A 115,343-nucleotide genomic window follows, 5' to 3' on the forward strand; every position below is an offset into this window, starting at 1 on the left:
TAGCCCATAGCCCCGAAAGATCCATTTTGCTACTGCTTCCCGAAGGCTGATCCTTCAATTGAAAACTGATTAGAAGAGTAGTGGCAGCGAGACCGACACAAAGCCAGATCGTCCATCCTGGACCAAAAGATCCAAGGAAATACCCGATACTTAATGCGAAGAAGGCATACCCGATCGATCCGAAGACTCGAATGGAAGTGAAGTTTCGACCATACTTGCTGGCTGTTGTAATAGCCATCGTATCGGAGAGTGGATAGACCGGATAATAGAAAAAGTAAAACAGGGTCACGAGTACAAATACCTGACCAAAAGTCGTCGCATTGGCGAGCATGATACCTGTGATCAATTGACCACCAAGCAGAATGATCATCACTTTGCGCACCGTCTGGTAACGGTCGCTGGCCATGCTCCAGAACATATTGGAGAAAACAGAGATGAGGGGGCCGATCCCGTAGAGATAACCGATCTCAGCCCGACTGAAGCCCAGATGACTGAAGTACAGCTGGAAGTAGGATACCACCAGAACGGTGGAACCGAAGATTGTGAACATGAGAGCCCGCAGCCAGTTCTGATCTGGGCGGGCGTTGTGACTTAATTTCATGATGAGAGACTCCAATCCTGATAACAGTTCAATGATTTTATTACCCTTTCAGGGATGATGATTTACCAGCTTTCGGCACGGACATGGTAGGTTCTTGCTGCGTGCGCCGGATGACAAGCCAGACAATGATAAGTTCGGCGAGCAGGCCAAGGGATTGGGCAACAGCTCCAATCATGCCGTTCCACGCAGGGAAGATACTAACCAGTATAAGCAGCACGATTACCGTGCAGATTGCATTCGCGGTTTGCGAACGAAACATTGTTTTCGTCTGACCGCGAAGCAGAATGAGGCCATTGCTGAAATCCAGAAAAGGGAAGATCAGCGGAAATAAGACGAACGCACGCAGGGTCCAGAGACTTTGTTTCAACAGTTCGCCCTGAACGCTCATAACATTTTCGAGTACCCATGGTCCCAAGGGGGTATAGGCAATCGACACCATCATCGCAAACGGAATAAATCCGGTGACAAGCGCGAATTTTCGTACCAGTTTGGCGTCCACAAGGTAGAAATTAAGCACGATCTGATGGATGTATGTAAAGAAGCTTAGCATCAACTGCATCAGACTGCTTGCTATGGCAAAGGACGAAATGGCTAGTGCGATTCCGGTCGTTTTGCCAAGAACGATGTTAATGACCGGTCCTATAAACAGGGCTACAAAGCTGGATAGCAGTAGCGGCTTATAAAAGCGAAATACGTCTCCCTTGCTCTCGACGGGATGATCCTCAAGCTTGGCTGGCATCTTGCGCTTGATGCTGTTTCCCTCCAGAAAGCTGACCAGCGCTTCAATCATCATGCCTGCAGCAAAAATGATAGCGCCTACACGTCCACTGTCAATGCTGTCTGTATATATGAAATACAGGGATAGACCATACATGCCGGCTAAACGGAATACCATGCCGATCGTTAACCACTTGGTTCGGTTATTCGTAATGATGATCCCCTGATAGATGTTGCGGATTACTGAAAAGATACTCACATACATGAGAATTTCATATACGTCGATGACTTTGGTCAGCAAGTCCGGACTTACACCAAACAGGTATTTGAATACCCCGGTACCCACGGGGGAATAAACGATGAGAAAACCGATGAGAAGCACACAGGCAAGAAATATTTTGGTCACAAACGTGAGGGCCTGAAAGGAAAGACGATCGCGAACCAGTGCGGAACAGGTTTGCCGCAGCAGGGTGGAGGGGCGTTCCGTGAGGGTTAACAAGCTACCGGCAATAGCATAGCTGGCAATAACCGTCTCGGGATGAGCGGAACGTGCTAATGTGCTGTTTATAATGACGTGAGAAATGGTGACGAGAGAGGCGGAAATGCCAAGTGGCACAAAAAAAGAAAATAACCGTCTCCACGAAAGTGATTCACTTGACGACATGTCAACGACTCCTTTGATGGATGAAATATGGCTAGTATATCACAAAGCTTTGAACGCCGATGCGATTTTTTGTGCGGAATATGCGGCAGATCATTTGTACAATTAAGGGGATCATATTATAATAGGAATGGTTAAAAATCGCTCTAATACGTATTCAACCAAGTGGAGGCACATTTATTTTGAGCCAATCAAATCGAAAACGTCATCAATATCCGCGTGGACCGTTGGCATTGATGAGAGGGGTGTACAAATACACCATTCCGGAAACACGGAAGGCACTGAATGGATGGCGTACCCAAGCTGAGGAAATTCCGAATGAGGAATTACGTACTCAGGCACTTGCCAGTCTGAAGGATAAACAGTTTCACTGTGAAGGCGGAACCGTCTACGCTTTAGCTGATTTGTCTAACAGACACATTCTGATTCCGCTGATCGTTTCATATCAAACTATTAGTGATTATTTGGACAATCTGTGCGACCGCAGCACCTCGATGGACCCGGATGACTTTCGTCTTCTCCATCAATCCATGCTTGATGCGGTAGATCCCGAAGCGATTCCCGTCAATTATTATGCCCTCCGTGAGGAGCAGGATGACGGTGGATATCTGCGGAATCTGGTGACCACATGTCAGGAACTGACCCGTCAGTTACCAGGCTATGCGTCCGCCAAGCCCCAAATTCAGGATCTGGCAGGCCTATACACGGACCTGCAGGTATATAAGCATATCAAGCCGGAACTGAGAGAAACGGCACTGCTCGAATGGTGGTCGGAGCATCGTCATCGCACACCTCAGTTTCGTTGGAACGAATTTGCTGCTGCAACTGGCTCTACACTGGGCGTATTCATGCTGTTTCTGGCTGCGAGTGACGATCAGTTGACTGAAGAGCAAGCGGCCTCGATCCACACGGCCTATTTCCCACATGTATGCGCATTGCACATTATGCTCGATTACTTAATTGATCAGGATGAGGACCGCATCGGGGGAGATCTCAACTTCTGCAACTATTATGAGAATGTAGAGACAATGCTGGACCGAATTGCTTTTATTGTGGAGATGGCACGCAGCGATGTGCAGAAGATTCCGGGAAGCTCCTTTCACCGGATGATCATCGAAGGACTAATTGCCATTTACCTGTCTGATCCCAAAGTCAGCGAACAGCAGGAAGTTCGCGTCGTGTCCAAACGTCTGATGAAGAATAGTCCAATGACAAGAATATTTTTCTTCATTTTTAGTCGCTGGATACGGAAAAATATGTAAGTCAGGTGCGCGTTGTTGCGGAGCCTGAAGTGAAACTAGAGGAGGAAGAAACATCATGACAGCAGTAAAGAAAATCGCAGTATTAACGAGCGGTGGTGATTCACAGGGGATGAACGCGGCTGTTCGTGCGGTTGTTCGCAGTGGACTGTTTCACGGTCTCGAAGTATACGGAGTTCAACGTGGATACCAGGGTCTTTTGAATAATGACATTTTCCCAATGGATCTGCGGAGTGTAGGGGATATCATTCAACGTGGGGGGACGGTTCTTCAATCGGCACGTTGCAAAGAGTTCTACACCGCTGAAGGTCAGCAAAAAGGGGCGGACATTCTGCGTGCGCGTGGCATTGACGGTCTGGTTGTTATCGGTGGAGATGGTTCATACAACGGAGCGAACAAACTGAGCAAACTGGGCATTAACACCATGGGTCTGCCAGGAACGATCGATAACGATGTTTCATTCACCGACCATACTATTGGATTTGATACAGCTGTAAGCGTAGTGGTTGATGCAGTGAACAAATTGCGTGATACGATGTCTTCACACGAACGTTCTTCCATCGTTGAAGTTATGGGTCGTCACTGTGGGGATATCGCCCTGCATGCAGGACTTGCTTCGGGTGCTGAGACGATTCTTGTGCCGGAAGTTCCGTTTGACATGGACGAAGTGGCAGATCGTATGAAAGCTAACTTCGCACACGGCAAACGTCACAGTATTATCATCGTTGCTGAAGGCGTGGGCAAGGGTGAGGATGTAGCGAAAGAACTGATGGAACGTTGCCCGACGTATGAGCCGCGTGTAACCGTTCTGGGTCACATTCAGCGTGGGGGTACACCAACACCTTTCGACCGTAACCTGGCAAGTCGTCTGGGCGATTTCGCTGTTCGCAGTCTGATTGCAGGCGAGACAGACAAAGGTTGTGGCATTATCAAGGGTGAGCTTACCCTGACGGATATCGATAAAGTGGTTAACACGAAAAAAGATTTCGATATGGAGACTTACGAGCTTGCACAACGTTTGTCCCAATAATTCAATTCATAAGCAAAGAGCACAATCCCGTAATGACGAGGATTGTGCTCTTTTTGTTGTTCGGTGGAATAGGAGATGCCTACGCCTTGCGGAGTGCGGCTTGTTTTTGTACCAGGAAGAGTCTCCAGAGAAGCGCAGTTGCTCCTACAGCAAGGCCTGCAATGAGTCCGATCCAATATCCAAAGGCGCCGAGTGAAGTATACGTAGCTGTAAGATAACCTACAGGCAGACCAATAATCCAATACGCTACGAACGTAATGATCAGTGCCGGATTAACATCTTTGTAGCCACGTAATGCTCCTTGGGTCGGTGTAGCAATCGCATCCGAGATTTGAAAGAAGATCGCGTAGATGAGGAAATGCTGTGTGAGTGCAATGACCTCTCGATCATTTGAATACACGCCTGCAATCTGTTCGCCGAACACAATCAACACGATGGCTGTTAGCAATGAAAGCCCGATGGCTCCACCAATTCCGAGCAGACTGTATTGCTTGGCGTCTTTCAGACGTCCTGCGCCTGCCTCAAAGCCCACAAGGATCGTAAGTGCCATACATATGCTCACAGGCAACATGTAGAGCGTAGAAGCGAAGTTCAGTGCCGCCTGATGGGCAGCTATTGTTGTGGTGTCGAAACGGCTCATCATTAAGGTCACCGCAGCGAAGATGGATGTTTCGAAAAAAGTCGCGAATCCAATCGGAACCCCGATTTTGAGTAACTCTTTCCATTTGGTCAAGGATACACGGGTCCACTGACGGAAAATGCCGTATTGGGCGAAAGGCTCGACCCGATGGACAAAAAAGAGACTAATAAGAAAGATGAGCCAGTAGGTACATGCTGTAGCGACACCAGCACCAACTCCGCCCAATTGTGGGAAACCCCAACGGCCGAAAATCAGCAGATAATTCAGAAAGATGTTAACGGGCAGGGAGACCAACGTAATGAACATCGTAGTTCGCGTCTGACCAAGAGCATCCATGAAGCTGCGCAGTACCGTATATCCGAAGAGCGGAATGATACCAAAAGCAAGTGCACACAAGAAATAGAAAGCAACTTGGGCAACACGGGGTTCCAGAGGCATTCCGTTCAGTATAGGGCCAAGTAACAACGCCCCTCCTCCGAGAACGAGTAGACTGACAGCAATACCTAGATACAACGCTTGTATGACGTTATACCCGATCTGATCATTCCGTTTGGAACCTAGCAGATGAGAAACGACAGGCGTTATGCCGATTAGAATCCCGCTTAGTCCAGTTTGCACGGGCAACCATAGACTTGTGCCGATGGCCACTCCTGCAAGGTCTGCAGGGGAGAACTTGCCTGACATATTCGTGTCGAAGAACGACATGGCTGAGAGGGCGATTTGAGTGGTGAAGATGGGCAAAAATATAATCAGGAATTGCTTCACTTTTTGGGAAAAGCTTGTTGTGTTCATGTTCACTGGCAGTGCCTCGCTATTCTAAAGAGATGTCATCCAAGTGTCATATATGGACAGCTATTTATTGTAGTGGATTTTGTCCGTTTTGAATAGGGACAGAAGCGTAGGGGCGTACTAAGAAAAATGAACACCAAAAAACCTCGCTCCGCTTCAAGCAGAACGAGGTTGAGTGAAATATAGAAATATGAAAGAGGCCGGATTACTTATAATCTACACCTGAAGTGTATCGGTTGGACGCATTCCAGAGCAGATATTGATCCACATCCATGTCTTTCATCGCTCTAATCTGGTCTTCCACTTGCTTCTTGCCATACTTGATATAATGTCCACTGCCCAGCCAGCTTGCTGTAAAATCCTGAATCCAGGGACGAATGACCGGTTTGAGCTCCTTGGTAGGGTCCAGTTTCTTGTGTGTGTCTTCCATCGAGCCTTTGATGGTCGTGTAAGGATCTTTGTCAGGGTCCTTCACCCCATACCAGCCAGTTGAATAGTGACTCGGGTATACCATTGGTGAGATCACATCCACATTTTCGGATATTTTAACAAAATCCTGTCCAATACCTTCAGCCGCAGGTACAGAAGCCGCATAACCGAAGATATCTACCGAGACACGAACACCTAGAGGTGCCAGTTCTTTGCGTGCATATTGCACGAATTCAGCCACAATATCAACTCGGGACTTGTCGGATTTGGTATATTTCAGTACATCCGCACGAGTTTCGAAACCTTCCGGGAAACGGACGTAGTCAAACTGAATCTCTTTGAATCCCAGTTTGGCCGCTTCCTTGGCAATCTCGATATTATAGTCCCATACTTCCTTGCTGTATGGATTTACGAAGCTGTCGCCTTTGCCATTCGCCCAAACCGAACCATCCTTGTTTCGGAAAGAAAGCTCCGGATTCTTCTTCGCAAGAATGGTGTCTTTGAATACAACGACACGTGCGATTGGGTAAACCTCATGTTTTTGTAATCGTTTCATCAAGGCATCGATATCCCGAATAAAAGGTTGGGACTTGCCCATTTTCTGTAGTGCTTTGTTTTCTGTGGGATAAGTTATGTATCCGAGATCGTCTTTGATATCAATGACCATGGCATTCAGTTCCGTACTGTCTGTCAGCTCCAGCAATTCTTTCATACGTGTGCCGCCGGCACTGTAGGCCGTTACATAGATACCTTTGACCACGGGGGCATCAGGTTGTGGGTCAATTTTAGCAGGTGGATTATCGGCATCAATAACAACCTGATCTTTTTGAGATTGGATAATTGCGGTGTTAAAACTGTTGGTTAACGATTGGAATTGAGGATTTCCCTGATCTGCCACTGCCGGGGCACCACCAAAGCCTCCAAAGGCCATAGCCAGTAAAGCCCAAAACATGTTCATTCATTTCCACTCCCTTATGTGCATTCCATGTATGAATTATACATTAAAGCCTCCGGGCTTTTAACCATATTAATCAAGTAATGAAACACATGGAAAAAATGAAAACCGCTTCCTGCTGAGGAAATCCCCTGCAAGAAGCGGCGTAATCAATCTAAAAAAAATTATTGAATGTAAATCTCATTTTGATGCTCACAAATACTGTACTGAATGATTTCCATTGCATCTCCCTGTTCCAGGATGCCCAGCCCATCCCGGAGGACAATCAGCGAGTCGAGTTCATTCGGTTTCAAGAAAGGGAGCATTTCCGGGCACCATCTGTTGACAATCTCAAACAGTTTTACCGTTTCCATATCCACATTAATCACCCTTTCCTACTCGAATTCCAAAATGGTAAGTCATTCGGCGCGATTCGGGAAAGCATATGGCCTGTGAAAATTGAAGGGTTGAACCTGCTATACAACATATTTAGGAGCCGTACACCGTTATTATACCACAATGTTGTGAATTGTTAACCGTACAGGTGTCTCAACTTCTGCGGAATGAGCCCATAACACCAACCGTTTCCACAATGTTAACAAAGGCGTTTGGATCTGTTTCCTTGATAATACGTTTGATTTCAACCAACTCGTAACGGGTGGTAACGGTCATAAGCATGTCCTTTTCAATATCCGTGTACGCGCCTTGAGTCTTAATCTTGGTAACCCCACGTGGTCGAACAAGTAATTTCTTCAACATGGATTCGGTTTCGTTTGTAATGATGTATAGCGTTACTTTGACGTGACTGATATGAATCAGATCAAGCACTTTGCCTGTAATGTAGATGGACACCATAGAGGCCAAGGCAGTATTCCAGTTGTCACTCAGATATCCCGCGAGCATAATGATGGTACCGTTCATGCCAGCCATTACCGTACCGATCGGAAAGTCTCGTTTACGCGTGAAAATGGAACCGACAATGTCCAGACCGCCTGTGGAGCCGCCGACTCTGAAGGATACGCCAGTGCCCAGTCCAATAAGTACACCGCCAAATACAGAGCTTAGCAAAGGGTCTGTAGCCACAGCAAAAACAGGCAGAAGCGCAATGAACCAGGAAGTGGCTGCTACCGAGAGAATACTTAATGTAATGAAGCGTCGTCCAAGAATAAACCAACCTGCAATAAGCAGGGGAATGTTGAGAACAAAATACATTATACTAAGATTCAAAGTCGTGAAATAACCCAGAAGCATGGAAATACCGGATACCCCGCCGCTTAAAAGCTGATGGGGAACCAAAAACCAGTTGAAGCCGCAGGCAATAGCTGCAGCACCCAAAATGATCACTAAAGAGTGCCAAATTATTTTGGGCAATTTAATCACCTCATTTATATTTAAAACCAGATTGCTGGTAATCTTGAATTGTTTTGTGATATAATAATTTGTGGATATTCTTGAGTAGGAAACTTTTCCTAAATGGAGCAATAAAATTTTGAAATGTTTCAAACACATGTATGTAGTTTTAGTCTTATGTTGGGGACCCATTCAATGGAATTATATTCGTCGTGAAAATAATTCGTCCCGTTGGGATACCCTATAAATATTAACGCTACTTAAGAATACAGACAACAAAGTGGATTGTCCACCATGTCCACCATATAAAAGGAGCATGAATAATTTTGACAAATTTAAATTTCACAGATTTCAATCTTGAACCACTGGTGCTGCAAGCCATCACTGAGCTCGGGTTTGAAGAAGCAACACCGATCCAATCCAAAGCGATTCCTTTGGCACTCGAAGGCAGAGATTTGATTGGTCAAGCTCAAACAGGTACGGGTAAAACAGCTGCATTCGGTATTCCGTTGATCAGCAAAATCACGAAAAGTGACGAGAAAATCCGCGCCCTCATTATGGCACCTACACGCGAACTTGCAATTCAAGTTGCTGAAGAGATCGAAAAACTTACTCGCTTCAAAGGTCTGCGCTCCCTGCCAATCTATGGCGGACAAGATATCGTTCGTCAAATCCGTGCACTGAAAAGAAAACCACAGATCATCATTGGTACACCTGGACGTCTCCTTGACCACATCAACCGCAAAACAATCAAACTTGATGATGTACAAACTGTTGTATTGGATGAAGCAGATGAAATGCTCGACATGGGTTTCATGGAGGATATCCAATCCATCCTGAAACAAGTTCCAGACGAGCGTCAAACTATGCTGTTCTCAGCAACAATGCCTCCTAACATTCAAAAATTGGCACAACAATTCTTGAACAATCCTGAGCACATCTCTGTGATTCCGAAACATGTTAGTGCACCATTGATTGACCAATCCTATATCGAAGTACCTGAGCGTCAAAAATTCGAAGCGTTGAGCCGTTTGTTGGATATGGAATCTCCTGAACTGGCGATCGTATTCGGACGTACAAAACGTCGTGTTGACGAATTGGCTGAAGCTTTGCAAAAACGTGGATATTCTGCAGACGGTCTTCATGGTGACTTGTCCCAGAATCAACGTGATGCGGTAATGCGTAAGTTCCGTGACGGCAGCATTGACGTACTCGTTGCAACAGACGTGGCTGCACGTGGTCTCGACGTATCTGGCGTAACTCACGTTGTTAACTTTGACCTTCCGCAAGATCCGGAGAGCTATGTTCACCGTATCGGTCGTACAGGTCGTGCGGGTAAAGAGGGGGCTGCTTGGTCCTTCGTTACACCGCGTGAGATTGATCACTTGCACTTCATCGAGCGTGTAACACGTCACCGTATTCCACGTAAACCACTGCCAACAATGGCAGAAGCGGTTGAAGGCAAACAACGTTTGACAGCAGAGCGTTTGCTGGAAATCGTACAATCGGGCGAACTGAACGAATACAAAGGTATCGCGATTCAAATGCTTGAGCAGTATGATTCTGTTCAACTGTTGTCGGCTGCACTGAAGCTCCTGACAGGTGACAAAAAAGATGCTCAAGTTGATCTGACTCCTGAAGATCCGATCCGTGCGAAGCGTCGTAAACCAGATGTTCGCTCAGGCGGACGTAAACCATCGGGTTACAGCGGTAACCGCACAAGTGGTAGCGGCGGCAGTGGTGGTGGTTACAACCGTGATCGCAACAGCAGTGGCGGCGGACGTGGCGGCTACAACCGTGATCGTAACAGCGGAAGCAGCAGCACTGGTAGTGGAAGCAGAGAAGGTGGTTACAATCGTGACCGCAAACCGCGTCCAAGCAGCAACGAAGGACGTCGTCCAGCGAAAGATTCTTCTTTCGAGTAATATAAACGTATGAACTGGAAAATGGAGCAGGCAACTGCTCCATTTTTTTTGTTTTCAAATGGCTGTATCGTCTTTTGCTCACTGGCAAAAGCACTGGTCAGGGGCTTGGCCGATCTCTTTTCGGGAAGTGCTGGCTTTTCCTATCTATAATAAGGTATATTAATATTAGACTTTAGGTATACGCAAGGCTGCGGAGGAGGAGAAATGTTTGGAATTTAAAGGAGCTATGGGCGGGATATACCGGCTTACAGAGTGGATTACGCGACTGGCCGCAACCAATCTGTTGTGGGCTATTTGTTCGTCGCCGTTCTTGTTTTTCTTGATTATGAAACTGCTCGTTATGCAGCAGAACCTCGCCAACGAATCATTACAAATGAACTGGGCTATAGCCATTGTGGCACCGCTTACACTATTCCCGGCGACGTCGGCGCTGTTTACGGTTGTTCGTAAATGGAATATGGGCGATACGGATGTGCCGATCTTCCGTACTTTCTTTGTAGGTTACAAGGAAAACTATAAGCAAAGTTTAATTGGGGGCATTTTTTACACACTGCTGTTCGCGATTATGTATCTGGATTATACGGTATACATGACGCAGTTCCGCAACATGCAGCTCGTAGGAATCATTATGCTTGTGCTGCTTCTCTTGTTATTTGTATCACTCTTTAACTTTTTCTCGATGGTTGTACACTACCATATGTCCATCGGGCTCATTATCAAAAATGCGGTATTGCTTACGCTGATCAGACCTTTCCGTGTATTCTCCACATTGCTGGGAAGTGGACTGTTGTTCTACATCGGTTTCCAATATCCGGTTTTGTTCATTTTCTTCATTATCAGTATCATCGCCTGGTTTGCTTTCTTCAACTTCTACGCAACCTTCAATAAAATGCAGGAGCAGATGGAGAAGATGCAGTTGAAGAAGGAAGAAGAGGAAGCCGCTGCGCTGGCTGAGGAATCAGCAGAGAACGGTGAAGCATCTGAGCCATCAGACGACAAAAACATTACACTGCAAAAATAAAACATGATGGATCGCCATTTACTTTTTACACAGTTAGGGATATAATAATTGTACATCCTGCGATGTACGTTTCGGTTATTCGTTGTTTTGAACCAATGATGACGTCTTCGGGAGATCAACACAGAATGTTGCTGAAAAGCCCTGTCTATACGACATGGGGACTTCAAAAAGCATTTTTGCGGTCACCCACCTGCCAAGCAGGTTCATAAGACAATGTAGCCGGACGGCATAGGCGGGTTTCTAAATTTTCATGTACAGCACCCTGACTTTTCCTCTTTGAAGGAATTTCAGGGTGTTTTTATGTTGTAATGAATGGTTTTGATTGGTTTTGTGATAAATATGATGCTTACCCTTTTGTTACTACTTGAACAATGTTACACTAAGATACATAAATGGAACGGTTACATTCAAAGGAGGAAGGGTCTTGACCTTAAAGAGAACGCTCGTCGGTATCATCCGCAGCATGGAGGGGACCAGCGATCGAGCCAAGGATCCCAAATTAAAAACACGGTATTATAACTTATCCAAAGACAGAGCCTGGGAAGAGGTTTCTTCGACACTCAAAAAGATTCCAGGTTATAAAGTACTGCACGAAGTGCCTTCTGTTGGAGAAGTTATACTGGAGAAGCGGACTACCTTTGGACGGACGATGGATATTACAGTTTCCATTATCTCGGTAAGTCCTGTACGTAGTGCAGTGGATATGTATTCAGCTTCCCGTGGTTCACTTGGAGACTTGGGCTCTAACTATCGGACGATTATGAACTTATTCTCTGTACTGGATAAAAAGCTGAGTAAGTATAAAGCAAATGATTGAAATAGATGATGAATAACAAAAAGCGAGAGAAGGTTAACCTTCCTCGCTTTTGTTCTGAACGTATGATAACTTCTACAGCAAAGCTTTTACAGCAGCAATCGCTTGCTCGAAGTTAGGGGAGTCTGTCATTTCAGGCAAATACTCCACATATGTAATCCGGTCTTCAGCATCCACCACAAAAATGGAGCGCATGTCCAACTGGAATTCTTTGATCAGAACGCCGTAGTCTTCACCGAAAGAACGTGTTTTGTAGTCTGACAATGTTACTACGCGGTCAACGCCAGCTGCTCCGCACCAACGGGCTTGAGCGAACGGAAGGTCAACGCTTACTGTCAAGACAACAACATTGTCTCCGAGTTCTCCAGCTTCAACATTGAAACGACGAGTTTGCGCATCGCATACGCCAGTATCCAGGGAAGGAACAACGCTGATCAATTTGATTTTGCCTGCGAAGTCTTTCAGGGATGCATCTTCAACCAGGTTCTTGCTCAGTGTGAAATCGGGTGCTTGATCGCCCACTTTCAATTCGGGTCCGATCAATGTAATAGGGTTGCCTTTAAATGTGGCTTCGCCTGTACGTTCTTGTGTCATAATAATGTTCCTCCTTATAAATTGGTGATCCGTGCCAAAATCCATTATAATCTTTTATGAAAGGCATTGTCCAATTTGGGCATGTACCATTACGATGGATCAGAGATGTAAGTCCGATCTGAACAGGGTGGAGTGAAAGAAGAAATTTATGATATTTATTCGCTATGAGAACTGGAAAGGTTATTTGAAGTATTTCCCTTTGACGTCGATTTTTTTAATTGCCAATGTAGTGATGTTTATCGTGTTAACGGTAAATGGTGGTTCAACGAACAATATGGTGTTGCTGAAATTCGGGGCGCTTACGAATTATGAACTGTTCGCTTCGGAGTGGTGGCGCTACATTACATCCATCTTCCTGCACGCAGGCTTCAGTCATTTATTGTTCAACAGCTTTGCGTTAATTGTATTTGCACCACCGATGGAACGGTTACTCGGATCGGTAAGGTATGGTGTGTTGTACCTGGGTGGTGGTGTGTTGGGTAATATTCTTGCTGTTGCATGGTACAACTCAGTTGGCAGTATTACCATCTCGGTGGGTGCTTCAGGAGCGATCTATGCCGTCTATGGTGCATTCCTGTATGTAGCGCTGTTCCAGCGCACCATGATGGATGAGGCTTCGCGCAAAACGATGTACACCTTGCTTGTGTTCGGGATTATATTCTCCTTCGCCATGTCGGGCATCAACTGGATGGCTCATCTGGGCGGATTGCTGGGTGGATTCTTTATTTATGGACTGTTGATCAGATTGTGGAAACCCCGCAGCTTAAAGCGGTAGTCAGAACGTTCTCAAGATGGAATGCAATCAAGGATAAGTAGGGTATAACAGATTGGAGCGATCAGGCGAGTGGAATTAAGACAGTTGCATTACTTTTTGAAAGTGGCACAGAAGGAACATGTAACACAGGCTGCTGAAGAGTTGCATGTGGCGCAGTCGGCGGTGAGTCGTCAGATTCATCAGCTGGAAGAAGAGCTGGGCGTGGACCTTTTTATGCAAAAGGGGCGAAACCTGCAGTTGACTGCAGTAGGACAGCTCTTTTGCAAACGAATTGAAGGCATATTGAAAGATCTGGATAAGGCAGTCGGGGAAGTTCATGAGTTTCTGGATCCGGAACATGGGGAGATTCGAATCGGATTTCCGCATAGCCTGGGGATTCATCTCATTCCTTCCGTTGTGGCTGCTTTCCGCCAGCGCTACCCTAACGTGAAATTCAGATTCAAGCAGGGGATGTTTCCTACACTCATTCGTGATGTGTTATCGGGAGAAGTAGACTTGGCATTCATTTCTCCATTTCCGGAGAAGCATGATCAAGTGGATGGCGATATTGTACTCACGGAAGAGTTACATGCCATTCTTCCTCCAAATCATCCATTAGCTGGTGAGGAGACGATTGCGCTCGAACAGCTCAAGGATGATAAGTTTGTATTATTCAGCAAAGGTTATTCTCTTCGTCCTATTGTGTGGCATGCCTGTCTGGAAGCTGGTTTTACACCCAAGATTGCTTTTGAAGGGGAAGAGACCGACACCATCCGCGGATTGGTCGCTGCGGGCATGGGGGTCAGTCTGCTGCCTGAGATGGCGTTATTCCAGACGAATCCGTTGCAACCGGCACATGTGGCTATCTCCCATCCAAAAGTAACGCGAACTATCGGGTTAATTCATCGTGCGCATGATAAACTGCCGCTGGTTGCTCAGTCCTTTCGTTCATTCTTGCTTGATTATTTCGGTTTACAACAAAACAATACCCCATCCGATTAACGGTGGGGTATTGTTTTTTGTTTTTGTTGTATTAAGTATCCAATTAATCACGGCTGTTGAAGATTCCGATGTAACGAATCAATTCAAGCAGTGAGATCAGCGCTGCAGCAACGTAAGTCAAAGCTGCGGCATTCAGAACTTTAGCAACACCTTTTTCTTCTTCATTGCGGATATAACCTTCAGACACCATAATCTCTCTTGCACGATTGCTGGCGTTGAACTCAACCGGCAATGTGATAAGTTGGAACGCAACGGTTACGGAGAAGAAGATGATACCGATACCTACAAGGTTCATGGCATTGAAGATGAATCCTGCAATCAACAGGAACGGAGCTAATCCGGATGCAAAGTTCACAATTGGGAAGATCCGGTGACGCAGTGCCAGCATCGGATAACTTTCTTTATGCTGAATGGCGTGGCCAACTTCGTGACACGCTACCGAAACAGCTGAGATTGAGTTTTCATAATATACTGGTTCTGATAAGCGTACAACCCGATTGATCGGATCATAGTGATCAGAGAGTGTTCCGCGTACAGGCTCAATTGGAACATCATGCAGGCCATTAGCGTCGAGCATCTGGCGAGCGGCATCGTAGCCGGTGATTCCATTCTGGTTGGGGACTTCTGACCAACGTCTAAAAGTACCTTTTACGCGAAATTGCGCCCATAAAGAGAGCAAAAAGGCGATAATGATCAATACGAACATACCGTTATTAAAACTCATATTCATTCCTCCGCTTTCTAATAATAAGCTACATCATGGTGTTCTCAAGCAAGATTTTCAGTGCCTCCATTGTACCGGCACTTTTGGTAAGTAGTCCTGCCATCATCTTGCGTGCTTGTACAGGTTTCATCTCCCCAAGTAGCGGTTTGAGTTCATTAACCTCTCGCTCAAGTTGTTGCACGTGAAGTTCCAATGTTGTCAATTTGCTGGCAACTTGTTCTTCCGTGCTAACCAGACGCCACTTTTCAAGAGATTGCTTAATCTCGTCGAGACTATACTTCTCTTGTTTCATCTGTACAATACGTTCAAGCCTGGTTAAAGTTTCATTACTATAGAGACGATAATTTTTTTGTGTACGTTCTTCGGGAGCGATCAGTCCAAGCTTCGTGTAATAATCAATCGTCCGTTCACTAACACCAGCGGTCTTGGCAAGTTCGCCAATCCGAAAAAGTTTCATATCCCCAATGATATTCACCTCGCTTGCAAGTTCAAATGTAGGGAATTGTAGTTTCCGCTTGCGAATTTATATACTACGCCCAATTTTTCTTACTAATAAGTATGATACATGATCTTTAACCGTACAGTCAAACGTTATGCTTTAGTAATCAGCATACTTCATTTCTATATCTATGTGCTCATAGAATGTGATTATGTACTTAAGTGCAAGAAAAAGACGTATGACTTTATTCCCAGAAATAATTTTCAATTTTGATGAAAATACTCTTGTCAACTTTCCTCTCTTCTGCTTATAATGACATTAAGAGTTTCACGATATGTGAAGAAACTTAACATAAGAGGGAGTGGGGTATATGAGAAAGAAATGGTTAGTTTCCGTGTTAGTAATGCTTACTTTATTCGCTTTTCCGGTCAGTGCATTCGCAGCTGCGGAGGGGCCAACTAACATTGAACTTCAAAGTGGTTTGAACTCAGCCTTTACGTTTCTGGCTGTTGTACTCGTGTTTTTGATGCAAGGGGGATTTGCTTTACTTGAAGCGGGTTCAACACGAATGAAGAATGCAGGACACATTGCGGGTAAGACTATCCTGACATTGGGAATTTCAGTTATTGCCTTCTGGGCTTTGGGCTTCGGTCTTGGTTTCGGTAATGGTAACAGCTTCTTTGGAACAACAGGGTTCTTCCTGAGCGGTGACAAAATGGCTGCTTCCTTCGAATCACTGGCTTTCTCCGATGTTCCATTGACTGTTAAATTCGTATTCCACCTCGCTTTTGCGGCGGTATCTCTGGCCATTGCCTGCGGTGGTATGGCTGAACGTGCAAAAATGAGCGTATATATTGTATTCGGTACACTGTATACCATTATCATGTATCCGGTTGTTGCTCACTGGGTATGGGGCGGCGGCTGGTTGGCTGAGCTGGGTATGCAAGACTTTGCAGGATCGACGGTTGTTCACTTGACTGGTGCGACTGCAGCATTGGTAGCGACCATCTTGTTGAAACCACGTATCGGTAAATACAACAAAGACGGCAAACCTAACATCATTCCAGGTCACAACCAAGTGTATTCCGTACTCGGGGTAATTATCCTCTGGATCGGTTGGTTCGGATTTAACCCAGGTAGTACGTTAACTGCTTTGGACGATGGATTCTTTGGTTATGTTGCATTGACTACTAACGTAGCTGCTGCAGCTGGTGGTGTTGCTGCACTGTTGATCTCTTGGGCAGTTCTTGGCAAGTCCGATATTCCTAGCATGTTGAACGGTGTGCTTGCGGCACTCGTTGCAATTACAGGTGCTTGTGCCTTCGTTGAGCCTTGGGCAGCTTTGGTTATCGGTGCTTTGGCTGGGGTTATCACATTCTTCACAGCACAGTACTTCGATCGTAAAGGAATTGACGATCCAATCTACGCTTTCTCCGTACACGGTGTTGCTGGTATGTGGGGAGCAATCTCCACAGGTTTGTTCGCTACACCAGAACTTGCTGAGCATGCGGGTGTAGGTCAAGCGGGTCTGTTCTATGGCGGTGGATTCCACCAATTGGGCGTACAGCTTCTCGGTCTGGCAGGTGCTTTTGCCTTCGTACTGGTAATGTCCTTCATTATCCTGGGCGGAATGAAAGCGATCATGGGCATCCGTGTTACTGAAGAAGAAGAAACAATGGGTCTGGATATCAGTGAGCACGGTACTTACGGATACCCTGAACAAATGAAAAATGTAGATTCTAAATCCAATGGTGGTACGTTCAGCTCCTGAGGTGAATAATGCTGAAACATGCTTCAAGGAGGCTGGACATGATGGAACCCATCTCGTATACAAACTATTCCTGGTCTTATCAGGGAATCGATGGCGCGGTGTCTTCTCAAGAACTGCGCCAGGCACGTGTGATATTACAGAACGAGCTCCAGGAATTGTTGTCCGCTTCCTTGTCGCCGATCGAGTGGTACCAAACGGTAAATGAACTGCATGACCGGATTGCACGGAAAGCAGTAGAGTTATGCATTCAGGGGATGGTTGAGGAAGGCTTCGGCCAACCTCCCGTCCCCTATGCCTTTATCGTATTTGGGAGTTCGGGCAGGGAAGAAGCAACGTTATGGAGTGATCAGGATAATGGCATGATCATTAGTGATACTCCGCATGAAGGTAAAGATGAATATTTTGCACAGCTCGGACAGCGAATGTCAAATATGTTGGAAGAGCTGGGTTACGCTAAATGCGAAGGCAAAGTGATGTGTTCAGAGCCACTATGGAGAAAAACGCTGGCGTCATGGAAACAACAATTAGCAGATTGGAGCTCGGATTTGAATTGGGAGCCCGTTCGTAATCTGATCATTGCTTCAGACATGCGTTTTGTAGCAGGGGAGCAAAGTCTGGCAGAGGAATGGATAACCAGTTTTTATGAACAGTTTAGACTGATTCCTGAACTTTCGGATGCAGTTCTTCGCAATACAGTTAAACATAAAGCGACATTAAATGTACTTGGTCGTGTGGTCACAGAGCGATTTGGTGAACATGCAGGCGGATTTGATGTTAAGTATGGTTTGTATATTCCGCTGGTGAACAGTGCTCGTTATTTGGCTTTGCAACATGGGATCAAGGAATCGTCTACGTTAAAAAGAATGGAGAGACTGACAACACTTGAAGCGGTTCCGTTTACATTACTGGATGCATGCCAGCGGGCGTTCATAGCTGCTCTGAAGTTTCGGAGAAGTACACCAGTGGTCATCCAACGGGACTTGCAACATAGCAGTGGGTTCCTAGATGAGAAGCAGATGAAACAAAAACAGATTCATTATGAGCTCAGGGATACGCTCGGGTTGGTACGACGAGTGCATCGTGCTTTGCAAAGACAGTTACGTTTTGCAGAAAGGAGACGTCCATGAGAGAGCCGGCAAGGGGCAATACAGGATTCTGGAATTCGCTGCGTCAGGGAGGGGTTCCTTCCGCCATCGCTTCCATCATGGGAGCCCCTACGGCGCAACACATGGCGTTTATCCGCTCTATGATGAGAGAACAGCGCAGACCTGAAGTACTGCATACGCCTCTAAATGAGCTGGACGCGGTTGTATTTGATCTGGAAACGACGGGTTTTTCTCCCCAGCATGGGGATGAGATCATCTCATTTGGTGCAGTCCGTATACATGGTGGTGTAGTGCTGGAAGGAGAGCAGTTCTATACGGTGGTTCAATCCAAGACTGCGGTTCCGGAACATATTACTGAACTGACAGGCATCACACAGCAGATGACGCTGGACGCACCAACTTTGCTGGAGGGACTGCATGATTTCATGTCTTTTGTAGGCGGAAATGTTCTAATTGCACACGCAAGTGCGCATGACCGAGCCTTTCTGAATGCAGCTCTGTGGCGGACTTCAAAGGTAAGGCTGACGCATCGTTTAATCGATACGATGATGTTGGCCCGCTGGCTTGAACCAAGCCGGCCGGGGTATGGACTGGATGAATTGCTGGAATCCAGAGGTATTCCGATCTATGGACGTCACCATGCGCTGGAAGATTCGAAAATGACTGCACAGTTATGGTCCTGCTATCTGGAGGACATGACTCGTAAAAATGTGGAGACTTTGGGTGATCTGTATACCCACTTAAGTCACGCATAATGGAACGGGAAGCAGATTGTACGAAGGGACAACGTGGTATGACTGGTCGTGTTGTATCTTCGAGGATTCAATCTGATAACCGTTCAGTTGCATGTGAGATTGTAATCCGGGTGTAAGGTCAGGTGAGCCTATGAGGTACATTTGGAGCAAACCGGCGAAGGCCGGAAGAGCTTGCATGTCCTCTAAGGAAGGAACAGGCTTTGTATGCGGATGAGAATGGAAGATGCCCATCAGTTTAGGTTCCGAGAATACACATCGGATCCATTCGGCATCGTCCAGTGCAAAATGGTGCAGCGGGTCAGGTGCTACGTTACGAATGGGCTGAAACCGACTGATTCGTATGCCGCCCGCTGCGGTTTCACCCAGCATAACCCCGCAGGCTTCTTGCGGCAGCGAAAGGAACATGTGCTTTGACATCTCTTGTTCTACGGAAGAAGGGATGTAGAAGACGTTTTGCTGCCCGTGAAGTGCTGCCATTTGTATTCACCCCTCTCTCTTTGGCTCCTGCTCAGGCAGGAGTCCTTTTTCATTTTATTTTGTGTGATCCGGATTGTAAAATTTTAAAGGAAAAGGGTACAATATTAAAGAGAACATTTAGCATTTACAGAAATTACGGTTTACTTTCAATATGCTAATTATATAAAAGGGTGGCGGGTTATGAAACGAAACAAATACATACTCCTCGGTGTTATATTGCTTGTTAGTATTACAATGGCCCGCAATACAGAGGATGGGATTTCCGCAGTATTTAAGCAGGATGAGCCCATCCCTACAGAGACGGGACCTCGTGCGGGTCTTCTGGCGCCTGCCTTTTCTCTAACAGCAATGGATGGGAAGACGTACAGTGTGGGTGGCGCCAAAGATAAGGCCACGTTCGTCAGTTTCTGGGCATCCTGGTGTGAGCCATGTAAGCAGGAAGCTCCGGAATTGAATAGAATGGCTGCGAAATACAAGGATAAGCTTGATCTGTATGGTGTTAATGTAACATCCTACGATAAACTCAAGGATGCGAAAGCTTTTGTGGATGAGTACCAACTGACGTTCCCTATTCCCTTGGACGAGAAGGGGACGGTATATGCTCAATACAATGGAGTGGCTTTTCCGACGAATGTTCTGATTGACTCCAGAGGCGTTATACAGGAGATTATCCTGGGCATTTTACCCGAAAAAGAGTTGGAACGTAAGATTAAAGAGCTTGTCGCAAACTAATTTTCAGTTAAAAAAGGAAGCCTCCGTTACCCATGATTCATGGATGCAGAGGCTTCCTTTTTATTTTCCGGGAAATAAGCCTTATTAATGGTTACTTAACCCGTGAGCAGGAATAGGGAGTGTACCCGGCTCATCCTGCAATTTTTCTTGAAGTAACGCGTAGCGGAAACTGTGCACGAGAGCTTCCCAACTTGCTTCAATCACGTTCTCGGATACACCAACAGTGTTCCATGTGTTTTCGGTGTTTTTGGATTCGATCAGTACACGCACTTTGGCAGCTGTGGCATCCTTCTCATCCAGTACACGTACTTTGTAGTCTGACAGGTGCATGTTGGCAAGTGAAGGGAAGTATTGTACCAACGCTTTCCGAAGCGCGTTATCGAGTGCATTAACCGGACCGTTTCCTTCAGCAGCGGTATAGACACTTGTTCCAGCCACATTAAGTTTGACAAAAGCTTCAGAAACAACGGATTTTCCTGCCGTTTTCTCTACAAGCATTTTGAATGATTCGAAAGTGAACAATTCTTTCATGTCACCATTCGCTTCACGAATTAACAATTCGAGCGAGGCATCTGCACCTTCGAACTGGTAACCCTGATGCTCCAGATCTTTGATTTTCTCAATAATCTGACGTGAATTGGCACTGCTTGGATCGAACTCAAGACCCAATTCCTGTGCTTTGGACACAATGTTGCTCTGTCCAGCAAGCTCTGAAACCAGCACACGCTGTTTGTTGCCGACCAGTTCAGGCACGATGTGTTCATAAGTACGGGAATCTCGCAGGATGGCAGAGACGTGAATGCCACCTTTGTGAGCAAAAGCAGCATTACCAACATAAGGTTGATTAATCGGCATATTCACATTAGCAATTTCGCTGACATAACGAGCCACGTTTGTAAGTTGTCTCATTGAATCTTCCGTAACACATTCATAGCCAAGCTTCAGTTGCAAATTCGGAATGATGGACGCCAGATTGGCGTTACCGCAACGCTCTCCATAACCGTTCATCGTTCCTTGAACCTGACGGGCTCCAGCTTGTACAGCGCTGAGTGTGTTGGCCACAGCCAGTTCACAATCATTATGTGTATGGATCCCGAGATGTGCGTGAGGCAGGCTTCTATGCAGTGTGGATACGATCTCGTGTACCTCGTTTGGCATCGTCCCGCCGTTGGTATCACACATAACGAGCCAGTCCGCTCCAGCTTCGTGGGCCTTGGTCAAGACCGCTTGAGCATACTCTGGATTATGTTTGAATCCGTCAAAGAAGTGTTCTGCATCAAAGATCACTTCCATACCATTCTGTTTCAGATAGGCGATGGAATCATAGATCATGGACAAGTTTTCTTCCAATGTAGTCTGCAAAGCGGTATGCACATGGAAGTCCCATGATTTACCGACCAAAGTTGCAGCCTGAGCACCAGATTCGATTATGCGCTTCAGGTTGGCGTCTTCACTAGCAACGCTGCCTTTTCGGCGGGTACTGCCAAAAGCAACAACCTTTGCGTTCAGGTTCAATTCCTTGACTCTTTTGAAAAACTCAATGTCCTTGGTGTTGCTGCCGGGAATTCCGCCTTCAATATAATGGACACCCAGGTCATCAAGCTTCTTGGCAATTTTGAGTTTGTCGTCTGCCGATAAGCTGACACCCTCCCCTTGTGTGCCGTCACGTAAAGTCGTATCGAAGATGGAAATGGCCTTTGACATGAAGATCCTCCTTTGAGATAAAGCGCTTTTTTAGAAGTTTAGATGGTAAGTTGGAAAAATCTGTTAAGTACGTTAGTGAATGAATCCTTCGATTCGGCAACGCTACACTGTGTTAAACTCAATGCGCTGATTTGTCCTAAAGTCGTCAATTTGTATAATTAATTATTATAGCACCATTATAGCCAAATGCTACATAGAAATCGCAGTTTCATGTAACAATTATCGGATTTTAGAGCAAAAAGAAGGATGTTAATCATAATCCGGATGTATGTTATAATCTATTATTGAGTTTTAATTGGAATATATGGAAGAAAAGGAGGGGTGATTTTGACTTTTTTATGGGAAAATACGATTATTGCTCTGATCACTTTGATATTTTTTGTGAGTGTAGGATGGTTAATTATTAGGTCTCTGATCAGATCTCGCAGAAAATAAATGCTCGTGACTGAATTATCATAACGGGTTTGATATACTATAGAAGAAAGTAATTTAGTTTTCATTAATTAGTGTGCATGAAAGGGCGGGGGTTCATGATGTCTTCAGAAGGCAATCCTCCAGCGAATGTGGATCAATACTACCCTACAGCCGGACGGGTGATTCTGCATGTGGATATGAATGCTTTCTACTGCTCTGTACATGAAGCCGAGGAACCAGATTTATATAGAGGAAAAGCAACGGCCGTTGCGGGCAGCAGTGAACTGCGAAAGGGAGTAATCGTAACCTGCTCATATGTCGCTCGTAATCGAGGCATCTCAACAGGGATGGTTGTGCACCAAGCCATGAAAAAGTGCCCTGATCTCATTGTGATTCGTCCTGATTTTCATTTATATCGTCAATATTCAAGAGCTTTCATGCAAATTGCGTATAGTTATACCCCTCAACTTGAGGCGACGTCCATTGATGAGTGTTATCTTGATATTACAGGCTCAAGGCAATTTGGAAATCCAATGGAGATTGCGGAGAGCATTCAGCGGAGAATCAAGGATGAATTAGGGCTGCCTTGTTCCATTGGCATTGCACCCAACAAATTATTGGCGAAAATGGCTTCAGATCTGAAAAAACCGAATGGTATCTCCATTTTGCGTATGAGGGACGTACCTCGGATTCTTTGGCATAGGCCATGTAACGAGATGTTTGGCATTGGTAAAAAAACGGCTGAAAAGCTGAAGAAACTGGGCATTGAAACGATTGGTCAATTGGCCAAATCAGATGAGAACATGTTGACCGAACTATTCGGAGTCAATGGAGCGTGGCTCAAAAATTCTGCGAATGGCATTAACCATTCCGCGGTTCACGCTGAACGGGAAGCCAATAAATCTATTGGACATACGACCACTTTACCGGCGGATGTATCGGATATGAACGATATTCATCGGGTTTTCCTCAATATAAGTGACCAGGTAGCCAGGAGATTGCGCAAGCACGAAATGTTTAGCCAAGGTATTCAGATTACGATTCGGACACCGGATATGAAGACGATCACCCGATCACGTTTAATGGAAGTCCCAACGGAGGATGCATCGATCATCTACCGTGAAGCTTGTCAATTATTCGCGAAGCATTGGGGCAGTGGTAAGCCTGTACGCATGCTGGGCGTGACACTTCAAAACCTGATTCCAAGAGAAGAGTCCGCTGTGCAGATGGACTTGTTCGAATATGAGCAGAAGCCCAAGAAGGACAATTTGATTCGAATTATGGATCAGTTACGTGATAAATTTGGTGAGAATGCTGTTGTGACCGCAGGCATGCTTGGGGACGATCCTTCCGTGCTGCTTCGCAATCATAAAGTACGGGGCACTTCCCTGCAAAAAGATAACTTGCAAAGTCTTGATTAAATAAGGGATAATAGAGACTTGTGGTTGGAAAATGATTTGTAATTATTCTTACTTTGTATTAATATGTTTCTAGATAAAAACACTGTACGTTTCGAATTTTAGGAGGAGAGAATGTAAATGAGTAAATATACTTGGGTTGAAAAAGACACATGCATCGCATGTGGTGCTTGTGGAGCAACGGCTCCTGACATCTACGATTACGATGATGAAGGTTTGGCAGAAGTTATCTTTGACGGAGATTCTAACCATGGTGTCAAAGCTATTCCAGACGACTTGTTTGACGATATGCAGGATGCATGCGACGGCTGCCCTACAGATTCCATCAAAGTAGCGGACGAGCCTTTCAATAAAGAAGGCTAAGTATTTCTCCTATGAACACAGAGCACTTTCTTTTGTCTTAAGGACTAAAATGTACCCTATAAGATGGACACTTTGAAAAAAGCCCATCTTATAGGGTACTTTGTTTATAATGAAAAAAAACGATGTTGGAGCGGAAATGTTATGACGAAAAGATTACTGACGAAGAAAGAACAAGAACAACTAAAACGGAATCCAAATGTGATCGCTGTTAGTGAAAAGGCGATTACGTATACCGATGAATTTAAGCGCCATTTCATTGCACAAAATGAACAGGGTAAACTGCCACGAGACATTTTTGAAGAAGCGGGCTTAGATGTTGAATGTATTGGTTTAGAGCGTGTCCGTTCTTCTGGAAAACGTTGGCGTGCTTCGTATCGTGAAGCGGGTGTAGAAGGCTTACAGGATACACGTAAAACGAATTCAGGTCGCCCTTCGGAACGTGAATTAACATTAGAACAAAAGATTGAACGATTAGAAGCAAAAAATCAATTGTTACGAGCGGAAAATGAACTGCTAAAAAAGCTCGATCTACTCGAAAGGCAGATGTTGAAAAAGAAATAAAAGTGGCTGTAGAGCTGAAGTTTGAACTCATTTATCGGACGATCAGAACGTATAAATTGAAGCGGTTGGTCAGCTATCTATGCGATATTATGGAAGTATCACGTTCGGGTTATTACAATTACTTCACTGAAAAATCAGCGCAAAAGCGTATAGCTGAAGCCGAAGCAGATGAGATGGTAAAGGAAATGATTTTAAAGGCCTATCGATTCCGTGGACGTAAAAAAGGAGCACGCCAAATTAAAATGACATTAGAAAATCAGTACAAGATGACGTACAACTTGAAGCGGATTCGTCGGATCATGAAGAAATTTGAAATCATCTGTCCCATTCGAAAGGCTAATCCAGCCCGTAGAATGGCAAAAGCAACGAAAGAACATCGCACATGTCCAAACGAATTACAGCGCAATTTTAAGCCAGGCGAGGCGGGAAAGGTGTTATTAACCGACATCACCTATTTAACGTACAAAGGCAACCAGCGAGCTTATTTATCAACCATGAAAGACGCACAGACGAATGAGATTTTAGCGTATGAAGTGTCTTCTTCGTTACGCATAGACATTGCGCTGAACACGCTTCATCAATTGAAGAAACACCGACATATCACAAAAGATGCGTTAATCCATTCCGATCAAGGCTTTCATTATACGAACCCACAATTCCAATCCGTAGTGAAAAAAATGGGGTTAACTCAATCCATGTCACGACGAGGAAACTGTTGGGATAACGCTCCCCAAGAATCATTCTTTGGGCATTTTAAGGATGAAACGAATATCAAAGAATGCGAAACATTAGAAGAAGTAAAACGAGAAATTAAGAGTTATATGACGTACTATAATCATTATCGAGGGCAATGGAATTTGAAAAAGCTGCCGCCTGTAAAATACAGACAGCAGCTTCAACAAGTTGCCTAGTTTTTTTTCAAAATGTCCTTTACAAAGGGTACACTTTAGACAGGGGAAGGTGCTTTTTTTTGTCTCCACTCAACTGTGATCTTGTCGAAAACTCATTTTTTCCACCGGGTACTGAAGTCCTATGGATTTAACGCCTGATTATGCCGATATATAATGATATACGTAAAAAGGCGAAATAGTGGAGGATCGGATGCAGAATACTCATCTAAGAACATATGTCAAGAAACATCCCGACAACAAAATGGCTTGGTACTTACTCGGAAAGGAGTACTTGGGAGAAGGGCAGGAGGCTAAAGCCAACTATTGTTTCCAGCAAGCGGGCGAGGTTTACGAAGCATTTGAACGTAGTAAGGCTCCTGCTGACATCTGGGTGGACTATCAGGATAAACTGGTGGAGATGTCTGAGCAGAAGGAGAAAAAACAACGTAGACGCAAAATGTGGCTTACGTTATTAATGCTGCTTGTGCTGGCAGGTATGCCACCTGCGGACGCTCCGGGCTTCAGTCGTGAAGCAGTCGACGCGCTGTCAGCCGCACTGGAATCCACAGATGATATCGCAGCGCCTGTAGAAGCGGATAAACAGGTTGGGACTGCATCCATTGCGCCAAGTAATGTGTTCACGGCTGCGGCATTTGGTGGAGGCAACCATGGCGAGGCTGCGCTCGCAGCTGCCTGGTCCGGGTCAGGCCCAAAAGTAGAGACTTCGGCTGTACTGGGTATGCAAACCTCGGATGACTGGTCTTTATGGAAGAGAAATATGCCTGTGAAATACATAGTACAAACCAATACAAGCGGAAAATTAACTGCACAAAGTTATGATGCCAAGCAATGTAACTGTGAACCTCCTGAAGTCACGCCGAAAATCAAAAAGATGGCCTTGGCGTGGACCGCCAAGCAGGAAGCCGCTGCATCATTATCAAGTGCAATCGTTGCCTATCGCAAAAAAAATGACGCTTGGCCCAAGAGTGTAACGCAAATGGCCCAGCCATTTCCGAATAATATTCTGGGAGAGACTGCGCCAGGTATGACCGAGATGTTTCCGAAGCTGCTAGCTTTGCATCAAGGAAAGGCACAGGAAGGGAAGAACGATTCGAGTGGTCAAGAGAATGGTTCAACGACTTCGAATTCGTCTCAAGGCAAAAATGTCGCGTTTGCAGATACGCTGGGAGGTCAGCCTTTTTTGCAGGAACCACTTGAGATTGTCATTGATAAGGATAAACACAAACTTGCATTAATCAGTGGGGATACCATTATTCGGATGTATGATGTGGGACTTGGCGGTGATCGAACACCGGAAGGTTCATTTGTCATTTCAGATAAAGTGGTCAATCCGAATGGACGCTCGAACGGAGAGTTCGGCAGCAGAGGTATGCAACTCTCGAATACGAATTATGCCATCCATGGAACCAACGAGCCAGACAGCATCGGACTGGATGAGTCCCTTGGATGTGTGAGAATGCGTACAGGAGATGTAGAAGAGTTATTCGCTCTCGCTCCGCAAGGCACTCCGGTACGCATTGGAGAAGATGTGCTGCCAGATCTTACGCTTGTTCCAGAAGCGAAGCAGCGTTATCAGCATACGCTTGTTCCAAAGCAGAATAATCCGAACAAAACGTATCACTGGCTGAATTGATCTGCTGAATATGTAGAATCAGATGGAATCAGCCTGAATCATCTACAAGTTGGCAATAATGATAAGAGCACCAATGATGATAATCAAGCCGCCTACACTGGCTGCTGTCCATGCAATGGCTTTGCGATTCACTTCTTCTTTCTTTTGCTGTAATGCAGGTGGTTTACGTTTGGGAGCCATGAGTTATTCCTCCTTATTGGAATAGAACTGGTGTAGAGTAACCATGCTCTCATTGTAAAGAATTCAACTCGTCATTTCCAGTAGGCGAGTGGATTTCTTGTGAGCATTTTGCATTATTCGATTTGTGCTGTCTATGCGCAAACTACTTTCCTTTTTAATAAGAAACAGATAGACTTGTGTGTAGAGTGTTTTTTTACATATGAAAAGACGGCAAACGGCCTTTTGGCGTACCGGACCAGAACGGAGTGAGTGATTTGTTATACAGAAGTCTTGCTAAACCTTTGTTGTTCAAAATGGACCCTGAACAGGCCCATCATCTGATTATTGGCGGCCTTAGTGGCGTGGGCAGTATCCGTCCGGTTCCTTCCGGATTGCGTGTGATGTACGGCGTTCGTGAAACGTCTGATCTGGCTGTTGACATGTTTGGTTGTCATTTCCCTACACCTGTCGGTCTGGCTGCGGGCCTGGACAAAAACGGACAGGCCGTAACGGGTTTTTCTTCCATCGGATTTGGATTCATGGAAGTGGGAACGGTGACGCCACTTGCACAGCCAGGTAACGATCAGCCACGGTTGTTCCGTTTACCTCCAGATGAGGCTTTGGTAAACCGGATGGGCTTCAACAATCTCGGTGCGGAAGCCATGGCTGGTGAGTTGGCGCGTCTACAGGATCGTCGCATTCCAGTAGCTGTTAACATCGGCAAAAATAAGGCAACGTCTAATGAAGAAGCTCACCTGGACTATTCGAAGTGCATTCAGGCGCTATACGATGTTGCTGACCTGTTTGTAGTTAATATCAGTTCACCAAATACACCTGATTTGCGTAATCTGCAACATGGGAATGAATTGAAGGAACTGCTCGCTGCGGTCATGAACGAGATGAACGTGCAGCATGCACGAGCGGGTGGAGCGAGCAAATCCGTGTTGGTGAAGATCGCACCAGATGTGAATGATCAGGAACTTGAATATATGGTTCGCACGATTGCAGACAGTGGCGTTGCAGGCATTATTGCTACGAACACTACCATCAGTCGCGCAGGACTTTCCCACCAACATGCGAAGGAAACAGGTGGTCTGAGCGGTAAACCATTGCGTGACCGTTCAACGGAGATTATTCGCCAGATCTATCGCCAGACCGAAGGCAAACTTCCAATCATCGGTTCAGGTGGCATTTTCACAAGTGAGGATGCATATGAGAAAATTAAAGCCGGAGCAAGCCTGGTCGAAATATATACAGCATTGATCTATGAAGGACCTGAGGTGAATCGGCGTATTCATGCAGGATTGCGTGAGTTGCTGCGCAAAGACGGTTATCGTCATATCTCCGAAGCGGTTGGTGCGGAACATCGTTAAGAAAGAATGTGAATCCCCGGAGTGAAAATATAGAAGCATGGAAGAGCGTAAAATGGTTCGGGACTCTTCCCCCCACCAAACATCATGTATAATGGAATAGAACAGGGGACGCTATAGAGACAGGAGGCATAAGCATGGACGGTAGAGACTGGGGTACATTTTTACTTCCTTATGAACAAGCGGTAGAGGAATTGAAAGTCAAGTTTAAGACAATGCGGGCGGAACTGAAGAAACGGGAAGAGTATGCCCCGATTGAATTCGTTACCGGTCGTGTCAAAAAAATATCCAGTATTCTGGAGAAATCCAGACGACTGAATGTGTCGCTTGATGACGTGGAAACAGGCATTGAGGATATTGCAGGTATCCGCATTATGTGCCAGTTCGTGGATGATATCCGTCGGGTTGCCGAGTATATTCGAGGCCGTAAGGATCTCACGGTACTCATTGAGAAAGATTACATTACGAATTTCAAAGAGAGCGGCTATCGCAGCTTTCATATGATTATTGAGTATCCCGTTCAGACGGCTCTGGGACAAAAGAAAGTATTGGCCGAGATACAGATCCGGACGCTTGCCATGAACTTCTGGGCTACCATTGAACATTCGCTGAGTTACAAGTTTCGGGAAGGGTTACCTGATGAGATGAGAACCAGGCTGAAAAAAACGGCTGAGGCCGCGTTTATACTGGATAATGAGATGTCTGCGATTCGTCTGCAAATTCTGGAGGCACAGAAGGCCTTTGAAGATGATTCGAATATCGTGTCAAGAACATTGAATATCATTCATCAACTGTACTTCTACCATCTTGTCAGTGAAGCGATTGAAGCACAGAAGCGCTTTAACGATTACTGGGAACGACATGATATGGAAGGACTCAAAGACTTGCTGGATGATGTGAAAGAACTTCTGAACAACGCCAGAAAGGGCGAAAATCCGGATGAGCAGCTATGAGCCACTGTACATTGACTATTTAATCTACTTCAATCGGGATCAGGATTATTTTGAGTGCCATGAGGTGCTGGAAGAATTGTGGCTTGAGCGGGACCGGGATTCTCTGTATAAAGGATTGTTACAAATTGCGGTTGGTTTGTACCACTTTAGAAATGGCAATCTACGCGGAGGCATCATGATGTTACAGAGTTCAGTTGATCTTCTGGAACCTTATCCAGATACGACTCTGGGCATTGACCTTGGGATGTTGGTACAGGAAGTAGAGGGAATCGTGAAGCAACTGTCTGAACCCGACGCTCAGTCTGTGACTTACAGGGATTTGTCTATACGTATTGTTGATGAGGCACTGGAACAGGAGATACTTAGGAGATCGCTTGAACTGAAGCCTAATATTCCGCAACGTCGGAGTCCGACTAGAGGACGAATATACGAAGAGAAGATGAAGGCGATGGATCAGCGTAAGAGTTGAATCGTTATCAGTGTTAGTATTCAAATGAGCATCCCATGGATATGAAGTTCCATGTATATGAAACACCCCGACGATTCCTGTAAAGGAAAAGGTCGGGGTGTTTTTGATTGTTGCGTCATAATTCTATCCGTTAGCTTGCCGAAGGAGTGGCACTGCCTTTATATTTTTGGAAGAATTGTTTGTAATCATCCAGCGTATAGCCTTGGTCACTGCCATTCTCTTGCAGTCCGCCAACCATACGGTCTTTCTCGACACCAGCCTCATAATAGACGAGTGTAGGCGTGAACTCGATGTTGTAATCGGTCCATCCCGCTTCGAATTCACGCAGGTTGAATTGCGGAAGTTCGATACCTTCACTGTCAACCAGTGGCATCAACTGAGGAGTTGTGGCACGGCAGTGTGAGCAGTCGGAAGCGAAGAAATAAACAAAGAAGCTATCTTTGTTATCAATTTTGGCTTTGAGATCAGTTGGTACAATAATTTGTTGATAGTTTGAATCATTAAGCAGCTCCCGTGTAGCTGGATTGAGCTTGGAAGCAGCGATGCCATAAGCATTTTCCACCGAATCCATCTGTTTCTTGGATTGCTGGTCTACGACAACCAGTGCTGCAATCATAATAATTAAAATACCCAGGAAAATCAGGATCGCAGCACTTTTCTTTTTCTTCTTGGATTTCATTGGACATCCCCCATCGATCATATCGAAATATAGTTTTGGCAAAAATAGAGTTTGGGATAATATGCATAAACACCCGAATTTTTGCTCAGGAATCAATCTACTTGCCATTATACTACATTACACGCTGTAGTGGAATAGATACGATATGATAGGAAAGCAAAGCTTGGATATGATAAAATAAAATGATAATGCAATCTTACCAAGACAGGATGAGTGGGAATATGGGTGTAAAGCTACCTTTGATATTTGCCGAGCGAATGAAAAGTTTGCTGGGCGATGAGTTTGAACAATTTATGAAATCTTATGATCAGTCTCCACATGCGGGGCTGAGAGTGAATACGCTGAAGATATCGATGGAACAATTCGAAGAGATTGCTCCATTTGATCTAAGATCTATTCCGTGGTGTGAGACAGGGTTCTATGTACCTCATGGTGTTAAACCGGGTCTGCACCCTTATTATCATGCAGGTCTGTACTATATTCAGGAACCAAGTGCTATGGCTCCAGTTGAATTATTGCAGGTGGAACCTGGAGATCGCGTGCTTGATCTGTGTGCTGCTCCAGGAGGGAAAACGACACAGATTGCAGCAAAGCTGCAAGGCAAGGGCGTGCTTGTCACGAACGATATCCATGCCGAACGTACGAAAGCGCTGGCCAAGAACGTGGAATTGTACGGTGTGCGGAACGCCGTTGTGTTGAATGAGTCGCCCGAGCGGATCGCAAATGCATTCCCTCATTATTTTGACAAAGTATTAATTGATGCGCCTTGTTCAGGTGAAGGTATGTTCCGTAAAGATGAGGACATGGTGAAATCGTGGGAACATCATTCGGTGGAAAAATGTGTGCTCATGCAGCGGGATATTCTGGAGACTGCGGCACGGCTGCTGGCCCCTGGAGGCACGATTGTATATTCAACATGTACTTTTGCGCCGGAGGAAAATGAAGCGATGATTGCGGAGTTCCTGAATGTAAACCGTGATTTCATTGTCATGGACATTCCTGAAGAGACAGGATTTGCTCCAGGACGTCCGGAATGGGTACGTCAGATGATGCCAGAGAAGGCAGAAGAGACGGAAGCTGTACTGGATCAAACGCGTGGCACCGCAAGATTGTGGCCTCACCTTTTGGAAGGAGAGGGGCATTACGTCGCTGTATTGCAGCATCGTGCAGGGCAAGGATTGGAAACAGATCAATCTGGAGTAGTTAAAGAAGGAGCAATGGAGTATGGACAGGTCGTGGATGTGTCCAGGATTGAAGTAGAGGGGAACAAGGATCACTCTATTGCTGCTTCTTCAATTGCTATGACCAAGGCTGATCGTAAAAAGGAACGTTTGTTGCGAATCGAATCCCGAGAGTCCCATGACAGACAGGCTGGTGGTGGCAAGAATTCGGGCAGACAGGGCAAAAAAGGTAAAGATTACGGTGGACGTAAAGCGGAACGGGGGCAGGGACGCGGAGTCGATCAGGCGAGTATTGACCCGGTTGCAATCTACACTCAGTTTATGAAAGAACAATTGGAGATTGAGTTAACTGGAGAAACGGTATGTTATGGAGATCGGGTGTATCAATCATCGGTTGGTGCGACTCGGTTGGAGGGACTGAAAGTCATTCGTCCAGGTTGGTTTATGGGCACGATTAAGAATGGCCGATTTGTTCCGTCCCACCCGCTTGCGTGTGCTTTGAATGCATCTGAAGCACGGCGTAGCGTAAATCTGTCATCCGCTGATGGCGAAGCCGTGAGGTACCTTAAGGGTGAAACGTTGAATATTGAAGAAGAACGAGTGGTGCTCAAGGCGGATACGGTTGCCAAAGGGTACGTTCTTGTATGTGTAGATGGTTATGCTGCTGGCTGGGGAAAATGGCTGGATGGTGTGCTGAAGAATGAATATCCGGCAGGCTGGAGGTGGACATCGGTATGAGTGGAAAAGGCAAACAAACGCTTCGTTTAGATAAGATATTGAGTCATATGGGTGTGGGAACACGGAGTGAACTTAAAAAGATGGTGAAGCAAGGCAGAATCCATGTGGACGGCAAAGCAGTGAAAGACAGCGGTGTACAGGTGAATCCGGAGGTTAACGTCATTGAAGCGGATGGGGAGCGGATTGTGTATCGGGAGATGATCTATCTGATGCTGCATAAACCTCCAGGTGTCGTTTCTGCTACCGAGGATAACAGAGATAAGACCGTGCTGGATCTACTGCGCAAAGAGGATCGGGTCTTCAATCCGTTTCCTGTGGGACGACTGGATAAGGATACGGAAGGACTACTCATTCTCACGAATGATGGTCCCCTTGCCCATGATCTGTTATCTCCACGCAAGCATGTGCCTAAAACCTATGAAGCTCGTGTACTGGGTAACGTAGATGAGGATGATGTACTACGTTTCAAAGCTGGGATACAGCTGGATGACGGATACGAGACATTACCTGCCGAACTGACTATACTCGGTCAGGAAGAAACGGAAGAAGGCACGATCTCGTCGATCTCACTCATTATTCACGAAGGGAAGTTTCATCAGGTGAAGCGTATGTTTCAGGCAGTAGGCAAGCGAGTGATCTATCTGAAACGGGTAGCCATGGGTGATCTGGAACTGGCTTCGGATCTTGCGATCGGAAGCTATCGTGAACTAACCGTAGATGAGTTGAGCCTTCTGCGGAAGTAAGGATTTGGTTGGGTGCGATTACTACAGAAATGAGGATGAAGCTGAAATGACCTATAAATTAATTGCGCTTGATGTAGATGGAACACTACTGAATGATCATCATGAACTTACCGAATGGACTCAGGAGACCTTGATCCGTGCTTCCCGTCAGGGAGCAGAGATCGTTCTGTGTTCAGGCAGAGGTCCTGCGAACACGATTCCTTTTATGGAGCAGATGGGACTGGATGGATATGTGATTACACATAATGGTGCCGTAACGGCACAAGTGGATACCCGTGAGGTGGTTCATCATTTTGCATTAGATGGACAAGGACTGGAGCCGATCATCGATTACTGTCGGACCAATGGCGTGCATTTTGATATCAATACGGCTTTTGGTCTGTATGTGGATCAACCGGAAGGTTTGGGGTTGCAGGTGCGTGAGATGTACTACAACTTTTTGGCGGAGCCACTGAAGCTACCCAAGTGGGTTGACATGACAGAGCCACTGGCCAAATTCACTGCATTTGGTCCGATTGAACAGATGGATGCAGTACTGCAAGAGTGGTCTACCTGGAATCTGCCTTATTATATGACGCGGAGTGGTGACTTTTTTATTGATCTGATGCATCCTGAAGCGTCCAAAGGCGCTGCGCTCAAACGGCTTGCCGAATCCAAGGGAATCTTGCCTTCGGAGATCATGGCGATTGGCAACTACTTCAATGATATTACGATGCTGACTTTTGCTGGTAAAGGCATCGCTATGGATAACTCACCGGATGAGGTGAAAGCTGCTGCGGACGAGGTGACACTCTCCAATAACGAGCAGGGTGTGGCACACGCAATCCAAAAGTATGTGTTATCCGTCTAACCTTACATCTTATATTTGAAATGCACGCTTCCCTCATAATCTACCGTCCTCAGGGGTATCCTAAGAGAATAACGTTAGGAATGGAGGAGGACAGGTAATGAAACATGATGTGGAATTGGTTACTGACCTGCGTACATCAGGTGGAGAAGTGCAGGATGTGATGGTCAATGGTCAATATGCAGGCTCACTGTTCCTTGTATATAGAGAAGGAGATCGCTTATCTGGTAGTCTTCAGATCGAGCAGCAGTCTCTGCCAGATAATACAGAAGAACGTATCGTGGAAAAAGTGCATGCCTATGTCCGTTCTCTTGCAGATGCTTTGGAAGCTGCATATTATGAAGTGCTGGTCAGTTGTGGTTCACTACATTCGGTTCTGCACAAGCCTGAGTCAGAGACCGCATGGTCATCCGAAGACATGGTTCATGACGAGGAACGTTATGACGATATAGACAGCAGTGAGGTTAAGGTAATCCCTGGTTCACAAGCCGAATCGTTTACATATGAAGATCGGGATCATGTTCTGGAGATGGAAATGGTAAGTGCCGGACGAAGCATATCAACGTATATATTCAATGATGTGGATGGGCAGGAACTTGCGGAAGCTTCCTTAAAACAATATGGTGCCGATGCGCAAGGTGAAATACACTGGTATGACGAGCCCGAAGAGAATCAATTGGAAGCCGCGGCAGAGTTGCTGGTCAGAGAACTGGATGAGGATATCATCGATACGATTACGATCCGCATGTGGCATCAGGGCAACGAACTCGAGGCGTTAGAGTGGATACATCGCGATTTCTCCGAGGAGTTTGAGGATACGAATGAATCGGACCTGAATGAGTTGGAAGCTGCCGAAGAAGCATGTTATGTCATGCTGAAACGTAAGGATCGGGAGTTCCGGGTATATGAGCTGTTTCTTCAGGAGCGTGGTGGATTGCCTGTGGGAACAGCAACCATAGACACTTCTCATTCTGATCTGACGGGATACATCGATTACGAGGTTCCCGGAACCAGTGTGCAGCGAAAGAGCCTGGTCGAAGTGCTGATGCAGGAGTTGGATAAGGAAATGGAGTTTGATACGCTACACCTTACGATGTTATATCGAAATCAGATTATTGATGAAGCCAGAATAGATGGGTAAAAGGCAGTTGCCTTTTACCTTTTTTTGTTTTCATTTTGACGAAAAATTCATTTCCCGTTATAGTACCATTAGTTTAATAGAGATCAGGAAGCGGAGGAGAACAATCATGCACTCATTTAGGATTAGTAGCGAATATATTAACGATGGTTTTCATGCTGTTCAGGCGAAGCCTGAAGATACGGAGGATGTGATCTCGCTGCTGGTGGAGACGGCCGAATGGCTACAGAGCCAAGGGTCTTCGCAGTGGAACGGCTTGCTTAAAGGAGAAGATTCACATGATACGGCAGGGGCAATTCGGCGTGGGGATGTGTTTATTTTCAAAAAAGGAGCGGACGTAGCGGGCATGGTCATCCTTATGGTTCAGCCAAGCCCGTGGGATGTTCAACTCTGGGGTTCAAAAGCTCACACGGAGGATGGCGTAATCTATCTGCATCGACTGGCGATTCGAAGAAAATATGCTCAGGGCGGTCTGGGGCGATCGATATTGCAATGGTCCAGTAGCGGCATACAGTTTGAAGGCAAACATACGGTCCGCTTGGACTGCGGAGCGAGCAACGCGACGTTGAACGCCTTTTATGCGCGGAACGGTTATACTTTTTTGGGAGAGACCGATGGTTTCAGCACATATGAGAAGCCAGTAGAGATGTTAAGGTGAAATGCTGGCTATGGTTATCCGATGATTTACGTTCAGACAACCGTGAGATTGACGGAGGGATCGCGGCTTTTACTTCTGAGGGGCACTATTCGTGAATATGTTGTATATACGACTTGGATGTTCCGGCTTCCCTATGTCATAATGGAGAATAGAGTAGTACTCAGACAAAATAAAGGGATGAGCATTGGATAGAGGATAGTCCAATTGAGAGGGATTCTCATTTTAGATCTTTACTGAACATATGTTCTGATATATCATGGATGTAGATGCATTGAAAGAACGTAAGCTAGAAAGGGGGAAACTAACGGTGAAATTGCTGCAGGCGCTTTTCTTTCCTCCGGAGCAGCCCGGAGGTGTATCCTCTATGATTCCGTATATGCAGGAGAGGTTTACAACCCCGAGGTGGGAAATGGATCTGTTCTCGTTGCCGAAACGAATTCGCAACAAGGGCAGAGAGGAAGTTCAGTTCCAAACATTTGATTGGACCGAATATCAGGATAGTCCTGTTGTCCAGAAATATATTCAAACCTATCGTGATTATCTATGGTGGACCAAACTGCGCATTCAGAAGCCCTATGATCTGATCCATGCCCACCACCCGATTGCAGGACTCGCGATGAAAACGGTTTTCCCGGATACACCCCTCATTCAGACGATTCACTCCAGTTATGAACGAGAATTAATTCTTAATGGACGTATTGAAACGGATGGACCAGAACATCGATTCCTGCTTGCGATATACGGTGAGCTGGAGCACCAGGCAGAGCGCCTCTTGACGGTGTCGGATTCGTTCCGTCGTTATCTGGCTCCCTACGTGAAGGAATCCGATATCATCGGTGTGATCCCCAATGGATTCGATGAGAAGCGGTTTAAGCCAATTCCACATGATAATGCCATACCACAGCTGGTCACGGTATGTCGGCTTGTTCCGGCAAAAGGACTGGATATTCTTTTCAAAGCCTGCGCGGAACTGAAGGGCCGAGGTCATGATTATGTGTTACACATTATTGGAGACGGACCGATTCGTCCTGATCTGGAAGAATTGGCGCAGCGGTTAGGAATCTATAATGAGACCATCTTCTATGGTTATACACTGCACCCTGAGGAATTCATGCCATTCTTTGATATTTTTGTACTTCCTTCACGGGCAGAAGCATTTGGTTCCGTCTTTGCTGAAGCGGCACTGAGTTGTCTTGCCCTTGTGGGTACGGATGTAGGGGGTATACCGGAACAGATTGAGAACGGTAGCAACGGGTTGCTTGTACCGGCAGAAGATCCTTCTGCGCTGGCTGAAGCTCTTGAAAAAGTGATGCTGGACCCGGCTTACCGTTATGAACTTGCACGTTCGGCGTGTGAAAAAGCCAAAACACATTACTCGCTCGGCAGATCGGTGAATGAGCTGAAAAAGATGTACCTACAGTTCCCTAGCCAAGCTTAAAACGGAGAGCAAAAAGTGCAAGCCGCTGTGTTATACAGCGGCTTTTTGTCATGTTTAAGGAAATAATAAGCGCGATGACTTATGGTCATGAACCAAATGATGCTCATATTCATGAAATACATAACCGTAAAGTTTATGTATTGTTGCGTCCACGAAAGGCGCCCCAGCGGTTGAGCACCAATTTGGCAGCCCAGATTAGTGCCATACTTCCGAAGATAGGGTACAGAATGGATAGCAGAGAACTGAATCCAAACTGACTGAGTGAGTAACACAACAGCATAATGGTTAATGTAATGAAACGGGGATGCACGCGTATATGTTGTCTGAGTTGTAAGGTCATTCCATAGATATCGGCTACAAAAGTACTGAATATTTCCATGAAAATAAGGGATACATATACAGATTGCACTGCCCATCCAAGTTGAAAAGCAATGCTGCCCATCGGGATCTCGAATTGGATGATACCGGGCATCTGTGCTGACATGGCAAAGTGAGCTGCCATCAGCATGAAGCCTACGCCAATGCCTCCCAGCACGCCGCCCCACTTCAGCACACTGCGACTGCGGATCTGGTTACCTACAGGCACAAGAACGGCTTGAGCCAACACGAGATTGAATGAAGTGTACAGCAGTGGAGACAACCACACCTGAATGGGGTTTGAGTCTGTCGTCAGTGTGATGAATCGGGAAGCACCTGGATGATGGAGTGTGCTGGTAATCATGAGCAGGGATAACAGGAGCATCATGGGCACTACGATGCTATTCATTTGAAGGATGGCCTGAATGCCCCGACCAAGAAGCAGATAAGTCCCTACAAGTGTGACAATCAGACCCGTCTGATAATGTAAACCCAGATGTTCGACAAAAACGGAACCTGCTCCGGCGAGCATAACACTGTTCACGCCAATAAGAATGAGAAGGGTCACCCAGGTGATCCATTTGCCTGCCTTGTGGCCGAATAAATGTTTGTTCAGATCCTCATAAGAGCGGGAACCGGTATCGTGAGCAATCAGCATCATTTTGGTACCTAACCAGACAAAGAGCATGGTGGATAAGCCTATGGTGATGGTGGCCCATTTGCCATACTGGGTAAAAAACTGCAATATTTCCTGCCCTGTGGCGAAGCCGGCTCCGACAACCGTTCCGATGTATGTAAATGCGATCTGCAGCACCCGAAATGCCTGTTTCATGTGTTTCCCCTCTCAGGCCCCTGTATAGTTTGGACATGCGGGTACCATGGTACAAGGTATGCTTGACCCACGAAAGACATGACAATCGATAGCAAGCTCTGGCCGGAATTACATCTTAAGGACAGCCCTCGGGCAATTTCGCTTGAACTTATAGATAGATATATGATACTTTTACCTCATAGGATAGGCTTGGGAGGTCAAATCATGGAAGTATTAAAACAACGAATTTTACAAGAAGGTGTTGTCATCTCGGATCAGGTATTGAAGCTGGATGGTCTGTTGAACCACCAGATTGATCCTGCATTGACGATGGAGATGGGACGGGAGTTTGCTGCACGGTTTCGTGAAAGTGGAGTAACTCGGGTAATTACGGTAGAATCCTCAGGGATTCCCGTTGCTTTTGCCGCAGCTCATGAACTTGGGGTGCCGCTTGTATTCGCCCGTCGCAAAAAAACGCTTCTGGCTGATCCTGATGCCTACTGTGAACGTGTACCGTCCTTTACCAAAGGAATCGTAACAGACATTATGGTATCCCGCGAGTTCATTCATGAGAATGACCGTATTCTGTTCATTGATGATATCATCGCCAATGGAGATGCCGCTCGTGGAGTCATTAAGATTATTGAGCGTTCCGGGGCGGAACTCGTCGGATTCGGCGTTGTGGTCGAGAAAAGTTTTCAGGCAGGGGCACGCACGATTCGTGAACAGGGTATTCCGGTGGAAGCCTTGGTACGTATTCGTTCCCTGAACGATGGAACAGTACAATTTGACGATAACGAAATGTGACATTTTAAAGGAATAGGGCCTATTTTTTGAACTATGCCTTTGCATGACCGCGGATTTCATTTATAATGGGGTTATGTTAGGGAGAGGAGGCAACACCATGGGGAACCAACCGGCAACAGAACAATTTTTCATTGATAAGCTGGCGGAATCGAAAGTTCATTTTGAACGTGCCCTGGATTGTAAACATACGGAATTCGATGACCTTTATCCCTATATGATTGAACATCCTCAATTTTTCTGGTACAAACGCTATGTTGCCTGGTCAGAATTACTGACGATTGTAGGCTTGTGCGAAGAGTTGTCCTTCTCTTGGAAAGAACAATTTACACCGCATCAAGTGGAGTACCTTGAAGAACGTGTGATGTCCGCCAAAGTGCTTGATTTTTGGTTCGAGAAGAACGACAGCAAAGAGCACGCGCAGCGGTAACTCTCAGTCGGGACATAATTTCGAATGACATGACAGTCCAATACAGTCACGTGAGACCTAAATGACATTTCATTTAGGTCTCTTTTTGTAAATAAATTTGGAATATAGGAGCCATGAACATGATTAGTGATACAGAATTGGACGCCCTGCGTCTGTCAGGTGAGAAAGTAAGAGTAGTACGGGACGAGCTGGAATCGAACGATGTGACCGGGATTGTGGTTGCCTGGGATGGCGAGCAGGTACTTATCCGGCGGCAGAATCGACGTGTCGTCAAGCTGGATCGCAGTTACCGATATCAGTTGTTCAGCGAGCCGCGCCAGAGTGCACTTAGTGAGTAACCACTTATAGTCACGGCAGAACCATGAACGTTTAATTGTTTGGAATTACCATGATTTCTTGGCATAATTGGCTCACTCGGGAGAGAAGATAGGTACAGTGAGGATAATCTGTAACTATAGCCGAGAGGGTGTGCTACAAGCCATGACATTGATGAATGATAAAGTTCATGCCTACAAGGATCAGATTGGAGCATTAAGCGATGTGCTGCCAGGAGTGGTAAATTCGTATCATGAGTTTACTGGAGAATGTTTTCAGCCTGGCGTGATTGATGCGAAGACAAAACAGCTGATTGCACTCGGCATTGGATTGTTCGCCAACAATGAGGTATGTACCTTCTACCATGTAGAAGAAGCCCGTGCTAAGGGCGCTACAGATCAGGAAATCATGGAGACCGTTGCCGTCGCTGGAGCTGTTGGAGGCGGACATGCCCTGTCTCAGGGCGCGTTGCGAGTGCAGAAGGCGTTGCAGTAAGTCTTAAGGAAATAATGTGAAAAATAAAACATGGTCATACCCTGTTAGTTACAGGAGTATGACCATGTTTTATTTAAAGTTCATCTTTACTTGTTTTACTGTTAAGTGTTTTATTGTATTTGTCCACGTCCGCAAATATTTCCATTACAGAATAGCGTGCCTTATAATTTATTAATGATGATTTAGTCCGATATTCAATGGTGGATCGGTCACTGGTCCAAATATAAATAAAAGCGTTATTATAGCTTTCGAGCTCTGGTTTACCATATTTGTTCGTAAGCTCTTCCAAAATTTCATCAGACTCCGGATTAGTTAAAGTGCCAAAATCGTAACTTGCTTCAATCAGTAAGTAATCGTCCAAAGGATATTCATATGCTTGTTTCATCATGTCCTCTAATTGCTCATCCAATGTCTTTCGTATCTCGTCTTTTCTTGCATCTGTCGTATTTACGTTATCAAGTTCCTCGCGCAATTTGTTGTTATCTTCTATTTTTTCTGATATTCCTTCATTATCCAATAAATTAGTAAAGGTGTATTCTGCGTCTACTGTCTTACCCAGAACCACCACATCGGAATAATTAATACTTTTTTCATGATCATTATGTACTTTTTCTTCATAGTTTGTGTTTCCGTTTTTTTCTTCAGATGAAATGACCTTGTTTATTTTACTCCCCCAAGAAACTTCTCTGAAATCTTTAACTGTTTCACTACTACATCCTAAACTTGCTAGTACTAGCATAAAGAAGGTTAAAATTAACATGATCTTTTTCAATTGTTCTCCTCATCTCCGTTTTATTTCCCTAAAATATTTTACATTGTTTAAGAAAGCAGTTGAAGACAAAAAATGGTTAAACAAAAAAGGCATCAGGTTATAAACCGATGCCTTTTAGTGTATGAATTACATTTTACCCAACATTTTATCGTACATAAATTGTCCAGTTACCCGACGTGCTGTCACGTAGCGATCATTGAAGTATGGATTCGATAACTTAGTAATGCTTACGCCTTTACTACTGGAGGCATGTGCGAATTGTCCGCCGCCAATATATACACCTGTATGTGAAATGCCTTTGCCCATCGTATTGAAGAACACCAGATCACCTGTGCGAATGTTACTTTTGGATACCGGAGTACCTGCTTTGGCTTGCTGCTGCGAAGTACGTGGCAATTCAATGCTGTATTTGTTGAAAAGATATCTCATAAACCCGGAACAGTCGAAGCCGGCTACAGTCGTGCCACCCCACTTGTAAGGTATACCTGTCATGTTGTTCACTACGGAGTTGATACTGCTTGCCTCTGTGCTTGTAGCCCCGGATGTAAATAGTACAGCTGCTCCAAAAATGGAGATAATCAGTTTTTTCAAAATCAATGTTCTCCCTTCGATGCCTACGGAGTTAGCTAAGGGTTCGGTAGAAGGTTCCCTATATTTCCTATGTATAAGAATAATTCACCCAAAATGGTTCCCCCGTTTTCAAACATGAAACTCGGCAATGAATAATTAAGTTTTTGTAACTATTTGAAACTATATTGCATAAATGCGTAATTGTCAAACCCATTTAAACCCCTTCGTAATACCTCAATGTTAGCGGAATTACGGTTTTTATATGAAAGCAGGGATCAAGTTTGGGTATCATTCATGACAAAAACGTCATTATTGATTCGCTTAAGACGATTTTGGACAAATAAATAGGTTTGTCATGAGTTAAAAGAACTATTCCGTAATGTTCAATTTAAGAGATTATATTCATTAAGTTGCATATATTGACAAAAATCGATTTTTTGCATATTATCTTCTTATCCGATCCACATATTGGGTGAAAATTGATTTTATTGTGTTATAAATTCAAATAAAGGAGGTTAAGGGACTAGTATCATAAGTAAGGTAGAAGTGGGAGATTTATAAAAACAAACATAGGAGAGTGTTATCTTTGAAAGCAAAAAAAATAGTTACTTTTATTCTGGCATGCACGATGGTCTTCTCAGCAGTTGGAATGGTGGTTCTTCCTGTAACAACGGTGTCAGCTGCTGATGCAACAGGTACGACAGCAAGTATTTCTGATATTCTGAAGAACCAGCGGCCAGATGGAGGTTGGAGAAAAGACTATAAACAAACAAGTGGAGAATGGGCGAAGTCCACCATTGACAACAAGGCTACATACTCAGAAATTAGAAGATTGGCGAAGGAATTCAAAAAGACCAATGATCCGCGTTATTCCACAGCTGCAATCAAAGGAATTAACTTTTTGATCAACATGCAGTATTCAAACGGCGGATGGCCACAAGTCTACCAAAGCTCGGGATATCACAAACACATCACTTACAATGATGATGCGATGATTAATGTAATGATCATGCTGGATGAAGTAGCAACACGCAAAGGTGACTTCTCGTTTATCGACAGCACACTTGCTAACCGTAGTAAAAATTCAGTTGCCAAAGGTGTGGATGCGATTCTGAATACACAGGTCGTTGCAGGCGGTAAGCTGACAGTATGGGGACAACAACATGATTCCAGTTCCCTTAAACCGGCAAGCGCAAGAATCTATGAAGTACCCTCGTTGACGGCTGGAGAGAGTGTAACGATTGTTAAATTCCTCAAAACCAGACCTGCTAACGCTAAAATTACAGCATCCATTAAAGCAGCTGAGGCTTGGTTTAACAAAGTGAAAATTACAGGCTACAAGTATGAAAGAGCAAACGGAGACAGCAAAATTATCGCTGATTCCAAAGCTGCACCGATCTGGGCTCGCTTCTATGAAGTGGGAACGGATAAACCGATCTTTATTGGTCGTGACGGGGTAGTTAGATACAAATTAAGTGATATTGATAAAGAAAGAAGAGGCGGTTATGCATGGTATGGCAACTGGCCTTCCAAGCTGTAATTCGTAATAAGCCTCAGGTTTCATAGAGTTAATCCCTAGTAACGATAAGTAAAGCCCGAACCAGACAAGGACGTCTGGTTCGGGCTTTATTGTTATTACTTTCAGTGTTGACACGATAGATTGCACATGATATATTATTTCTTGTCGCCGAGATACATATCACGGAGATACATATTATGCGGTCGTGGCGGAATTGGCAGACGCGCACGGTTCAGGTCCGTGTGGGCTAACCCCCGTGGAGGTTCGAGTCCTCTCGACCGCATCGAAAAAAAGGTTCCTCGTTAGGCTAACGCCTTCGAGGAACCTTTTTGTTTTGTACATAAACAACTTGTATCGTCAAATGAGTTACTGAGCGGACACCTGGATACTATCGATATTCGGACCTTCAGTACCGGTCGTGACTACTTTAATGGTATTGGTTCCCGAGTTCATGGGTACTTGAATTGTTTTTTCACCCCAGGTGGACCAGCTACCCGTTGCAGAAAATGGGGTATTGCTGATCACTTTGGTTCCATTCACGAAAACATCAAGGTTACGGGTGCCACTTTCCAACGCATAACGAAACTTTACGTTTTTGGTGCCGCTTATCGTATTGTTGATGTTATTCCATTGAATGCCCGAGTTCGTCAACGCATTGAAATTAATATACCCTGAGCCTGTGTAGCCGGGATAGATCATCTCAATTGCAGCATCGGAGAGCGTCGTTCCTGTCTCTGCTTCATACGTCGTGCCACTACCTGTATTGCCACCACCACTGCCCGTAAAATTAGCAACAAACGTGGTCACACTTTGAGCTGGGAGTTGAGCAGTAAAGGCTGCATTGGACAACGTAATTGGTGCTCCGCTTGCCAGATTACGACTACTATCGGTTACCCATGAGGATACTGTGGAAGCATTACCGTTTTGCAAAACAAATTTCTGACTCGTTGCAGAAGTGCTTCGGTTAATCGCTACAATGACAACTTTGTTATCCCCCTTGTAGGCAGAAACAAATGTGTTCGTATCCGGGTTCTTGGTGGCATCTACTCTAAGATAGCCTGGACGTACAAATTTGGAGAAGTGAGCCATATTATAACCGCGTTTGCTAATCGTTCCGTCCTCTTTCATCGGACCATACTGTCTGCGGATGTACCACCATACATAAGCCTGGAAATCCCCTTCGACCATAGCGCTGTGCATGTGATAGGAAACGTCAAGCGCTTCGGGCCAGCGGTCTGCGGAGTTACTATCGCTATTCGGATAATAGACTTCAGTCATCCAGAGTTCTTTACCGGCGCCTTTTTGCTTGAAGAGTGGATATGCAAAATCTTTGATCTGGGTCCCGTATGTGTGTGCTCCCAGAATGTCCATATTAGCGAGTGCCTGCGGGTCGTTCAGAATGGGGTCAGATATGTTTTTGAGATACTGGAATGACTCGGGTGCCATCACTTTTGTACCTTGAATGGAGCCTGCATTCTCTTTCATAAAACGAAGGATCTCCTGAGGTGTCCACCAGGTCCAGTCGTGTGCATAGTCGGGCTCATTTTGTACCGAAATGGCATAGAGGTCCACGCCGTTATTTTTCATGTAGGTTACAAAGTCATTAAGATGCTGTGCATATGCAGTATACTTGTCGTACTTCAGGCGTTTGGCATTGGTATCTCCATTGTGATTGAACGTTTCAACCATGTCGCTCGGAGGATTCCATGGGGATGCAAATACGATAGCGCCCTTTTCGATAGCCCGTTTGGCTGTGGCAACCTCACGAGACCAGTTATTTCGGTCTGGATCGACGTAGATTCTGAGTACGGAGAAGCCTAACTGGTTCTGATCATTGCCAAAAGCAGTTTCTCGTTGAGCTGCTGTCAAGTCACCGATCCAAGCGGGGTGGTTGATACCACCAAAACCACGAATAAGCTGTTTTTCAGAAGATAAATTAATCGTGGCATCACTTGCAGCCGAAACTTGTGTAGGACTAAGCATAAGGGGAAGAGCTGTTAAGCAGGCCAATAAAAGGTTAATCGACTTTTTTAATTTGAATTTCACTACTTTCATCCTCCTCTAAATAACCAATAGTAGAATAGCTGATGGTCTGGTATTCAATTTATGTAACCCCTTTCAAAACCTCCTTCCATAAATCATAGGAAAGATATACAGCACTGTAGCTTCTTTCATTTGTTGATTCTACTAAATTATTCCTAAACTGAAAACCTGACAAATTACAGTGTTTTTTCTAAATAATATCTATTTTGATGCACATAAGAAGTGGAGTTATCCAACGGAGGCATGTTGATATTTAAGGAAGGCTTTGGCTTACATATAACTCCCTTCATTATCAAACAATGAGAACACAGATCTACGGGGAGGGAATCATGATGAAGGAAAAGAGAAAGCATTATCGATTTTTGGCCATTTGCATGACATTTTTGGTTGTGATCTACGTTGGTGTTTCGGCAGGAGGGTCTGCAGCCGCAGCTTCTGAGTCCCCATCGAATCATAAACGGATGGCGATTATTATTGATGACGTCGGTAATGACATGAAGGGAACAGCAGAGATCCTGGCGATACCAGTTAAACTGACGGTAGCGGTGATGCCTTTTTTGCCAACAACGAAGAAAGATGCGATAGCTGCACATGAAAAGGGAATGGATGTGATCGTGCACATGCCCATGGAACCCAAGAAAGGAAGACCTGAGTGGCTGGGCCCGGGTGCAATCACATCCAATCTAACGGATGAAGAAGTACGGGAACGCGTGGAGAAAGCGATTGATGATGTACCCCACGCCATTGGCATGAACAATCATATGGGTTCTAAAATCACTTCCGACAAACGCATCATGTCAATTGTGCTCGACGTTTGCAAGGAGAGGGGCCTCTTTTTTGTAGACAGCCGTACAAATTTTCGCTCCGTGGTGGGGGAACTTGCGATATCCAAAAATATGCCACCTGTAGGGAATGACGTTTTTCTGGATGATCAAAACTCCAAGCAGCACATTCGCAAGCAAATGGATCTGGCAGCTCAGCATGCAATCGACAAGGATCGGTGTGTTGTCATTGGTCATGTTGGCCATACGGGGTTAAACACATCTGCTGTGGTTCGAGAATCAGTCTCCCGTCTTCAGGGTCAGGTTGAGTTTGTAGGTATTGGTGATCTGGTGCGCGAAGTGTGGAACTGGCATGCTGCTCCTACACTACCGACAGGTAATAAATAATGCCATTGGCAATGGATTGGGCAATTCGTTTTTGCTCAGCGGGATCACTCATTCTGGCTCGATCTGCCGCATTACTCAAAAATCCAGTTTCGACGATGACGGCAGGTTGCTTCACGTAATTCAATAAATAAAAGGGCTTGCCCCACACAACCCCATGCCCAGTCCGATACAATTCGTTCATGGCGTTCTGAATGGATTGGGCTAGCAAGTAACTTCTGCCTTCTTTCTGGTGCAGTACCACCGGGCCGTGTGCAGATGCTCTGGGACTCCAGTTTGCATGAATGCTGACCACGATATCTGTACTGACTTCTTCGCTAAGGCTTTTACGTTGGGCAAGATCCCTGGTATGACGGGAGCGGCTGTTCAGCCAGCGGTTCTCATCACTAAGTGCATAATCCCCAAGTCGGTTGATGATAACGGCATAACCTTTGCTGCGAAGCAGGAGATACACCTTTTGGCTAATGGCGAGGTTAATATCTTTTTCCAGCACACCTTGGGCTGACGTACCACCATCAATTCCTCCATGGCCTACGTCGAGCAGGATAACCGGTGCTGCAAAGGCATGATGGCTGGAACGATAAGCATCTCCATCGGTCACCGGTAGCATGGATGGACTATTCTGGGACGGAGTGGACTGAGCTGAACTTTGAGATACGGCAAAATCAAGATAGGCTGTTTGTCCATAAGCGACATCGGGCAGGATGGGAAGGCAATGGAAGCTGATTAGCAACGCCACCGAAGCGGTCAGCAGCTTATACATGGGAATACACACTCCTTCATGAAATAGGTATCAGATGCAGATTAATGACTGTATGGATACCTTTGGCATTAGACTGTGCATTCTGAGGGTTTTCATACTCCTTTCAACAAAAAAATGTTTAACCATTGCACATCCTGCACACAATAGAACTATCGTAAGCTCCGTGATTGAGCAGGAGCGGAGGAGGCAGAGGTTATGGCCAAAAGTGATGAGTTGGTAAAATACATTACGCAGCGTGTTGTTCATTATATCGATACACCCAAGGATGAGCGGAAAGGTCGCGCCAAAAAGAAAGAGCCGTGGGCAATGAAATGGTTCGGTATGATTCCGTTTGCTGTATCCCTGTGGGTGGGGAAAAAGGAAAAAGCGTTGGAGTCACAGCCTCATAAACGAAGTTCTTCGGGCAAAGGGTGACTACCGCTAACCTGATTTCGCTGATGTAAAACCAAAAGAAAGACGCAGTCCCTTTGAAATATGGGAAGGCGTCTTATTTGTTGTGTCATATGAGTTTATAATCAAGGCTCCACGATGTAAAAATGACCATCTTGTTGCAATGTGCTCAAAGGCACAAAACGTTGAATGGACGTATTTCCACCAATTGCTACATACGGAATGGACTCTGAATCCTGATCTCTATGCCATACCTGATAACCGCTAACCGGCAAAGGACCGCCATATAAGACATTACGATCATCTGCTGAGAAAACAATCTCTTGATTCTTTTCATGCTGTATCACATCTTGTACACGGTCAGTAGCAACAGGCTTGGACGTAATCCATATGAGGTTGTCAGCTGGATTGAAGACAGGTCGCAGATGCAGCTGATCGACTGATAAAGCTGAAGTTGTGGATAAATCAGTTATGCTGGCAGAGACCTGTTTGGAGTCAGCCTCTAGCTGGTTCAGGAACTCTGATGGTAATACATCTCCGTTCGTAGCATCAATATAAAGTGCGGGATGATTCAGTTGTTCGACTTTCCAATAAGCCAGCAGGGGAAGAGCATAACGAAGATGAAGCTCTCCTCCGCTAGCAAGTAACATCTCAAGGTTGACATGTTGTCGATCCAAGACTTGTCCAAGAAGTTCATTGTTGTACGGTGAGGATTCTCCTTGACCATATTCACTAAGCAGCAGCTGTCCCTGTTCTGTGGCGGTAATAATCATATATCCGATCGGTTTGCCTTCGAACTCAGCTTGCACGAGCCAGCTATGTGTACCCGGACCCAGAGGGTAGAAGTCCAGTTCGGCGTTCTTCCAATGTGCTTCGGCGTTAGCCGTACCAAGTGCAACAACTTGTTGCTCTGCAAACCGTTGTACAGCAGCAGGAGCTAATTTGTCATTCTCAAAGGCAAGATGTTCGGGACTGTCCCCTGTTGATGATGCGAGCACGAGTGAGGTATTTTTTTGTTGTTCAGCATTTGCAATCGACCAAAAGGAGAAAAGGGCAACACAACCGAGTACGCCCAAGGTCATACAAGTTGTTCTCCGAACGCTGTTCCATCGCATATGAAAGAATCGTTTCAAGTTAACACCTTCTTTTCCATTATCCATTGCCTGAGTGGTCCTAATTTCATTCTAGGGGACAGGCTATGCAAAGGTTGCTGCAACCTGTCGGGCGTCTGATCATAAATAAACACTACTTTTGCCAGCATTTGCAGGAAAAGTAGTGTCTTCGTCTATCTTAAGTGAAACATGCCGCTATTAATTGCAGTCACTTTCACTTTGGGTTCATATTGCCAGATCATCTCGGATCGGCGGGTCTCATATTGCAGTTTCATGGCTTCACGATCGATAACCGCCTGTTTCGCTTTCTCTTCTTCGGCATCTGTCTCGGTATCGATCTGTACTGCGGCCTCTGCTGCAAGTTCTACATCTGCTCCAATGGGTTCAGCGTTAGTTATTCCAATAACGGGTCTCATTGGTACAGGTGTCGTGCGATCAGAATGACCAGTCTCCGTGCCGGAGGTTAAGTTATCCGTTAACTCTACTTCAGGCATATCTTCCCGGAGTACCGCTTCATAGTATGTGTCCAACACATCCAGCTCCAGATCAAGTCGCTCTTGGGCTTTCTCTGCCCAGCTGTAATCGAGTTTTTGCAAGCGGTTCGTCAAATGAGTTTCCAAAGCAGCTCCGGCATCGGATAACGAAACTTTAGCTGTCTGCACATGCATGTTCTCTGCAAGCCTCGGACTGAGGTCACGTCGATTCAGCTTGGTGCCGAATTTCTCTATAATTTCACCTGAGCGAAGGGAGATGCCGAGAAAATGCAGTTCCTCCCGTTTCAAGTCACAGGCGAATTCCACCTTGAAACAGACACCGAGCCAAGGCTCATATACGGCTGGCGCTGTAGCGCGCAATTGCCGTTTGGCTGCTTGTTCGAACAGATTCACGAAGGCACCGCCTTCACGGGCTGCGCCGAAAATCTGTTGTAGTCTGCGACTGCCGTACACCACATCTTCACGCAATATACGTCCTGGCCCCAGCTGGGGCAGAGATGGCGTGATGCCGAAGTAACGCCCCAGAATGGTATCCTTCGGTGGCTCACCTGGAGTATTCCCGTTGGTTACGCCATTCGTTCCCGCAGGGTCAGGTACAACCGGAGGTGATGATTGCGCTGCTTTGGCTTCTGCTGCTTCAATGGCCTGCTGATAGTTGTCAGGATCGAATATAAATGTGAAAGACATGGTCTCAGCTGGTGCTCCGGTTCGCTCCACAAACCCCCAATAATAGGGGCGGTTCGTCAACGCTTTGTCCGCCTCAGGCGAGAGTTTGACCGTCACATGGGCAGGGGAACGCTCCATAATCTGACAATCCAGTGATTCCAGATAGGTGAGAACATAAGCCTGCACTTCATGGGGGGACATGGTCATGGGTCAGCTACCTCCTTTGCGAAGATCCAACCCGGACACAGCAGGGCCCTCATCCGCGACTTCACGCTGAATGGAGCTCAGCGATTGCCCAAGTGAATCCACTTTGCGGCGAATATCTTCTTCATTTTGTGATTCAAGCATGATTTTGTACAAACTTTTCTCAATAGACTCCTTCTTCTCCAGCCGTTCCAGAATGACATCCAGCCCGCCGATCACCATCTCGAACATATTGATCTTCTCATGCAGCAGATTCAAAATATGTTCCTCGATGGTTCCGGTTGTGGACAGGTTGAAAATGTTCACGTCATTCTGCTGTCCCAGCCGATGCACCCGACCGATTCGCTGCTCTACCCGCATGGGGTTCCAAGGCAGATCGAAGTTGATCATATGATGGCAAAATTGCAGATTAATGCCCTCGCCACCCGCTTCGGTTGCAATCATGGCCTGCACACGTCCGCGGAAGAGGTCCATCATCCAGTCTTTTTTGCCCCGATTCATGCCACCCCGATAGGGGACAGCCGTAAGCCCGTTGTTGCGGAAATAGTTCAGCAGATACTCCTGCGTGGCCCGGTATTCGGTGAAGATAATTACTTTTTCATTCATGTTCCGAACCAGTTCCATCGTTTTCTCCGCTTTGGTATTCTCCTTGATCGCTTTAATATGGGCAACGAGTTCCCAAATTTTGTCCCGAAGGGGAGAGTCCAGCGGAAGTTTCTTCGACAGATTAACCAGTGTTACGAATACAGCATCCCGACTGCTGCACACTTCCCGCTGTAATGTAACAAGGGAAAGCATGCTGCTCAAGTTGCCGCCGGCTTCCTGGTACTGGTCTTTAACAAAGGAAGTCACGCCATCATATAGCGCCTGTTCTTCGGGCGACAGTTGCAGATTCACATTGGAGACGTTCCGTTTGGTAAATTGGACGGGGCCTTCGCCGCGGCGGTTACGAATCATGACTTTGGATAACTCGTTCTTAAGCTGCTCCTGATTTTTCGGAACCCGTTTGTCAACGACAAAGTTGGCTGCAAAATCACCCTGACGACCTAGTTGACCCGGCTTCAGCAGGTTGATCAGATTGAACAACTCACTCATATCGTTCTGCACAGGTGTAGCTGTGAGCAGCAGACAATACTTTTTGCGCAATTTCAGCATGAATTGATAGTTGGTTGTTTTCTTGTTTTTGAGCTTATGAGCCTCATCAATAATAATCATGTCGTAATCGGTATTCAGCAGCATATCTTTATGCGGATCACGTTTGGCTGTATCCATGGAAGCAACAACCACTTCATTCTGCCAGGAATAGGCCTTTTTCTGGGCAATGGCAGGGATGCCGAATTTCGAATTCAACTCCCGTACCCATTGCAGCACAAGAGACGCTGGTACGAGAATGAGTACCTTGGATACGAGACCCCGAACCATATATTCTTTCAGAATGAGACCGGCTTCAATGGTTTTGCCAAGACCCACCTCATCGGCAAGAATGGCCCGGCCTGACATTTCAAATAATACTCTGCGTGCAGTGTCCATCTGGTGAGGGAGTGGAGTGAGGCCTTGTAGATGCTTGAGACATTGGATCTCGTCAAAATTGGGAATCAAGTTGGTCTCTTCGGCTTGAATACCGAGTTGAAAGAGGCGGTAATCCCCCCAAGGACCTCCTTTATCCAGTCGTGATTCCAACTGATTGATCCAGCTCCGATCAAATTCCAACGGAACGGGCAGCTCAGCTACAGGTTGATTCGTGTGGTGCGGGTTTTTCCGGTTCATGGTGTTTCCTCCCCTGCCATACGTGATGACGTTTTATTCGTAGGTAATAGTATGGACGAATGAGAGTCAGTTCATAACTATGTAAGTTCAAATAAGGAATATTTACACTTGTCACTCCGATGACAGAATAACCTTCCGATCGCTGTTATCCCCAGATTTTTTTGATTCCCTTGTCCAAAGGGGGAAAACCCGGGGATAAAGGCGAACGCTTCGCTTCTTCAGATTATTTCTGTCCTCTCCGTTCTTGTGTAAAAAGTTTAGTTGAACCAATGTGAACTACAGTTTATTTACAAGAAGCTTGTCCGAGCATGGGGAATCTATGAAGATGGACTATGATAAAAGTCGCATGGAAAATCAATATATGGTGTAATATACTTAATTCATATCACTATATGTGGTGTTTCATCATATTTTAGTTGTATAGTGAAAAAGGAGCTTTATTCCGGGGAGGTTGAACGTTGCGATGAAATCGAACCAACGATCGTACCAATTAGAAGGACTCAGCGAAAAAATATTTCTGGACCGATACGCCTGGAAGGACGCTGATTCGAATCATGCCAAGGTCGGGGATGTTGTATTGGTATTAACGAAGGATGATCCCAAGTTCCCAACCAAGGAAGTGGGCGAAATCATAGAACGTAAGGGTCAGCTTGTAAAGGTAAGGACTCGAAGCGGAGAGATCATCGAGACAAACGTGGAGAAATTGACACTCAACATAGAAAAAACTCCGGAAGAGATGTGGAACCGTCTTGCCAAAGCGATGGCTTCTGTCGAATCCACAGCCGATCAGCGGGCAACGTGGGAGTCCAAGTTCCGCTCTGTGTTGGAAGATTGGAAGTTAGTACCCGGAGGCCGCATTGCTGCGGGTGCGGGAGCAAGCGATGAGCTGACACTCTTCAATTGTTATGTCATTCCGTCTCCGCAAGACAGTCGGAGTGGCATTATGAGAACCTTGACCGAGATGACGGAGATTATGGCACGTGGGGGAGGTGTTGGCATTAATTTGTCCTCTTTGCGTCCTCGCCGAGCGGTGGTGAAAGGTGTCAACGGATCATCCAGCGGTTCCGTATCGTGGGGCGGATTGTTCAGTTATACGACTGGACTGATTGAACAGGGTGGAAGCCGCCGGGGTGCGCTCATGCTCATGATGAATGACTGGCATCCGGATGTGCTTGATTTTATTACCGTGAAACAAACGATGGGGCAGGTGACCAATGCCAATCTGTCTGTATGTGTGAGCAACGCATTTATGGAGGCTGTCAAGCAGGACGGAGATTGGGATTTGGTGTTCCCTGATACGAACGATCCGGACTATGACACCGAGTGGAATGGGGATATGCAGCAGTGGAAAGCGGCAGGTCATTCGGTCGTGCACTATCGTACACTGAAGGCTCGCGAAATCTGGCATTCCATTATTGAATCAGCCTGGAAATCGGCAGAGCCTGGTGTGGTATTCATGGAGTACTACAACCAGATGTCCAACAGCTGGTACTTCAATCCGATCATCTGTACTAATCCGTGCGGGGAACAAGGCCTGCCTGGTTGGGGTGTATGTAATCTGTCAGCGATCAATCTGTCCAAATTCTACGATGAGACGAATCATGATGTGGCATGGGATGAACTGGCGGAAACCACTCGGATCTCGGCTAGATTTTTGGACAATGTCATCGATGCAACACCGTATCATTTTGAGGAAAACAGACTGAATCAGCAGCGTGAACGCCGGGTGGGGCTTGGCACGATGGGACTGGCAGAGCTGATGATTAAGCTGCGTATTCGATACGGCAGTCCTGAATCTCTTGCATTTCTGGATAAACTGTATGGATTCATGGCGAAGGAGGCCTATCTGGCATCGGCAGAGATTGCAGCAGAGAAGGGAGCTTTCCCAGCTTTCGAAGCTGAACCGTATTTACAGAGTGGATTCATGAAAAACATGGTTGCGACGTACCCTGAAGTGGGAGAGGCCATTCGTAAACAGGGCATTCGAAATGTCACACTGATTACACAGGCGCCAACGGGAAGTACAGGTACGATGGTGGGCACCTCCACAGGTATTGAGCCGTATTTCGCCTTCAAGTATTTTCGTCAAAGCCGTCTAGGTTATGATGAACAGTTCGTACCGATTGCGCAAGATTGGCTGGATGAACATCCGGGTGAAGCATTACCAGACTATTATGTGACGGCGATGGATCTGTCGGCTGAGAATCACATCCGGGTGCAGGCTGCGATCCAGCAATGGGTGGATAGCTCAATCTCAAAGACGGCCAACTGTCCGGCTGATTTTACAGTGGAGGATACAGCTGAGCTGTACGAATTAGCCTTCGATCTTGGCTGCAAGGGAGTAACGATATACCGCGATGGTAGCAGGGATGTGCAGGTGTTGTCCACGTCGAAGAAGGAAGAGACCAAGATCGAAGATGAGAACACGGTGGAAGCAGGAGAGAAGAATGTCGTATCTGCAATAGATAACCCGAATAATATCGGAGGGCAGGCAGGTGTTGGATCTTTCACTAGCGAGGTTGATGGTGGGGCTCTTTCTTCCGATCAAACCTCTCCGTCTGCTAAAGTGTTGGATAAACAATATAGAAGCCGTCCTCAGGTACTGCGCGGTGCGACATACAAAATCAATACGCCATTCGGTATGGCTTACATTACGATCAATGATCTGGAGGGAACCCCGGGTGAAATTTTCCTGAACGTGGGCAAAGCAGGATCGGATGTGTTCGCGATGGCTGAGGCACTCGGTCGGGTATGCTCCCTGTTTCTGCGATACGGAGATCACGGGCACAAGGTTGAACTGTTGATCAAACATCTCAAGGGTATTGGCGGTTCGGGAGCGATCGGCTTCGGTGCCAATCGGGTGGAGTCGATTGCAGATGCAGTCGCCAAAGCATTGGAAAGTCATGTACAGAGCGATGTGCAGGAGAATGAAACTGGAGCATTACAAGAACAGAATCAAGTGGAGAGCACGTATCCAAAAGTGGAGGATCAGAAAACCTTTACCGAATCGAGAGATTTATGTCCTTCATGCGGCTCGGCATCCCTGATGAATGTGGAAGGTTGCAAAACATGCAGCAACTGTGGGTACAGTAAATGCAATTAAATATCTTTTGAAAAAAGTAAAAGAGAAAAGGCGTTCCATGACTCCATCATGAAGTCAGGAATGCCTTTTTGTGATTTAGCTAACTAACTTGGGTCCTAGGCAAGAAGAAGCAATTATGAGCAAAACTTTCAATCCGGTCTGACATAGGTTTATAATGGATATTGGCTGCTGAGCAAGTCGGCGGCCTTTTGCTATGAATTCAATTGTTTCAATGGATGTGTGCGTGGGTATGCTGGTTTGCGCAAGCGGGTCAGGTAATTTTAGCCACTCGATGAAAAGTACTATATTTAACGACAAAATTAGAGTATGATTTTACAGCTGTATGAGCTGGCAGGAAAGGTTACATCGGTTTAATCGTTTGTAACTATTACTGTAAAGTATGAGGCTTATTTCGAGCGTATAATGCTAAACGTGAACCCACGATTAATATAAAGAATGTCGTAATGATTAAAACTTAATGGACAGGCGAATCGTCTTCTTTAAGATTATAGAATTCACCCAGAATGTAGCATCATCGGATAGGGCTTCGATCAGAAGCTGTTCTTATGTTGTAAATGAAAGATGGAAGGTGCAATACGTATGTTAATGACAACCAGAACGATCAGGAGTTCCTTTATGCCCCCAACACCGATGTTGTTGACTCACAGTAACAAGGAGGGGCATGCATGTCACAATCGCCTAATAACAAGCGACATATGAACGGACTGGATGGCTTGCGAGCCATCGCTGTACTTGCGGTAATCGCGTATCATCTGAATTTGGATTTTATTCCGGGCGGACTGCTCGGTGTAGGGATATTCTTTGTTCTCTCGGGATATTTGATCACAGATATTCTCGTGTCACAGTGGCAGGAACATGGACGCATTTCTCTCGGTGATTTCTGGGCAAGGCGAGTAAGGCGTCTGCTTCCAGGCATGCTGACCATGACAGCTGTGGTGATGATCTGGCTAGCCTGTTCAGACCCATCCCGGCTCGCTGCGCTTCGTGGTGATATCGTATCGGGTGTATTATACATAAGTAATTGGTGGTATATCTTTCACAACGTTTCCTATTTCGAAAGTTTCGGCCCGCCATCACCCTTTGGACATTTCTGGTCACTGGCTGTGGAAGAGCAATTTTACCTCTTATGGCCTCTTCTACTGATCGCAGCAATTGTAGTGTTCAAAAGAAAGGGATGGCTGGTCGTCTTCATTGTTGTCGCAGCTGAATTGTCTGCTGGCGCAATGGCCATCATGTATAATCCGGATCTGGACCCGAGTCGTGTATATTATGGAACAGACACGCGAGCATTCGCACTGCTGGCAGGTGCTGCTCTTGCGGTGGTGTGGCCTAGTCGCAAGCTGTCGAACTCTCTGCCTGGCATGAACCGGCTTGTGCTCGATGTGTCGGGACTGGCTGCGCTCGCTTTATTGATCTATATGATGCTGAATAGCAGTGAATATGATCCGTTTCTATATCAAGGGGGCATGGTGCTTCAGGCTATCGCAACGACGTTGCTAGTAGCCGTGTTGGCTCACCCATCGTCTTTCCTGGCACGTATTATTGGAGCGAAGCCACTACGCTGGATCGGAGAGCGATCCTACGGATTATATCTGTGGCATTATCCTGTCATTATTTTAACGAATCCCGCGGTGGATACGGGAGGAGCACATCCTGTGCGAATCATTTTACAGGTTGCTGCAACGGTTGTACTGGCCTCATTGTCTCTTAAATATATTGAAAACCCGATCCGGTACAACGGGTTCCGTGATTCTTGGTCCCGTTTATGGGGAAGAGGACGGTCATCGATCGGTATACGTAATGTGTGGTGGAAGCGGGCAGGTCTGTTGATGACGATTCTGCTGTTGTCTTATACGGTAACTCAGATGATGGTCTCCCATGCAGCGAATTCTGACTCCCATTCGGTATCAATGTCCAACACATTGAATGGAGAGAATTCCGTAGCAGAGGAACAGGGACAGGATGTTGTACCAGCGATTACAGCGACGTCAGGCTCTGGCCAAAAGAACGATGCTCATAGCCATAAACCGGAAGCAGGAACAAAAGATGATTCGGGGGAAAATGAGAAGCCGACAGGAGAGTCTACTCCAGAATCGAAACCTGACGACCAGAACGCTTCAGCAAATTCGGGCAAGGATGGTCAGTCTGATGACAAGACGTCTGATGACTCCGTGACTAACGAGAATGAGGCTCCGGACGACGCTGGAGTGAACCAATCCGATGGTACAGATGATGCACCTGATTCATCTCAGGAAGATGAAGACACGGCTCCTCCTGCCGAAGACGGCAAGGTTCATTATACGGTCATTGGAGATTCCGTGATTTTGGATGCTAAACCGTATCTGGAGCAGAGTATATCGGGAGTGCATGTGGACGGACATGTCGGCCGTCAGATGTGGCAGGCTGCCGATGTATTGGAAGGCTTGAAGCGAAACAACCAAATGGGCAGCAAAGTGGTGCTGGAGCTTGGAACAAATGGTTCTTTTAACTCCAAAAACTTGAATGCTGTGCTTGATTATCTGAAGGATGAGGATCATGTATATCTGGTTACTGTGCGCGTACCTCGTCCGTGGGAACGAACGGTGAACAGGGCTTTGAATGAGGCTGCATCCAAATACAGTAATGTCTCGCTGATTGACTGGAACAGTGCAAGTGAAGGACATGACGAATATTTCGAAAAAGACGGCGTGCATCTCACTACGCAAGGATCGGAAGCTTTTGCAGAACTGGTGAAGAACAGTATTCAATAATCACTAATCCATCTTCAATAAGAATTAGCACTTATACATTATATATGGCCTGGGTGTAAGCTGCCGATGGCTGCAACAAGAAAGAGCTCTCAATGGTGAGAGCTCTTTTTATATGTTACGAACAGTAAGTCAACAAAGTAAGTTCCAAATAGGGGAACCGATATTTTTCACCCCTGCATCCGTGGATCGTCACCTTACGGTATGATAGCGTTACCATTTACAATAAGTGTATTCAAATCGCCGAGGGGGATTATAGAGATGTTGAAAAAATGGCTTTCGGGTTTCCTGGCAATAGCGTTGTTCTCCATTATTCTTGCTGGCTGTGCTGGTGGGGACACTTCAGAAGGAGGCAGCGGCAATGACAAAGTAACCGTCACACTCTGGCACAACTGGACCGGACAGGATGCAAAGGCGGTTGCAATGCGCCAAATTATTGAAGATTTTCGCGCGGCGCATCCAGACATTGAAGTTGTGGATGAAGGCTTGCCAACAGATGGTCTCAAAACCCGGCTTCGCACGGTGGCAGCTGCCAACGAGATGCCAGATCTGTTCGTGATGTGGCCGGATGCCATGACGAAGGAATTCGTAAAAGGTGACCTGTTACAGCCCATTAATGCAGAGCTGGACGCGAAGCCGGAGTGGAAAGATAACTTTATCCCGAATGCACTGGATGGATATACCCTGGACGGGAACATCTACTCCGTGCCTATGAATCTGGCACCAAGTTCCTTCATTTATTATAACGAAGCACTTTTCAAACAGTACAACGTGAAAGTACCTGAGACGTGGGCGGAATTGGAACAGGCGATCGCCACATTTAATCAAAATAAAGTCATTCCCATGGCGCTTGGTAACAAGGCCAACTGGGTAGCGCAATCGACAATATTCAGTACACTGGCTGACCGGATCACCGGCACAGACTGGTTCCTGAAAGCGGCAGCACAAGAGGGTGCAAGCTTTACCGATCCACAATTTGTTGAAGCCTTGAACAAGATGCAGGAGCTTGGCAACATCAAAGCATTCCAGGATGGATTCAACAGTATTGACGAGACACAGATGATGCAGCTTTATTTCCAAGGTAAGGCAGCCATGGTCATGAACGGCGGATGGGCCTTGGCGAACCTGGTGAACAATGCACCTGAAGAAGTGTTGAATAACACCCATATTACGATTCTTCCTCCAGTGGACGGAGGTCAGGGTGAACCAAGAACAACATCTGGTGTTGTGGGAACCGGGTTGGGTGTAAGTAAGAAGCTGAGCGGTGCACAAAAAGAGGCAGCGATGGAGTTGTTCTACGCACTGGCAGGACCTGACGGTCAGAAGGCCACATTGGATAGTAGCACATTGGTGAGTTACAAGATTGATCTGGACAAAACCAAGGCACATCCATTGTTCGTTGAATTATATGATCTGATGCAGGAAGTGAAGATCACACCGGTATACGATTCCAAGCTGGGATCGGCAACGGTTGAGGTTATTAATAATGCATTGCAAGAGTTGCTTATGGGCGGCAAGGCCGAAGACATTGCGGCTAAGATTCAGGCGGCTCAAGCCAATGCTGTTAGTCAGTAACGATTCGTCAGAACCCCTTCCCGGCAGGGGAGGGGTTTTAGGTATGGCTGAGATAGTCAGTTGCAAGTTGGGAAAGGCATTCAGGGAGGGGAAGTGAACAGATGAACGCACTGCGAAGTCGACGTTTTATTATGCTGGGGCTGGCCCCGGCAGTCATCATTTATGCATTGTTTGTATTTGTACCGGTCGTGTGGTCAGCGTACTACGGGTTCTTCAATTGGTCCGGCATTGGGGCATCCAAATATATTGGTGTGGATAATTACATTGAGATCTGGCATGATCCTGTATTTTGGCGGGCACTGAAAAATAACGTTATTTTTGTGCTGGCATCTGTATTTGGGCAAATTCCGTTAGCGCTGATGTTGGCAGTCATCTTACACAAAAGCAATCCATTACAGCGGTTTTTGCGCTCAGCCGTATTTCTGCCAATGGTGTTATCCACGGTGGTCATCGGTATGATTTGGCAGTATATCTATCATCCACAGATCGGGATATTGAACTTTTTGCTGGATGCACTGGGGCTGGAGAGTTGGAAGCTGCAATGGCTATCCGATGACAAAATCGCGATATTCTCGTTGGTACCGCCGCTGCTCTGGAGCTTTGTCGGGTTGTATCTGATTATCTTTATCTCAGCTCTGCAAAATATTCCTGGCGAGATTCATGATGCTGCCAAAATAGACGGTGCTTCAGGAATTCGGAAGCTGGTCTCGGTCTCTTTGCCCATGATCTGGGGAACGGTTCAGGTTGCGATCATTCTATGTATTTCGGGTAGCCTCAAATCATTCGATCTGGTCTACATCATGACCAAGGGTGGTCCGGCGCATGCAACAGAACTACTCGCTACGTATATGTACAATTCCACTTTTACCACATACCGTTATGGCTTCGGAAGTGCCATCTCGACAACCATCGTACTGATCTCGCTTCTGCTGATCGGAACAAGCCAGTGGGTAACCAGTCGCAAACGAAAAGAGAACCATTAGAGAGGGGGAACTGACATGCGCGCAACACCTGTAACCATACCATCACCACGAAGTGGCTCGGATCATCCCATTCGACGTCTTCGCAGCGGAATTGTTTGGACGCTGCTGACGGTCTATGGTATTTTAACATTGTATCCGTTCTACTGGCTCGTGATTAGTGCGTTCAAAACGAATGAAGATTTCTATAGCAGGCCTTTTGGATTGCCGGAAAACTGGAACGTAGCCAATTTTAGCAATGCATGGGAAAGCTCCAAGCTAGGGACCGCTTTTGGCAATTCACTCATTGTATCGGTCGGATCATTAATTCTGACGCTGTTTATTGCAGCGCTTGCTTCATTCATCCTGGCCCGCTTCCAGTTTCGCTGGAAAGGGTTAATCATGACTTTCTTTGTCGTAGGCATGCTCATTCCGATTCATAGTACGCTTGTCCCTTTATTTATTCTGATGAAACAGATGTCCCTGTTGAATACGTACTGGGCATTAATTTTACCGTATACGGCCTTTGCCTTGCCTACGGCTATTTTCGTGCTTACTGCCTATCTAACGAGTGTTCCACGTGACATTGAAGAGGCGGCTTTTATTGATGGAACAGGACTATGGGGGCTATTTACCCGAATCATGCTGCCCATGTCTGTGCCTGCGTTGTCGACGGTTACGATCCTGAGTTTCCTGCATGCGTGGAATGACTTTTCATTTGCGCTTGTGTTCATCAACAAAACTGGATTGAAAACGCTACCGCTGGCGATTGCGAACTTTGCAGATGGATACCAGACGGATTACGGATTAACGCTTGCTGCCATGACCCTGTCGGTCATTCCAACGATTATTCTGTATCTTATATTCCAGGAACAGGTTATGAAAGGTATGACTGCCGGAGCAGTCAAAGGGTAAGCGAAAGCGCATCCGGAGGAGGAGAAACGTTTGGCACGTTGGCTCACATCTTCGTTACAAAGGAAGCTATCGGTCGTCGTGACGGCTTCAATGATTGTGCCATTGCTGGCCTTGGGCCTGTTCGCCTTTCTGATCTCTTCCCGCATCACAGAACAAAAAACAAAGCTTTCCGGCATGGATACGCTGAAACAGGTAGAAGCAAATCTCCGTTATATGTTGCAGGATGCCGAGAACCTGTCTATTTTCCTGATTGGAGAACGGGACATCCAGCAGTATCTTAGCCACAATGAAGATCATGAGCTAGACCGGGTGGATATCCTGGGCAGGATGACCAATCTGGCGGCTTCCAAGAAGTATATTGCGAACATCGCCATATATCCAAGCCGATTCGATGCCACATTGTCTACGGCTACCTGGTATGAATCCAATAATTCAAGCTTATCTTATCCACCTGTACCGAGCGGAGAAGCGGTGAAAAAATGGACTGGAGTATATCCGGTTCAGAATTATGCAGGTATACAAAATGTGATCACATTGGTTCGACCGATCCGTAGTATCCATGATTATCGACCTATCGGATGGCTGGCGATCAGTCTGGATGAGAAGGCCATATCCAAAGGATGGGCTGCTCTGGGATTGGGTAGAGGGCAAGGCAGACTGGAACTCATCGGCAGTTCGGGAGAGATCTTGTCTTCCATGGACAAATCCCGGCTTGGACTTAAACTGGAGGATGTCGAACCAGGGGTCACACCGTTAATTCAAAATGTTGGTAGCGGGACAACCACGTATGGCAGTGGTGAGGATAAACGGACATTGCTCTATTATCCCGAAGAACTGACGGGCTGGACGTTGGTTGGAGCTGTTCCATACGACCAGTACAAGTCCGAAAATCGGTATATCCTTATTCTGACCGGATGCGCCGTTGCCATGTCTGCTGCAATCAGTGCTGGACTGGTCTGGTTTACCGTGCGCCGTGTGACGAGGCCGCTTCGTGTACTTACCCGGCATCTGTCCCGAATTGATCCGGAACGCCCTCTTCCTCTGTTTCGGTCTGAAAGTGATGACGAGATCGGCAGGCTGGGGGAGAGTTACAATCTGCTCGGTGCACATATTCAGTTGTTGAAGGAAGAGGTTATTCGTGGTGAAGCTCGCAAAAAAGAAGCAGATCTCCGAGTGCTTCAGGCGCAGATTAACCCGCACTTTCTGTATAACACCCTTTCTTCGATTCACTGGATTGCCCTGATGTCTGAAGAGAAGAGAATTGCGGATATGGTGGAGGGCCTGAGTGATTTTCTGCGCATCAGTTTGAATAATGGTCAGGATTACTGTCCTGTGGAACAGGAGATTGCTCATATCCGTCATTATGTGCGTGTGCAGTCGATTCGTTTCCCGGATCAATTCGTCTTGCATTATATCGTAGATCCAGCGCTTGAGCAGCGAATGATGTTGAAGCTGTTGCTGCAACCGCTCGTTGAGAACGCGATGATTCATGGCATTCAGCCCAAAGCGGGCATGGGCACGATCACCGTTATGATTCGAAAGGGTTCGAATAATGAACATATGAATGTGCTGGTGCTGGATGATGGTGTCGGCATGGAGCCGAACAGGCTGGAGCAATTAAGGATAAGCATTAGGGAATGGAAAGGAAAACAGCCGGAAAGACACCTAAACCAAGGAGGTTATGGACTCTGCAATGTCAATGAGAGACTGTTGCTACATTATGGACCGGATGCACAGCTCGAAGTGGACAGCCGGATTGGTGGAGGTACCCGGATTTCGTTTTCCATTCCAATCTTGGAGGGATCGCCATGAGACTATTAATTGTTGATGATGAAGTGATTATTCGTACAGGGCTTGCCAGCGTCATCGCTTGGCATGAACTCGGAATTGAGCTTCTTCAACCTGCTGCCTCGGCAGAGGAGGCGTTAACACGTATGGCTGAGGAACGCCCACATATCCTGATGACGGATATCCGGATGACAGGCAGATCAGGACTGGAACTGGCAGAAGAAGGTCTGCGTCTGCTACCTGAGCTGGAAGTCATTATTTTATCCGGATACGATGACTTTTCTTATGCCCAGCAGGCGATTCGCCAAGGTGTTACGGATTATCTGCTCAAAACAAGCAAGCCGGAAGAGATTATCAAGACTGTGTTACAGGCCAAACAGCGAATCACAGAACGGTGGGCAGAGAAATCCAGAGAGGGAAAGCTTATGCGGGAGAACCGAGAGAGGCTGTTTGCAGGATGGATCATTGATGGTGATATCGCATCTGGACTTTGTCCTTCATTTTTGCAGACGGATGTTCTAAAAACAGCGGTTGATGGTCTGGATGATGCACAGATGCTCAGACAAGTCATGGTTCTTCGAGCAGAGGGCTGGGATCGATCCTCAGATGCACTATTACGATTTGCGGTGCAGAATACCCTGGAGGATGTGCTACCTGGTGCCATTGCTCATGTAGAGAAACAGCAAATTATCTGTGTAGTCTCATGGCCACCTGTTGAACAGGAGTATCCGTTCAGGCTGGAGAGTGCATTAAGTCGGGTGGAGCAATTATTGAAGTGCACCCTGCGCGCAGCGATAGGTCTGCCTGTTCGTGGATCTGCAGATCTGCACGAGAGCTATAGAACTGCTTCAACTGCATTCCGATATCGAGGTTTGATGGATTATAAAATATGGCATTATGAGCATGTTCAAGATCGTCAAGGTGGTAAAACCGTTCTTACGCACGAAGAGGAGACCACACTTGGCACGTTGCTGCTGGATAATGATTCGGTCACGTTAACGACATGGACGCGAGAACTTGTGGCTAATCTTATGGAAGAACCGGAAGTCACGCCAGAATCGTTCAGTGCTTGTCTACACTCTGCGGTTATTGCAGGCCATCGCTGGCTGACCCGCACGATGAGAGCTATAGGACGTGAAGAATCTGCAAGGCTCGAACCTTGGCTGCCAGAACCGGATGCAGACGCTGTGGAACTCGGGGATATGCTGTTCCATCATCTGTATGGTCTGATGCATGCCTATCATAGCCGAATGGGTCAGGGACAGGCTGCACATGTGCAAAAGGCCATTGGTTATATTGAATCTTCATTGGCGCAGGATATTAATTTACAGCAGGTAGCCGGACATGTTCATTTGCATCCAGGTCATCTCAGTGAACTCTTTAAAAAAGAAATGGGTGTGACCTTCGGTGATTTTGTCACCGATATGCGTATACGAAGAGCGATGGATATGCTCGCGGTGTCTCCAGCGAAGGTCAGTGAAGTCGCTGCCATCAGCGGCTATGAAGACGTAAAGTATTTTAGCAGGCTGTTCAAAAAACATACGGGCAAGACCCCGAGTGAATATCGCGAGGAGGCATTGTCGTTCAAGCCTTCCGGAAGTTAGAAGTGAGCGGATTACGAAACATATTTTGTATTTCTGCAAACGTTTTCGATGTGGTATTAACTCAGGGCTCTTGGGGAGTGAGGGTGTAATGATGAAGATCCATAGTTCAAGTCAGGATTTATCAGGACAATGGAAGATACAGCATTTCGAAGTTGGAGAGAAGCGGGCAATGGATGTGGCAGCTGCTGCACTGGATGATCGCTTCTGGATTGGGGCTGACGTGCCAGGTGATGTACACTCTGCACTGGTGGAGCGCAGTATCATCGACCCGCCCTACTACGGACATAATGATGCCAAAAGTCGCTGGATCGAGCAGAAGGAATGGTGGTACCGCACAACCTTCAATCTGGTCAGAGATGCAGAGACGGAGGAGCATTTGGAACTGGTGTTCGAAGGATTGGATACGTTTGCAACGGTCTACGTGAACGGCCATGAAGTTGGAAGAACGGCCAATATGCTCATGTCACATACATTTGATGTAACGTCTCTGGTACGTAGCGGCTGGAATGCGATTGCTGTCAAGTTTGATCCGCTTCACCTGCATCACCGGGACAAAGAGACCTTCGACTGGTCCTCGTATACGAAGGAACGGCCATGGTTGCGTAAAGCGGCGATGAACTTTGGCTGGGACTGGGGGCCACGTATGGTTACGGTGGGGATCTGGGGTGCGGTAAGGCTGGAAAAACGAACAATCACCAAGCTGGAAAGTGTGTATGCTCGAACGGAATCAGTCAGCACTGAGATGGCTGTTTTGCGTGTCACGGCAGATGTGAAATCCGTCTTGTCTTTCCGTAGCAGACAGAAGCGAGAGCAGGCTGTGGTTGCGTCCTGTAATGTTCGTCTACTGGATCGTAGCGGTATGGAGGTGGCATGTGCCACTGAACTACCCGTAGAGGGAGGCAAAGCGGATACCACATTGAATGTTATGTCACCACAGTTATGGTGGACTCATGATCTGGGTGAGCCATACCTGTATACACTGGAGGTTACATTGCATGCAGATGGCGTTGAGGTGGATCGTTATAGCGAGCCTTATGGTTTACGAACGATTGAGCTGGCTCTTCACAATGAACGGGGTGAAGATGCATTTGCTTTTATCCTGAACGGAGTCAAGATCTACGCCAAGGGAGCCAACTGGATTCCGGCTGATCATCTGATTGGCGCCATCCCGAACTCCCGATATCGTGAGCTTGTCGAACTGTCGGTGGAAGGGCATATGAACATGCTGCGTGTCTGGGCCGGTGGTATATATGAGAAGGATGTCTTCTACGATGAGTGTGATCGGCAAGGGGTGTTGGTGTGGCAGGATTTTGCATTCGCGAATGCGCTGTTCCCGGATTTCAATCGTGATTTCATGGACAATGTACGGCAAGAGGTTGAAAATAATGTCCTGCGCCTGCGCAATCGTGCCTCTCTTGCCATCTGGTGTGGTAATAATGAGATAGACTGGCTCTATGATATGAAGTCGGCAAGTGGAGATATCACCAGCCCGTTCTACGGTGAACTGATCTATCATGAGCTGATCCCTGAGGTGCTGGAACGACTGGATCTTCCTCGTCCATACTGGCCTTCTTCGCCGTTCGGGGACAGCAATGGTCAGGATGCCAATGATCCGGATGTCGGGGATCGTCACAACTGGCAGGTATGGCACGGGTCGGTCTATCCGAGGAAGCACGGAGAGCCGCCGCTGCTTGACTATAGCATTGAAGGTGTGACGTTCAAAAATTACAAAAACGATCATGCATTGTTCAGCAGTGAGTTCGGTATGCATGCCTCGGCCAATCGTTACACGCTGGAGAAAAATATGCCCGCAGGGCAGTTTTACTGGGGCAGTCCGGAGATGGCCTACCGTAACAAGGATACCAATCACCAGAAAGGTATTCTGCTGATGGAGGGTTACACAGGCATCCCGCAAAATATAGAAGAGTACATGAACTATTCCATGCTGACACAGGCAGAAGGATTGCGCTATGGGATTGAACATTTCCGGCGAATCAATCATCGTAATAGCGGTGCGCTCGTGTGGCAATTGAACGATAGTTGGCCGGGGACAAGCTGGTCCATGATCGACTATGAACTGTTGCCGAAGGCATCCTTTTACTATGGGAAAATATTCTTTCATCCTGTCCTGTTGTCATTGGAACATGAGGCGGGTGAGCCGCTTGCGTTGTGGGTCGTGAACGATACACGTGACGTCTTGAAAGGGCAGCTGCGGCTCAATGTCTATGAATTGCATGGAGAGAGGATCTATTCCAGCACACATACTGTTGAAGTAAGTTCACAATCCTCATTGTGTATTGCTGAATTAACTGAAGCAGAGGTGCTACAGGGCAGACGTGCGGAGGAAGTGATGATTGAGTTGGTATCCGAAGAGTTTGCGGCGCCAATCAATCGGTACTTCTTGCGTGATCCTAAGGATGTGACATTGCCAGAGTCTCAATTGAGTGTACATGTGAACGAAGAGGAACAGTCTGTAACGGTTACGGCCAGTGGTGCGATAGCACGATTGGTGAAGCTGGAACTTCCCCTTGGACGTGTGAGATTCAGTGACAATTATTTTGATCTGCTCCCTGGTGAGAGTCGAACAGTGAGACTTCGTCATCCAGAGCAGTCGTCTCTGCCGCTGACGGAACTTCGTGTTAGTGCCATGAACGGTAGAGAAGGGTGACATAACAGACGTCGATTCTTATTCAAGGTTTAAGGTGGTATCCCTGATCAGGGATGCCACCTTTTTACTTTTGGACCAAGTGAGGAGATACCGTCGTCGTGTCAGGCTGTTTTTTTCCTACACCACAAGCGAAACTTCCAGTCGGGTTCACATCTTGGTACATTAAGGTTAGAATATTATAGAGAAATCATTCTCAAAGGAGGTGAATTCATGTCATTTATCTTTTTTCCGGAGATGATTATATTCATTCTGGTGCTGATTCTGTTGATCATTGGTATTGTATATATTGTTCGTAAGAGCAAACAAGTACTGCGCCGCTTAAGCAATCTGGAGAAAGCGATATATGAAAAAGAAGGCTTGCTGTCCAATCAGAAGGGCGTTGATACTGGGCAAGAAGAGGCTCCCAGAGAAGACTCATTTGCTCCACGCAAACGAAAATGAAGAAGGTTATGGATTACATAAAAAAGAGTTCCCACAAGCCAAACAGCCGATTCTTCTCTTGAGGAAGTGATCGGCTGTTTGAGCATTCAGGCATATATCCGGTTTAATGGGCTTTAAAGAAAGGATTCATAACGCTGCTGGAAAGAAGATTCCATCTCTACTTGTCTCGCAAGTTGCTGTTGAACTTTTGCCCCGCGAATCGTCTGAAGTTCCTGAAGTTGTGCATTGGACTCGAATTGATCCGCAGCCATCCGAACAATCAGCTCCGAGAGCACGTCTGCATCTTCGAGCGCTGCATTCAATCCAAACGCACCGGTTGGCGTCATCGTATGAGCGGCATCGCCGATGAGTACTACATTATCCTGTGCCCACGATTGGCAATAGCTGCTTTCGACAGATAACAGAACAAAATCACTCCAGCTCTGAATGTTGGCAGCTACAGAATCAGACAGGCAAGGAAATGCGGATACAAGTTTATCTACAAATGGAGCAATCGGTTGCTGTCGCAGCTTGGAGTATGCTCCCTCGGGAATGTTCCATCCGATCTGAACATAACCGCCGAATTGGGAGAACAGCGCAAGCTGTTGCCCATCCATACTGGCCATCCGAACAGCTGGCTCCCATCCTGAGGGTGCCGGAATGCGCGCCCATAACAGGTCATACCCGTGCTTGCGGATCTCGGGAGTCAAACCGGAATGTTTGCGTACAGCAGAATATCTGCCATCTGCACCCACAATAACGGATGCTTCGATGGAGGCAGGAACGCCATTCTTCCGAATGTTAATACCAACGGTCTGGCCATTTTTGTCTCGTAGCAAGCCAGTCATGACGGTATTAAACAGTACTTGTTCATTGGAGTTGTGCTGCTGAGCATGCGATACGATGGCTTCCAGAAGATGGTCTTGGGGTACATGAATACCAACATGGGATTCTCCATTACCCGGTGATACCGTATGAATAATCTGACCATTTTCCCAATACTGAATCTGCTCCAAGAGTAGCGCTCCGCGTTCCTGGATGAGTGAATAGAGGCCATGTTTACTTAGGATCGCTTCGCCGTCCCCATTGAGTAACTCCCCGCGAAACGACTTGTGCAGGTGCGGTTGCCGCTCAATGAGAATTGTGGAGATCCCTTTTTGATTCAGTAAATACGAAAGCAAAGCACCGCCAGGACCAGCACCGACGATGCAAACATCTGTTTTAAGTTGAGATTGTGTATTCTGATTCATGTGCATAAGTCCCTTGCAATATAATGGTGACGCTTTATTTACTTTATAACAACAGGTTTAATAAAATTATTTAATAACTAAAAGTAACTTAAAGGTATAAATTATTATAAACAAACCCATCGCAAGAAAGCAATAGGTGTATGTCAAAATAAAACACAAGTCTTCCGGTCAAGTATAGGGTATACCAAACAAGCGCATTTTTCACAAACATAATAGTGTAAATATGTTACAATAAAAGGTAGGTTATGATGAAAGGCAGGAGGAACGTTTATGAGCCCGGATACGGAGCGAAACTCTCAATTGGCAAATGTAGATCAATTGTTGGAGGCCTTCTTCAGATATAAAAATAAAGTATTGGATCAGCAGCAGAAGACCGAAACCAACTGCAAACTGAATCCGACAAAAAGTCATATATTGGGCATGATTTTACGTGAAAAACGCTGCATGGCGGTGGATGTGGCCAGACAACTCAGTTTGTCTTCCGGCGCAACCACCATTGTACTGAATCAACTGGAAACAGAAGGGTTGATCCAGCGTGTGCGCAGTGAAGAAGATCGTAGAATTGTGTGGCTGTCCCTAACGGATGAGGGTACGCAGCTCGCCAAGACACTTAATGCGAATCGCGGCCGAATGACATGGGAATTGTTGCAAGCACTTTCCGAGGAAGAGCAACAGCAGATGTTCGGCATGCTGAAGAAAATTGAGCTGAAATTGCTGGAGAACATGAAGTCTTTTGAACAGATTCATCGGTAGTCCATATATGACTTGATGGTTCGAAGACGTCAGTCCTCATGAGTTCGTCCCTAATTGCGGGGGGATGAACCTTGAAGACTGGCGTTTTTGAGTTGGTTTACAAATGAAAGCGAAACACATGATCCGTCAAGCCTTCCTGGATCAAAATCTCCTTTTGCTTGCTGCCCATCAGGTCAAAGTGGGGAAATGGCTGCCGCCGATGAATGTATCGCGGGTTCAGTCCATGATCTTTACACCATCGCTCCAGACGTTCCAGATCTGCGCAGCCGACTTTGGTGACACTGGTAATGCCGGGGAATCGATTGTCAATCCAGAAATGAGTAAGGTAGGCAATCTCACCACGAGCCACTTGTTCTTTCCACGCAGCAAGCTCCTGTCGTTTAATTCCAAATGCCATAGATGCAAGTTCCTTTCCAAACGGGTATTGTCCTGAGCATATTGTAACATCTTATATACAGAATCCATCAGAAATCTTTAATCAAAACTGGTCTGAAGCCAGTTGAATGGGTATATGAATATGACAACATTTTTATAACAAAGTCTGGATTATGTTAAAATAAACCTATACAACAAAGGTTTCACCACTTCTATAGCGGAAAGGGATTGTCATCATGGAAATATTTATTGCCGTACTTGTGTTATTGGTCCTGATCGGTTTATCCAATATTTTAAACCGGTTTGTACCCTTTATTCCCATTCCGCTCATTCAAATCGTGCTCGGTGTAGCCATAGCTTTACTTCCCGCAGGTGTTCATCTGCCTTTGAATCCGGAATTGTTTTTTGTGCTTTTCATCGCACCATTGTTATATAACGATGGTAAGCGAACACCAAGGAATGAGTTATGGAATCTGCGTGCACCGATACTTCTGCTTGCGCTAGGGCTTGTATTCGTGACAGTAGTCGTGGCGGGATATGCCATTCACTGGCTGATTCCTACAATTCCGTTACCCGCTGCATTTGCACTTGCGGCCATACTGTCCCCGACAGATGCGGTGGCCGTGGGTGCCATGGCGGGTCGGGTACATCTGCCCAAAGGCATACATAGGCTTCTTGAGGGTGAAGCATTAATGAATGATGCATCTGGTCTCGTGGCCTTCAAATTCGCGATTGCAGCCACGGTTACAGGTGTATTTTCCCTGGCGAATGCAACCTTCAGTTTTATTCTGATTGCGATTGGCGGACTTCTCGTCGGGGCATTGTTATCTTTTCTGTTAATCAGGCTCGGGGTGTGGATTCGCAGGCTGGGCATGGAAGATGTAACCATTCACATGCTGCTGCAAATCCTGACTCCATTTGTCATCTATCTGGTGAGTGAAGAGATTGGAGTATCGGGCATTTTGGCGGTCGTAGCAGGTGGTATTATTCACGCCATTGAGCGTGACCGCGCAGAATCGGTTCAGTTGAAGATGCAGGTGGTATCTGCGAGCACATGGTCTGTCATTTTATTTATCCTGAACGGTCTGGTGTTCGTCATTCTCGGCGTACAGGTTCCGGATGTACTGAGTACCATTTTTGAAAATGTTTCGTTTAATAACTTGCAAGTATTGGGATATGTGGGGCTAATCTCGGTGCTTCTGCTGGTTCTGCGTTTTCTCTGGATCTATCTGTTCTGGCAGGGTAATGAATTGCTGCGGACCAAATCCTCTATTGGCAGACCGCGATTCAAGGAAATTACGATTATTTCCCTCTCCGGCGTGCGTGGGGCTGTGACATTGGCGGGTGCCTTTTCCATTCCCTACGTGCTTCAGGATGGATCGCCCTTCCCTGAAAGGGATCTTATTATTTTCCTGGCGGCAGGGGTTATTCTCTTCTCCCTGATTGCCGCGAGTGTGTTTCTTCCGGTTCTGGCTAAGGATGATGGTAAATCCACAGAAGAAACACCGCAGAAGTCAGAACGGAAAGCACATGACATTATGCTGAATGCGGCAATACGAGCTGTAAAATCCGAAATGAACGATGAGAACAAAGCTGCAGCACTGGCGGTTGTCTCCGACTTGTCCAAGTACATCAGGCAGGCCGCAGGTCAGCTTACCGCTGGTAAACGCAAAGATATTCAGAAACAAGAAACGGCTATCAACCTGATCGCCACCCGCGCGGAGCGTAAAGAAATCGAAGTGATGCTGGACGAAAATGCGATTGCTTCTGATGCGGCCTTCAAATGTGACAGCTGGCTGGATCGCAAGGAAATGATGCTGGCGAATCGCACCAATACTCAATTCATGACCTCGGTCAGCGAGATTGGGCGTGTGTTAGGACATCTGTTCACCAATCGGTCCCAGAAACCAAGCCAACCTTTCATGCTTGAAAATGCAGAACTGTTCCGTCAGGTGAAGCTGCGCACCTCTGAAGCGGCAATTAAAGCCATCCGTGCCCATATAAATGATGGTAATCGAGTGATAGCGTTGTCGGTCATCGCGAAGTATGAGCGGGTGATTGCCAAATTGCGCACCTGGAACCAGGGCATAACGGAAGATCCGTTCAATCAGGAGAAGCTCGAATTGCAGATGGTGGCGATTCAGGAACAGCGTAATACGGTGCAGCAACTGTATGAGAACGGCGAAATTAATCGTGATGTGGCAGCGAAACTACGCCGGTTTATCAACGATGTGGAAGCCACTGCGTTGAAAAACACTTAATCCGATAAACCCGATATTTTAAATATGCTAAATGGTTTGATATAATATGTAACAAGAAACATGCATCATTACAGAAATGTACTTATATCGATCAGTGAAGGAGAGATGAGACATGGCAGAACAACAAATTCGGTTGGGCAAGACGGATCTGATCGTGAATCCCATTGGACTGGGTGCGAATGCAGTAGGAGGACATAATATCTATCCGGACATGCTGAATGATGAGACGGGTAAGGAAGTGGTTCGTACAGCCTTGAAACAAGGCATTAACTTTGTGGATACGGCGTACATCTATGGACCGGAGCATTCCGAACGATTGATTGGTGAGGTACTGAAGGAAACCGGTCAGCGTCAGAATACCATCATTGCAACCAAGGCGGCCCATAAATTTGTAGATGGCAAGATTGTCGTGGATAACTCACCTGCTTTCCTGAAAACGGCTGTAGATGAGGCGTTGAAACGTCTGCAAACCGATTACATTGATCTGTTCTACATCCACTTTCCGGATGAACATACGCCTAAGGATGAAGCAGTAGATGCGTTAAAACGGTTGAAAGACGCTGGCAAAATTCGGGCCATTGGTGTATCCAACTTCTCCATCGATCAGTTGCGTGAAGCCAATAAGGACGGGCATGTAGACGTACTGCAATCTGAATATAATTTGTTCAAAAGAGATGCGGAGAAAGAGCTGTTGCCGTATACGGCTGAGCATGACATTTCTTTTGTTCCTTACTTCCCTCTGGCAGCAGGACTGCTGGGCGGTAAATATAATCGTGATACCACATTCCAGGATGGACGGGCGAAGAACCCGCTGTTCACAGGTCAGGCTTTCATTGAAAATCTGGATAAAGTAGAACAACTGCGCAGCATTGCACAATCCAAGGATGTTGAGGTCGCTCATCTGGTTCTGGCCTGGTACCTGACCCAGCCTTCCATTGATGCACTGATTCCGGGCGCCAAGAAACCGGAGCAAGTGATTAATAATCTGAAAACATTGAATATAGAGCTAACTGCTGAGGAAATCGCCGTTGTGGATCAGATCTTTCGTTAATTAGTTCAGGTGAATCGGGAAATGCTAACAGGGAGTTTACGTATGAAGACAAAGTGAGGACACAACATGAACCTGAAGGCAGCCCGATTCATCGGATTGTTCACGCTGATTATTATGCTGGGCAGCAGTTCTGCATATGCGAAGCCTGTACAGAAGAACCGTCAGTATTATGAGGAGCGAGGAGAGATCGTGTGGGAGGTTCCCACACAAGATAAACTCATCGCCCTGACGTTTGATGATGGACCAGATCCGATTCAGACCCCGCAGATTTTGGCATTGCTCCAGCAATATCAAGCCAAAGGAACCTTTTTTGTACTTGGCAAATGGGCAGAAAAATTTCCTGAACTGATTAGGCAGGAGCAACTCGAAGGGCATGAAATCGCCAATCATACGTATGCGCACACGTATGCAGTCCGGTCAACAGGTGCGGACAAGTATATGAAGGATATGAACGCAGCGGAAAATTCCATCATTGAAGCAGGGGCGGAGCGTCCCCTGTTGTTCAGGCCACCAGGCGGCTACTACAATGACATGGTCATTCAGGCTGCCAAACAAAAAGGGTATACCATTGTACTCTGGTCCTGGCATCAGGATACACGGGACTGGGCTTCTCCAGGTGTATCGGCTATCGTTAACAAAGTGTTGAAAAACGCACGTAATGGGGATATTGTACTTTTTCATGATAAGGTGGAAGGTAAGTCGCATACGGTAGCAGCACTCAAAACGATTCTGCCTAAACTGCAGCAGCAGGGGTACCAATTCGTGACGGTGTCTGAGCTACTTGCTGTGAAGGCACGCGAAGCCGCGAAGGATGGAGCTTCACCTTCGTCTTTGTTGAAGCAGGTACAGCCCTAAACATGGTAATTCAATCAAAAGCCGCAGGCCTCGAGATGTAGAGACCTGCGGTTTCTTTATATTGGTTTCCATGTGGCCCCATATAAAACGTTGAACCAGAAGTAGGAGGTTGTTGTCTGCATAGCTTTCGTTTTGAAACCAAAACGTCTACAATAGATGAAGATTTGTGTTTAAGGGTTATATAGTGTACAAGATATGAATTAACGACATAGAGGAGAGCGAACATAATGAATGGACAACAACGTGTAAATATTAAACCAGGTCTGGAAGTGGACATTGTGCTGAAGCAGGATCAAGCTACAGGCAAGCTGACACGGGGCATTGTTAAGGATCTGTTAACCAAGTCACCTACGCATCCACACGGAATCAAAGTACGACTGACGAGCGGCCAAGTGGGACGTGTGAAACAGGTCATTGTAGGAGGCTCGAACTAACTGTGGTCCAAGGTGGGGAGATGAGTACTACCGCAAAAGTATTGGCTCATCTGGCTACAGGTAATGAACGTCAGCAGGACGCATACCGCGTGTTAAAGAGCAGTGGACTGCTAGATATATTAGCTGACTACCACCCATATCCGGCGGGGACGGTACCGATTAATATTGATGTTCCAGGCAGTGATCTGGATCTGCTGTGTTATGTAGAGGATCTGGATGCCTTTGAAGCTGAGATGCATGATCAGATCGGAGCAGTCGGTGAGTTTCGATGTATTCGTGGGGATGGGAATCTTCCAGACCAACGTCCTTATGTGACTTTTAATTTGCAAGTGGGACATTGGCCTGTGGAGATTTTTGCCCAATCCGTGCCAGTCAACAGGCAGAATGCATACCTACATATGCTCGTGGAGTGGAGATTGTTACAACTGTGGGGAGACGCGGGACACCGTGAGATCCGCAGACTGAAACAGGCAGGGTGGAAGACGGAGCCTGCATTTGCTTCTGTACTTGGACTACAGGGAGATCCATATGTGGACATGCTGCATCTGGCAGAGATGAAACGTGAAGATCTCTGGAACTGGGCGCGTTCGCGCACGTCTTTATAAACGCTTCAGCATAACCTTTGGTCAGATCAAAAAAATGGCTACAATCGTAGTTACCGTGAGTCCCAGTAGTACAGGCTTCAGGTTGCGTCTTGCAAGTTCAAAAGGACTGACTCCGCAGATCGCAGCAGCAGGAATCAATGCCCATGGAATCAAAGTTCCCCCACCTACCCATATGGCTGAGACCTGCCCCAGTGCGGTCAGCACAGGTGCCGAATCTGCCGAACCTGCAAACATGGACGCAATCGAGCCAACTAGGGAAATCCCCGAGAATCCCGAACCATCCATGCCCGTGACCGCTCCGGTCACCGTCATCGTAATGGCTCCCACTGTACCATTCAGTGGCACCAGTCCAGCAAGTGCAACCCCGAGATCATTCACAATCCCGTGTGAACCTTCAGGAAGAGGATTGTGGAACAACTCCGTAATCGCAGCATCCCCCAGATAAAAGAACGCGGCTATTGGAATAACCGGCCCGAATACTTTGAATCCGAACTGAAATCCTTCTATTAAATAGTTAGTCGTTTCCTCTGGTCCCGCATGTCGATGTGCGGCAAGGGTGACGGCGATCAATATGACCACAGCCGTCCCGCCAATCAGTGCTGTTGCGTCACCGCCTTGCAGCTTCAATACAAACATCAAAATCACATCAACTGCGAATAACAGAGGGATAAGCAGAGCGAATGCTTTTTGCAAACGAGGTGACATGGCTTGATGTTCAACAGGCAGATTGCCAGGTAGAGAAGTGGACACAGCCTCTGATGAGGATGAAGGTTCCGTTGTCACTGTACCTGCTTTCATCTCTTTGCGCAGCATCCAGAAGGCTGTAAGTGTAGATACCGTTCCCATGACAATGACCAGAGGTATGCTGGCCGTCATGACGGAAGTAACCGGTAGACCCGCCGCATCAGCCGTAAGTTTGGGAGCCCCTTGAATAATGTAATCCCCCGACAGTGCAATCCCATGTCCGAACAGATTCATGGCAATGGCAGCTCCAATCGGAGGAAGTCCCACTCGCACCGCTACAGGAAGCAGTACAGCACCAACCAGAGCTACGGCCGGAGAAGGCCAGAAAAAGAGCGATACAACCATCATGATCAGTCCAATTCCCCAATATGCCACTTGAGGAGAACGGATAAACCGGGTGACAGGTTTCACCATGACCTCATTAATGCCAGTTCTGATCAGAACACGGCTCATCGCCACAATGATCGAGATGATGAAGATCGTACTTAGTAATTCTTTCGTCGCATAGATAAAACTGCTGAAGATTCCAGAGACTGACCCGCTTAAGGTTTCCGTTGCCAGAAGTCCAATGGTCATAATACCTGCGACACAGATGATGGTGGTGTCCCTGCGCCGGATCATTACGGCAATGATCAAGACGATAAATGCCAGATAGACATAGTGTAACGAAGTGAGTTGAATATTCATCGAACAGGCCTCCCTACATCCTGGTGACAAACCCGAGGAGTGATATATCGTATGCATGTCAAGATCGGGCGTTCGTGGAGTCTGGGGATTGCCGCAGCATTTATTTTCAGGGAGAAGCTTCTGAGCTATAAATGAAGGATTTTTTTTACAACTGGAGAATTTATTACAATATGAAGCGCGTTATCCAAACTTGGAGCGGATAGAAGTCACCAGAATTGACATGTGCAGGTCACGGGACCGCATAGACAATGGCAAGCAGGGGTGACTACAATAAACATGCCATCATAAGGAAGAAATTAGAAAAAAGCACGCTATGTTAAATGAAAAGGGCGGGATTCCTTAATCCATGAATGTGATCCGTTCACTGCGTTTTAAATTTATTGTGGGTCTTACACTGATCATGCTGCCATTATTCATGCTGCTCTATTACAACAACGTCTACGCCATGAAAGTCGTACGTGACAAGGTATCTCTCACCAATATGAATCATCTTGCCAAGAGTGTGGAACAGAATGAACGTGTATTACAGGAGACGAATCGGTATTTATATAGTCTGGGCGAGCGGGACCCGGATATTATATCCCTGTTTTTTCTGGAATACGGCAGTGGGGATTATATCATTGCGAAGCAACGCATTATGAATAAATTCATGACAGATATCGGTTTCTATAATCTGATCGATTCTTTTTTTCTATATGATGCCGTCAATGATGATCTGCTGCTCGCCACTTCGGGCAATTATGATGTCAAAAAGTCGGTTGTGCAGGAGAGTATGCCGGTCCAGATGCAGCAATTGGAAGGGGATATCCAGAAGCCCGAATGGAGCATCGTGCGTGGGGGAACATGGAATGCGCTGGTGAAAACGGTGCGAATCAACCAGCAGTTCTATGCAGGCGCGCTTGTTGATATGAATGCACTGAATCACACACAACAGTTCACAGAATCCGGTGACAGAGGAGGCGCAGTCATTGTTGGAACCGACGGTGGGGCATTATCGGATTCCACATTGAATACTGCACAGATTCAGCTTGCATCGGCACATCTTCCCGGCCTGAAGAACCCGTATCAGGTCATCTCTGAAGTCATGAACAAGGGAGAAGCACGTCAATATTTGATGCTGGGTATTGCCTCAGCCATGTCCGAGATGAATTACATCGTGCTGCTGCCTGAGGAAGATATGATGCGTAACCTCCCGTTTTTCCAGCAGATCATTCGTCTTCTTCCCATTGGTGCGGCGGTAATTCTGGTTACTGCACTGATCTTTTTGCGTCAACTGTTATTCCGTCCGATGAATTCACTGATCCGAGGCATGAGAAGGGTGAGTCGCGGAGATCTCGATGTGAAGCTGGAGCCACCATCCTCCTCGGAGCTTGAATTTATGACACGAAGCTTCAATCAGATGACCAGCGAGATCCGGCATCTCAAGATTGATGTGTATGAGGAACAATTGCGGACACGGGAGGCGGAGTTCAAACAATTACAGATGCAAATTAATCCTCACTTTTATTTGAATTCACTCAATATAATTCATAGTCTGGCTTCTTTGAAAAAGCATGAGCTAGTGCAGCAGATGGCTGGGCATTTGGCTGATTATTTCCGATTCAGTCTGCGTGCAGGCAAACGTGTTATTCGTCTGGATGAAGAGCTGGAGCACATTCGTCATTATTTAGAAATTCAGAAGCTGAGGTTTCCAAGCCGATTGGATTTTGAACTGGATATTGAACCGGATCTCGGAAAGTATGTGATTCCGCCATTAACGATTCAGCCCTTTGTGGAGAATGCCATTATTCACGGATTTCAGCGGCGAACGCAGCCATTTGTCATTCGGATTGTGGCTTGCCATGGGAAGATGTTATCCGGTCAAATCGATGAGACGGTACTTCAACTGATGATTGTGGATAATGGTGTCGGATTTGATGAGGAACTGCTGGAACGTCTACAGCAGGGACAATACGCTGAAGACCCGGGTGGACAGCACATCGGTATATGGAACGTGGCTCATCGGCTGTTAGTGAAGTATGGTGATCAAGCCAGTTTGCAGTTTAGAAATGAGGCGGATAACGGCGCTGCAGTCATCATTGATTTACCCGCTCAGACCGAAGAGGAAGAAGGGGGAGCCCATGCGTAACCTGTTGATCGTGGATGATGAAGTGTATGCACTACAAGCGATGGTGGAAGGTGTTGACTGGCATGCGGCCGGCATTGACCAGGTGTTCAGTGCTTGTGATGCAGAAGAGGCGAGAAAGGTCCTGAAGGCAAGTGCCATTGATATCATGATCTGTGATATTGAGATGCCTGGCGAAACAGGGCTTGATCTGCAGAGCTGGGTGTTGAAACATGATCCAGGCATGCTGACCATTTTCCTGACAGGGCATGCATTGTTCGATTATGCTCAGACGGCAATTAAGCTGAACAGCTTTGATTATGTATTGAAGCCGGCTCCAGCAGATCAATTGATCAAGGTGGTAAGCCAGGCGGTGGAGAAGATCAAGGATGGGGAGCAGCGTACCCGTACCAACGAAGTTTATGAGACCGTATACAAACGCTGGAAGACCCATAAACCGCTCCTGACAGAACGTTTCTGGAAAGATGCCATCTCTCAGCGGATCACGTTAACTGAGCAACGGCTGCAAGAGCTCGCAGAATTGTATGGTGCTGAGATCGATCCACAGGCTCGTGTATTACCCATTGTGATCTCGGTAGAGGAGTGGGTGCGTGAATTCGATTTGCGTGATGAAGAGGTATTAGAATATGCCCTTCGTAATGCAGGAAGAGAGATGTTGCTTGGCGACAAGCCGGGTGAGGTGTTTCAGGATCATAGTGGATTGAATATTGTGCTTGCTTACGAGCAAGATGGCATCATACCGAGTGCGAGCGAAGTGGCAGAACGTTGTCAGGTGTACATTCAGGAATGTGGTACGTATTTCTACTGCCGATTGTCCTGTTATGTTGGTGTCCCGGTGGCTGTAACGGAGCTGCAAGGCATGTTGAATGAACTGATGGATATGGAACGACGCAATATTAAGGAGCTTGAAGAAGTCTTTGTTTATGATGAGCGGGGCAGAGATCAGGAAGATCGCTTTTTGCCTATTCCGTGGTTTTCGGAGTTATCCATTCTTTTTGAGACGGGTAAAGTTGGGGATTTGCGCGAACGTGTGGATGAGATCTTCGAGTTGCTTGCTGCTCAGGAGGGATTGTCTCCTGAAATACTTCGTCTCTACTACCATGCGATGTTGCATGTGGTCTATCCGTTACTTCATCAGAAAAATGTATCCATACGCAGTCTGTATCCGGGGGAACGGGAGCCGGAAGAGAGTGTAGTCACAAGGTCGTTGCCACAGTTGAAGCTGTGGACGTCTGATCTGATAGATCGTGTCATCCCGGTGTTATACCCGGACGATCACAGTCCAATGACTATTGTGGATCAGTTATGTATTTATATCGAAACACATATTGGCGAAGAACTCATGCGAGAGGAACTTGCAGCTTTTGCCGGTTTCAATCCTGCTTATCTATCCCGTTTGTTTCGAAAAGAGAAGGGGATGTCCTTGTCCGAGTTTATCCTTCAAGGGAGAGTAGCCAAAGCGAAGACCTTGCTGTCCCAGTCCACCGTCAAGGTGACGGATATCGCTGGCAAGGTGGGGTACTACAATTACTCGCATTTCACCAAAATGTTCAAAAAGTGCACAGGTATCACACCACAGGAGTTCCGCAAACAGTCACGTACCGTATAACTCATGGCGCAGTATGCTGCGCCTTTTGTTTTGTTTATTTTGGCACTAAAGTCATAATTTGATAAGTTAACAGGTCACCACAGCAGATAGAGGTCTTCCTCGCCCCGCCGTATACTTGAACCACAGGAGCCGCAACGGAGCTTCATCCTGAGGAAGAATTCAAGAGGAGTGAGGGAGAACAAGTTATGAAGACACAACCCCAGGCGGGTAAGGGAGTACGGATATCGGAAATACCGGGAGAAACAGTCCGAAAGCGCAAGTCTGTATGGCACAATCTTGGCAAATTCAAGGTGCTGTATCTCATGTTCTTGCCAGGCGTCCTGTTTCTGCTGGTGAACAACTATATGCCGATGTTCGGCGTTCTGATCGCATTCAAAAATGTAAACTATGCTGATGGTATTTGGGGTAGCCCGTGGAGTGGATGGGACAATTTCAAGTATTTGTTCTCCACCAGTGATGCGTGGGAAATTACCCGGAATACAATCGCGTACAACACTGTGTTTATTGCACTCAATCTCTTTGTAGGTGTCGGGCTTGCTATTCTACTCAATGAAGTGAAGAACAAGGCGATGTCCAAGTTGTATCAATCGCTTATGCTATTGCCGTATTTCCTGTCCATGATTGTGGTCAGTTATCTGGTATTGGCTTTCCTCGGTAAGGATTCGGGATTCATGAACTCTACTATTCTTCCGATGTTCGGGGGGCAACCGATCGACTGGTATTCCGAGCCGAAGTATTGGCCTTATATTTTGCCACTGGTAAACACGTGGAAGAATATCGGATATTATGCCGTCATCTATCTGGCAGCTGTCGTGGGGATCGATGAAGAATATTATGAGGCTGCTGTTCTTGATGGAGCAACCAAATGGCATCAGATACGCTTCATCACCGTTCCGTTTCTCGTACCATTGATCGTGATTATGACGTTATTGCAAATTGGCCGTATATTCTATGCAGACTTTAGTCTGTTCTATCAGGTTCCACTCGAGTCGGGAGCACTGTTCCCTGTAACGAATGTACTGGATACCTATGTATATCGAACGTTCCTTATCGGTGGAGATATCGGGATGTCATCCGCAGCCGGTCTATATCAAGCAATCGTTGGATTCGTGCTGGTTCTTGTATCTAATACCATCGTTAGGCGTATGGATAAAGATAATGCATTATTTTGAGAGGAGGCAAGTCAGCTGTGAAATCACGTGATCCACTAGCCGTATCGAAGCGTTCCGCATCCGTTATTCATGCGATGTTTCTATTCTACGCCATTGCCTGTGTCGTGCCGATCCTGCTTGTCTTCGCCATCTCATTCTCGGACGAGACAACAGTTATTGCCAATGGGTATAAGCTTATTCCAGAGAAGTTCAGCCTGACGGCCTATGAGTTTCTGTTCAGAGATATGGATCAGATCCTCCATTCATATGGTATATCCTTTATTGTTACCGTTGTAGGTACCATTACAAGTGTGGCGCTGACTGCACTGTACGCGTATCCGCTCTCGCGGAGAGATCTTCCTTATCGTGGCTGGTTCGCCTTTTTCATCTTCTTCACGATGTTGTTTAATGGGGGTCTGGTACCTTGGTACCTGGTCTACGTAAACGTATTGGATCTGAAAAACTCCATACTGGCACTGATTATGCCACTACTGCTATCCCCATTCTTCGTACTGGTCATGCGTACATTCTTCGCGAACTCCATACCGGTATCCATTCTGGAATCGGCTCGGATTGATGGTGCAGGAGAATTGAGAACGTTTACACGTATCGTGCTCCCACTATCCCTTCCGGTCATGGCAACCGTCGCGTTGTTTAGTACACTGAATTACTGGAATGACTGGTACCTTAGTATGATTTTTATATCGGATAACCGGACGATCAGCCTTCAGTACCTTATGTACCGGACGCTGCTCGATATTCAATATTTAACAACCAACTCCAACGTCTCTTCACAGATATCGTCGCAGGGTGGATTGCTGAATCTGCCGAACAAAACACTGCAAATGGCGATGGCTGTGGTCGGTATTGGTCCAATTGTACTGGCATATCCGTTCTTCCAGCGTTATTTCATCAAAGGTCTTACGGTTGGCGCTGTGAAGGGATAACTCTGGCCGGTTAGCGGAGTGGGCATGGTAAATGAAGATGGACTGAAAGGGCATATATAGAAGTTGTTATAGGTTTCATTGTGAATTGGGGCAATTGGCTGTACGGTTCAACACATGACAGGAGGGGTTCAATTGGTTAGATCATTAAAGGTATGGTCACGCATGATGGCAACGGTTATGGCGCTGAGCCTGGTGCTGGCAGCTTGCTCATCAGACAAAGGTGGAACAACAACACCTGCAGCCGAAGGCGGAGGAGCAAGTGAGGGTGGGGGCAAGCCCTATGAAGTGACACTGTTCTACCCGGGGACACCACAGAAGGATGTCGCTCTGGTGGAAGCCGAGATCAACAAGAAGATGGAACCGAAGATCGGGGCCACGCTCAAAATCAATGCGATTGACTGGGGACAGTGGGATAACAAGTTGAATCTCATGATCTCGTCGGGCGAAAAATCGGACATTATCTTCACAGCTGCTTGGCAGAACTATACGGTGAATGTAGCTAAAGGTGCATTCTTGCCACTGAATGATCTGCTTGATGCGCATGGTCAGGATATCAAGAAAAACCTCGACCCTGCCTTTCTGGAAGGTTCCCAGGTGGATGGCGTGAACTACGGTGTTCCTACGAATAAGGAACTCGCTGCCACACGTGGTGTGCTGGTACGCAAAGATCTGGCTGACAAGTATAACTTGGATCTGACAGCTGTAAAGACTTGGGCTGATCTGGAGCCTTTGCTCAAAACAATCAAGGAAAATGAGCCAGCCATCACACCATTCTATATGTCCAATACCAATGGTAACGGGCTGTTGGAGAATCTGGATTGGGATTATCTCGGTGATGCTTCCGTACCTGGAGTCATCTCCAAAACAGCAGGCGGAACAACGGTGCTGAATGAAGTGGAGACCCCTGAATTCAAAGAAGCGGCTGAACTCGCTCGCAAGTGGTATCAAGCGGGATATATCAACAGTGATGCTGCGACTTCCAATGTGTTCCCGAAAGACCAGGCGAAGGCTGGAAAAGCATTTCTCTGGACGGATGGCATGAAGCCAGGCAAGGATAAAGAAGAAGAAGGGTATGTGGGTTTCCCACTGACTCAGATTGAGATGACACAGCCGACCATTACGACGGGTGATGCATCTGGAGCGATGCTCGCAATCTCCCGTTCTTCGGAGCAACCGGAGAAAGCGATGCAGGTCATTAACCTGCTGCATTCCGACAAGGAAATTAACAACTTGCTGAACTTCGGAATTGAAGGTACACATTTTGTGAAAAAAGACGGACAGGATAATATCATTGCTCTCCCTGATGGCGTTGATGCCAATAGTCGTACCTACAATCCAGGTGCACAGTGGCAGCTGGGTAACCAGTTCCTGAACTTCCTCTGGGATAATGAAGATCCACAGAAATGGGAAAAGTTCAAAGAGTTTAACGCCAAAGGTGTGAAGTCGCCAGCACTGGGCTTTACGTTCAACAGCCAATCTGTCAAAAATGAAATTGCGGCGGTCAACAACGTGAACAAACAGTTCAAGCCGGGTATGACATCGGGCGCTGTTGATCCGAACGAGATGATCCCGAAATATCTGGAGAAACTCAAAGCAGCGGGCATTGATAAAATTATTGCTGCCAAACAAGAACAACTCGATGCATTCTTGTCTAAGCAATAAATGATCGTCAGCCATGAGAGAGAGCCTGGTGTTACTACAAGTTCTTGTCAGCGGTGAATATGGAGGACGTTTTCGGTGAACAACCGATGACGTTCTTTTTTTATTGTTCTTTTTTGATTTGGATTGTTAATCATAATTAGGAAAAATATGATATAATCAGGTGGTTGATTGGGGGTGTTCGTGTGTCGAGAACCAGACTTGTGTTCTCTGGGGCTTTATTGCTTTTTGCTATCATCTTTACATTTAACCACCATCTTGGTTTTTCTGTTGGAGATACCATGCTGTCAGCAATAGGTATATCACCGTATACTACATCTTATTTAAGTGGGGTTCATATCACACTTTTCCTCGGATTGGGGATCTTTGCTTGTGGCTTCTACCTTACTCGCAAAGAGATTGGGAAGTCGTTCCCGGGTCTTGCGAAAGGCTTATGGATCGTAGTTCTCGCTATCGTTCTCAGTTATTCGTACATGACGGATAAATGGATGTATGTAGCCAAGTGGGGAGCTAGCGGCATTGAAGGTGTATCTTATGTACAGAATGCCAGCTCCTGTACCTTTAACGTGCTGAAAACGGGTGAGACCCGAGCAACCTGTGATCTGACACTCAAAAATTACGGTAGGGATAACGTATCCGCCGTGCTATTGCCTGATCTCGCGCGTAGTTACAAGTTTAAGGACGACCCACTATTGGAAGCCTTGCAGTCTGTCCAATTAAGGCCAGTACATATTGAGATTGAACGCCATGGAACATTTAGGGGCGAGTTGAATTTTTACGGGGAAGCGGAATCGCCTCTGCTCGTCAGTGGAAAACTGATGGATATTGTGCTGGATGTAGGCGTAGATGGAGTGAATACGGTGTTTAATTACAATATTCCATAGTTAATATGTATAGTAAAACAGAATGATTACATAAACAGAAGTAGAATAAGGTTGATTTGAATAGAAAGTTGAAAGACATATGTTGAAATCTGATCGAGAGTGGGCTAATCGTCCGCTCTTTTTGTGTGTGGAAGTTGCAATTAGTGCAGAAATATTGGTTTTGTCTCCTTTCCCCTTGAATTGGTAACGCTTACGCTAGATAATGAACCGGTATGTCTCAAAAAAATAGTTTGTCTTTACCGCTTACATCATTACAATTAATGTCACGACAATTAAAGACAAGGTGAGATGAAAAGATGTCATATCGGACAAACCTGTTCTCCAAAATGGTCATTCTAATTCTGATTATGCTAATTCCAGTTGTGCTTCTATACTGGTACTCCAATCACAAAACGACAGCTGTTCTCAGAGATGAGTTGAATCGATCCAATAGCAATCAGCTTGAGTTTTTCCAAAATCAGGTGAATACACACATTGAGCTGTTATCCTCATGGCCGAACCTGCTCATACACGATCCTGATATTGCCAGCTTCCGAAGAATTTATGCGGACAGTAAATATTTTGATCTTGATGCTATTAATTTGGTTAAGCGTATTCAAAATAAGCTGAGTATTCAGGAGAGTTCATCCAATTGGGCAACAAAGTTATATCTGTATTCCCCTTCGCTGGGAAGGGTGGTTTCCGAAAGGGATGCACGTTCTTACGATAAGCAAGCGTTAAGGGAGAATATCATTTCCGGCTGGGATGTACGCAAAATTCAGGATGGGGAAGATGATCGGTTCATGTTTAGCTGGATTACGGTATCTCCATACGGTATTAAAGACCCGGTTAATAATGCGGAAACGATCATTAAACTGGAGTTTGATAGTGACAACATTCGGGATATGCTCGACAAATTCAAGGATGATGGCAGGCATGATCCCTTCTATTTCCGTGAAGAATCGGGGGTTATCTATAACCGGACTTCAGATCGTTCACTAACGAATCAGTTGATGGAAGAACTGTCCATCCATAAACTTCAGGACGTTGATAACCGTACAGTGGTGATCGGGAATGAGCCTTACATGGTCAACGCTGTAAAATCCAGTACAACAGGCTGGTATTTAGTCGACTATATGCCGCTATCAGATATTCTGAAGCCCATTCATCAATCCAACATGTTGTTCTATTCTTCCATGATTTGTTTGTTGTTGATGAGTTTTGGTGTGGCGTACTTGTTATATGTTCAGGTGCAGGTGCCTGTAAAACAACTCATTCGCGGGTTCCAACGATTGAAGCAGGAAGATTATTCCGTAAGGATTAAGCCGAAGGGCCGCAATGAATTCAGTTTTCTGTCCGAACGTTTCAACTTGATGGTGGAGCAGATCCAGCAGTTGTTTGAACACGTTTATCTGGAACAGATTCATGTGCGTGAAGCCCGGTTGAAGCAGCTGCAATCGCAGATTAACCCGCATTTCTTCTATAATTGCTTCTCCTTCATTACGAGTATGGCGAAGCTGAAGCGCATGGACGCCGTTGTAGCAATGTCGCATAATCTCTCGCGATATTATCGGTATACAACAAGACAGGAGCGAGATCTGGTACCGTTGACAGAGGAGATTGAATTTGTCAGCTGTTATCTGGAGATCCAACGGATGCGTATGGACCGCATTCATTACAAGCTTGATCTGTCCGACGAGATGCTGAGACAGGAAGTACCACCGCTGATCGTGCAGCCACTGGTGGAGAATGCGGTAATTCACGGTATTGAAGCGGATGCGGAGGCTGGAGAAATAAGAGTATCTGGGGAAAAACAGGGTGGTGTCATGGTTCTTGTGGTAGAAGATGATGGGCAAGGTATGACGCAGGAGGCACGTGAGGCGCTTCTGAATAAGCTAAGGGGAACAATGGATCAGGAAATGGGCTGTGGCCTGTGGAATGTGAATCAGAGACTCCAGCTTCGATATGGGGAGCAGGCAGGGATTGATATAACGGAATCGGAACTTGGTGGATTACGCGTTACATTATCGTGGCCTGCTGAGCAGGAGTATCTTCTGGAGAACGAAGGATGAACATCTGGAACGTGTAGCGCATGATGAACCATAGAATCCATTGCAGAATGAACGAGATAGGGAGTGACTTGCTTGATAGATATACTGCTGGTAGATGATGAAACGTATGTAACAGAAAGTCTGGAACTCACGATCCCCTGGGGAGAACTTGGGGTAACGACCGTGCTGCGTGCAGCTTCCGGTAAGGAAGCATTAGAGATTATGGAGGAAAATGCAGTAGATATCGTGGTCACGGATATTCGAATGCCTGGCATGTCGGGACTGGATCTGATTGCAGAGGTAACCAAGCGCTGGTCTCATATTCGTTGTATTTTGCTGACGGGTCACAGTGATTTTGCTTATGCGAAGAAGGCCATTCAATTGCAAGCGGCTGATTATATTCTCAAACCCGTAAACGATGATGAGTTTATGGGATCGGTTTCAGCAGCCATTACATCTCTCCGCGATGAGTGGGATGAGTTCGATAAATATCACCGACTCTTATACAGTCGGAAGTCTGACTATAAGATTTTACGGGAAAATCTCATGCATGATCTGCTGCTTGGGCGTGAGATCACAGCGCGGGCACTTCGGGAACAACTGCAACAATATGAGATCCATATTGATCCGGAACAATCGGCAGTGATGATGCTGATTCGCCTTACAGGACGCTTCTCGTCAATGGATCAGCAGTCTCTGGATCTAATGGATTTTGCGGTAGGTAATATAGCGGAGGAAGTGCTCGGAGAGCAATTTAACGTGTGGTTTGGTCGCGGACCCCATGAGTGTCTGGTTATGTTTTTACAGAGTCAGGGACAGATTGAAGCTCCGCAGATGAACTTGGAGACGTTGAGAATCTCTGCTGAAACCTTCCGTGAGCATGTCATTCGATATTTGCAGGGAGATCTATCCATGGTGGTTACACCTTCATTTCCATTTAATGAGTTGACAGCAGCTTATCGAAAAAGTCTGGGTTCCCTTGTCCTTTTCGGACCGGAAGAACACCAGATTATATACATGGACATGGAACAGGCACTCAGCAAACGACCGGAGAATGATGCGACGCAGGCCCTCGAAGAGCTGTACAAACCGCCTGTACTTCCACAATTGCTTGAGACCAAGCAATGGGAAGCGGCAGCACGCAAGCTGAACACGGTCTTTGACGCGGCAGAGCAGGTGCGTTTGTCGAGAGAACATGTGTATGAGATGTATTTGTCAGTAACCAATGCATTTATGTATATCGCTCATAAACAGGGACATCTGGTGCATGAGATTGATCATGCGGGATTCGATCTGCTCCTTGCTCATCAACTGATTCAATCGCCCGAGAAACTGCGGCGCTGGGCCACCGAGATGCTAGCGAAGCTTCAGGCAGAGTTGTCTGATCAGGAAGGTGTGCAGAGCCGCAGACATGTGATCAAGCAGGTTCAGGAACTGGTGACAAGAGATACAGGACAGGATCTGTCGGTGAAGATGATCGCGGACAAGGTATATTTGCACCCCGTATATCTATCGAAGATTTACAAGGCAGAGACAGGGGAAGGTCTTGGAGATTACATGATTCGTATGCGTATGGAGCGTGCGCTGTATCTGCTCAAGAATAGCAATAAAAAAATATACGAGATTACAAGTGAGCTAGGTTATCAAAATCCGCAATATTTCAGCAAAATGTTCAAAAAGCATTATGGTATGACACCCAATGAATTTCGGGATCAGGCATAATTTCAACAACATTCCAGAATATAGGTTGGCAAAGGTGCAGAAATCTTGATTTCGTATCATAGGCTCAAAGGCCTGGTCAGCCTATAATGAAAGGGTAACCAAAACGATTTAAGGGGGAACAACATGAGAGCGCAATCAACGAAAAAGAGATTCTTGACGCTTCTCGCTACAACGCTGTGTCTAACTGTCGTTCTTGCAGGATGTTCAGGAGGCAGTGGGGGCGGAGATAGTGCCACACCAAGTACATCTGGAGCCCAAAACGAATACAAAGAAAAATATGATCCGGAAGTAACCATTACGACTGCATGGGGAATTGACCCTGAGCTGAAGTTTAAAAATGGTGAATCCATGGAAAATAACGTGGCAACCAAGTGGGCCAAGGATCAATTCGGTATTAATATCAGTTCACTATGGTCTGTAACGGATACGAATGGGGCATTTGCAACCAAACTTCGTTTGGCGATGTCTTCTGGTCAAGATATGCCTGACATCGTAAACGTGGGTGATAATCTGCTTGCGCAGGATCTGATTGATTCCGGTATGTATCAGGAAGTCGGTCCACTGTTCGACAAATATGCTTCAGACACATGGAAAAAAGCGATGGAGCAAGATCCTAACGTGTGGAACCAGTATAGTCGTGATGGCAAAAGAATGGGTATCCCTGTTCTGGACTATGCATACAACAATGATTACTTGCTCTGGATTCGTCAGGACTGGCTGGATAAGCTGAAGCTGGAAGCTCCAAAAACAATCGATGAGCTTGAAACCGTAATGGATGCATTCAAAAACCAAAACCCGGATGGATTGTCTCCGGATAAGGTCATCCCGCTCAGCATTGGCTTCAAAACATCCATGAACACATGGATGGGAGACCCATCCTGGATCTTCGGAGCATACGGAACATTGCCGTTCCAATGGAATCTGGCTGCGGATGGCAAGCTGGAGTATGGCTCCATCAATCCAGGTATGAAGCAAGGTTTGACCAAATTGAGCGAATGGCTCACAAAAGGTTATATCCCGCAGGAAGCAGCTCTATGGGATGAAAACAAAACAGCAGAACCAGCAGTTGCAGGTACAGCCGGCATTATTCCAGGTCCTTACTGGATGAGCGGATGGCCGCTTCTGGATACCGTGAAAAATGTACCAAGTGCTGTTTGGAAACCAATTGAGATTCCAACGGGCCCTGAAGGTAAAGCGATGCGTCACGGAACACAGTTCGTTAATGGTGTTACGTTGATTAAGGCAGATATGGAACACCCCGAAGCCTTCTTTACGTATCAGAACTACCTGTTCGACAATTATGCAGATCCAGCACCAGGAAGCCAGTATGATAACGGTTTGTTTGAGAAATATGATTATCAACTGGACGCTAATGGAAAACAAATGCCGATTGACGAGATCGAAGGCGGATACGTGAACGTTGTACGTTATTTGCTTGTTCGTGACGGTGCTCGTATTCCAGATGCACAGATGAAAGCGCTTCTGAATTTGGCGGATGGCAAAGAGCCGGAAACGAAGCTGGAGAAAGATGTTGCTGTAAACTATGGTAAAGAAACGCCAGCGGCAGCAAAAGTGTTGCTGAGCCAAGAAGAAATTTCATTCAAAAACATGTTCACAGGTCCGACAACGCAGACGATGAAATCCAAGCTGGACTACCTGAACAAAATTGAGAATCAGGCATTTAACGAAATTATCTATGGCAAAAATCCGGCTGATGCGTTTGATACCTTTGTACAAACGTGGAAATCCGGAGGCGGTGACCAGATCACACAAGAGGTCAACGAATGGTATGACGGTGTGAAAAAATAGTTTGAAGCAGCGCCCAGACGATCGTCGTCTGGGCGCTTTTTTTGGTTTATTCAAGCTGAAGCAAAGTGGTTGAATTTGTGCCATTTATATTGCTTTTATGTGCTGTTTGGACCCTGTAAAAGGTTGATATAATCGCATTATAAGCCACTCAGGGAGTACTTGAGTAGGAAGAAATACAGGGGGAGCAATCATGAGAACTTTGAAACGCACTTGGCCATTCCACGTTATGCTGTTGCCAGCCATTATCTTTCTGATCATCTTCAGTTATGTGCCTATGGGCGGGATTGTTATGGCATTCCAGAATTACAAGCCATGGCTTGGGATTAGCGGCTCCGAATGGGTCGGGCTGGACAACTTTAGATATTTGTTTGAACGTGAAGATAGCTTACAGGTCATCTGGAACACATTGATTATTGCTGTACTTAAATTGATTTTTAACTTATTCATTCCGTTTGTTTTCGCCATTCTTTTGAATGAGGTCCGCAAGATGGCTGTACAGCGAACCATTCAGACACTTGTCTATTTACCTCACTTCTTGTCCTGGGTCATTCTGGGCGGGATTTTGATAGATCTGCTGTCAACCGGAGGGTTGGTGAACCGGGTTCTCGGAACTTTCGGACTCGGACCATATTTCTTCCTCGGAGACAACAGTTGGTTCCGATCTACGGTCATTCTGACAGATGTGTGGAAGGAATTTGGCTATAACATGATTGTCTTTTTGGCTGCCCTTGCCGGAATTAATCCAGCATTGTACGAAGCAGCGGAGATTGACGGGGCAGGACGTTGGAAACAGACACTGCACATTACAATTCCTTCGCTCGTGCCGATGCTGATGGTTGTAGGAACGCTGGCTCTGGGTAACGTACTGAATGCTGGATTTGACCAGATTTTCAACCTGTATAACCCGCTCGTATATCAAACGGGTGACATCATTGACACATTCGTATATCGTTCTGCGATGCAAAATGGTGAGATGGGCTTCGCAACAGCGATCGGATTGTTCAAATCAGTCATTAGTATGATCTTGATTCTCGTATCTTACAGCTTAGCCAAAAAATACGCTGGATACCGCATATTCTAATCGAATGAACAGAGAAAGAAGGGACCACGATGTATCATAAATCATTGCCTTATCGCGTGTTTAATATAGTCAATACCTGCTTTCTGATTCTGATTGCCATCATGTGTATCATACCGATGGTTCACGTACTGGCTGTATCTTTTAGTACGAAGGCTGCTGCCGATGCCAATCTTGTTAATCTCTGGCCCGTAGGTTTTTCACTTGAAGCTTACAAAAAGACGATGAACAATCCGATTTTCTTGAACTCGCTCTGGATTTCACTGTTACGTACAGTGATTGGTACAGCGATTACCTTGCTGATTACGTTCCTGGCGGCGTATCCGTTGTCCAAAGAAAATAGTGAATTCAAAGGCAGAACAATCTACTCCTGGATTTTCGTATTCAGTATGATTTTCAATGGAGGACTGGTTCCGTTCTATATGGTTATCCAGAAAATCGGGCTGATGGATTCCTTCTGGGTACTGGTACTCCCAGGGGCAGTTAACACATTCCTTGTCATCCTGATGCTGAACTTCTTCCGCGGTATTCCGAAAGAGCTGGAGGAAGCGGCACTGATGGATGGAGCCAACCATTTCAGAACATTGTTCAGTATCTTCCTACCGATCTCCTTGCCGTCGATTGCAACCATTGCATTGTTCAGCATGGTGTTTCACTGGAATTCATGGTTTGATGGATTGCTCTATATGAATAATGCCAAGGATTACCCACTTGCTACATTTATGCAAACGGTCATTATCGGACGTGACATGAGCAGCATGAGCATGAATCCAAAAGAGATGGAATCTCTCTCTCAAACGACGGTAAGAGCAGCTCAGATCTTCATCGGAAGTGCACCAATCTTGATTGTGTATCCATTCCTGCAACGTTTCTTTGTTAAAGGTATGACGTTGGGCTCAGTTAAAGGCTGAGCCTGTATCACAAATTAAATGGAGGCTGATACAGTGAGCAACTTGGAGGAAAAGACATTCGTTCTGGGAATGGATGTATCTTTTATGGACGAGATTGAACAACATGGTGGGACCTACAGTGATGTGGACGGCAAGGAACAAGACTTGCTGTCCATCCTGAAACTTAATGATGCTAATGCGATTCGGCTGCGGATCTGGAATGATCCTGTAGGTGGGTTCTGCAATCTGGAGCGGACGGTGGCGGTAGCCAAACGGATTAAGGAACAGGGCTTGCAGTTTTTGCTTGATTTCCATTATTCCGATCGGTGGGCTGATCCGGCGAATCAGTGGAAACCAAAGGCGTGGGAGAATCTGTCCTATGAGGAGCTTCAACGTGCGGTATGCACGTATACCGCTGATGTCCTGAGAACGTTGAAGGAACACGATGCTCTTCCAGACATGGTGCAGGTCGGCAACGAGATTACACCAGGCATGTTATGGAATGAGGGACGTGTTGGTGGAGAAGAGCATGATACGGATGAACAGTGGGAACGTTTTGCAGGTCTTGTAAAGTACGGAATTGCTGCGGTCAAATCCGTTGACGCGGATATCCAGATTATGATACATATTGATCGTGGTGGAGATAACGCCGAGAGCCGCAAGTTCTACGATCAATTTGAAGCGCTGGGTGTGGAGTTCGATATCATTGGACTCTCGTATTATCCTTGGTGGCATGGCACACTCGACGCGTTACGTGACAATCTGCATGATCTGGCTGAGCGTTATGGCAAACCCGTCAATGTCGTTGAAACCGCTTATCCGTGGACGCTGGAACAGCCAGAAGGCATTGAATGGATTTTGAATCAGGAAGAATTGTTGTTGCCAGGATACCCTGCAACTGTAGAGGGGCAGACCAAATATCTGAAGGATCTGTTGCAGATTATTCGCGAAGTTCCTGGTGGTTTGGGTCATGGATTCTATTATTGGGAACCTGCCTGGATACCAAGTAAGGAAGAATGGTCCGTAGGACATCCGAATAACTGGGGTAACCTCACGATGTTTGATTTTAAAGGTCGCAAGTTGGAATCGTTTACAGCACTCGCTTCTGTAGAAGAATCAGATACAGAGACATACGTGTAATAACTCACAAGTTCACAAGTTGTATCTGACGTAAAACAAGACGTCAATATCGTTGTATCCAATAAAAATGGTATTCAAAAGCAAGGGAGTTGTCCTTATGACATACAAATTTCCACCGGTAAGTTCCAAAGCCCCGCACATGTTGCATGGCGCAGATTATAACCCGGAGCAGTGGCTCCGCTATCCTGAAATTCTGGAAGAAGATATTCGCTTGATGAAGCTTGCCAAGTGTAACGTGATGTCCATTGGTATCTTCTCTTGGGTATCCCTTGAGCCGGAAGAAGGCGTATATACGTTTGAATGGCTGGATCAGGTCTTGGATCGTTTTGCAGCCAATGGCATCTATGCATTCCTGGCTACACCAAGTGGTGCGAGACCTGCCTGGATGTCTGCCAAGTATCCGGAGGTACTTCGTGTCTCCGAGAAACGTGTCCGCAACCTGCATGGTTTCCGTCACAACCATTGTTATACTTCACCGGTATACCGTGAGAAAGTCACTGCGATCAATACAAAATTGGCAGAACGTTATTCGGATCATCCGGCTATTATCGGCTGGCACATCTCTAACGAGTTCGGTGGAGACTGTCATTGCGATTACTGTCAGGAAGCTTTCCGTGGCTGGGTTCAGAAAAAGTATAAGACACTCGATGAACTGAATCATTCGTGGTGGACCACATTCTGGAGTCACACGGTTACAGACTGGAGTCAAGTCGAGTCGCCGGCTCCACACGGTGAGACACAAGTACATGCAATGAACCTGGATTGGCGCCGTTTCGTTACCGATCAGACAGCTGATTTTATCGTGCATGAAACGAAACCATTGAAAGCTCAGAATCCGGATCTGCCCGTCACAACGAACCTGATGGAATTTTACGGCGGTCTGAACTATTGGAAGTTCGCCGATATTCTGGATTTCCTGTCTTGGGATAGCTATCCAACGTGGCATGATGCAGATGACGATGCAAAACAGGCCTCCCGGATCGCAATGATGCATGACATCGTTCGTTCCATCAAAGGTGGACAGCCGTTCTTGCTGATGGAAAGTACGCCAAGTTCAACCAACTGGCAAGAGGTTAGCAAGCTGAAAAAACCTGGTATGCATCTGCTCTCTTCTCTCCAGGCAGTGGCACACGGTTCCGATAGTGTACAGTACTTCCAGTGGAGAAAAAGCCGGGGGTCCAGTGAGAAGCTCCATGGTGCGGTGGTAGACCATGTTGGCACGGAGCACACTCGCGTGTTCCAGGATGTGACTGACGTAGGTACGGCTCTAGAAGGCATGGAAGCTATTGTAGGAACAGCGGTTCCGGCAGAAGTAGCGATCATATTCGACTGGGAAAATCGCTGGGCCGTTAATGATTCACAGGGTCCGCGCAATATCGGTGTGAAGTATGAGCAGACGGTTGAAGAGCACTACGAAGCGTTTTGGAAAAAGGGAGTTGCTGTAGACGTTATCGATATGGATGCCGACCTGTCCAAGTATAAGTTATTGATTGCTCCAATGCTCTATCTGGTACGTGAAGGTGTCGGCGAACGCATTGAGAAGTTTGTGGAACAAGGTGGTACGTTTGTAGCGACCTACTGGTCCGGAATTGTCAACGAAAATGATCTGTGTTTCCTGGGTGGATTCCCAGGTCCGCTCCGTAAGACGCTTGGCATCTGGTCGGAAGAAATTGACGGACTGCATGATCGTGATCTGAACGGGATCATTCCTGAGCAGGGCAATGAGCTTCAGCTCACTACAGCATATGATGCAATTGAATTGTGTGATCTGATTCATCTGGAAGGCGCGAAGTCACTGGCTACGTACCGTTCTGACTTCTATGCCGGACGTCCAGCATTGACGGTTAACCAGTTGGGTTCAGGAAAAGCGTATTACGTAGCGACACGTCTGAAAGCACCATTCTATGATGATTTTTATGCACAGTTAATCACTGACCTGAACGTTGAGCGTGGACTTGAAACCGAGCTGCCTTCTGGTACAACGGCACATACGCGTACAGATGGTACGGCTGATTATGTGTTTGTACAGAACTACACACCAGATGAGAAGCTGGTTGAATTAGATGGACAGTCCTATACGGATCTGCTCAGTGGTGATGCTGTGGAAGCCAGTCTCAGTTTACAGCCATTCGACATTCGTGTCCTGCGTAGACCGGTTGCCCGGAAGTAATAAAAGATTCTATACGTTACTTAATAAATGGAGTTAGTAATATGAAGAGATTGCCCTGAACGCCTGACATCGGTGTTTGGGGCGTCTTTTTTTATTTTATGTATTTGGCTGTTGAACCACTTTTTCTGGACAAGATAAAGGATAAACGTGTCCGCGCAGCGAAGACAAACAGGTAACATGTAACTCAAGACTTTCAGTCTGGGAGGAATTGAAATGAATCAGAGAAATCTGGACGGCAACAGCATTATTATTCGGCTGGAAATGACAACTAAAGATATCAAGTTTGGCGAAGTGGCTTCGGCCATCTCGGAAGCTGGTGGAGACATCATTGCCATTGACGTCATTTCGACCAATCAGGATGTCAGTGTGCGCGACTTGACCGTCGCGGTAACAGATGCACAGGATAACAGCAAAATTATAGAAGGCGTACGCCAGCTCAAAGGTATATCCATCATTAACGTATCAGATCGAACGTTCCTGCTGCATTTGGGCGGCAAGATCGAAGTGACACCGAAGACTCCGATTCAGAATCGGGAAGACCTGTCGCGTGTGTATACCCCGGATGTGGCTCGGGTATGTTCGGCCATTGTGGAAGAACCGGGGAAAGCTTTCTCGCTGACGATCAAGCGGAACACGGTAGCCGTGGTATCCGATGGCAGTGCGGTACTTGGACTGGGCAACATTGGTCCCCGTGCAGCGATGCCCGTCATGGAAGGTAAGGCAATGTTGTTCAAACAGTTTGCAGGTGTGGATGCCTTCCCAATCTGCCTGGACACGCAGGATACCGAGGAAATCATTCGTACTGTGAAAGCGATATCACCTGGTTTTGGCGGCATTAATCTGGAGGATATTTCGTCACCACGTTGTTTCGAGATTGAACGTCGTCTGAATGAGGAATTGGACATCCCGGTATTTCATGATGATCAGCATGGCACAGCGGTTGTGTTATATGCCGGTCTGATCAATGCGCTCAAACTGGTAGGCAAGTCGATTAATGATGTGAAGATCGTGGTCTGTGGTATTGGAGCAGCCGGTGTAGCATGCAGCAACATATTATTGTCTGCGGGAGCCAGTCGACTTATTGGTGTCGATCGTGAAGGTGCGATTGTACGGACACAAACCTATGAGAATGAAGTCTGGAGTGACTATGCGGCTCGTACCAACCCGGAACTGGAAACGGGGTCGCTACGTGAAGTCATTCGTGGAGCCGATGTGTTCATTGGCTTGTCACGCGGCAATCTGTTAACTCGTGAAGATGTGCAGACCATGGCCGAAGATCCAATCGTGTTTGCGATGGCCAATCCGGTGCCTGAGATTATGCCTGCTTTGGTGGAGGACATTGTGGCTGTTATGGCGACAGGACGATCCGATTATCCGAACCAAATCAACAACGTGTTATGTTTTCCAGGCATATTTAGGGCAGTTCTGGATTGCCGGGCTACCGAAATTAATGAAGAAATGAAGCTGGCAGCTGCTCAAGCGATTGCCTCGGCCATTACGGACGAAGAGCGTACACGCTATTACATTATTCCGAGTGTGTTCAATGATAAAGTGGTCAAATCAATGCGTAATCGCGTCATTGAAGCAGCTGTTAAGACGGGTGTAGCGCGGCGTATTCCACGTGAGCAGGCTCGTGAAGGTGGGGAATCGTAAGATGCCAGAGAACCCTCTTCAACCATCTAGCCAGAGCGTAAAAGGACCAGAGCACCTGGGCAATGTAGATGGAACAGCCGAAGGAGAGGCTGTACTGCGTGCTGCCCGATCTTTTGTACAAGGGGACTCGTCCAAGCATACGGATGGTCATGACTGGCCGCATATTGAACGGGTAACTGCACTTGCGGTCGAACTCGCTCACCGCATGGGTGCAGATCCATTTGTCTGTGAACTGGCTGCATTATTACATGACGTACCGGATGAGAAGCTGAATGAGAGTTTGGAAGCCGGGATGGCGAAACTGAATGACTGGCTGGATACCCAGCCGCTTGATTCGGATACACGTGCAGCGGTTGTGGGTATTATTAGCACCATCTCGTATGCGGGAGGCCAGCTTCCTGCGGTCAGCTCGCTTGAAGCACAAGTTGTACAGGATGCGGATCGTCTGGATGCGCTGGGGGCGATTGGAATCGCGCGCACCTTTGCCTTCTCAGGAGCGAGGGCGCGCGAGATGTACGATCCATCTCTTCCCCCACGGGAGCATATGACCCGTGAGGAATATCGTAATGGGCGCAGCACCACGATAAATCACTTTTATGAGAAGTTGTTCAAGCTCAAAGATCTGATGAATACCTCCTATGGCAAGGAACTGGCGGAGCAGCGTCATCATTATATGGTGCAGTTCGTAGAGCAGTTCAAAAGGGAATGGGAGGGCACGGATCGGTAGGCAGGCTTGATAAGCATGACGATTACACAGAGGTTTCATACGTAACAGAGGCGAATCTTTGAAGTGGCGAAAATCCATTTTGAAGATTTGCTTCTTTTTAGGTTCATCATTTTGGGTTAATAATGTGTATTAACATACATAAATGAATCAATAATCTATTTTTAGTGAGTTATGAAATGATTTAAATAAGGTTTACGACTTATGACATGGCAACGGAAGGTCTTCCATGGTACAATAAATCGTTCTCCTGAATGAATTCAGGCAAAAAAAGAAATATGGGGTAATAATGAACATGATCATTAAATGTAAAATTTCAGGTTCGGTAAAGAGGAGGGGTCACCACCATGTCGTTTGGTGCACGTGTACTTAAGACGGGGATCGCGGTCACGCTTGCCTTGTACCTTAGCAGCCTGTTCTTGAACCCGCAATCTCCCGTGCCTGCCGCAATCGCGGCTATATTCGCCATGCAGCCTTCCATCTATCGTTCCTGGAAATACTTCCTGGATCAGCTGCAAACGACCACACTCGGAGCTATTGTGGCCCTGGTGGGAGGTATGGTGTTGTCCAATGAGCCTATTGCTGTTGGATTAATTATTGTGCTTGTTATCATGATATGTCTTAAATTGAATATGGGCGAGACGGTTGGACTGACACTGGTCACGGTTGTATCCATTATGGAAGCTTCGGGTGACTGGCATTTTGCACTTAATCGTTTTCTGCTGACACTGGTTGGTATTGTATCGGCGTTTCTCATCAACATTACGGTATTTCCTCCGAAACCGAAGGTTCAGTTCGTGAAGCAGATCCAGAGTGTCTTCAGCGGCATGTCGTTGCTTCTGCGAACCTCGATTTCGGATGAGATTAAGGAAGTCGTGTTCCGGGAGGAGAAAAACAACCTGGGTGGCTCCATTAAGTCTCTGTCCGACAAGTATAACTTGTTCGAAGAGGAACAGAAGAAGATGAAGCGTTCAAAATTCAGCGAAACCAGGCAGATGGTGGTCTACAAACAGATGCTGTTGAGTCTGCAAAAAGGGTATGAGGTACTGGATTCGGTGGAACGCCACTATTTCCAGGCACCGCGGACACCGGCTATGGATCTGTTTTTTGACTCCCATCTGGAATTGGTTATCAAATTCCATGAGCATGCACTGCTCAAGTTCGAGGATAAGTTGAAACCGAACGGCGAAGAGGCAGCGCAGTTTGTATTGGACAATGATCGTTTCATGGAACAGGCGATCACTGAGTTTGATATCGACAAGGACGGGATGTTACGATTATCCATCGTGGCAGCTGCAATCTATGATTATGGGTATCAGCTCGAACGTCTGAATCGACTTGCCGAACATGTGCATAGCTCCAGTGAAGACAAAGAATCACAGGACAAAATTTTGAATTGGCTTAAGTGGCCTTAAATTCAAGTTCAAAAAGTCTGGTTTTCAGTACCAAGAAGATGGAATGAAGATAGAAATGGAGTAGCGGAGCGTAGGAAAACTACGTGAGCAACGGACATTTCGGCTGAATTTCATATTCGATGCTGATGATGCCGTTAGGCATGATTCGTAATCAAAATTAGACTTTTTGAACAACCTCTAAGTGCGAATTGCACACCTGCTTGGCGATCATATACAATGGAGTTACAACATAGCCCGGACAAACGTGTCCGGGTTGTTTTGTCATACATAGGGCTGAATGGCATGAATGAATTTTAACGAACTGAGGGATAGAGACATGATTATAGAGGAATTGGACGCTGAATTAATGGAATGGTTGAGTGGGACAAATCTGGAGCATAAACAGCATGAAGCCATGCAACTGCTGACCGTATCTGAGGATCAGTGGCCGCATCAGGCGATGATCAGTATGGGCGAAGTCATTGCGATAAGTCCGCATCAGCTTAGACTGGCTCTGTGGCAAGGTACACAGACCAGTATGAACATGAGCAAAACAGGCAAGGCTACCTTGATTGCGGTTCAAGGACAGCGATTGCTGCATATCCGTATAGAAGTAGAGCTGTTGCCTGAGATGAAGGGCGCTGTTCATCCGAGAGATCGCTTTGAAGCCAGAGTGCTTCATGTACGTGTAGATCACGCGCCATATGCGGAGATCACTTCAGGAATTACATTTCAATTAAAAGATGAACTTGTGGCAATTACCCGCTGGAAAGAGACAATTGAAGAATTGCGAAAGTAGGCATGAATGGCTTAATCAGTTGAGGACCCGGTGATTGGGTAATAATGAAGAAGAAACAACAAAAAACGCCTCCGCTTGCATCGGGACGTTGTCACTGGTACAATAAAAAATGGTTTTCAGAAAATTAGAACTAATTAACATAAAATTAAAATGTTTACTTTCTAATAATTATACCATTGCCTTTTCGGGCTTGTCAAATGGGATTTTGAGGACACAATCCGGGGAAAGAGGGGCTATTAACATATGAGTACAGAGCAGCAGTGGAGTGAGGAACAACAACGGGTTAACACCGTGACCGATCAGATTGAGCGCAAGATCACAACGTTAGAAGATGAAGTAGGTTCCTTCCGGGACGAAGTGGTTGGCATGAGAAAAGACTTCTGGGACGAAGTTACGATGAACTTTAGCGAAGCGGACGATGTCGGGGAGACTTCAACCAGCATGCGACAGCAGTCACAGGTACTGTCCGATCGGGAGCGTAGCCATCTGAATACAGCGGGTGCGTTGGACAAAATGAAACGACTGCATCATTCACCATATTTTGGCCGCATTGATTTCAAAGAAGATGGATATCCAAATGCAGAACGCATTTACCTGGGGATCGCATCTTTGCTGGACGAGAAAGAAGAATCCTTTCTGGTCTACGACTGGCGTGCGCCAATCTCCAACCTGTATTATGACGGGGCGCCGGGTCAGATCACGTATCATACACCAAGCGGCGAGATTAGCGGTGATATAGAGATGAAACGGCAGTTTGTCATTCGGGACGGACGTATCCGCTTTATGTTCGACACGGGGGTTACGATTGGCGATGAGTTGTTGCAGGCCGTGCTCAGTCGAACTTCGGATGCGCAGATGAAGAGTATTGTAGCGACCATTCAGAAAGAGCAAAACCGGATTATTCGCAATGACCGGACACGCATGCTCATTGTGCAAGGCGCAGCCGGAAGTGGCAAAACATCCGCAGCGCTCCAGCGTGTGGCCTATCTTCTCTATAAATACCGCGAGCATCTGCAAGCGGATCAGATGGTTCTTTTTTCGCCGAATCCGATGTTCAACAGTTATGTCTCTACGGTACTGCCTGAGCTTGGGGAGGAGAATATGTTGCAAACGACCTTCCAGGAGTATCTGGAACGCCGTTTGGGTCGTGAATATCAACTGGAAGATCCGTTCATTCAGCTTGAATATGTACTTACGGGGACGGAAGATCCCGATTACGATGTTCGTATGTCCAGCATTCGGTTCAAGTCATCCGAATCTTTCCTGAAGGTCATTACGCGTTATAAGGAAAGCATGCTGTCAGGGGGCATGAAGTTCAAGCCGGTTCGCTTCCAGGGCCGAGCGATTGTCACGTCAGAGGCTATGGCTGAGAAATTCTACAGCTTCGAGTCGTCCGTTAAGCTGGTGAGTCGACTGGAGATGTTGCGGGACTGGATGCTGAAAGAACTGTCTGCTTTTGGTAAAGGTGAACTGGATGCGCCTTGGGTTGATCAGCAGCTTGATCTGATGGAGCCGGAGGATCTGCAACGTGCGTATCAACGGTTGAAGCGCAAGCAAAAAGGAAAGACCCATACGTTTAATGACTTCGAGCAGGAAAGAGGGATTCTGGCACGTATGGTGGTCAGTGACCGACTCAAACCGTTGCGAAAATGGATTAAGTCCTTACGATTCGTTGATATAAGACAATTATATGCACATCTATTCAACGATCAGGCTCAGATGGTACGACTGCTTGGTGACGAAGCGCTGCCTGCTCAATGGGATGAAATCTGTAAGATGACGTTACGCAGATTGAAGCTTCAGGAGTTGGCCTATGAAGATATTACGCCATACTTGTACCTACGTGAGCTTATGCTTGGATTCCATATTAACTCCAATATTCGTCATGTCATTATTGATGAGGCACAGGATTATTCTGCATTTCAGCTGGCCTTTATGAAGAGATTATTCCCACGGGCGAAAATAACAGCACTCGGTGACTTTAATCAGGCAATCTATGCCCACTCTTCCGTGCTTAGTGGAACAGGACCTTTGACTAACCTGTATGGACCTGACAATACGGAAGTGATTGAGCTCACCAGAAGTTATCGATCTACCCGGGAGATCGTGGAGTTTACCCGTGGTATGGTGCCTGGCGGGGAAGAGATTATTCCATTTAACCGCAGTGGCGAGAAGCCTAAAGTGATCGTTTCTTCAGATCCGGAGCGTCATATGAACGTTATCACAACAGACCTCAAGCACTTGATTGAGGAAGGGTATGAATCAGTTGCAGTCATCTGCAAGACCGCCGAAGAGAGCAAAGCAGTACATGCTGCATTGAGCAAGGCACTGCCCACAGCACCGAAGTTAATCAAGAAAACGACGCTAGCATTTGAACAGGGGGTTCATGTCATTCCGGCATATCTGGCCAAAGGTGTGGAATTCGATGCTGTCCTGATCTATGACGGTTCTGCAGAGCAGTATGCCCAAGAACATGAACGCAAGTTGTTCTACACGGCTTGTACGCGAGCGATGCATTTGCTGCACGTCTATTGTGTGGGCACACCGAGTCCGTTCATTACCTCCCAGTCGGAAGAATGGTACGATCTTGGCAAGGTGTCTGCTGCGCAAGTGGACTGACATAACACGTTCATATGCATGAAGAAGGCTTCCGTTCAATGGAACGGGAGTCTTTTTGTATATGATACATAGATCAGGAAGAAGCTAGTTTGGCGAAGAAAGTATACGAGATGAGGTTCCAGCCAGGTATAGGTGATCGTATTGAACAAAAAAACTTGACGTGAATTCGTAAGGATTGGGTTCCATGGATAAATATTACTTCATAATTTGTATTTAAGCACAATGGATGTGATTTTTCTTTACACATGAGGTCTGGACTCATATAATCGTAACAATATATTTTTTTGGGATCGTTTATTAAAGGAGGAAACCATATGAACAAATCATCTTTTGAACGGCCGCTTATGGCCGATTGTGTACCGGATCTGGTCGCTACAGCCCGGGGAGATCTACCAGCGACTTTGGTCATTAAGGGAGGTACGCTAGTGAACGTGATATCGGGTGAGATTTTGCCTGAGATGTCCATAGCTGTACAAGGAGCTCGTATCGCTTATGTCGGCAAAGATGTAAGCCACACTATCGGAGAACATACGCTGATTATTGAAGCGAACGGCAAGTATATCGCTCCTGGTTTGCTGGATGGACACTGCCATATCGAAAGTACACAAATGAAAGTAACCGAGTTTGCGAGAGCAGTATTGCCTTCAGGCACGACCGGAGGTTTCTTCGACCCACATGAGATCTCCAACGTGCTTGGTCTCAAAGGACTGAGATTGATGCTGGACGAAGCACGGACCACTCCGATGGCTGCGTATATGCAGGTGGCTTCCTGTGTGCCTTCCACTCATCCGGGACTAGAGACAACGGGTGCCTATATAGGGCCTGAAGAGGTGGCTGAGGCTCTTTCCTGGGGTCCGGACATGATTGGCCTTGGGGAAGTGATGAACTTCCCTGGGGTCGTCTACGGGGACGAGACGATGATCGGTGAGATACAGGCGACTCTGCGGGCAGGCAAAGTGGCAGACGGTCACTTTACCTGGGCAGCAGATGACTGGCGTCTGCCAGCTTACGCAGCGAGTGGCGTAACAGGGGATCATGAATGTGTGACCAAGGAAGATGTGGTCGAACGTCTGCGACTCGGGATGTACGCGAAGATGCGCCAAGGTTCGGCATGGCATGATGTGGCTGAGACGATCAAAGCCTGTACCGAGCTTGGATTGGATACACGCCGGATGATGCTGGTGACTGATGACCGAAGCTCTGAATCGCTGCTCAAAGAAGGACATATGGACTTTGTTGTTCGTCTGGCAATCTCCCAAGGCGTGAAGCCGGTCACGGCTTTCCAAATGGCTACCATTAACACGGCTGAGCGCTTCGGGGTTGCGCGCGACATTGGTGCGGTTATTCCGGGCAATATAGCCGATATTATTCTGCTGGACGGTCGTCTGGCGGATGTACGTGTGGGGATGACGATTGCTGCCGGGCAAGTTGTGGCCGAGAATGGGAAAATGACGGCGGTCTGGGATAGCTTCACGTATCCTGAGGAAGCACTGAACACGGTGAAGTTGGAAGCTAATATTCAGCCAGAGGATCTGGAGCTGGCTGCACCCATCACAGAGGGTACGATTGGTGCCAAAATCATTCATGTGACAGAGAACCATGTGGATACGAAGGAGAAACACCTGCCTGTTACAGTGCAGAACGGCAAGGTTGTGGTTTCAACTTCAGGGGAAGTATGCAAAATCGCGGTATTGGAGCGTCACAAACAAACCGGCAATCGCGCGGTTGCGCTGGTTGGAGGCATTGGCTTCACATCGCCTGCAGCGATTGCGATGACGGTTGCTCATGACAGTCACAACCTGTTAATTATCGGTAATGATGATGCCCTGATGTCCGAAGCCGGTAATCGTGTCATTCGCATGCAAGGTGGGGTAGCCGTGGTAACAGCTACAGGTGTAACTGAATTCCCGCTGCGGATCGCAGGTTTGATGTCAACCGAGTCTTTCGAAGTGGTTGCAGCCCAATCGGCATCAGTCAGTGAAGCTTTACAATCCGCAGGCTGTACGTTGAATAATGCATTTATGACACTTTCCTTGTTGGCGCTGGTTGTAATTCCAGAATTGCGTTTGTCTGACAAGGGGCTCGTGCGGATTTCTGCAGAAGGCATTGAACTGGTGTCCCTTTTCGATGAAGTGGTGGACGGTACACCGGTAACTCCATCGGGTAATGAATGAACGGAAATGTTGACTAGAGCATTATTAAATCGAGATACATGCAAAGCCGCCTAAGGGCGGTTTTTTTGTGCTTTTATGGAGAAAACGCTTTCTAGGTCTTCTGGGGCTTGGTTTACATATGGCAATAATGACTGAAGTCGTGAAGAAAGTGGGGTTAATTTATATAATAGCTGATATTTGTGACTTTTGAACTATACATACAGAACTGTGAATTCCCGAAATAATGTTATATGATTCTTTCGTCGTAAGTCTTAGAGATGATATTGCATATAGAAGCAATCCAAATTCGTCGTACTTAAATAAGTCTCCATAAAATGAATATGAAACGACACAATTTCATCCGGATTTGCACGTCAGAGCTGATAATTTCAGAGGGAGTGTACAAATATGAAAAGCAAAAGAGGTTACCGTTTTATCTTATTACTCAGTTGTTTGATCCTGTGTGCGAGTACAGCCTATACTTCGAAAGCCGTTGCTATTGGTTCTGTGGATAGTTATGAAACGATTCATGGGAACCTTGATGTGCCGGTAAGAGCGACGTGGGTGTGGGATACAACCCAGATTCGAAGCAACCCTCAAGAAGTATTGAATTTTGCGACAACGAACAAGATTAATACAATCTATCTGCAGATGAACCGGGATGTGAAAATTCCGGATTATAAAAGCTTTATCCGTCAGGCGAGAGCCAAGAATATTGCGGTTGACGTTATGGATGGAAGATCAGCCTGGGGGCTGACGGAAAGTCGGGAACAGATTGCTTCCTTCTTAGACTGGATCGAAGCGTATCAGGCAGAGGCTCTGCCTAATGAGAAATTTGCTGGTATTCATCTGGATATTGAGCCACATGTGCATCCGCAATGGAAAATCAATCAGGCTAGTGTGATCACGCAGTGGCAAGGCAATGTGGAGTATATTGTTGGCAGAGCATCACGGATGAAGATGCCGGTAGCCGCTGATCTGCCTTTCTGGCTGGATAACTACAAAATTCCGGGTTCAACGATGGCGGTTAGCAGCTGGATGATCCGCAAATTTGACTCCATCACCATCATGGCGTACCGCGATACAGCGGCTGCGATCTATAGTGTAGCGAAGGATGAGCTTGCAGAAGCGGCTCTGCTTGGCAAGACGATCTCTATAGCCGTGGAAACGAAGCAAAGTAAGGAAGGCGACTTCATTACCTTTTATGAAGAGGGATCTACTTATATGGAAGCACAATTGAAGTTGGTCGAAAAAATGGCTTCAGCACATGCGTCCTTTAACGGGTTCTCCGTGCATGAATACACTTCATGGAAGACAATGAAAAAGTGAGGCAATGTTAAGCTTCAAAATTATAGCTCTGATAGCAGCGAATGAGATGAGTTCTAACTCAGCTAAAGTGGCTCAGATCAAAGCGTTATCTGACTCGTTCGCAGGAAAGTTAATAAAGAAGGTGCTTGCAGCTGATGAGCTGTGAGCACCTTCTTCTTCTATACCTGAACCAGGGCAGACTCCATGGCTACGTTCTCATAGAACATTTTGCGATACTGTGAAGGCGTAGTGGCTTTATGTTTTTTAAACGTAGTGATGAAGTAGCTTAGATGCTCAAAACCCACATCCATGGCGATATCGACAATTTTGTGATCCGTATTCTCAAGCTGAACACAGGCCTGTTGCACGCGGTAATAGTTAATGTAATCTACAGGGGTTTTCTGCACCATCTGTTTGAAGAAACGGCAGAAATGTCCTTCGCTCATATTGGCCTCATCGGCCAGTTCTTTCAGCTTTAATGGTTCGGGATAACGCTTGTGGATATAGCCGAGCACGGATTTTAGCCGCTCTACCTTGTCATGACTCCCTGTAGCCACAGTGCCTTTGAGCGGGGCAGGTCTCATATGTTCGAACATTCGGGCAAATACGAGATATAGATACGCTTTCGTTGACATTTCACACGTTTCTGTTCTGGCAGCATGGTCCGCGAATATGCGTTGCAGGTGATCCAGAATTTCTTGTCCCCAATCCTCATCTGCTTTGATATGAAAAGGGGGAATCACGGTTTTGCGAATCAGTGGACCGATGAATTTCTCCTGTACCGCATCGAAAGTGCGGCTGCCGAGCAGCTCGGGATTAAACACAATAGAAGAGAATACACAGGGAACATTGCCCTTTAGATAACCCGCATGAATCTCACCTCGATTGATGAAAATGGCTTCTCCAGCTTGAACCTCAACGGTGTTCATATCAATCTGAAAGACGGCACAACCTTTGGTAACCATAGTGAACTCCATCTCATCATGCCAATGGCAATCGAGAATGCTATCTCCATTGAGTTGCTGGATATCCGGGTACACACTGACTGGATACATGGCATTGCCGTGAATTCGGTCTTCCCGTAATCGTTCACGTTCCATATCAACGCCTCCTTTTACTTCATTATTAATGTAATCGTTTCCAAAGTTTGGTGTTGATGTTCAAGAATCGGATGGTTAATATCAAAATCGTGATATATTTGGTCAAAATAAGAGAAGAAATTCATTATTAATATCAATATTATTATAGTATAACCAAAGGGGGAAAGAAAACATGAAATTTACTGATGGATTCTGGATGACTCGTGAAGGGTACCAAATTCAAAACCCGACTGACATTCGTGATATTGTGCAAAAAGATAATTCTTTGACCGTATATGCGGCAACTAAATATATTCGCAGCAAAGGCGACACGTTGAACGGTACATTGCTTAAAGCAACATACAGCTCACCTATGCCTAACGTTATTCGTGTAACCTTGAATCATCATAAAGGCGGAGTGAAAAAAGGGCCTGTATTTGAGCTTAACACGCAAGATGCAAACGTTGACATCTCGAAAAATGAACAAGGTGCAGTTTTGAAAAGCGGCAACCTGGAAGTTCAAATCGACAAAACAAACGGTTGGGACGTCAGCTTCCTGTATGAAGGAAAACGCATTACAGGTAGCGGTCAAAGAGCAGCTGGTTATATTACAGGTCCGAGCAAGGAAGCGTACTTCCGCGAGCAGCTTGATCTCGGTATTGGTGAATATGTTTACGGACTCGGTGAGCGCTTCACGCCGTTTGTTAAGAATGGCCAAATCGTCGATACCTGGAATGAGGACGGCGGTACAAGCAGTGAGCAGTCCTATAAGAACATTCCGTTCTACTTGTCCAATAAAGGATATGGTGTATTTGTAAACCATCCTGAACGCGTATCCTATGAGATTGCATCCGAGAATGTATCCAAAGTGCAGTTCAGCGTAGAAGGAGAGACTCTGGAGTACTTCATTATCGGTGGTGACAATCCGAAGGATGTACTTGATAATTATACGAAATTAACAGGTAAACCAGCGCTTCCACCGGCATGGACATTTGGTCTTTGGCTGACAACATCATTCACAACCGATTATGATGAAGCAACGGTTAACCATTTCGTAGATGGCATGGCTGAACGTGATCTTCCGCTGTCTGTATTCCATTTTGACTGCTTCTGGATGAAGGAATATCAATGGTCTGATTTCGTATGGGATGAAGCGATGTTCCCGGATCCGGAAGGCATGCTTGCACGTCTGAAAGAGAAGGGTCTTAAAATCTGTGCCTGGATCAATCCATATATTGCAGAAAAATCCTACTTGTTCGATGAAGGTATGGAGAACGGTTATCTGGTGAAAACAGCGGATGGCAGCGTATGGCAATGGGATATGTGGCAAGCAGGTATGGCTCTGGTTGACTTCACGAATCCGGATGCTGTGAACTGGTATAAGAGCAAGCTGGAAGTCCTGCTTGATCAAGGTGTAGATTCATTCAAGACAGACTTCGGCGAAAGAATTCCGACAGATGTCGTGTACTTCGATGGCTCTGATCCGGTTAAAATGCACAACTATTATACACAGCTCTATAACAAAGCTGTATTTGAATTGCTTGAAGAGAAGATTGGCAAAAACGAAGCTGCCCTGTTTGCACGTTCTGCAACAGCAGGTGGTCAACAGTTCCCGGTTCACTGGGGCGGAGACTGCTCTTCAACATATGAATCCATGGCTGAATCCCTTCGGGGCGGCTTGTCGCTTGGACTTTCCGGTTTCGGATTCTGGAGCCATGATATCAGTGGTTTTGAAAGCACAGCGAGCCCTGATGTCTACAAACGTTGGGTACAATTTGGACTGTTATCTTCTCACAGCCGCCTGCACGGAAGTACTTCGTATCGTGTGCCTTGGCTGTTTGACGAGGAATCCGTGGACGTTGTCCGTGACTTTACCAAACTCAAAATCAGCCTGATGCCGTACCTGTACAATTCTGCGGTAGAGTCAACGGTAAAAGGTATTCCGATGATGCGCGCTATGCTGCTGGACTTCCCAGAGGACCCAACAACATACAGCCTGGATACGCAATACATGTTCGGTGATTCGATCCTGGTAGCTCCAATTTTCAACAAGGAAGGCGATGTGCGCTACTACCTGCCTGAAGGAACTTGGACGAACTATCTGACAGGAGCGAAAGTACAAGGTGGACGCTGGATCAGTGAAAACCATGACTTCAAAACACTGCCAATGATGGTTAAGCCAAACAGCCTGATCGCTGTCGGTGCTGTAGATAGCAAACCGGATTATGACTTTGCGGATGATGTCTCCTTGCACTTGTTCGAACTGGCTGATGGTCAAACGGCTCAAGCTGTGGTTGTGAACCAAGCTGCAGAACAGGAACTCACAGTTAACGTTACACGTAATGGTTCAGTGCTTGAAGTTCGTGCTGAAGGCGCAGGCAAACCATGGAACTTGGTGCTTCGCGGCATTGAGAGTGTATCCAGTGTTGAAGGTGGTTCCCAAGTGTCTGGTGCAAATGGGGTTGTCGTTACGGCAGCAACAGGTGCAACCTCGCTCACAATTCAACTGTAAAATGATATAGTAGAAGAAAGGACGGTGCCGCAAGGTGCCGTCTGTTTGTCTACCATGATAGGAGATTGAATGAAATGAGTACAATGAATTCGGGTTTGCACTGCACCATATCGTCAGAGATGCTGCACCACTTGGTGGATAATAATTTTGGAACCGCTACCATTGTGAAGAACTTTGCACTTCTGCAAGGTGGACTTTTTAATACAACTTATCGGATTCAGCTTGAAAATGCATCATATACGGATGTGATTTTGCGTTTGGCACCACAGCGGGGAGAGATGGTGGCCGGTTCTGCGAGTGATCCCCTTTTTTCTTTTGAACGCACCATGATGGCGGCTGAACCGGTCGTGTATGAATATTACCGTAACGCAGGCATTCCTGCTCCAAACATTATAGCCTGTGATGACAGCGGATCAATCATTCCGAGAACGTACATGTTTATGGAGTTTATCCCTAGTAAGCAGCTGGATCATTCATCAATTTCTGAGACAGACAAGGAGCGATTGTACCATCAGCTTGGCGCCTATACCGCCATCATGCATCAGATCGAGGGTGCATCGTTTGGGTGGCCGCAGGGGGACGGTTCAATTAAAGGCTCGGATCAATGGTCCGAGGTGCTGCACTCTTTTGCAGAAGAAACGGCACTTAAAGCAGCACAAGCCGAGTATATGCCAGGTGTGGGGGAGGAAATCACAGCTATCTTTATGAAAAATAAAGACTTATTCGATCAGGTGACCCGTCCGGTACTCGTTCATAATGACCTGTGGGAAGCCAACGTGCTTGTTCATGAGGAAAACGGTGAGCTAAACATTGCGGCCATCATCGACGGAGATCGTTCCATGTTTGCCGACAGGGAGTTTGAAGCCATATTGTCAACGGAATCGGTTGCTTTTCATGAGGGATATAATTGTGCACTCGATCCATCTGCTGAAGGACAGGCACGCAGGCTTGCCTATCGAATACTGTCATCGTATTTCAATGCTTACGTTCATGAATATCAGGTCAATCAACCTGAAGATGGTCAGAAGTATCGCCAGCGCACGCTGGATTTACTGGAGCAATGGAAGCAACTTGGACACAACTAATTTGTAGGAGGAATGAAGGATGAAGGAGTACTATCAATATCCGATGTGGGATGCGTCACTTTCACTTGAGGCACGGTTGGATGACCTGATTACACGATTGACAACGGAGGAGAAAATTCGACTAATCCCTACTCGCGAAGCAGCTGTGCCAAGACTGGGCATTCCAGCCTACAACGTTGGGGGTGAGGCCGCACACGGGGTGGCGTGGAAAGGGGAGGCAACGGTATTTCCGCAACCTCTCGGTCTATCGAGTACCTGGAATACGCGGCTCATGCGGGAGATTGGTTCTGTCATTGGCGATGAAGCGAGGGCATACCATCACCGTGATCCTGAAGTTCACGGGTTAACATTATGGGCACCTACAGTTGACTTGGAACGTGATCCACGCTGGGGTAGAACGGAGGAGGGATACGGGGAAGATCCGGTCCTCACGGGAGAGATGTCGGCAGCACTCGTCAAAGGCATGCAAGGAAATGATCCTTTTTATCTGAAAATGGTCGCTACATTGAAACACTTTTTTGCCAATAATAATGAGAAAGATCGGCTGAATTGTTCATCCAGTATCGATCCGCGCAATCTGCGTGAATATTATTTAAAAGCATTTGAGACGCCGTTTGTGGAAGGCGGAGCCTTGTCCATGATGACAGCTTACAATTCTATTAATGGTACACCTGCCATTGAAAGTCCATACGTGAATGATGTGGTTAAGGGTGAGTGGTCGATGCCTGGGTTTATTGTATGTGATGGTGGGGATCTGTCTCAAACGGTGGACTATCACGGGTACCATACCAGCCATGCCGAATCAGCAGCAGGTGCGTTGAAGGCAGGGGTGGACTGTCTCACAGATGAAGTTGATCTGGTCGTATCTGCTCTGGAGGAGGCTCTTGGTTGGAACCTGTTGGAGGTAGCTGATCTGGATCGAGCGATCCGCAACATCTTCGGTGTTCGAATGCGACTTGGACAACTGGATCAGTCGGGACTTAACCCGTATGCGTCTATACCCGAGTCGGTATTATGTGCACCAGAGCATGCCAAACTCAGTTATCGTGCTGCTGCTGAATCGATTGTTTTGCTCAAAAATGACGGCTTGCTTCCCTTGCAACCAGAAGCATTCCAGAAGATCAGTGTCATTGGACCACTTGCGGATGTCGTCTATACCGATTGGTATAGCGGGACACTACCCTATCGTGTATCCGTCCTCGATGGATTGCGTAATCAGCTACCTGAAGCAGATGTGGCCTATGTCGATGGGAATGATCGTATTGGTCTGAAGACAGTAGACGGACAGGTTATTACCCTTGGTGCGGAAGGTACACTCGTGGCTGTACAGGAGAACAGTACACCTGCAGCCGAGTTCGTGCATCAAGATTGGGGCTGGGGGAGTCATACGCTGAGAAGTGTGAACAATAATCGATATGTAAGTTTAACCGAGCAAGGCATCTATCAGGCGAACGCACCAGAGATCGGTGGTTGGTTCGTGAAGGAAGTTGTACAATTCGATCCTCAAACGGACGGAAGCAACACATTGCGGACGTGGAATGGTATTCCCGTTGGACTGAGCCAATATCAGGGACATTCTGCTTTATCACCAGTACCGCCGCAGACAGAACAAGCGACCGGTACAACTCCGGATGATAACGGTGACTCTGGACGCACAAGTCAATCACCAAGCAACACACCCAAATCTGCAGCCTTCGAGATCGACATCGTGACACGCGGAATAGAACAAGCCGTAGAAGCGGCACGAAATAGTCAGGTATCTGTCGTTGTTGTCGGTAATAGCCCATACATCAACGGCAAAGAGGAAATTGACCGACCAAGTCTGTTGCTTCCGCCGAATCAGGTCGAGCTTGTTAAAGCTGTGTGCGAGGCTAATCCTAATACGGTGGTTGTCATTATGGGTAGTTATCCATTTGTCTTGCAGGAGTTGAAAGGTATTGCCCGGGCAATCGTATATATGACACATGCAGGTCAAGAATTGGGGAACGCGCTTGCAGATGTGTTGTTAGGTCACTATGCCCCGGCAGGCAGATTGAACATGACATGGTATGAAGATGAATCCCAGCTCCCTGACATGATGGACTATGACATTATTCAGAATGGCATGACCTATATGTATCATGAAGGGCCGGTTCAATATGCATTTGGACATGGTCTGACCTATTCGGAATTCGAATACGAGGCGATTCGTGTAAGTCGTGACACTACGGCGGAAACCACCACCACAGATCAATTGAAGATTGAAGTAGAGGTATACAATAAGGGTGAACGTGACAGTGATGAAGTCGTTCAGATCTATGGATCTTCACATACCTCGCGTGTGAAACGCGCTCAGAAGCAATTGCTTGCTTTCCGTCGTGTTCATGTCAAAGCAGGGTCGCGTATTACGGTACGTTTCGAGGTTCCTGTTCAGAAGCTGGCGCTATGGGATGTTACCCGAGATCGATACTGCCTGGAGACAGCGACCTGGGCCATCCTTGCAGGGCGTTCTTCCGCAGATATACGCCAGTCGGCTGATATTGAGATTGAAGGTGAGACGATTCCTGATCGTCCGCTGCACTTGCTTACCTTTGCCGAGAATTATGATGCTTGTGCAGATGTTCTGTTGGATGAATGTCTGGAAGGACGTTCGGCAGTTCGGGCAATCACTCGGGAAGAACCCTTATATCGAGATGGTCAGTCATCTTGGATCTCTTTCAACCATAATGCTGTTCAGGAACTGCACGGATTTGAAGCCAGAGTTGCAGCCTTTGGGGAAGCGGGGATACTGGAGATTCGTTCTGGAGGACCGGAGGGCGATCTGATTGGTATGTGTGAAGTTTCCGGACCTGGAGGCAGTGTGAATGGGAAAGATATCAAGTGGACAACAATTCAGTGTTCGATTGAGGCTCCACATAAGGTGAATGAACTGTATATTATTTTCAAAGGTGGAGCAGCGTTACGGCACTTTAGGTTGTTGTAGTTGTAAATATTGAACCAAAGGAGCTGTCTTGCACGAATGCGTGCAGGCGGCTTCTTTGTGTGAACAAGCGGTAACATCCAACATGTCCTGCATAATCAACCTCCGAAACAAGCACAATAATGCTGTTGTGTGTAGAATCTGTAAAGGTGGTTGTGGTATGAACGATAAAAAGTGGGACCTTGTCGCACTTGCTTCCATCCCTTTAATTATGACCTTGGGTAACTCCATGCTAATACCGATCCTGCCACAGATTGAACGTGAATTGAAGGTATCTGCATTTAAGGTCAGCATGCTCATTACAGTCTACGCCGTCGTTGCCATCCTTCTTATTCCTCTCGCAGGTTATTTGTCGGATCGTTTCGGCAGAAAAGCAGTGATCATTCCCAGTCTTGTCATTGCAGCCGTCGGAGGTGCTGTGGCTGGTGTGGCAGCATGGATGCTGAACGGAAACATAGCCTACTGGACCAT

General features: G+C 46.5%; 95 protein-coding genes, 1 tRNA gene, 1 other RNA gene and 1 riboswitch (2 of these 98 only partly in view). Of the genes, 72 read left to right on the forward strand and 25 right to left on the reverse strand.

The window, feature by feature from the left end; genetic code table 11:
- On the reverse strand, nt 1-601 hold the 5' portion of the coding sequence (locus MHI06_RS10235; RefSeq protein ID WP_340401392.1) for an MFS transporter. It extends 572 nt beyond the left edge of the window; the window shows 601 of its 1,173 coding nt (coding positions 1-601); it begins with the start codon at nt 599-601; the stop codon falls past the left edge of the window.
- Between the two features lie 40 nt (nt 602-641).
- Entirely contained in the window at nt 642-1,982 is a 1,341-nt protein-coding gene (locus MHI06_RS10240) for a multi antimicrobial extrusion protein MatE (RefSeq protein WP_340401393.1), read from the reverse strand.
- 179 nt (nt 1,983-2,161) lie between these two features.
- Here MHI06_RS10240 and MHI06_RS10245 point away from each other — a divergent pair, with 179 nt between their 5' ends.
- A complete protein-coding gene (locus tag MHI06_RS10245) occupies nt 2,162-3,241 on the forward strand; it encodes a tetraprenyl-beta-curcumene synthase family protein (RefSeq protein WP_340401394.1) in 1,080 nt (359 codons plus the stop codon).
- 55 nt (nt 3,242-3,296) lie between these two features.
- A complete protein-coding gene (pfkA, locus tag MHI06_RS10250; RefSeq protein ID WP_169478620.1) occupies nt 3,297-4,268 on the forward strand; it encodes a 6-phosphofructokinase in 972 nt (323 codons plus the stop codon).
- A gap of 79 nt (nt 4,269-4,347) precedes the next feature.
- On the opposite strand, the gene MHI06_RS10255 is transcribed toward pfkA, so the two are convergent.
- The 4 genes from MHI06_RS10255 to MHI06_RS10270 all read right to left on the reverse strand — a co-directional run bounded on the left by MHI06_RS10255 (nt 4,348) and on the right by MHI06_RS10270 (nt 8,431).
- Nucleotides 4,348-5,700: an MATE family efflux transporter gene (locus MHI06_RS10255; RefSeq protein ID WP_340402088.1), complete on the reverse strand. Its 1,353-nt coding sequence runs from the start codon at nt 5,698-5,700 to the stop codon at nt 4,348-4,350.
- 202 nt (nt 5,701-5,902) lie between these two features.
- Complete coding sequence (locus MHI06_RS10260; protein ID WP_340401395.1) at nt 5,903-7,084, reverse strand: putative glycoside hydrolase; 1,182 nt, start codon at nt 7,082-7,084, stop codon at nt 5,903-5,905.
- A 161-nt stretch (nt 7,085-7,245) separates the two neighbouring features.
- On the reverse strand, nt 7,246-7,434 hold the full coding sequence (locus MHI06_RS10265) for a hypothetical protein (RefSeq protein ID WP_029880762.1): 189 nt from the start codon (nt 7,432-7,434) through the stop codon (nt 7,246-7,248).
- Between the two features lie 175 nt (nt 7,435-7,609).
- Nucleotides 7,610-8,431 (reverse strand): YitT family protein, encoded by an 822-nt coding sequence (locus tag MHI06_RS10270; RefSeq protein WP_145319319.1) that lies wholly within the window; start codon nt 8,429-8,431, stop codon nt 7,610-7,612.
- Nucleotides 8,432-8,736: 305 nt separating this feature from the next.
- Between MHI06_RS10270 and MHI06_RS10275 the strand changes: the two genes are divergently transcribed.
- From MHI06_RS10275 to MHI06_RS10290, 4 genes are all read left to right on the forward strand, one after another.
- Nucleotides 8,737-10,335, forward strand: a complete 1,599-nt coding sequence (locus MHI06_RS10275; protein ID WP_169478618.1) for a DEAD/DEAH box helicase — start codon at nt 8,737-8,739, stop codon at nt 10,333-10,335.
- Nucleotides 10,336-10,543: 208 nt separating this feature from the next.
- Complete coding sequence (locus MHI06_RS10280) at nt 10,544-11,356, forward strand: DUF624 domain-containing protein (protein WP_340401396.1); 813 nt, start codon at nt 10,544-10,546, stop codon at nt 11,354-11,356.
- 51 nt (nt 11,357-11,407) lie between these two features.
- Nucleotides 11,408-11,599: non-coding RNA, 6S RNA (ssrS, locus tag MHI06_RS10285), on the forward strand.
- A gap of 181 nt (nt 11,600-11,780) precedes the next feature.
- Complete coding sequence (locus MHI06_RS10290) at nt 11,781-12,173, forward strand: DUF1499 domain-containing protein (RefSeq protein WP_017689382.1); 393 nt, start codon at nt 11,781-11,783, stop codon at nt 12,171-12,173.
- 72 nt (nt 12,174-12,245) lie between these two features.
- On the opposite strand, the gene tpx is transcribed toward MHI06_RS10290, so the two are convergent.
- Nucleotides 12,246-12,764, reverse strand: a complete 519-nt coding sequence (tpx, locus tag MHI06_RS10295) for a thiol peroxidase (RefSeq protein WP_340401397.1) — start codon at nt 12,762-12,764, stop codon at nt 12,246-12,248.
- Nucleotides 12,765-12,912: 148 nt separating this feature from the next.
- Here tpx and MHI06_RS10300 point away from each other — a divergent pair, with 148 nt between their 5' ends.
- Nucleotides 12,913-13,539 carry a rhomboid family intramembrane serine protease gene (locus MHI06_RS10300; RefSeq protein ID WP_145319307.1) on the forward strand — a complete coding sequence of 209 codons (627 nt, stop codon included), beginning with the start codon at nt 12,913-12,915 and terminating at the stop codon, nt 13,537-13,539.
- A gap of 69 nt (nt 13,540-13,608) precedes the next feature.
- A complete protein-coding gene (locus tag MHI06_RS10305; RefSeq protein ID WP_036609648.1) occupies nt 13,609-14,520 on the forward strand; it encodes a LysR family transcriptional regulator in 912 nt (303 codons plus the stop codon).
- A gap of 43 nt (nt 14,521-14,563) precedes the next feature.
- Here the strand turns inward: MHI06_RS10305 and MHI06_RS10310 are convergent, their stop codons facing one another.
- Together MHI06_RS10310 and MHI06_RS10315 are read right to left on the reverse strand one after the other, a co-directional pair.
- Nucleotides 14,564-15,244 (reverse strand): zinc metallopeptidase, encoded by a 681-nt coding sequence (locus MHI06_RS10310; RefSeq protein WP_169478615.1) that lies wholly within the window; start codon nt 15,242-15,244, stop codon nt 14,564-14,566.
- Between the two features lie 28 nt (nt 15,245-15,272).
- Nucleotides 15,273-15,701, reverse strand: a complete 429-nt coding sequence (locus MHI06_RS10315) for a MerR family transcriptional regulator (protein WP_017689377.1) — start codon at nt 15,699-15,701, stop codon at nt 15,273-15,275.
- 352 nt (nt 15,702-16,053) lie between these two features.
- Between MHI06_RS10315 and MHI06_RS10320 the strand changes: the two genes are divergently transcribed.
- From MHI06_RS10320 to MHI06_RS10330, 3 genes are read left to right on the forward strand one after another with little or no spacing between them, the layout of a single operon-like run.
- Nucleotides 16,054-17,454, forward strand: a complete 1,401-nt coding sequence (locus MHI06_RS10320; protein WP_062833649.1) for an ammonium transporter — start codon at nt 16,054-16,056, stop codon at nt 17,452-17,454.
- 38 nt (nt 17,455-17,492) lie between these two features.
- Complete coding sequence (locus MHI06_RS10325) at nt 17,493-18,581, forward strand: DUF294 nucleotidyltransferase-like domain-containing protein (protein ID WP_340401398.1); 1,089 nt, start codon at nt 17,493-17,495, stop codon at nt 18,579-18,581.
- Nucleotides 18,578-19,315 carry an exonuclease domain-containing protein gene (locus MHI06_RS10330; RefSeq protein WP_169478614.1) on the forward strand — a complete coding sequence of 246 codons (738 nt, stop codon included), beginning with the start codon at nt 18,578-18,580 and terminating at the stop codon, nt 19,313-19,315. Before MHI06_RS10325 ends, MHI06_RS10330 begins: the two co-directional genes overlap by 4 nt.
- Here the strand turns inward: MHI06_RS10330 and MHI06_RS10335 are convergent.
- Nucleotides 19,301-19,792 (reverse strand): M67 family metallopeptidase, encoded by a 492-nt coding sequence (locus tag MHI06_RS10335; RefSeq protein ID WP_340401399.1) that lies wholly within the window; start codon nt 19,790-19,792, stop codon nt 19,301-19,303. The two genes, MHI06_RS10330 and MHI06_RS10335, sit on opposite strands and share 15 nt — an antisense overlap.
- A gap of 180 nt (nt 19,793-19,972) precedes the next feature.
- On the opposite strand from MHI06_RS10335, the gene MHI06_RS10340 reads away from it, so the two are divergent.
- Nucleotides 19,973-20,524 carry a TlpA disulfide reductase family protein gene (locus MHI06_RS10340; protein ID WP_340401400.1) on the forward strand — a complete coding sequence of 184 codons (552 nt, stop codon included), beginning with the start codon at nt 19,973-19,975 and terminating at the stop codon, nt 20,522-20,524.
- An 84-nt stretch (nt 20,525-20,608) separates the two neighbouring features.
- Here the strand turns inward: MHI06_RS10340 and cimA are convergent, their stop codons facing one another.
- On the reverse strand, nt 20,609-22,228 hold the full coding sequence (cimA, locus tag MHI06_RS10345; RefSeq protein ID WP_340401401.1) for a citramalate synthase: 1,620 nt from the start codon (nt 22,226-22,228) through the stop codon (nt 20,609-20,611).
- Between the two features lie 533 nt (nt 22,229-22,761).
- Here cimA and MHI06_RS10350 point away from each other — a divergent pair.
- The 4 genes from MHI06_RS10350 (at nt 22,762) to MHI06_RS10365 (ending at nt 27,528) form a co-directional block, all read left to right on the forward strand.
- Nucleotides 22,762-24,063 (forward strand): DNA polymerase IV, encoded by a 1,302-nt coding sequence (locus MHI06_RS10350; RefSeq protein WP_248278015.1) that lies wholly within the window; start codon nt 22,762-22,764, stop codon nt 24,061-24,063.
- A 117-nt stretch (nt 24,064-24,180) separates the two neighbouring features.
- Nucleotides 24,181-24,423 (forward strand): ferredoxin, encoded by a 243-nt coding sequence (locus tag MHI06_RS10355; RefSeq protein ID WP_169478609.1) that lies wholly within the window; start codon nt 24,181-24,183, stop codon nt 24,421-24,423.
- Between the two features lie 141 nt (nt 24,424-24,564).
- A protein-coding gene (locus MHI06_RS10360; protein WP_340402059.1) for an IS3 family transposase occupies nt 24,565-25,895 on the forward strand; the annotation gives its coding sequence in 2 pieces (ribosomal slippage) (nt 24,565-24,946 and nt 24,946-25,895; 1,332 coding nt in all).
- A 190-nt stretch (nt 25,896-26,085) separates the two neighbouring features.
- Nucleotides 26,086-27,528 carry a L,D-transpeptidase family protein gene (locus MHI06_RS10365; protein ID WP_340401402.1) on the forward strand — a complete coding sequence of 481 codons (1,443 nt, stop codon included), beginning with the start codon at nt 26,086-26,088 and terminating at the stop codon, nt 27,526-27,528.
- Between the two features lie 42 nt (nt 27,529-27,570).
- Here MHI06_RS10365 and MHI06_RS10370 read toward each other — a convergent pair whose 3' ends face one another.
- Nucleotides 27,571-27,708, reverse strand: a complete 138-nt coding sequence (locus MHI06_RS10370; RefSeq protein WP_165790049.1) for a hypothetical protein — start codon at nt 27,706-27,708, stop codon at nt 27,571-27,573.
- Between the two features lie 254 nt (nt 27,709-27,962).
- Between MHI06_RS10370 and MHI06_RS10375 the strand changes: the two genes are divergently transcribed.
- From MHI06_RS10375 to MHI06_RS10385, 3 genes are all read left to right on the forward strand, one after another.
- The gene (locus MHI06_RS10375) at nt 27,963-29,060 is read left to right on the forward strand and encodes a quinone-dependent dihydroorotate dehydrogenase (protein WP_169478607.1); all 1,098 of its coding nucleotides are present in this window, start codon (nt 27,963-27,965) and stop codon (nt 29,058-29,060) included.
- 134 nt (nt 29,061-29,194) lie between these two features.
- On the forward strand, nt 29,195-30,010 hold the full coding sequence (locus tag MHI06_RS10380) for a GTP pyrophosphokinase family protein (RefSeq protein WP_169478606.1): 816 nt from the start codon (nt 29,195-29,197) through the stop codon (nt 30,008-30,010).
- Nucleotides 29,997-30,479 (forward strand): DUF309 domain-containing protein, encoded by a 483-nt coding sequence (locus MHI06_RS10385; RefSeq protein WP_340401403.1) that lies wholly within the window; start codon nt 29,997-29,999, stop codon nt 30,477-30,479. Before MHI06_RS10380 ends, MHI06_RS10385 begins: the two co-directional genes overlap by 14 nt.
- Before the next feature lie 130 nt (nt 30,480-30,609).
- Here the strand turns inward: MHI06_RS10385 and MHI06_RS10390 are convergent, their stop codons facing one another.
- Nucleotides 30,610-31,158, reverse strand: coding sequence for a thioredoxin family protein (locus MHI06_RS10390; RefSeq protein WP_340401404.1), 549 nt, complete (start codon nt 31,156-31,158; stop codon nt 30,610-30,612).
- 221 nt (nt 31,159-31,379) lie between these two features.
- Here MHI06_RS10390 and MHI06_RS10395 point away from each other — a divergent pair, with 221 nt between their 5' ends.
- From MHI06_RS10395 to MHI06_RS10420, 6 genes are all read left to right on the forward strand, one after another.
- Entirely contained in the window at nt 31,380-33,077 is a 1,698-nt protein-coding gene (locus MHI06_RS10395; protein ID WP_340401405.1) for an RsmB/NOP family class I SAM-dependent RNA methyltransferase, read from the forward strand.
- Nucleotides 33,074-33,820: a pseudouridine synthase gene (locus MHI06_RS10400; RefSeq protein ID WP_340401406.1), complete on the forward strand. Its 747-nt coding sequence runs from the start codon at nt 33,074-33,076 to the stop codon at nt 33,818-33,820. The genes MHI06_RS10395 and MHI06_RS10400 overlap by 4 nt, the downstream gene beginning before the upstream one ends.
- Before the next feature lie 46 nt (nt 33,821-33,866).
- The gene (locus MHI06_RS10405; RefSeq protein ID WP_062833662.1) at nt 33,867-34,670 is read left to right on the forward strand and encodes a Cof-type HAD-IIB family hydrolase; all 804 of its coding nucleotides are present in this window, start codon (nt 33,867-33,869) and stop codon (nt 34,668-34,670) included.
- A 97-nt stretch (nt 34,671-34,767) separates the two neighbouring features.
- Nucleotides 34,768-35,808 (forward strand): hypothetical protein, encoded by a 1,041-nt coding sequence (locus MHI06_RS10410; RefSeq protein WP_340401407.1) that lies wholly within the window; start codon nt 34,768-34,770, stop codon nt 35,806-35,808.
- Nucleotides 35,809-35,914: 106 nt separating this feature from the next.
- Nucleotides 35,915-36,463 carry a GNAT family N-acetyltransferase gene (locus MHI06_RS10415; RefSeq protein ID WP_340401408.1) on the forward strand — a complete coding sequence of 183 codons (549 nt, stop codon included), beginning with the start codon at nt 35,915-35,917 and terminating at the stop codon, nt 36,461-36,463.
- Between the two features lie 307 nt (nt 36,464-36,770).
- Nucleotides 36,771-37,901: a glycosyltransferase family 4 protein gene (locus MHI06_RS10420; RefSeq protein ID WP_340401409.1), complete on the forward strand. Its 1,131-nt coding sequence runs from the start codon at nt 36,771-36,773 to the stop codon at nt 37,899-37,901.
- A 133-nt stretch (nt 37,902-38,034) separates the two neighbouring features.
- On the opposite strand, the gene MHI06_RS10425 is transcribed toward MHI06_RS10420, so the two are convergent.
- On the reverse strand, nt 38,035-39,090 hold the full coding sequence (locus MHI06_RS10425) for a hypothetical protein (protein ID WP_169478597.1): 1,056 nt from the start codon (nt 39,088-39,090) through the stop codon (nt 38,035-38,037).
- Nucleotides 39,091-39,294: 204 nt separating this feature from the next.
- Here MHI06_RS10425 and MHI06_RS10430 point away from each other — a divergent pair, with 204 nt between their 5' ends.
- From MHI06_RS10430 to MHI06_RS10445, 4 genes are all read left to right on the forward strand, one after another.
- The gene (locus MHI06_RS10430; protein ID WP_062833667.1) at nt 39,295-39,876 is read left to right on the forward strand and encodes a xanthine phosphoribosyltransferase; all 582 of its coding nucleotides are present in this window, start codon (nt 39,295-39,297) and stop codon (nt 39,874-39,876) included.
- Nucleotides 39,877-39,973: 97 nt separating this feature from the next.
- Nucleotides 39,974-40,303, forward strand: coding sequence for a hypothetical protein (locus MHI06_RS10435; protein ID WP_024629266.1), 330 nt, complete (start codon nt 39,974-39,976; stop codon nt 40,301-40,303).
- A gap of 119 nt (nt 40,304-40,422) precedes the next feature.
- Entirely contained in the window at nt 40,423-40,641 is a 219-nt protein-coding gene (locus tag MHI06_RS10440) for a hypothetical protein (protein WP_264929565.1), read from the forward strand.
- A 142-nt stretch (nt 40,642-40,783) separates the two neighbouring features.
- Nucleotides 40,784-41,113, forward strand: a complete 330-nt coding sequence (locus tag MHI06_RS10445; protein WP_340401410.1) for a carboxymuconolactone decarboxylase family protein — start codon at nt 40,784-40,786, stop codon at nt 41,111-41,113.
- A gap of 73 nt (nt 41,114-41,186) precedes the next feature.
- Here MHI06_RS10445 and MHI06_RS10450 read toward each other — a convergent pair whose 3' ends face one another.
- Nucleotides 41,187-41,885, reverse strand: coding sequence for a hypothetical protein (locus tag MHI06_RS10450; protein WP_340401411.1), 699 nt, complete (start codon nt 41,883-41,885; stop codon nt 41,187-41,189).
- 126 nt (nt 41,886-42,011) lie between these two features.
- Complete coding sequence (locus MHI06_RS10455; protein WP_124113963.1) at nt 42,012-42,476, reverse strand: C40 family peptidase; 465 nt, start codon at nt 42,474-42,476, stop codon at nt 42,012-42,014.
- A 5-nt stretch (nt 42,477-42,481) separates the two neighbouring features.
- Nucleotides 42,482-42,613: riboswitch (cyclic di-AMP (ydaO/yuaA leader) on the reverse strand.
- A 419-nt stretch (nt 42,614-43,032) separates the two neighbouring features.
- On the opposite strand from MHI06_RS10455, the gene pelA reads away from it, so the two are divergent.
- Nucleotides 43,033-43,995 carry a pectate lyase gene (gene pelA / locus MHI06_RS10460; RefSeq protein ID WP_340401412.1) on the forward strand — a complete coding sequence of 321 codons (963 nt, stop codon included), beginning with the start codon at nt 43,033-43,035 and terminating at the stop codon, nt 43,993-43,995.
- Between the two features lie 178 nt (nt 43,996-44,173).
- Nucleotides 44,174-44,257, forward strand: a tRNA-Leu gene (locus tag MHI06_RS10465).
- An 83-nt stretch (nt 44,258-44,340) separates the two neighbouring features.
- Here MHI06_RS10465 and MHI06_RS10470 read toward each other — a convergent pair.
- Nucleotides 44,341-46,020, reverse strand: a complete 1,680-nt coding sequence (locus MHI06_RS10470; RefSeq protein WP_340401414.1) for a carbohydrate-binding protein — start codon at nt 46,018-46,020, stop codon at nt 44,341-44,343.
- 326 nt (nt 46,021-46,346) lie between these two features.
- On the opposite strand from MHI06_RS10470, the gene MHI06_RS10475 reads away from it, so the two are divergent.
- Nucleotides 46,347-47,186 (forward strand): divergent polysaccharide deacetylase family protein, encoded by an 840-nt coding sequence (locus tag MHI06_RS10475; RefSeq protein WP_340401415.1) that lies wholly within the window; start codon nt 46,347-46,349, stop codon nt 47,184-47,186.
- Here MHI06_RS10475 and MHI06_RS10480 read toward each other — a convergent pair.
- Complete coding sequence (locus MHI06_RS10480; protein ID WP_340401416.1) at nt 47,161-47,946, reverse strand: N-acetylmuramoyl-L-alanine amidase; 786 nt, start codon at nt 47,944-47,946, stop codon at nt 47,161-47,163. The two genes, MHI06_RS10475 and MHI06_RS10480, sit on opposite strands and share 26 nt — an antisense overlap.
- 195 nt (nt 47,947-48,141) lie before the next feature.
- Between MHI06_RS10480 and MHI06_RS10485 the strand changes: the two genes are divergently transcribed.
- Entirely contained in the window at nt 48,142-48,360 is a 219-nt protein-coding gene (locus MHI06_RS10485; RefSeq protein ID WP_340016556.1) for a YqzE family protein, read from the forward strand.
- 101 nt (nt 48,361-48,461) lie between these two features.
- Here MHI06_RS10485 and MHI06_RS10490 read toward each other — a convergent pair whose 3' ends face one another.
- The 3 genes from MHI06_RS10490 to MHI06_RS10500 all read right to left on the reverse strand — a co-directional run bounded on the left by MHI06_RS10490 (nt 48,462) and on the right by MHI06_RS10500 (nt 52,579).
- Nucleotides 48,462-49,418 (reverse strand): hypothetical protein, encoded by a 957-nt coding sequence (locus MHI06_RS10490; protein WP_340401417.1) that lies wholly within the window; start codon nt 49,416-49,418, stop codon nt 48,462-48,464.
- A 203-nt stretch (nt 49,419-49,621) separates the two neighbouring features.
- Nucleotides 49,622-50,815: a YqhG family protein gene (locus MHI06_RS10495; RefSeq protein ID WP_340401418.1), complete on the reverse strand. Its 1,194-nt coding sequence runs from the start codon at nt 50,813-50,815 to the stop codon at nt 49,622-49,624.
- Nucleotides 50,816-50,818: 3 nt separating this feature from the next.
- Entirely contained in the window at nt 50,819-52,579 is a 1,761-nt protein-coding gene (locus MHI06_RS10500; RefSeq protein WP_340401419.1) for an SNF2-related protein, read from the reverse strand.
- Nucleotides 52,580-53,042: 463 nt separating this feature from the next.
- On the opposite strand from MHI06_RS10500, the gene MHI06_RS10505 reads away from it, so the two are divergent.
- The 9 genes from MHI06_RS10505 (at nt 53,043) to MHI06_RS10545 (ending at nt 68,379) form a co-directional block, all read left to right on the forward strand.
- Nucleotides 53,043-55,682, forward strand: coding sequence for an adenosylcobalamin-dependent ribonucleoside-diphosphate reductase (locus MHI06_RS10505; RefSeq protein ID WP_340401420.1), 2,640 nt, complete (start codon nt 53,043-53,045; stop codon nt 55,680-55,682).
- A gap of 665 nt (nt 55,683-56,347) precedes the next feature.
- Entirely contained in the window at nt 56,348-58,432 is a 2,085-nt protein-coding gene (locus MHI06_RS10510; protein ID WP_340401421.1) for an acyltransferase family protein, read from the forward strand.
- A 258-nt stretch (nt 58,433-58,690) separates the two neighbouring features.
- Nucleotides 58,691-60,004: an extracellular solute-binding protein gene (locus tag MHI06_RS10515; protein ID WP_340401423.1), complete on the forward strand. Its 1,314-nt coding sequence runs from the start codon at nt 58,691-58,693 to the stop codon at nt 60,002-60,004.
- 101 nt (nt 60,005-60,105) lie between these two features.
- Nucleotides 60,106-60,987, forward strand: coding sequence for a sugar ABC transporter permease (locus MHI06_RS10520; protein ID WP_062833683.1), 882 nt, complete (start codon nt 60,106-60,108; stop codon nt 60,985-60,987).
- 15 nt (nt 60,988-61,002) lie between these two features.
- On the forward strand, nt 61,003-61,878 hold the full coding sequence (locus MHI06_RS10525) for a carbohydrate ABC transporter permease (RefSeq protein WP_340401424.1): 876 nt from the start codon (nt 61,003-61,005) through the stop codon (nt 61,876-61,878).
- Between the two features lie 30 nt (nt 61,879-61,908).
- On the forward strand, nt 61,909-63,690 hold the full coding sequence (locus MHI06_RS10530; RefSeq protein WP_340401425.1) for a sensor histidine kinase: 1,782 nt from the start codon (nt 61,909-61,911) through the stop codon (nt 63,688-63,690).
- Nucleotides 63,687-65,270, forward strand: a complete 1,584-nt coding sequence (locus MHI06_RS10535; protein WP_340401426.1) for a helix-turn-helix domain-containing protein — start codon at nt 63,687-63,689, stop codon at nt 65,268-65,270. Before MHI06_RS10530 ends, MHI06_RS10535 begins: the two co-directional genes overlap by 4 nt.
- Nucleotides 65,271-65,361: 91 nt before the next feature.
- Nucleotides 65,362-67,938 carry a glycoside hydrolase family 2 protein gene (locus tag MHI06_RS10540; RefSeq protein ID WP_340402089.1) on the forward strand — a complete coding sequence of 859 codons (2,577 nt, stop codon included), beginning with the start codon at nt 65,362-65,364 and terminating at the stop codon, nt 67,936-67,938.
- A 210-nt stretch (nt 67,939-68,148) separates the two neighbouring features.
- Nucleotides 68,149-68,379 (forward strand): hypothetical protein, encoded by a 231-nt coding sequence (locus MHI06_RS10545; protein ID WP_169478582.1) that lies wholly within the window; start codon nt 68,149-68,151, stop codon nt 68,377-68,379.
- A 113-nt stretch (nt 68,380-68,492) separates the two neighbouring features.
- On the opposite strand, the gene MHI06_RS10550 is transcribed toward MHI06_RS10545, so the two are convergent.
- Nucleotides 68,493-69,608, reverse strand: a complete 1,116-nt coding sequence (locus MHI06_RS10550; protein WP_340401427.1) for an FAD-dependent monooxygenase — start codon at nt 69,606-69,608, stop codon at nt 68,493-68,495.
- A gap of 270 nt (nt 69,609-69,878) precedes the next feature.
- Between MHI06_RS10550 and MHI06_RS10555 the strand changes: the two genes are divergently transcribed.
- The gene (locus MHI06_RS10555; protein ID WP_145319214.1) at nt 69,879-70,361 is read left to right on the forward strand and encodes a MarR family transcriptional regulator; all 483 of its coding nucleotides are present in this window, start codon (nt 69,879-69,881) and stop codon (nt 70,359-70,361) included.
- 97 nt (nt 70,362-70,458) lie between these two features.
- Here the strand turns inward: MHI06_RS10555 and MHI06_RS10560 are convergent, their stop codons facing one another.
- Nucleotides 70,459-70,758: a hypothetical protein gene (locus MHI06_RS10560; protein ID WP_340401428.1), complete on the reverse strand. Its 300-nt coding sequence runs from the start codon at nt 70,756-70,758 to the stop codon at nt 70,459-70,461.
- 214 nt (nt 70,759-70,972) lie between these two features.
- Between MHI06_RS10560 and MHI06_RS10565 the strand changes: the two genes are divergently transcribed.
- From MHI06_RS10565 to MHI06_RS10585, 5 genes are all read left to right on the forward strand, one after another.
- Nucleotides 70,973-72,997: a Na+/H+ antiporter gene (locus MHI06_RS10565; protein ID WP_340401429.1), complete on the forward strand. Its 2,025-nt coding sequence runs from the start codon at nt 70,973-70,975 to the stop codon at nt 72,995-72,997.
- Between the two features lie 112 nt (nt 72,998-73,109).
- Complete coding sequence (locus MHI06_RS10570) at nt 73,110-74,048, forward strand: aldo/keto reductase (protein WP_340401430.1); 939 nt, start codon at nt 73,110-73,112, stop codon at nt 74,046-74,048.
- A 66-nt stretch (nt 74,049-74,114) separates the two neighbouring features.
- Nucleotides 74,115-74,903, forward strand: coding sequence for a polysaccharide deacetylase family protein (locus MHI06_RS10575; protein WP_340401431.1), 789 nt, complete (start codon nt 74,115-74,117; stop codon nt 74,901-74,903).
- 227 nt (nt 74,904-75,130) lie between these two features.
- Complete coding sequence (locus MHI06_RS10580; protein ID WP_340401432.1) at nt 75,131-75,337, forward strand: YwbE family protein; 207 nt, start codon at nt 75,131-75,133, stop codon at nt 75,335-75,337.
- Between the two features lie 20 nt (nt 75,338-75,357).
- Nucleotides 75,358-75,942 carry a DUF4269 domain-containing protein gene (locus tag MHI06_RS10585; RefSeq protein ID WP_340401433.1) on the forward strand — a complete coding sequence of 195 codons (585 nt, stop codon included), beginning with the start codon at nt 75,358-75,360 and terminating at the stop codon, nt 75,940-75,942.
- 21 nt (nt 75,943-75,963) lie between these two features.
- Here MHI06_RS10585 and MHI06_RS10590 read toward each other — a convergent pair whose 3' ends face one another.
- Complete coding sequence (locus tag MHI06_RS10590; RefSeq protein WP_340401434.1) at nt 75,964-77,373, reverse strand: hypothetical protein; 1,410 nt, start codon at nt 77,371-77,373, stop codon at nt 75,964-75,966.
- A 346-nt stretch (nt 77,374-77,719) separates the two neighbouring features.
- Between MHI06_RS10590 and MHI06_RS10595 the strand changes: the two genes are divergently transcribed.
- From MHI06_RS10595 to MHI06_RS10690, 20 genes are all read left to right on the forward strand, one after another.
- Nucleotides 77,720-79,501 carry a sensor histidine kinase gene (locus MHI06_RS10595; RefSeq protein WP_169478573.1) on the forward strand — a complete coding sequence of 594 codons (1,782 nt, stop codon included), beginning with the start codon at nt 77,720-77,722 and terminating at the stop codon, nt 79,499-79,501.
- Complete coding sequence (locus MHI06_RS10600; protein ID WP_169478572.1) at nt 79,494-81,107, forward strand: helix-turn-helix domain-containing protein; 1,614 nt, start codon at nt 79,494-79,496, stop codon at nt 81,105-81,107. The genes MHI06_RS10595 and MHI06_RS10600 overlap by 8 nt, the downstream gene beginning before the upstream one ends.
- Nucleotides 81,108-81,292: 185 nt before the next feature.
- Complete coding sequence (locus tag MHI06_RS10605; RefSeq protein ID WP_340401435.1) at nt 81,293-82,279, forward strand: ABC transporter permease subunit; 987 nt, start codon at nt 81,293-81,295, stop codon at nt 82,277-82,279.
- Nucleotides 82,280-82,296: 17 nt separating this feature from the next.
- Nucleotides 82,297-83,205: a carbohydrate ABC transporter permease gene (locus MHI06_RS10610; RefSeq protein WP_169478570.1), complete on the forward strand. Its 909-nt coding sequence runs from the start codon at nt 82,297-82,299 to the stop codon at nt 83,203-83,205.
- Nucleotides 83,206-83,337: 132 nt separating this feature from the next.
- A complete protein-coding gene (locus tag MHI06_RS10615; RefSeq protein ID WP_169478569.1) occupies nt 83,338-84,867 on the forward strand; it encodes an ABC transporter substrate-binding protein in 1,530 nt (509 codons plus the stop codon).
- 182 nt (nt 84,868-85,049) lie between these two features.
- Nucleotides 85,050-85,748, forward strand: a complete 699-nt coding sequence (locus MHI06_RS10620) for a hypothetical protein (RefSeq protein ID WP_169478568.1) — start codon at nt 85,050-85,052, stop codon at nt 85,746-85,748.
- A 296-nt stretch (nt 85,749-86,044) separates the two neighbouring features.
- Nucleotides 86,045-87,799 carry a sensor histidine kinase gene (locus MHI06_RS10625; RefSeq protein ID WP_169478567.1) on the forward strand — a complete coding sequence of 585 codons (1,755 nt, stop codon included), beginning with the start codon at nt 86,045-86,047 and terminating at the stop codon, nt 87,797-87,799.
- Between the two features lie 72 nt (nt 87,800-87,871).
- The gene (locus MHI06_RS10630; protein WP_340401436.1) at nt 87,872-89,500 is read left to right on the forward strand and encodes a response regulator; all 1,629 of its coding nucleotides are present in this window, start codon (nt 87,872-87,874) and stop codon (nt 89,498-89,500) included.
- A 123-nt stretch (nt 89,501-89,623) separates the two neighbouring features.
- Nucleotides 89,624-91,309: an extracellular solute-binding protein gene (locus MHI06_RS10635; protein ID WP_169478565.1), complete on the forward strand. Its 1,686-nt coding sequence runs from the start codon at nt 89,624-89,626 to the stop codon at nt 91,307-91,309.
- Between the two features lie 190 nt (nt 91,310-91,499).
- Nucleotides 91,500-92,390, forward strand: a complete 891-nt coding sequence (locus tag MHI06_RS10640) for an ABC transporter permease subunit (RefSeq protein WP_169478564.1) — start codon at nt 91,500-91,502, stop codon at nt 92,388-92,390.
- A gap of 29 nt (nt 92,391-92,419) precedes the next feature.
- A complete protein-coding gene (locus tag MHI06_RS10645; RefSeq protein WP_145319165.1) occupies nt 92,420-93,298 on the forward strand; it encodes a carbohydrate ABC transporter permease in 879 nt (292 codons plus the stop codon).
- A 33-nt stretch (nt 93,299-93,331) separates the two neighbouring features.
- A complete protein-coding gene (locus tag MHI06_RS10650; RefSeq protein ID WP_340401437.1) occupies nt 93,332-94,417 on the forward strand; it encodes an arabinogalactan endo-1,4-beta-galactosidase in 1,086 nt (361 codons plus the stop codon).
- 97 nt (nt 94,418-94,514) lie between these two features.
- Nucleotides 94,515-96,587, forward strand: a complete 2,073-nt coding sequence (locus MHI06_RS10655) for a beta-galactosidase (RefSeq protein WP_340401438.1) — start codon at nt 94,515-94,517, stop codon at nt 96,585-96,587.
- Between the two features lie 213 nt (nt 96,588-96,800).
- Nucleotides 96,801-98,240, forward strand: coding sequence for an NAD-dependent malic enzyme (locus MHI06_RS10660; protein ID WP_169478561.1), 1,440 nt, complete (start codon nt 96,801-96,803; stop codon nt 98,238-98,240).
- 1 nt (nt 98,241) lies between these two features.
- Entirely contained in the window at nt 98,242-98,967 is a 726-nt protein-coding gene (locus MHI06_RS10665; protein ID WP_340401439.1) for an HD domain-containing protein, read from the forward strand.
- 344 nt (nt 98,968-99,311) lie between these two features.
- Entirely contained in the window at nt 99,312-100,379 is a 1,068-nt protein-coding gene (locus MHI06_RS10670; protein WP_062833711.1) for an aromatic acid exporter family protein, read from the forward strand.
- Between the two features lie 316 nt (nt 100,380-100,695).
- Entirely contained in the window at nt 100,696-101,157 is a 462-nt protein-coding gene (locus MHI06_RS10675; RefSeq protein ID WP_340401440.1) for a pyridoxamine 5'-phosphate oxidase family protein, read from the forward strand.
- 243 nt (nt 101,158-101,400) lie between these two features.
- Nucleotides 101,401-103,776 (forward strand): RNA polymerase recycling motor HelD, encoded by a 2,376-nt coding sequence (gene helD, locus MHI06_RS10680; RefSeq protein WP_340401441.1) that lies wholly within the window; start codon nt 101,401-101,403, stop codon nt 103,774-103,776.
- A gap of 314 nt (nt 103,777-104,090) precedes the next feature.
- Entirely contained in the window at nt 104,091-105,950 is a 1,860-nt protein-coding gene (locus MHI06_RS10685; RefSeq protein WP_340401442.1) for an adenine deaminase C-terminal domain-containing protein, read from the forward strand.
- A gap of 387 nt (nt 105,951-106,337) precedes the next feature.
- On the forward strand, nt 106,338-107,258 hold the full coding sequence (locus MHI06_RS10690) for a hypothetical protein (RefSeq protein WP_169478556.1): 921 nt from the start codon (nt 106,338-106,340) through the stop codon (nt 107,256-107,258).
- 158 nt (nt 107,259-107,416) lie between these two features.
- Here the strand turns inward: MHI06_RS10690 and MHI06_RS10695 are convergent, their stop codons facing one another.
- Nucleotides 107,417-108,337 (reverse strand): AraC family transcriptional regulator, encoded by a 921-nt coding sequence (locus MHI06_RS10695; protein ID WP_340401443.1) that lies wholly within the window; start codon nt 108,335-108,337, stop codon nt 107,417-107,419.
- A gap of 172 nt (nt 108,338-108,509) precedes the next feature.
- On the opposite strand from MHI06_RS10695, the gene yicI reads away from it, so the two are divergent.
- The 4 genes from yicI to MHI06_RS10715 form a co-directional block, all read left to right on the forward strand.
- Nucleotides 108,510-110,828, forward strand: coding sequence for an alpha-xylosidase (gene yicI / locus MHI06_RS10700; protein WP_340401444.1), 2,319 nt, complete (start codon nt 108,510-108,512; stop codon nt 110,826-110,828).
- Between the two features lie 74 nt (nt 110,829-110,902).
- A complete protein-coding gene (locus MHI06_RS10705; RefSeq protein WP_340401445.1) occupies nt 110,903-111,913 on the forward strand; it encodes an aminoglycoside phosphotransferase family protein in 1,011 nt (336 codons plus the stop codon).
- Nucleotides 111,914-111,932: 19 nt separating this feature from the next.
- On the forward strand, nt 111,933-114,875 hold the full coding sequence (locus MHI06_RS10710; RefSeq protein WP_340401446.1) for a glycoside hydrolase family 3 C-terminal domain-containing protein: 2,943 nt from the start codon (nt 111,933-111,935) through the stop codon (nt 114,873-114,875).
- A 157-nt stretch (nt 114,876-115,032) separates the two neighbouring features.
- Nucleotides 115,033-115,343, forward strand: partial view of an MFS transporter gene (locus MHI06_RS10715; protein ID WP_340401447.1) — the beginning only. It continues 991 nt past the right edge of the window; only the first 311 of its 1,302 coding nucleotides appear in the window; the start codon lies at nt 115,033-115,035; the stop codon falls past the right edge of the window.

The organism is Paenibacillus sp. FSL H8-0079, assembly GCF_037991315.1.
Taxonomy (GTDB): Bacteria; Bacillota; Bacilli; order Paenibacillales; family Paenibacillaceae; genus Paenibacillus.

Bases quoted from the DNA above. Each gene is read 5' to 3' on its own strand.
- MHI06_RS10385 (WP_340401403.1), top strand. From the start codon at position 29,997: ATGAGCAGCTATGAGCCACTGTACATTGACTATTTAATCTACTTCAAT.
- MHI06_RS10265 (WP_029880762.1), bottom strand. From the start codon at position 7,434: ATGGAAACGGTAAAACTGTTTGAGATTGTCAACAGATGGTGCCCGGAA.
- MHI06_RS10670 (WP_062833711.1), top strand. From the start codon at position 99,312: ATGTCGTTTGGTGCACGTGTACTTAAGACGGGGATCGCGGTCACGCTT.
- helD (WP_340401441.1), top strand. From the start codon at position 101,401: ATGAGTACAGAGCAGCAGTGGAGTGAGGAACAACAACGGGTTAACACC.
- MHI06_RS10540 (WP_340402089.1), top strand. From the start codon at position 65,362: ATGAAGATCCATAGTTCAAGTCAGGATTTATCAGGACAATGGAAGATA.
- MHI06_RS10545 (WP_169478582.1), top strand. From the start codon at position 68,149: ATGTCATTTATCTTTTTTCCGGAGATGATTATATTCATTCTGGTGCTG.
- MHI06_RS10685 (WP_340401442.1), top strand. From the start codon at position 104,091: ATGAACAAATCATCTTTTGAACGGCCGCTTATGGCCGATTGTGTACCG.
- MHI06_RS10510 (WP_340401421.1), top strand. From the start codon at position 56,348: ATGTCACAATCGCCTAATAACAAGCGACATATGAACGGACTGGATGGC.
- MHI06_RS10515 (WP_340401423.1), top strand. From the start codon at position 58,691: ATGTTGAAAAAATGGCTTTCGGGTTTCCTGGCAATAGCGTTGTTCTCC.
- MHI06_RS10590 (WP_340401434.1), bottom strand. From the start codon at position 77,373: ATGAATATTCAACTCACTTCGTTACACTATGTCTATCTGGCATTTATC.
- MHI06_RS10665 (WP_340401439.1), top strand. From the start codon at position 98,242: ATGCCAGAGAACCCTCTTCAACCATCTAGCCAGAGCGTAAAAGGACCA.
- MHI06_RS10350 (WP_248278015.1), top strand. From the start codon at position 22,762: ATGTCTTCAGAAGGCAATCCTCCAGCGAATGTGGATCAATACTACCCT.
- MHI06_RS10635 (WP_169478565.1), top strand. From the start codon at position 89,624: ATGAGAGCGCAATCAACGAAAAAGAGATTCTTGACGCTTCTCGCTACA.
- MHI06_RS10560 (WP_340401428.1), bottom strand. From the start codon at position 70,758: ATGGCATTTGGAATTAAACGACAGGAGCTTGCTGCGTGGAAAGAACAA.
- MHI06_RS10480 (WP_340401416.1), bottom strand. From the start codon at position 47,946: ATGTATAAGCTGCTGACCGCTTCGGTGGCGTTGCTAATCAGCTTCCAT.
- MHI06_RS10415 (WP_340401408.1), top strand. From the start codon at position 35,915: ATGCACTCATTTAGGATTAGTAGCGAATATATTAACGATGGTTTTCAT.
- MHI06_RS10710 (WP_340401446.1), top strand. From the start codon at position 111,933: ATGAAGGAGTACTATCAATATCCGATGTGGGATGCGTCACTTTCACTT.
- MHI06_RS10695 (WP_340401443.1), bottom strand. From the start codon at position 108,337: ATGGAACGTGAACGATTACGGGAAGACCGAATTCACGGCAATGCCATG.
- MHI06_RS10655 (WP_340401438.1), top strand. From the start codon at position 94,515: ATGACATACAAATTTCCACCGGTAAGTTCCAAAGCCCCGCACATGTTG.
- MHI06_RS10555 (WP_145319214.1), top strand. From the start codon at position 69,879: ATGAGCCCGGATACGGAGCGAAACTCTCAATTGGCAAATGTAGATCAA.
- MHI06_RS10640 (WP_169478564.1), top strand. From the start codon at position 91,500: ATGAGAACTTTGAAACGCACTTGGCCATTCCACGTTATGCTGTTGCCA.
- MHI06_RS10380 (WP_169478606.1), top strand. From the start codon at position 29,195: ATGGACGGTAGAGACTGGGGTACATTTTTACTTCCTTATGAACAAGCG.
- cimA (WP_340401401.1), bottom strand. From the start codon at position 22,228: ATGTCAAAGGCCATTTCCATCTTCGATACGACTTTACGTGACGGCACA.
- MHI06_RS10550 (WP_340401427.1), bottom strand. From the start codon at position 69,608: ATGAATCAGAATACACAATCTCAACTTAAAACAGATGTTTGCATCGTC.
- MHI06_RS10575 (WP_340401431.1), top strand. From the start codon at position 74,115: ATGAACCTGAAGGCAGCCCGATTCATCGGATTGTTCACGCTGATTATT.
- tpx (WP_340401397.1), bottom strand. From the start codon at position 12,764: ATGACACAAGAACGTACAGGCGAAGCCACATTTAAAGGCAACCCTATT.
- MHI06_RS10425 (WP_169478597.1), bottom strand. From the start codon at position 39,090: ATGAAACAGGCATTTCGGGTGCTGCAGATCGCATTTACATACATCGGA.
- MHI06_RS10325 (WP_340401398.1), top strand. From the start codon at position 17,493: ATGATGGAACCCATCTCGTATACAAACTATTCCTGGTCTTATCAGGGA.
- MHI06_RS10525 (WP_340401424.1), top strand. From the start codon at position 61,003: ATGCGCGCAACACCTGTAACCATACCATCACCACGAAGTGGCTCGGAT.
- MHI06_RS10660 (WP_169478561.1), top strand. From the start codon at position 96,801: ATGAATCAGAGAAATCTGGACGGCAACAGCATTATTATTCGGCTGGAA.
- MHI06_RS10565 (WP_340401429.1), top strand. From the start codon at position 70,973: ATGGAAATATTTATTGCCGTACTTGTGTTATTGGTCCTGATCGGTTTA.
- MHI06_RS10595 (WP_169478573.1), top strand. From the start codon at position 77,720: ATGAATGTGATCCGTTCACTGCGTTTTAAATTTATTGTGGGTCTTACA.
- MHI06_RS10310 (WP_169478615.1), bottom strand. From the start codon at position 15,244: ATGAGTTTTAATAACGGTATGTTCGTATTGATCATTATCGCCTTTTTG.
- MHI06_RS10390 (WP_340401404.1), bottom strand. From the start codon at position 31,158: ATGAAATCCAAGAAGAAAAAGAAAAGTGCTGCGATCCTGATTTTCCTG.
- MHI06_RS10485 (WP_340016556.1), top strand. From the start codon at position 48,142: ATGGCCAAAAGTGATGAGTTGGTAAAATACATTACGCAGCGTGTTGTT.
- MHI06_RS10340 (WP_340401400.1), top strand. From the start codon at position 19,973: ATGAAACGAAACAAATACATACTCCTCGGTGTTATATTGCTTGTTAGT.
- MHI06_RS10300 (WP_145319307.1), top strand. From the start codon at position 12,913: ATGATATTTATTCGCTATGAGAACTGGAAAGGTTATTTGAAGTATTTC.
- MHI06_RS10475 (WP_340401415.1), top strand. From the start codon at position 46,347: ATGATGAAGGAAAAGAGAAAGCATTATCGATTTTTGGCCATTTGCATG.
- MHI06_RS10570 (WP_340401430.1), top strand. From the start codon at position 73,110: ATGGCAGAACAACAAATTCGGTTGGGCAAGACGGATCTGATCGTGAAT.
- MHI06_RS10645 (WP_145319165.1), top strand. From the start codon at position 92,420: ATGTATCATAAATCATTGCCTTATCGCGTGTTTAATATAGTCAATACC.
- MHI06_RS10240 (WP_340401393.1), bottom strand. From the start codon at position 1,982: ATGTCGTCAAGTGAATCACTTTCGTGGAGACGGTTATTTTCTTTTTTT.
- MHI06_RS10335 (WP_340401399.1), bottom strand. From the start codon at position 19,792: ATGGCAGCACTTCACGGGCAGCAAAACGTCTTCTACATCCCTTCTTCC.
- MHI06_RS10320 (WP_062833649.1), top strand. From the start codon at position 16,054: ATGAGAAAGAAATGGTTAGTTTCCGTGTTAGTAATGCTTACTTTATTC.
- MHI06_RS10690 (WP_169478556.1), top strand. From the start codon at position 106,338: ATGAAAAGCAAAAGAGGTTACCGTTTTATCTTATTACTCAGTTGTTTG.
- MHI06_RS10580 (WP_340401432.1), top strand. From the start codon at position 75,131: ATGAATGGACAACAACGTGTAAATATTAAACCAGGTCTGGAAGTGGAC.
- MHI06_RS10330 (WP_169478614.1), top strand. From the start codon at position 18,578: ATGAGAGAGCCGGCAAGGGGCAATACAGGATTCTGGAATTCGCTGCGT.
- MHI06_RS10675 (WP_340401440.1), top strand. From the start codon at position 100,696: ATGATTATAGAGGAATTGGACGCTGAATTAATGGAATGGTTGAGTGGG.
- MHI06_RS10440 (WP_264929565.1), top strand. From the start codon at position 40,423: ATGATTAGTGATACAGAATTGGACGCCCTGCGTCTGTCAGGTGAGAAA.
- MHI06_RS10435 (WP_024629266.1), top strand. From the start codon at position 39,974: ATGGGGAACCAACCGGCAACAGAACAATTTTTCATTGATAAGCTGGCG.
- MHI06_RS10260 (WP_340401395.1), bottom strand. From the start codon at position 7,084: ATGAACATGTTTTGGGCTTTACTGGCTATGGCCTTTGGAGGCTTTGGT.
- MHI06_RS10505 (WP_340401420.1), top strand. From the start codon at position 53,043: ATGAAATCGAACCAACGATCGTACCAATTAGAAGGACTCAGCGAAAAA.
- MHI06_RS10370 (WP_165790049.1), bottom strand. From the start codon at position 27,708: ATGGCTCCCAAACGTAAACCACCTGCATTACAGCAAAAGAAAGAAGAA.
- MHI06_RS10535 (WP_340401426.1), top strand. From the start codon at position 63,687: ATGAGACTATTAATTGTTGATGATGAAGTGATTATTCGTACAGGGCTT.
- MHI06_RS10520 (WP_062833683.1), top strand. From the start codon at position 60,106: ATGAACGCACTGCGAAGTCGACGTTTTATTATGCTGGGGCTGGCCCCG.
- MHI06_RS10365 (WP_340401402.1), top strand. From the start codon at position 26,086: ATGCAGAATACTCATCTAAGAACATATGTCAAGAAACATCCCGACAAC.
- MHI06_RS10430 (WP_062833667.1), top strand. From the start codon at position 39,295: ATGGAAGTATTAAAACAACGAATTTTACAAGAAGGTGTTGTCATCTCG.
- MHI06_RS10625 (WP_169478567.1), top strand. From the start codon at position 86,045: ATGTCATATCGGACAAACCTGTTCTCCAAAATGGTCATTCTAATTCTG.
- MHI06_RS10605 (WP_340401435.1), top strand. From the start codon at position 81,293: ATGAAGACACAACCCCAGGCGGGTAAGGGAGTACGGATATCGGAAATA.
- MHI06_RS10705 (WP_340401445.1), top strand. From the start codon at position 110,903: ATGAGTACAATGAATTCGGGTTTGCACTGCACCATATCGTCAGAGATG.
- MHI06_RS10500 (WP_340401419.1), bottom strand. From the start codon at position 52,579: ATGAACCGGAAAAACCCGCACCACACGAATCAACCTGTAGCTGAGCTG.
- MHI06_RS10410 (WP_340401407.1), top strand. From the start codon at position 34,768: ATGAAACATGATGTGGAATTGGTTACTGACCTGCGTACATCAGGTGGA.
- MHI06_RS10490 (WP_340401417.1), bottom strand. From the start codon at position 49,418: ATGACCTTGGGCGTACTCGGTTGTGTTGCCCTTTTCTCCTTTTGGTCG.
- MHI06_RS10400 (WP_340401406.1), top strand. From the start codon at position 33,074: ATGAGTGGAAAAGGCAAACAAACGCTTCGTTTAGATAAGATATTGAGT.
- yicI (WP_340401444.1), top strand. From the start codon at position 108,510: ATGAAATTTACTGATGGATTCTGGATGACTCGTGAAGGGTACCAAATT.
- MHI06_RS10355 (WP_169478609.1), top strand. From the start codon at position 24,181: ATGAGTAAATATACTTGGGTTGAAAAAGACACATGCATCGCATGTGGT.
- pfkA (WP_169478620.1), top strand. From the start codon at position 3,297: ATGACAGCAGTAAAGAAAATCGCAGTATTAACGAGCGGTGGTGATTCA.
- MHI06_RS10600 (WP_169478572.1), top strand. From the start codon at position 79,494: ATGCGTAACCTGTTGATCGTGGATGATGAAGTGTATGCACTACAAGCG.
- MHI06_RS10315 (WP_017689377.1), bottom strand. From the start codon at position 15,701: ATGAAACTTTTTCGGATTGGCGAACTTGCCAAGACCGCTGGTGTTAGT.
- MHI06_RS10495 (WP_340401418.1), bottom strand. From the start codon at position 50,815: ATGACCATGTCCCCCCATGAAGTGCAGGCTTATGTTCTCACCTATCTG.
- MHI06_RS10405 (WP_062833662.1), top strand. From the start codon at position 33,867: ATGACCTATAAATTAATTGCGCTTGATGTAGATGGAACACTACTGAAT.
- MHI06_RS10395 (WP_340401405.1), top strand. From the start codon at position 31,380: ATGGGTGTAAAGCTACCTTTGATATTTGCCGAGCGAATGAAAAGTTTG.
- MHI06_RS10445 (WP_340401410.1), top strand. From the start codon at position 40,784: ATGACATTGATGAATGATAAAGTTCATGCCTACAAGGATCAGATTGGA.
- MHI06_RS10255 (WP_340402088.1), bottom strand. From the start codon at position 5,700: ATGAACACAACAAGCTTTTCCCAAAAAGTGAAGCAATTCCTGATTATA.
- MHI06_RS10585 (WP_340401433.1), top strand. From the start codon at position 75,358: ATGAGTACTACCGCAAAAGTATTGGCTCATCTGGCTACAGGTAATGAA.